This is a genomic window from Burkholderia sp. AU31652, from assembly GCF_002223155.1.
GTDB lineage: Bacteria > Pseudomonadota > Gammaproteobacteria > Burkholderiales > Burkholderiaceae > Burkholderia.
In genome coordinates this window covers 1-111,118 of sequence record NZ_NKFG01000008.1, presented here as the reverse complement: position 1 = coordinate 111,118, position 111,118 = coordinate 1, and the positions used below count along the sequence as shown (strand labels likewise).

Annotated in this window: 106 protein-coding genes, 2 rRNA genes and 3 pseudogenes (1 of these 111 cut by a window edge); 40 read left to right on the top strand and 71 right to left on the bottom strand. The window is 67.6% G+C overall.

Features of this window, described 5'->3' with window-relative positions; translation table 11 throughout:
• The 3 genes and pseudogenes from CFB40_RS36255 to copM all read right to left on the bottom strand — a co-directional run.
• Positions 1 to 17, bottom strand: a pseudogene (locus CFB40_RS36255) (TolC family protein) (its annotated part extends 196 nt beyond the left edge of the window); the annotation flags it as partial.
• Between the two features lie 5 nt (positions 18 to 22).
• Positions 23 to 502 (bottom strand): BON domain-containing protein, encoded by a 480-nt coding sequence (locus CFB40_RS36250; RefSeq protein ID WP_089434120.1) that lies wholly within the window; start codon positions 500 to 502, stop codon positions 23 to 25.
• A 237-nt stretch (positions 503 to 739) separates the two neighbouring features.
• Positions 740 to 1,123, bottom strand: a complete 384-nt coding sequence (gene copM / locus CFB40_RS36245; RefSeq protein ID WP_089434119.1) for a CopM family metallochaperone — start codon at positions 1,121 to 1,123, stop codon at positions 740 to 742.
• 164 nt (positions 1,124 to 1,287) lie between these two features.
• Between copM and CFB40_RS36240 the strand changes: the two genes are divergently transcribed.
• From CFB40_RS36240 to CFB40_RS36220, 5 genes are all read left to right on the top strand, one after another.
• Positions 1,288 to 3,114 carry a thiamine pyrophosphate-requiring protein gene (locus CFB40_RS36240; RefSeq protein WP_089434118.1) on the top strand — a complete coding sequence of 609 codons (1,827 nt, stop codon included), beginning with the start codon at positions 1,288 to 1,290 and terminating at the stop codon, positions 3,112 to 3,114.
• A gap of 282 nt (positions 3,115 to 3,396) precedes the next feature.
• Positions 3,397 to 4,422, top strand: a complete 1,026-nt coding sequence (gene coxB, locus CFB40_RS36235; RefSeq protein ID WP_256976984.1) for a cytochrome c oxidase subunit II — start codon at positions 3,397 to 3,399, stop codon at positions 4,420 to 4,422.
• 13 nt (positions 4,423 to 4,435) lie between these two features.
• Entirely contained in the window at positions 4,436 to 7,069 is a 2,634-nt protein-coding gene (gene ctaD, locus CFB40_RS36230) for a cytochrome c oxidase subunit I (RefSeq protein ID WP_089434278.1), read from the top strand.
• Positions 7,066 to 7,467 carry a cytochrome C oxidase subunit I gene (locus CFB40_RS36225; RefSeq protein WP_089434116.1) on the top strand — a complete coding sequence of 134 codons (402 nt, stop codon included), beginning with the start codon at positions 7,066 to 7,068 and terminating at the stop codon, positions 7,465 to 7,467. The genes ctaD and CFB40_RS36225 overlap by 4 nt, the downstream gene beginning before the upstream one ends.
• Positions 7,458 to 9,083 (top strand): cytochrome c, encoded by a 1,626-nt coding sequence (locus CFB40_RS36220; RefSeq protein ID WP_089434115.1) that lies wholly within the window; start codon positions 7,458 to 7,460, stop codon positions 9,081 to 9,083. Before CFB40_RS36225 ends, CFB40_RS36220 begins: the two co-directional genes overlap by 10 nt.
• A gap of 159 nt (positions 9,084 to 9,242) precedes the next feature.
• On the opposite strand, the gene CFB40_RS36215 is transcribed toward CFB40_RS36220, so the two are convergent.
• Positions 9,243 to 9,485, bottom strand: coding sequence for a DUF6566 family protein (locus CFB40_RS36215; protein ID WP_089429310.1), 243 nt, complete (start codon positions 9,483 to 9,485; stop codon positions 9,243 to 9,245).
• A 259-nt stretch (positions 9,486 to 9,744) separates the two neighbouring features.
• Here CFB40_RS36215 and CFB40_RS36210 point away from each other — a divergent pair.
• The 4 genes and pseudogenes from CFB40_RS36210 to CFB40_RS36195 form a co-directional block, all read left to right on the top strand.
• Positions 9,745 to 9,924, top strand: a pseudogene (locus CFB40_RS36210) (MgtC/SapB family protein); the annotation flags it as partial.
• Positions 9,921 to 10,259, top strand: a complete 339-nt coding sequence (locus tag CFB40_RS36205) for a hypothetical protein (RefSeq protein ID WP_089434114.1) — start codon at positions 9,921 to 9,923, stop codon at positions 10,257 to 10,259. The pseudogene CFB40_RS36210 and the gene CFB40_RS36205, both read left to right, overlap by 4 nt.
• Entirely contained in the window at positions 10,256 to 12,454 is a 2,199-nt protein-coding gene (locus CFB40_RS36200; protein ID WP_089434113.1) for a VTT domain-containing protein, read from the top strand. Before CFB40_RS36205 ends, CFB40_RS36200 begins: the two co-directional genes overlap by 4 nt.
• A complete protein-coding gene (locus CFB40_RS36195; RefSeq protein ID WP_089434112.1) occupies positions 12,445 to 13,254 on the top strand; it encodes an endonuclease/exonuclease/phosphatase family protein in 810 nt (269 codons plus the stop codon). Before CFB40_RS36200 ends, CFB40_RS36195 begins: the two co-directional genes overlap by 10 nt.
• Before the next feature lie 177 nt (positions 13,255 to 13,431).
• Here the strand turns inward: CFB40_RS36195 and CFB40_RS36190 are convergent, their stop codons facing one another.
• Positions 13,432 to 13,689, bottom strand: coding sequence for a hypothetical protein (locus CFB40_RS36190; protein WP_089429306.1), 258 nt, complete (start codon positions 13,687 to 13,689; stop codon positions 13,432 to 13,434).
• Positions 13,690 to 13,800: 111 nt separating this feature from the next.
• Between CFB40_RS36190 and CFB40_RS36185 the strand changes: the two genes are divergently transcribed.
• Positions 13,801 to 15,051 (top strand): phosphatidylserine decarboxylase family protein, encoded by a 1,251-nt coding sequence (locus CFB40_RS36185; protein WP_089434111.1) that lies wholly within the window; start codon positions 13,801 to 13,803, stop codon positions 15,049 to 15,051.
• Positions 15,052 to 15,186: 135 nt separating this feature from the next.
• Here CFB40_RS36185 and CFB40_RS36180 read toward each other — a convergent pair whose 3' ends face one another.
• The 15 genes from CFB40_RS36180 to CFB40_RS36110 form a co-directional block, all read right to left on the bottom strand.
• Positions 15,187 to 15,735, bottom strand: a complete 549-nt coding sequence (locus CFB40_RS36180; RefSeq protein ID WP_089430083.1) for a type 1 glutamine amidotransferase domain-containing protein — start codon at positions 15,733 to 15,735, stop codon at positions 15,187 to 15,189.
• Positions 15,736 to 16,008: 273 nt separating this feature from the next.
• Entirely contained in the window at positions 16,009 to 16,392 is a 384-nt protein-coding gene (locus tag CFB40_RS36175) for a DUF3022 domain-containing protein (protein ID WP_089430082.1), read from the bottom strand.
• A 69-nt stretch (positions 16,393 to 16,461) separates the two neighbouring features.
• Positions 16,462 to 16,857 carry a hypothetical protein gene (locus tag CFB40_RS36170; RefSeq protein WP_089434110.1) on the bottom strand — a complete coding sequence of 132 codons (396 nt, stop codon included), beginning with the start codon at positions 16,855 to 16,857 and terminating at the stop codon, positions 16,462 to 16,464.
• A 153-nt stretch (positions 16,858 to 17,010) separates the two neighbouring features.
• Positions 17,011 to 19,752, bottom strand: a complete 2,742-nt coding sequence (gene ligD, locus CFB40_RS36165; protein WP_089434109.1) for a DNA ligase D — start codon at positions 19,750 to 19,752, stop codon at positions 17,011 to 17,013.
• A 24-nt stretch (positions 19,753 to 19,776) separates the two neighbouring features.
• Positions 19,777 to 20,778: a non-homologous end joining protein Ku gene (ku, locus tag CFB40_RS36160; RefSeq protein ID WP_089429303.1), complete on the bottom strand. Its 1,002-nt coding sequence runs from the start codon at positions 20,776 to 20,778 to the stop codon at positions 19,777 to 19,779.
• A 39-nt stretch (positions 20,779 to 20,817) separates the two neighbouring features.
• A complete protein-coding gene (locus tag CFB40_RS36155; RefSeq protein WP_089434108.1) occupies positions 20,818 to 21,321 on the bottom strand; it encodes a DUF421 domain-containing protein in 504 nt (167 codons plus the stop codon).
• A 12-nt stretch (positions 21,322 to 21,333) separates the two neighbouring features.
• Positions 21,334 to 23,439 carry a catalase HPII gene (gene katE / locus CFB40_RS36150; RefSeq protein ID WP_089434107.1) on the bottom strand — a complete coding sequence of 702 codons (2,106 nt, stop codon included), beginning with the start codon at positions 23,437 to 23,439 and terminating at the stop codon, positions 21,334 to 21,336.
• A 128-nt stretch (positions 23,440 to 23,567) separates the two neighbouring features.
• The gene (locus CFB40_RS36145; protein WP_089429300.1) at positions 23,568 to 23,954 is read right to left on the bottom strand and encodes a DUF3022 domain-containing protein; all 387 of its coding nucleotides are present in this window, start codon (positions 23,952 to 23,954) and stop codon (positions 23,568 to 23,570) included.
• Positions 23,951 to 24,112: a DUF1328 family protein gene (locus CFB40_RS36140; protein WP_006767422.1), complete on the bottom strand. Its 162-nt coding sequence runs from the start codon at positions 24,110 to 24,112 to the stop codon at positions 23,951 to 23,953. The genes CFB40_RS36145 and CFB40_RS36140 overlap by 4 nt, the downstream gene beginning before the upstream one ends.
• A 46-nt stretch (positions 24,113 to 24,158) precedes the next feature.
• Positions 24,159 to 24,347: a DUF3008 family protein gene (locus CFB40_RS36135; RefSeq protein ID WP_039371381.1), complete on the bottom strand. Its 189-nt coding sequence runs from the start codon at positions 24,345 to 24,347 to the stop codon at positions 24,159 to 24,161.
• Positions 24,348 to 24,766: 419 nt separating this feature from the next.
• The gene (locus CFB40_RS36130; protein WP_089434106.1) at positions 24,767 to 25,276 is read right to left on the bottom strand and encodes a DUF892 family protein; all 510 of its coding nucleotides are present in this window, start codon (positions 25,274 to 25,276) and stop codon (positions 24,767 to 24,769) included.
• 112 nt (positions 25,277 to 25,388) lie between these two features.
• Entirely contained in the window at positions 25,389 to 25,706 is a 318-nt protein-coding gene (locus CFB40_RS36125) for a hypothetical protein (RefSeq protein ID WP_089434105.1), read from the bottom strand.
• A gap of 25 nt (positions 25,707 to 25,731) precedes the next feature.
• Complete coding sequence (locus tag CFB40_RS36120; RefSeq protein ID WP_089429297.1) at positions 25,732 to 26,043, bottom strand: hypothetical protein; 312 nt, start codon at positions 26,041 to 26,043, stop codon at positions 25,732 to 25,734.
• Positions 26,040 to 26,267 carry a hypothetical protein gene (locus tag CFB40_RS36115; RefSeq protein ID WP_089434104.1) on the bottom strand — a complete coding sequence of 76 codons (228 nt, stop codon included), beginning with the start codon at positions 26,265 to 26,267 and terminating at the stop codon, positions 26,040 to 26,042. Before CFB40_RS36115 ends, CFB40_RS36120 begins: the two co-directional genes overlap by 4 nt.
• Before the next feature lie 184 nt (positions 26,268 to 26,451).
• Positions 26,452 to 26,757, bottom strand: coding sequence for a hypothetical protein (locus CFB40_RS36110; RefSeq protein ID WP_089429295.1), 306 nt, complete (start codon positions 26,755 to 26,757; stop codon positions 26,452 to 26,454).
• A gap of 182 nt (positions 26,758 to 26,939) precedes the next feature.
• Between CFB40_RS36110 and CFB40_RS36105 the strand changes: the two genes are divergently transcribed.
• The 3 genes from CFB40_RS36105 to CFB40_RS36095 all read left to right on the top strand — a co-directional run bounded on the left by CFB40_RS36105 (position 26,940) and on the right by CFB40_RS36095 (position 28,279).
• Positions 26,940 to 27,194, top strand: a complete 255-nt coding sequence (locus CFB40_RS36105; RefSeq protein ID WP_089434103.1) for a hypothetical protein — start codon at positions 26,940 to 26,942, stop codon at positions 27,192 to 27,194.
• Between the two features lie 79 nt (positions 27,195 to 27,273).
• Complete coding sequence (locus CFB40_RS36100) at positions 27,274 to 27,705, top strand: CBS domain-containing protein (protein ID WP_039371315.1); 432 nt, start codon at positions 27,274 to 27,276, stop codon at positions 27,703 to 27,705.
• Positions 27,706 to 27,796: 91 nt separating this feature from the next.
• Positions 27,797 to 28,279: a PRC-barrel domain-containing protein gene (locus CFB40_RS36095; protein WP_089429293.1), complete on the top strand. Its 483-nt coding sequence runs from the start codon at positions 27,797 to 27,799 to the stop codon at positions 28,277 to 28,279.
• A gap of 117 nt (positions 28,280 to 28,396) precedes the next feature.
• Here CFB40_RS36095 and CFB40_RS36090 read toward each other — a convergent pair whose 3' ends face one another.
• Complete coding sequence (locus CFB40_RS36090; RefSeq protein ID WP_089434102.1) at positions 28,397 to 29,290, bottom strand: LysR family transcriptional regulator; 894 nt, start codon at positions 29,288 to 29,290, stop codon at positions 28,397 to 28,399.
• A gap of 194 nt (positions 29,291 to 29,484) precedes the next feature.
• Here CFB40_RS36090 and CFB40_RS36085 point away from each other — a divergent pair, with 194 nt between their 5' ends.
• A complete protein-coding gene (locus tag CFB40_RS36085) occupies positions 29,485 to 29,754 on the top strand; it encodes a DUF4148 domain-containing protein (RefSeq protein WP_089434101.1) in 270 nt (89 codons plus the stop codon).
• Between the two features lie 38 nt (positions 29,755 to 29,792).
• A complete protein-coding gene (locus CFB40_RS36080) occupies positions 29,793 to 31,004 on the top strand; it encodes an MFS transporter (RefSeq protein WP_089429290.1) in 1,212 nt (403 codons plus the stop codon).
• A 30-nt stretch (positions 31,005 to 31,034) separates the two neighbouring features.
• Here CFB40_RS36080 and CFB40_RS36075 read toward each other — a convergent pair whose 3' ends face one another.
• Complete coding sequence (locus CFB40_RS36075; RefSeq protein ID WP_089434100.1) at positions 31,035 to 31,511, bottom strand: response regulator; 477 nt, start codon at positions 31,509 to 31,511, stop codon at positions 31,035 to 31,037.
• Between the two features lie 195 nt (positions 31,512 to 31,706).
• Between CFB40_RS36075 and CFB40_RS36070 the strand changes: the two genes are divergently transcribed.
• Both CFB40_RS36070 and CFB40_RS36065 read left to right on the top strand, forming a co-directional pair.
• Positions 31,707 to 32,372 (top strand): UdgX family uracil-DNA binding protein, encoded by a 666-nt coding sequence (locus CFB40_RS36070; RefSeq protein WP_254600143.1) that lies wholly within the window; start codon positions 31,707 to 31,709, stop codon positions 32,370 to 32,372.
• The gene (locus CFB40_RS36065; protein ID WP_089434099.1) at positions 32,369 to 33,649 is read left to right on the top strand and encodes an NRAMP family divalent metal transporter; all 1,281 of its coding nucleotides are present in this window, start codon (positions 32,369 to 32,371) and stop codon (positions 33,647 to 33,649) included. Before CFB40_RS36070 ends, CFB40_RS36065 begins: the two co-directional genes overlap by 4 nt.
• An 82-nt stretch (positions 33,650 to 33,731) precedes the next feature.
• Here CFB40_RS36065 and CFB40_RS36060 read toward each other — a convergent pair whose 3' ends face one another.
• The 7 genes from CFB40_RS36060 to CFB40_RS36030 form a co-directional block, all read right to left on the bottom strand.
• On the bottom strand, positions 33,732 to 34,340 hold the full coding sequence (locus CFB40_RS36060; protein WP_089434098.1) for a DUF892 family protein: 609 nt from the start codon (positions 34,338 to 34,340) through the stop codon (positions 33,732 to 33,734).
• Between the two features lie 57 nt (positions 34,341 to 34,397).
• Positions 34,398 to 35,003: a DUF4142 domain-containing protein gene (locus tag CFB40_RS36055; RefSeq protein WP_089434097.1), complete on the bottom strand. Its 606-nt coding sequence runs from the start codon at positions 35,001 to 35,003 to the stop codon at positions 34,398 to 34,400.
• Positions 35,004 to 35,033: 30 nt separating this feature from the next.
• Complete coding sequence (locus tag CFB40_RS36050; RefSeq protein WP_089429285.1) at positions 35,034 to 35,891, bottom strand: SDR family oxidoreductase; 858 nt, start codon at positions 35,889 to 35,891, stop codon at positions 35,034 to 35,036.
• Positions 35,892 to 35,997: 106 nt separating this feature from the next.
• A complete protein-coding gene (locus CFB40_RS36045; RefSeq protein WP_089429284.1) occupies positions 35,998 to 36,567 on the bottom strand; it encodes a hypothetical protein in 570 nt (189 codons plus the stop codon).
• Between the two features lie 64 nt (positions 36,568 to 36,631).
• The gene (locus tag CFB40_RS36040; protein ID WP_069250315.1) at positions 36,632 to 36,931 is read right to left on the bottom strand and encodes a DUF2795 domain-containing protein; all 300 of its coding nucleotides are present in this window, start codon (positions 36,929 to 36,931) and stop codon (positions 36,632 to 36,634) included.
• A gap of 26 nt (positions 36,932 to 36,957) precedes the next feature.
• Entirely contained in the window at positions 36,958 to 37,986 is a 1,029-nt protein-coding gene (locus CFB40_RS36035; protein ID WP_089434096.1) for an SDR family oxidoreductase, read from the bottom strand.
• A gap of 30 nt (positions 37,987 to 38,016) precedes the next feature.
• Complete coding sequence (locus CFB40_RS36030; RefSeq protein ID WP_089434095.1) at positions 38,017 to 38,418, bottom strand: BON domain-containing protein; 402 nt, start codon at positions 38,416 to 38,418, stop codon at positions 38,017 to 38,019.
• Positions 38,419 to 38,660: 242 nt separating this feature from the next.
• Between CFB40_RS36030 and CFB40_RS36025 the strand changes: the two genes are divergently transcribed.
• Both CFB40_RS36025 and CFB40_RS36020 read left to right on the top strand, forming a co-directional pair.
• Positions 38,661 to 39,980, top strand: coding sequence for a glycosyltransferase family 4 protein (locus CFB40_RS36025; protein WP_089434094.1), 1,320 nt, complete (start codon positions 38,661 to 38,663; stop codon positions 39,978 to 39,980).
• A complete protein-coding gene (locus tag CFB40_RS36020) occupies positions 39,980 to 41,026 on the top strand; it encodes a UDP-glucuronic acid decarboxylase family protein (RefSeq protein WP_089430080.1) in 1,047 nt (348 codons plus the stop codon). The genes CFB40_RS36025 and CFB40_RS36020 overlap by 1 nt, the downstream gene beginning before the upstream one ends.
• Before the next feature lie 39 nt (positions 41,027 to 41,065).
• Here the strand turns inward: CFB40_RS36020 and CFB40_RS36015 are convergent, their stop codons facing one another.
• The gene (locus CFB40_RS36015; RefSeq protein WP_089434093.1) at positions 41,066 to 43,369 is read right to left on the bottom strand and encodes a hybrid sensor histidine kinase/response regulator; all 2,304 of its coding nucleotides are present in this window, start codon (positions 43,367 to 43,369) and stop codon (positions 41,066 to 41,068) included.
• 101 nt (positions 43,370 to 43,470) lie between these two features.
• Here CFB40_RS36015 and CFB40_RS36010 point away from each other — a divergent pair, with 101 nt between their 5' ends.
• Positions 43,471 to 44,181 (top strand): PIG-L family deacetylase, encoded by a 711-nt coding sequence (locus CFB40_RS36010; protein ID WP_089434092.1) that lies wholly within the window; start codon positions 43,471 to 43,473, stop codon positions 44,179 to 44,181.
• Positions 44,160 to 45,083 carry a glycosyltransferase family 2 protein gene (locus tag CFB40_RS36005; protein ID WP_089434091.1) on the top strand — a complete coding sequence of 308 codons (924 nt, stop codon included), beginning with the start codon at positions 44,160 to 44,162 and terminating at the stop codon, positions 45,081 to 45,083. Before CFB40_RS36010 ends, CFB40_RS36005 begins: the two co-directional genes overlap by 22 nt.
• Positions 45,084 to 45,097: 14 nt before the next feature.
• Here CFB40_RS36005 and CFB40_RS36000 read toward each other — a convergent pair whose 3' ends face one another.
• Positions 45,098 to 46,465 (bottom strand): sigma-54-dependent transcriptional regulator, encoded by a 1,368-nt coding sequence (locus CFB40_RS36000; RefSeq protein WP_089434090.1) that lies wholly within the window; start codon positions 46,463 to 46,465, stop codon positions 45,098 to 45,100.
• 349 nt (positions 46,466 to 46,814) lie between these two features.
• On the opposite strand from CFB40_RS36000, the gene CFB40_RS35995 reads away from it, so the two are divergent.
• The gene (locus tag CFB40_RS35995) at positions 46,815 to 47,837 is read left to right on the top strand and encodes a sigma-54 interaction domain-containing protein (RefSeq protein WP_256976982.1); all 1,023 of its coding nucleotides are present in this window, start codon (positions 46,815 to 46,817) and stop codon (positions 47,835 to 47,837) included.
• 22 nt (positions 47,838 to 47,859) lie between these two features.
• Here CFB40_RS35995 and CFB40_RS35990 read toward each other — a convergent pair whose 3' ends face one another.
• The 11 genes and pseudogenes from CFB40_RS35990 to CFB40_RS35940 all read right to left on the bottom strand — a co-directional run bounded on the left by CFB40_RS35990 (position 47,860) and on the right by CFB40_RS35940 (position 57,727).
• Positions 47,860 to 48,810, bottom strand: coding sequence for a glycosyltransferase (locus CFB40_RS35990; protein ID WP_089429276.1), 951 nt, complete (start codon positions 48,808 to 48,810; stop codon positions 47,860 to 47,862).
• Positions 48,800 to 49,885 carry a glycosyltransferase family 9 protein gene (locus CFB40_RS35985; RefSeq protein ID WP_089434089.1) on the bottom strand — a complete coding sequence of 362 codons (1,086 nt, stop codon included), beginning with the start codon at positions 49,883 to 49,885 and terminating at the stop codon, positions 48,800 to 48,802. Before CFB40_RS35985 ends, CFB40_RS35990 begins: the two co-directional genes overlap by 11 nt.
• Positions 49,882 to 50,883 carry a glycosyltransferase family 2 protein gene (locus CFB40_RS35980; RefSeq protein WP_089434088.1) on the bottom strand — a complete coding sequence of 334 codons (1,002 nt, stop codon included), beginning with the start codon at positions 50,881 to 50,883 and terminating at the stop codon, positions 49,882 to 49,884. The genes CFB40_RS35985 and CFB40_RS35980 overlap by 4 nt, the downstream gene beginning before the upstream one ends.
• Entirely contained in the window at positions 50,880 to 52,625 is a 1,746-nt protein-coding gene (locus CFB40_RS35975) for a carbamoyltransferase family protein (protein WP_089434087.1), read from the bottom strand. Before CFB40_RS35975 ends, CFB40_RS35980 begins: the two co-directional genes overlap by 4 nt.
• A gap of 3 nt (positions 52,626 to 52,628) precedes the next feature.
• Entirely contained in the window at positions 52,629 to 53,831 is a 1,203-nt protein-coding gene (locus CFB40_RS35970; RefSeq protein ID WP_089430079.1) for a glycosyltransferase family 9 protein, read from the bottom strand.
• Positions 53,828 to 54,439 carry a D-glycero-alpha-D-manno-heptose-1,7-bisphosphate 7-phosphatase gene (locus CFB40_RS35965; RefSeq protein WP_089434086.1) on the bottom strand — a complete coding sequence of 204 codons (612 nt, stop codon included), beginning with the start codon at positions 54,437 to 54,439 and terminating at the stop codon, positions 53,828 to 53,830. The genes CFB40_RS35970 and CFB40_RS35965 overlap by 4 nt, the downstream gene beginning before the upstream one ends.
• Positions 54,430 to 55,212 (bottom strand): SDR family oxidoreductase, encoded by a 783-nt coding sequence (locus CFB40_RS35960; protein WP_089429271.1) that lies wholly within the window; start codon positions 55,210 to 55,212, stop codon positions 54,430 to 54,432. Before CFB40_RS35960 ends, CFB40_RS35965 begins: the two co-directional genes overlap by 10 nt.
• Before the next feature lie 155 nt (positions 55,213 to 55,367).
• Positions 55,368 to 55,883 carry a hypothetical protein gene (locus CFB40_RS35955; RefSeq protein ID WP_089434085.1) on the bottom strand — a complete coding sequence of 172 codons (516 nt, stop codon included), beginning with the start codon at positions 55,881 to 55,883 and terminating at the stop codon, positions 55,368 to 55,370.
• Positions 55,837 to 56,079: pseudogene (locus CFB40_RS35950) on the bottom strand (response regulator); the annotation flags it as partial. The gene CFB40_RS35955 and the pseudogene CFB40_RS35950, both read right to left, overlap by 47 nt.
• 198 nt (positions 56,080 to 56,277) lie before the next feature.
• Positions 56,278 to 57,171, bottom strand: coding sequence for a BON domain-containing protein (locus CFB40_RS35945; RefSeq protein WP_089430078.1), 894 nt, complete (start codon positions 57,169 to 57,171; stop codon positions 56,278 to 56,280).
• A 187-nt stretch (positions 57,172 to 57,358) separates the two neighbouring features.
• The gene (locus CFB40_RS35940; RefSeq protein ID WP_089434277.1) at positions 57,359 to 57,727 is read right to left on the bottom strand and encodes a chemotaxis protein; all 369 of its coding nucleotides are present in this window, start codon (positions 57,725 to 57,727) and stop codon (positions 57,359 to 57,361) included.
• A gap of 300 nt (positions 57,728 to 58,027) precedes the next feature.
• On the opposite strand from CFB40_RS35940, the gene CFB40_RS35935 reads away from it, so the two are divergent.
• On the top strand, positions 58,028 to 59,620 hold the full coding sequence (locus CFB40_RS35935) for a PAS domain-containing hybrid sensor histidine kinase/response regulator (RefSeq protein WP_089434084.1): 1,593 nt from the start codon (positions 58,028 to 58,030) through the stop codon (positions 59,618 to 59,620).
• Between the two features lie 9 nt (positions 59,621 to 59,629).
• Here the strand turns inward: CFB40_RS35935 and CFB40_RS35930 are convergent, their stop codons facing one another.
• The 4 genes from CFB40_RS35930 to CFB40_RS35915 all read right to left on the bottom strand — a co-directional run bounded on the left by CFB40_RS35930 (position 59,630) and on the right by CFB40_RS35915 (position 63,553).
• Positions 59,630 to 59,953 (bottom strand): four-helix bundle copper-binding protein, encoded by a 324-nt coding sequence (locus tag CFB40_RS35930; RefSeq protein ID WP_174971402.1) that lies wholly within the window; start codon positions 59,951 to 59,953, stop codon positions 59,630 to 59,632.
• 29 nt (positions 59,954 to 59,982) lie between these two features.
• Positions 59,983 to 61,188, bottom strand: a complete 1,206-nt coding sequence (locus CFB40_RS35925; protein WP_089434083.1) for a zinc-dependent alcohol dehydrogenase — start codon at positions 61,186 to 61,188, stop codon at positions 59,983 to 59,985.
• Between the two features lie 260 nt (positions 61,189 to 61,448).
• Complete coding sequence (locus tag CFB40_RS35920) at positions 61,449 to 62,390, bottom strand: haloacid dehalogenase type II (protein ID WP_256976981.1); 942 nt, start codon at positions 62,388 to 62,390, stop codon at positions 61,449 to 61,451.
• Between the two features lie 173 nt (positions 62,391 to 62,563).
• The gene (locus tag CFB40_RS35915; protein ID WP_089434081.1) at positions 62,564 to 63,553 is read right to left on the bottom strand and encodes a type 1 glutamine amidotransferase domain-containing protein; all 990 of its coding nucleotides are present in this window, start codon (positions 63,551 to 63,553) and stop codon (positions 62,564 to 62,566) included.
• 203 nt (positions 63,554 to 63,756) lie between these two features.
• On the opposite strand from CFB40_RS35915, the gene CFB40_RS35910 reads away from it, so the two are divergent.
• Entirely contained in the window at positions 63,757 to 64,674 is a 918-nt protein-coding gene (locus tag CFB40_RS35910) for a LysR family transcriptional regulator (RefSeq protein ID WP_089434080.1), read from the top strand.
• Between the two features lie 607 nt (positions 64,675 to 65,281).
• Here the strand turns inward: CFB40_RS35910 and CFB40_RS35905 are convergent.
• Both CFB40_RS35905 and CFB40_RS35900 read right to left on the bottom strand, forming a co-directional pair.
• A complete protein-coding gene (locus CFB40_RS35905; RefSeq protein ID WP_089434079.1) occupies positions 65,282 to 65,755 on the bottom strand; it encodes an RES family NAD+ phosphorylase in 474 nt (157 codons plus the stop codon).
• Positions 65,752 to 66,180, bottom strand: a complete 429-nt coding sequence (locus CFB40_RS35900) for an antitoxin Xre/MbcA/ParS toxin-binding domain-containing protein (protein ID WP_089434078.1) — start codon at positions 66,178 to 66,180, stop codon at positions 65,752 to 65,754. Before CFB40_RS35900 ends, CFB40_RS35905 begins: the two co-directional genes overlap by 4 nt.
• 729 nt (positions 66,181 to 66,909) lie before the next feature.
• Here CFB40_RS35900 and msrB point away from each other — a divergent pair.
• The 4 genes from msrB (at position 66,910) to CFB40_RS35880 (ending at position 71,537) form a co-directional block, all read left to right on the top strand.
• On the top strand, positions 66,910 to 67,440 hold the full coding sequence (msrB, locus tag CFB40_RS35895) for a peptide-methionine (R)-S-oxide reductase MsrB (RefSeq protein WP_089429254.1): 531 nt from the start codon (positions 66,910 to 66,912) through the stop codon (positions 67,438 to 67,440).
• 37 nt (positions 67,441 to 67,477) lie between these two features.
• Positions 67,478 to 69,355 carry a cytochrome c biogenesis protein DipZ gene (locus CFB40_RS35890; RefSeq protein WP_089434077.1) on the top strand — a complete coding sequence of 626 codons (1,878 nt, stop codon included), beginning with the start codon at positions 67,478 to 67,480 and terminating at the stop codon, positions 69,353 to 69,355.
• 123 nt (positions 69,356 to 69,478) lie between these two features.
• Positions 69,479 to 70,174 carry a peptide-methionine (S)-S-oxide reductase MsrA gene (msrA, locus tag CFB40_RS35885; protein ID WP_089434076.1) on the top strand — a complete coding sequence of 232 codons (696 nt, stop codon included), beginning with the start codon at positions 69,479 to 69,481 and terminating at the stop codon, positions 70,172 to 70,174.
• Positions 70,175 to 70,421: 247 nt separating this feature from the next.
• Complete coding sequence (locus tag CFB40_RS35880) at positions 70,422 to 71,537, top strand: aromatic ring-hydroxylating oxygenase subunit alpha (RefSeq protein ID WP_089434075.1); 1,116 nt, start codon at positions 70,422 to 70,424, stop codon at positions 71,535 to 71,537.
• A gap of 34 nt (positions 71,538 to 71,571) precedes the next feature.
• On the opposite strand, the gene CFB40_RS35875 is transcribed toward CFB40_RS35880, so the two are convergent.
• From CFB40_RS35875 to CFB40_RS35840, 8 genes are all read right to left on the bottom strand, one after another.
• Complete coding sequence (locus CFB40_RS35875; RefSeq protein ID WP_089434074.1) at positions 71,572 to 71,961, bottom strand: cytidine deaminase; 390 nt, start codon at positions 71,959 to 71,961, stop codon at positions 71,572 to 71,574.
• A gap of 113 nt (positions 71,962 to 72,074) precedes the next feature.
• The gene (deoA, locus tag CFB40_RS35870; protein WP_089434073.1) at positions 72,075 to 73,391 is read right to left on the bottom strand and encodes a thymidine phosphorylase; all 1,317 of its coding nucleotides are present in this window, start codon (positions 73,389 to 73,391) and stop codon (positions 72,075 to 72,077) included.
• Between the two features lie 38 nt (positions 73,392 to 73,429).
• On the bottom strand, positions 73,430 to 74,704 hold the full coding sequence (locus tag CFB40_RS35865; protein ID WP_089430073.1) for a NupC/NupG family nucleoside CNT transporter: 1,275 nt from the start codon (positions 74,702 to 74,704) through the stop codon (positions 73,430 to 73,432).
• A gap of 338 nt (positions 74,705 to 75,042) precedes the next feature.
• A complete protein-coding gene (gene hydA / locus CFB40_RS35860) occupies positions 75,043 to 76,500 on the bottom strand; it encodes a dihydropyrimidinase (protein ID WP_089429249.1) in 1,458 nt (485 codons plus the stop codon).
• 34 nt (positions 76,501 to 76,534) lie between these two features.
• Positions 76,535 to 78,043 carry an NCS1 family nucleobase:cation symporter-1 gene (locus CFB40_RS35855; RefSeq protein WP_089430072.1) on the bottom strand — a complete coding sequence of 503 codons (1,509 nt, stop codon included), beginning with the start codon at positions 78,041 to 78,043 and terminating at the stop codon, positions 76,535 to 76,537.
• Between the two features lie 100 nt (positions 78,044 to 78,143).
• A complete protein-coding gene (gene preA, locus CFB40_RS35850) occupies positions 78,144 to 79,460 on the bottom strand; it encodes an NAD-dependent dihydropyrimidine dehydrogenase subunit PreA (RefSeq protein ID WP_089434072.1) in 1,317 nt (438 codons plus the stop codon).
• 64 nt (positions 79,461 to 79,524) lie between these two features.
• Positions 79,525 to 80,862: an NAD(P)-dependent oxidoreductase gene (locus CFB40_RS35845; protein WP_089434071.1), complete on the bottom strand. Its 1,338-nt coding sequence runs from the start codon at positions 80,860 to 80,862 to the stop codon at positions 79,525 to 79,527.
• A gap of 135 nt (positions 80,863 to 80,997) precedes the next feature.
• On the bottom strand, positions 80,998 to 82,278 hold the full coding sequence (locus CFB40_RS35840) for a Zn-dependent hydrolase (RefSeq protein WP_089434070.1): 1,281 nt from the start codon (positions 82,276 to 82,278) through the stop codon (positions 80,998 to 81,000).
• 356 nt (positions 82,279 to 82,634) lie between these two features.
• Here CFB40_RS35840 and CFB40_RS35835 point away from each other — a divergent pair, with 356 nt between their 5' ends.
• Entirely contained in the window at positions 82,635 to 83,333 is a 699-nt protein-coding gene (locus CFB40_RS35835) for a TetR/AcrR family transcriptional regulator (RefSeq protein ID WP_089434069.1), read from the top strand.
• Between the two features lie 75 nt (positions 83,334 to 83,408).
• Here CFB40_RS35835 and CFB40_RS35830 read toward each other — a convergent pair whose 3' ends face one another.
• The 6 genes from CFB40_RS35830 to CFB40_RS35805 form a co-directional block, all read right to left on the bottom strand.
• Positions 83,409 to 83,984 carry a hypothetical protein gene (locus CFB40_RS35830; RefSeq protein WP_089434068.1) on the bottom strand — a complete coding sequence of 192 codons (576 nt, stop codon included), beginning with the start codon at positions 83,982 to 83,984 and terminating at the stop codon, positions 83,409 to 83,411.
• Between the two features lie 22 nt (positions 83,985 to 84,006).
• Positions 84,007 to 86,577, bottom strand: coding sequence for a fimbria/pilus outer membrane usher protein (locus tag CFB40_RS35825; RefSeq protein WP_089434067.1), 2,571 nt, complete (start codon positions 86,575 to 86,577; stop codon positions 84,007 to 84,009).
• Positions 86,577 to 87,350 carry a fimbria/pilus chaperone family protein gene (locus tag CFB40_RS35820; protein ID WP_089434066.1) on the bottom strand — a complete coding sequence of 258 codons (774 nt, stop codon included), beginning with the start codon at positions 87,348 to 87,350 and terminating at the stop codon, positions 86,577 to 86,579. The genes CFB40_RS35825 and CFB40_RS35820 overlap by 1 nt, the downstream gene beginning before the upstream one ends.
• A 653-nt stretch (positions 87,351 to 88,003) precedes the next feature.
• On the bottom strand, positions 88,004 to 88,645 hold the full coding sequence (locus tag CFB40_RS35815) for a DUF1120 domain-containing protein (RefSeq protein WP_179255342.1): 642 nt from the start codon (positions 88,643 to 88,645) through the stop codon (positions 88,004 to 88,006).
• 225 nt (positions 88,646 to 88,870) lie between these two features.
• Complete coding sequence (locus CFB40_RS35810) at positions 88,871 to 89,560, bottom strand: DUF1120 domain-containing protein (protein ID WP_089434064.1); 690 nt, start codon at positions 89,558 to 89,560, stop codon at positions 88,871 to 88,873.
• Positions 89,561 to 89,848: 288 nt separating this feature from the next.
• Positions 89,849 to 90,481: a DUF1120 domain-containing protein gene (locus CFB40_RS35805; RefSeq protein WP_089434063.1), complete on the bottom strand. Its 633-nt coding sequence runs from the start codon at positions 90,479 to 90,481 to the stop codon at positions 89,849 to 89,851.
• On the opposite strand from CFB40_RS35805, the gene CFB40_RS38450 reads away from it, so the two are divergent.
• Positions 90,480 to 90,812, top strand: coding sequence for a hypothetical protein (locus tag CFB40_RS38450; RefSeq protein WP_143329951.1), 333 nt, complete (start codon positions 90,480 to 90,482; stop codon positions 90,810 to 90,812). The genes CFB40_RS35805 and CFB40_RS38450 overlap by 2 nt on opposite strands.
• 23 nt (positions 90,813 to 90,835) lie before the next feature.
• On the top strand, positions 90,836 to 91,489 hold the full coding sequence (locus CFB40_RS35800) for a response regulator transcription factor (RefSeq protein WP_089434062.1): 654 nt from the start codon (positions 90,836 to 90,838) through the stop codon (positions 91,487 to 91,489).
• A 131-nt stretch (positions 91,490 to 91,620) separates the two neighbouring features.
• Here the strand turns inward: CFB40_RS35800 and CFB40_RS35795 are convergent, their stop codons facing one another.
• The 3 genes from CFB40_RS35795 to CFB40_RS35785 are packed head-to-tail and all read right to left on the bottom strand — an operon-like array spanning position 91,621 to position 95,287.
• The gene (locus tag CFB40_RS35795; RefSeq protein WP_089434061.1) at positions 91,621 to 92,811 is read right to left on the bottom strand and encodes an acetyl-CoA C-acyltransferase; all 1,191 of its coding nucleotides are present in this window, start codon (positions 92,809 to 92,811) and stop codon (positions 91,621 to 91,623) included.
• 18 nt (positions 92,812 to 92,829) lie between these two features.
• Positions 92,830 to 93,597, bottom strand: a complete 768-nt coding sequence (locus CFB40_RS35790; protein ID WP_089434060.1) for a 3-hydroxyacyl-CoA dehydrogenase — start codon at positions 93,595 to 93,597, stop codon at positions 92,830 to 92,832.
• Positions 93,598 to 93,619: 22 nt separating this feature from the next.
• Positions 93,620 to 95,287, bottom strand: coding sequence for an acyl-CoA synthetase (locus CFB40_RS35785; protein ID WP_089434059.1), 1,668 nt, complete (start codon positions 95,285 to 95,287; stop codon positions 93,620 to 93,622).
• Between the two features lie 144 nt (positions 95,288 to 95,431).
• Here CFB40_RS35785 and CFB40_RS35775 point away from each other — a divergent pair, with 144 nt between their 5' ends.
• Positions 95,432 to 96,451, top strand: a complete 1,020-nt coding sequence (locus CFB40_RS35775; RefSeq protein ID WP_089434058.1) for an AraC family transcriptional regulator — start codon at positions 95,432 to 95,434, stop codon at positions 96,449 to 96,451.
• A gap of 48 nt (positions 96,452 to 96,499) precedes the next feature.
• Here the strand turns inward: CFB40_RS35775 and CFB40_RS35770 are convergent, their stop codons facing one another.
• The 3 genes from CFB40_RS35770 to CFB40_RS35760 form a co-directional block, all read right to left on the bottom strand.
• Entirely contained in the window at positions 96,500 to 97,885 is a 1,386-nt protein-coding gene (locus CFB40_RS35770; protein WP_089434057.1) for a purine-cytosine permease family protein, read from the bottom strand.
• Between the two features lie 301 nt (positions 97,886 to 98,186).
• Positions 98,187 to 99,578 (bottom strand): aspartate aminotransferase family protein, encoded by a 1,392-nt coding sequence (locus CFB40_RS35765; protein WP_089434056.1) that lies wholly within the window; start codon positions 99,576 to 99,578, stop codon positions 98,187 to 98,189.
• An 81-nt stretch (positions 99,579 to 99,659) separates the two neighbouring features.
• The gene (locus tag CFB40_RS35760; protein ID WP_089434055.1) at positions 99,660 to 101,165 is read right to left on the bottom strand and encodes an aldehyde dehydrogenase; all 1,506 of its coding nucleotides are present in this window, start codon (positions 101,163 to 101,165) and stop codon (positions 99,660 to 99,662) included.
• 92 nt (positions 101,166 to 101,257) lie between these two features.
• Here CFB40_RS35760 and CFB40_RS38445 point away from each other — a divergent pair, with 92 nt between their 5' ends.
• From CFB40_RS38445 to CFB40_RS35745, 4 genes are all read left to right on the top strand, one after another.
• Complete coding sequence (locus CFB40_RS38445; protein WP_143329950.1) at positions 101,258 to 101,449, top strand: hypothetical protein; 192 nt, start codon at positions 101,258 to 101,260, stop codon at positions 101,447 to 101,449.
• 101 nt (positions 101,450 to 101,550) lie between these two features.
• A complete protein-coding gene (locus tag CFB40_RS35755; RefSeq protein WP_089434276.1) occupies positions 101,551 to 102,150 on the top strand; it encodes a hypothetical protein in 600 nt (199 codons plus the stop codon).
• A gap of 92 nt (positions 102,151 to 102,242) precedes the next feature.
• Complete coding sequence (locus tag CFB40_RS35750) at positions 102,243 to 102,614, top strand: nuclear transport factor 2 family protein (protein ID WP_089434054.1); 372 nt, start codon at positions 102,243 to 102,245, stop codon at positions 102,612 to 102,614.
• Between the two features lie 116 nt (positions 102,615 to 102,730).
• The gene (locus tag CFB40_RS35745; RefSeq protein ID WP_089429236.1) at positions 102,731 to 103,195 is read left to right on the top strand and encodes a GNAT family N-acetyltransferase; all 465 of its coding nucleotides are present in this window, start codon (positions 102,731 to 102,733) and stop codon (positions 103,193 to 103,195) included.
• 49 nt (positions 103,196 to 103,244) lie between these two features.
• On the opposite strand, the gene CFB40_RS35740 is transcribed toward CFB40_RS35745, so the two are convergent.
• Entirely contained in the window at positions 103,245 to 105,074 is a 1,830-nt protein-coding gene (locus tag CFB40_RS35740) for a methyl-accepting chemotaxis protein (protein ID WP_089434053.1), read from the bottom strand.
• A gap of 534 nt (positions 105,075 to 105,608) precedes the next feature.
• Here CFB40_RS35740 and CFB40_RS35735 point away from each other — a divergent pair.
• From CFB40_RS35735 to CFB40_RS35720, 4 genes are all read left to right on the top strand, one after another.
• Positions 105,609 to 106,193 (top strand): RNA polymerase sigma factor, encoded by a 585-nt coding sequence (locus CFB40_RS35735; RefSeq protein WP_089434052.1) that lies wholly within the window; start codon positions 105,609 to 105,611, stop codon positions 106,191 to 106,193.
• A 12-nt stretch (positions 106,194 to 106,205) separates the two neighbouring features.
• Positions 106,206 to 106,514 (top strand): hypothetical protein, encoded by a 309-nt coding sequence (locus CFB40_RS35730; RefSeq protein WP_089429233.1) that lies wholly within the window; start codon positions 106,206 to 106,208, stop codon positions 106,512 to 106,514.
• Positions 106,511 to 106,813 carry a 4Fe-4S dicluster domain-containing protein gene (locus CFB40_RS35725; protein WP_373452711.1) on the top strand — a complete coding sequence of 101 codons (303 nt, stop codon included), beginning with the start codon at positions 106,511 to 106,513 and terminating at the stop codon, positions 106,811 to 106,813. The genes CFB40_RS35730 and CFB40_RS35725 overlap by 4 nt, the downstream gene beginning before the upstream one ends.
• Positions 106,814 to 106,919: 106 nt before the next feature.
• Complete coding sequence (locus CFB40_RS35720; protein ID WP_089434274.1) at positions 106,920 to 107,636, top strand: O-methyltransferase; 717 nt, start codon at positions 106,920 to 106,922, stop codon at positions 107,634 to 107,636.
• A 136-nt stretch (positions 107,637 to 107,772) separates the two neighbouring features.
• On the opposite strand, the gene rrf is transcribed toward CFB40_RS35720, so the two are convergent.
• Both rrf and CFB40_RS35710 read right to left on the bottom strand, forming a co-directional pair.
• Positions 107,773 to 107,885 (bottom strand): 5S ribosomal RNA (gene rrf / locus CFB40_RS35715).
• A gap of 154 nt (positions 107,886 to 108,039) precedes the next feature.
• Positions 108,040 to 110,921 (bottom strand): 23S ribosomal RNA (locus CFB40_RS35710).
• Between the last annotated feature and the right edge of the window lie 197 nt (positions 110,922 to 111,118).

Below are 111,118 nucleotides of genomic sequence, written 5' to 3'. Positions count from 1 at the left end.
AGCGCGGCCGCGGCGGCGTGCGTCAGCTCGAATGGCCGTCGGTCGGCGCCTTGTACTCGCTGCGCGTGCCCAGCGCGTCCTCCACGCCGTGCACGCCATGCAGCGCGGCCACGCCGTCGACGACCGCCTGCCGTTCGGATTCCTCGATCTGGCCGGTGAGGCACACGCGCCCGCGCTCGACCCGCACCTCGACGTCGCGCGGGCGAGCGACGAGCCGGCCCAGCGCCGAACGCACGCGCTCGGCGACCTGCACGTCGCTCGCATCACCCGCGAGCCAGTCCGCTCGCAGGCCGGCGATCGCGCCGCGCGCCTGGTCGGCCGCCCGCTTTGCCTGCGTGCTCGCATAGTCCGCCACTTCGCGTCGGCGTGCGATCGCCGTGTCACGGATCTGCGCGCGCCGCCGCCGGCCCGACGCCGGATCGAGGAAGTACATGGCGGCCGCGCCGCAGGCAACGGCCACCGCAAGATTCAACAACGGGTTCGAAGGGATTCTGGAGTTCATGGAAGCACCGTAGGCAATACCCGGAACGACCGGGCTTCGTCGTCATGTGCAGCACGCTCCGTTCCCCGGGCGAAGATCGCGGACACGCGGCCGCCATGCGACCTGGCTACCGAAACGACAACCGTTTGAAAAATCATCGAGGCCCGCACCGCGTGCCCGTCCTTCCATCACGATTCGGGCGGTTGGAGCGGGTCGGTGGCTTCGGGCACGACGACCGAAAACGCGCCCGGCCTCGGCTCACGGCGTCTTGCCGTGCTCCTTCTGCCAGCGCTCCATCAATGCGATCTCGTCGCGCTGCGCGGCGACGATCCGGCTCGCGAGCTGCCGCAGCGTCGGATCTTTCCCGTACTTCAGCTCGACCTGCGCCATGTCGATCGCCCCCTGGTGATGCGGCGCCATGTGCGCGACGAAATCGCGGTCGGCGTCGCCCGTGTAGTGCGCGGCTTCCGTCGCGTCCATCATCTTGCTGTCGGCACGCCGGTACGCCTGCGTGGGCGAATCGGGCACGCTGACGGGATCGGCGGGGCGCAACTGTCCGGCGGCGGGCAGTGCAAATGCGCAGGCGGTCAGCACCATCCAGATGGCGCTTCGATGCAGGGTCGTGCGGATGAATGCAGGCATGTGACAGGTCCTCGATAAAGGATTGAACGGTTCGCGTGCGGCCTTCCCCCGTTCGCACGCGTGCCGCCTCCTGCCGAGTGCAACGCCCGTACCAGCCCGGATGCGCGGCATGCGCCTTGCGCGACGGCCTCCCATTGGCTCTTACCGAACCAGGGAGAAACGGCATGGCGACAGTGGCGGATTTCATCGTCGAGCGGCTGTACGACTGGGGCGTGCGCCGCATCTACGGCTACCCGGGCGACGGCATCAACGGCTTTTTCGGCGCGCTGAGCCGTGCCGACGGCAAGATCGAATTCATCCAGGCGCGCCACGAGGAGATGGCGGCCTTCATGGCGTCCGCGCATGCAAAATTTACAGGCGAGCTCGGCGTGTGCGTCGCGACGTCCGGCCCCGGCGCGTCGCATCTCGTGACGGGGCTGTACGACGCCCGGCTCGACCACATGCCCGTGCTCGCGATCGTCGGCCAGCAGGCGCGCGCGGCGCGCGGCGGCCACTATCAGCAGGAAGTCGATCTCACCGCGCTGTTCAAGGACGTCGCGGGCGCGTTCGTGCAGCTCGCGACGGTGCCGGGCCAGGTGCGCCACCTGGTCGACCGCGCGGTGCGCACCGCGCTCGGCGCGCGCACCGTCACGGCGCTCGTGCTGCCGAACGACCTGCAGGAACTCGACTACGCAGCGCCGAAGCGCGCGCACGGCACCGTGCATTCGGGCATCGGCTACACGGCGCCGAAGGTCGTGCCGTATGCCGACGATCTGCAGCGTGCGGCCGACGTGCTGAATGCGGGCAGGAAGGTCGCGCTGCTGGTCGGCGCGGGGGCGCTGCGCGCGACCGACGAGGTGATCGCGGTGGCCGACCGGCTCGGCGCGGGCGCCGCGAAGGCGCTGCTCGGCAAGGCCGCGCTGCCGGACGACCTGCCGTGGGTCACCGGCTCGATCGGGCTGCTCGGCACGAAGCCGAGTGACGAGCTGATGAACGAATGCGACACGCTGCTCGTCGTCGGCTCCGGCTTCCCGTATTCGGAATTCCTGCCGAAGGAAGGCCAGGCGCGCGGCGTGCAGATCGACCTGAAGGCGGACATGCTGAGCCTGCGCTACCCGATGGAAGTCAATCTCGTCGGCGACAGCGCCGAGACGCTGCGCGCGTTGCTGCCGTTGCTCGAGGCGCGCCGCGACACCGGCTGGCGCGACCGGATCGCGACCTGGAACACGGCATGGCACGACACGCTCGCCGCGCGTGCGGCCGCGAAGGCCACCGCCGGGCGCGGCGTGAATCCGCAGCGCGCGTTCACCGAGCTGTCACCGCGCCTGCCCGACGACGTGATCCTGACGAGCGATTCGGGCTCCTGCGCAAACTGGTATGCGCGCGACCTGATGATGCGGCGCGGGATGATGGCGTCGCTGTCGGGCGGGCTCGCGTCGATGGGCGCCGCGGTGCCCTACGCGATCGCCGCGAAGTTCGCGTATCCGGTGCGCCCGGTGATCGCGATGGTCGGCGACGGCGCGATGCAGATGAACAACATGGCCGAGCTGATCACGGTCGCGAAATACTGGCGGCAGTGGCCCGATCCGCGCTGGATCTGCATGGTGCTGAACAACGAGGACCTGAACCAGGTTACGTGGGAGCAGCGCGTGATGGAAGGCGACCCGAAGTTCGTCGCGTCGCAGCAGATTCCGAACGTGCCGTACTACCGCTTCGCGACGCTGCTCGGCCTGAAGGGCATCTACGTCGACGATCCTGAACAGCTCGGCGCCGCCTGGGACGAGGCGCTGGCAGCCGATCGCCCGGTCGTGCTCGAAGTGAAGAGCGACCCCGAGGTGCCGCCGCTGCCGCCGCACGTGACGCTGCAGCAGGCGAAGCATTTCGCCGAGACGCTCGTGAAAGGCGATCCGCGCGAGGGCAGCGTGATCGTCGAGACCGCGCGGCAGGTGCTGTCCGCCGTGCTGCCGGGCAACGGCGCAGCGGGCGGCAAGCGCGGCAAAGGCGAATCGTAGGGAGCAAGCGTGACGGGCCGACGCGGGGCGGCGCGGCGCGCTGGCCGATGTCGACGTCGTCCCGCCCGCGCGAGCGTAAGCGGGTTCCCGCCCATATGCGTCGCGTCGCCGCCGGGTCGATCGACGTGCCGCATGCGGGCAGCCGGATTACAACAGGGCTGTAACGCCCACGACATTGCGCACGCAACGCACGAGCCACCCGCGTGTTCGCCCATCGCGCACGGGAATTGCTCCGATGCCGGTTGCCGTCGACGCATGTCGTCGCCTTTCGCAGGAGCCGCATTGCCCGTCCCGCCGCCATCGACAGCGCGCCGCGTCACGCGCCTCGCCGGATTCGCGTGCGTTGCCGCGCCGGCCGCCGCCTGCGCGGCCGGCGAACCGCTGCCGCTCGCGTACATCGCACACGCGGCCGGGCCGGCCGCGCAGCCCGTGTTCGTGCTCGGCTGGGCGCTGCTCGCGCTGTGCACGGCGGTGAGCCTCGTGATCGCGGCGCTGCTGCTGGCCGCGCTGTTCCATCGCCGCACCCGCGCCGGCGGCCGGCGCGACGGCGTCATGTTCGTGGCCGCCGGCAGCGCGGTGTCGATCGTGCTGCTGTTCGGTGCGCTCGTCTACATGCTGCGCGTGCTCGGCGCGGTCGCGACGCCGCCGCGCCCGCCCGCGCTGACGATCGTCGTCACCGCGCACGACTGGTGGTGGGCCGCGCGCTATCCGGATCCGGCGAGCGGCACCGGCTTCGTCACCGCGAACGAGCTGCACATCCCGGTGGGCGAACCCGTGGCGATCGAGCTGAAGAGCGCCGACGTGATCCATGCATTCTGGGTGCCGCAGCTCGCGGGCAAGACGCAGACGATTCCCGGCCAGACCAACCGCCAATGGCTGCAGGCGGACCGGCCGGGCCTCTATCGCGGCCAGTGCTCGCAATACTGCGGCGCGCAGCATGCGCACATGGCGCTCGAGGTCGTGGCCGAGCCGCCCGACGCGTTTCACGCGTGGCTCGCCGCGCAACGCCAGCCGGCCCCCGCACCCGGCACCGATGCGCAACGGCGCGGCCGGCGCGTCTTCGCGTCGCGCTGCGCGGGTTGCCACGCGGTGCTCGGCACCGATGCGGCGGGCGACGCGGGCCCCGACCTCACGCACGTCGCGTCGCGCCGGCTGCTCGCGGCCGGCACGCTCGACAACACCCCCGACAACCTGCGCCGCTGGATCGCGCACGCGCAGCAGATCAAGCCTGACGCGCTGATGCCGTCGATCGCGCTCGCGCCGCGCGACGCCGACGATCTCGCCGCGTATCTCGCGACCCTGCACTGAACGGAGGATGCCGATGGCCATCGCCCGCGACCTGCCCGCCCCCGCCCGTGTGCCGGATCTCGGCGACGCGCCGCCCGGCTCGGCGCACGAGCGCGCGCTCGCCGCGCTGTGGGAATCGGCGCCCGGCTGGCGCGGCTGGCTCGGCACGGTCGACCACAAGCGCATCGGACTGCGCTACATCGTCACCGCGTTCGCGTTCCTGCTGCTCGGCGGCGTCGAGGCGCTCGTGATGCGCATCCAGCTCGCGCGGCCGAACGCGACCCTGCTGCCCCCCGCGCAATACGACGCGCTGTTCACGATGCACGGCGTCACGATGATCTTCCTGTACGCGCTGCCCGTGCTGTCCGGTTTCGCGAACTACCTGTGGCCGCTGATGCTCGGCTCGCGCGACATGGCGTTCCCGCGGCTGAACGCGTTCTCGTACTGGGCGTTCCTGTTCGCCGGACTGTTCCTCTATGCGAGCTTTCCGCTCGGCGCGGTGCCCGACGGCGGCTGGTTCAACTACGTGCCGCTCACGTCGCTCGACTACAGCGCCGGCGCGAACATCGACATCTATGCGCTCGGGATGATCCTGCTCGGCATCTCGACGACCGGCGGCGCCGCGAACTTCGTCGTCACGCTGCTGCGCATGCGCGCGCACGGGATGTCGATCGACCGGCTGCCGATCATCGTGTGGGGCACGCTGACCGCGTCGGTCGCGAACCTCGTCGCGGTGCCGTCGGTCAGCCTCGCGTTCCTGCTGCTGTGGCTCGACCGCAATGCGGGCACGCATTTCTTCGACGTCGCGCACGACGGCCGACCGCTGCTGTGGCAGCACCTGTTCTGGATGTTCGCGCACCCATGGGTCTACGTGGTGGTACTGCCGGCGATGGGGATCGTGTCCGACGCGTTGCCGGCCTTCTGCCGGCGGCCGCTCGTCGCGTACGAGGCGGTCGCGGTCTCGACCGTCGCGACGATGCTGATCGGTTTCGAGGTGTGGGTGCACCACATGTTCGCGACCGGCATCGCGCCGCTCGCGCTCGCGTTCTTCGGCGCGGCGAGCATGCTGATCTCGATCCCGAGCGCGGTCGCGGTGTTCGCGTGGATCGCGACGATCTGGACCGGCCGCCCGGTATTCCGCACGCCGTTCCTGTATTTCGCGGGCTTCGTGCTGATGTTCGTGATCGGCGGCGTATCGGGCGTGATGACGGCCGCCGTGCCGCTCGACTGGCAGCTCACCGACACGTACTTCGTCGTCGCGCACCTGCACTATGTGCTGCTCGGCATCAACGTGTTCCCGGTGCTCGGCGGGATCACGTACTGGTTCCCGAAGTTCACCGGGCGGATGATGAACGAACGGTTCGGCCGCTGGACCTTCTGGGTCGTCCTGACCGGCTTCAACGTCGGCTTCTTCCCGATGCATGTGTCGGGGCTGCTCGGGATGCCGCGCCGCATCTACACCTATCCGCCCGGGATGGGCTGGGACACGTCGAACCTGGTGACGACGATCGGCTCGTTCGTCTTCGGCATCGGCATCGTGATGTTCGTCGTCAATGCGCTCGTGAGCGCGCGGCGCGGCGCGCGGGCCGGCGCCAATCCGTGGCGTGCGGCCGGCCTCGAATGGTCGGTCGCGTCGCCTGCGCCCGTCTACAACTTCGCGGTGCTGCCGCTCGTCGCGTCGCGGCATCCGCTGTGGGAGACGCGCGACGATGCGCGCCGCACCAGCGTGCGTGTCGGCTACCGGCTCGCCGACGGGCGCGAGGCGCTCGCCGTGACGCCGCTCGCGGCCACGCCGGACGCGATCCTGAAGATGCCCGACGACACGTGCCTCCCGTTCGTGCTCGCGCTGCTCGCGACGGCCGTGTTCGCGGCGATGCTGGTGCGCTCGCCCGCGCTCGTCTGCGCGGCCGTGGCCGGCTGCGCGATCGCCACCGCCGCGTGGCTGTGGCCGCGGCGCACGCTGTGGCAACGCGACGAGCCGCCCCGTCGCGAACCGGCGCCGGCCCCGCCCGCCGCCGTGCCCCACCCCGACGAGCCGCTGCCGGCACCGGTGCCGCACGACGCGCCGGCCGCCTGCCTCGCACCGCTGCCGGTCGGCAGTTGCGGCGAGCGCGCGGGCGGCTGGTGGGGCGTGATCACGCTCGTCGTGACCGAAGCCGGGCTGTTCGGCTATCTGCTGTTTTCCTACTTCTACCTGCAATCGCAATCGGCCGCGTCGTGGCCGCCCGAAGGCATGCCGAAGATCGGGCTCGCGGCCGTCAACACGGTCGTGCTGCTGTCGAGCAGCGGGTTCGTGTGGCTCGCCGAGCGCGCCGTGCAGGCCGGCCGGCGGCCGCGCGCGGTGGCGGCGCTCGCCGTCGCGCTGGCGCTCGGCACCGCGTTCGCGCTCGTGCAGCTGCACGAGTGGCGCGACCATCCCTATGGCCCGACCGCGCATCTGTACGGCAGCCTCTACTTCACGATCACCGGGTTCCACCTCGCGCACGTCGTCGCCGGGCTCGCGATCCTCGCGCTGCTGGCCGGATGGACGGCCGCCGGTTTCTTCGGCCGCGAGCGGCGAGTCGCGCTGACCGTCGGCGGGCTCTACTGGCACTTCGTCGACATCGTGTGGCTGTTCATCTTCACCGCGCTGTACGTGTCGCCGTACTGGCTCAGGAGACCGGGATGAACGGCGTACGACACGCGTGGACCCCGCTGCTCGCGATCGCGGCCGGCCTCGTCGGTGCGCCGGCGCTGTGGTTCGCGCAGATGCTCGTCTCCGAGACGCTCGCGTCGACCGCGTGCTATCCGCTCGGCGTCGCGCAAGCCGCGCCGCGCTGGGCGCACGTGGGCGTGTGGCTTGCGCTGATCGCCGCGGGCGCGTTCGCATTGGCCACTGCCTGCGCGACCTGGCTCGCGCGCGCCTGGGGGCACCGGCATGCTACCGATGCATCCGCCGCGACGCGCGACGACAGTACGCGCTTTCTCGCGCGCTGCGGGATGCTCGCCGCGCTCGGCTTCGTGATCGGCCTCGTGTTCACGGGGATCGTCACGGCTTTCGTGGGGCTTTGCAGCCCATGGCACTGATCCTGATCCTGAACCTGATCCTCGCCCCGCTCCGGTTCGCGCGGCCCGGTGCGCCGGGCCGCCGCGCCGGCGTCGCGCTCGGTGCGCTTGCGGCGCTTGCCGTGTGCGGCGCGCTCGCGGGCTGCAGCCCGCAGGACGACACTGCGCGCACCGACGATGCGACGGAACCCGCGTCGTCGGCTTCGGTCCCGAGAGACGAGTCCGACACCGGCTGGCGATATATCCGGATTCGCGCATCGGCCGCGGACGCCGCCGCGTCCCCTGCGTCAATGGCCGCGCGTGCGAGCCAGGATCCGTGGCTCGCGCAACCGGGCGCCGCGTCGACGCCCGCCTCCGCAGCCGCACCTGCCTCACCCGCCACGCCTCACGATGCCGCAACCCGCCGCCCGGCCGTCAAGGCTGCCGCCGCGGACACCGACGCCGCGACGCTCGCGCGCGGCCGTTACCTCGCGCACGCCGGCGACTGCGCGGCCTGCCACGACGCGGCCGACCACACGCCGTACGCGGGCGGCCAGCCGGTGAACTCGCCGTTCGGGCCGATCTATGCGCCGAACATCACGCCGGACCCGACCCACGGGATCGGCCACTACACGCTGCAACAATTCGACGACGCATTGCGGCGCGGCGTGCGCGCGGACGGCAGCCGGCTCTATCCGGCGATGCCGTACCCGTCGTTCGCGCGGCTGAGCGCCGACGACGTGCGCGCGCTGTATGCGTATTTCATGCGCGGTGTCGCGCCGTCCGCGAACGCGGCGCGTGCCACCCGCCTGCCGTTCCCGTTCAACCAGCGCTGGGCGCTCGCGCTGTGGCGCGTCGCGTTCGCGAGCGACGCGCGGTTCGAGCCGCAGCCGTCGCGGTCAACGGAATGGAATCGCGGCGCGTATCTCGTGCAGGGGCTCGGCCACTGCGGCGCGTGCCATACGCCGCGCGGCCCCGGTTTCAACGAGCGCGGCTACGACGAGCGCAGCGCGGCGTTCCTGACCGGCGGCATCAACGACCACTGGTTCGCACCGAACCTGACGGGCGCGGCGGCGGACGGCCTCGGCCGCTGGTCGGCCGACGACATCGCCACGTTCCTGCGCAGCGGCCATGCGGCACGCGGCGCGGTGTTCGGCGCGATGGCGCCCGTCGTCGGCGAGAGCACTGCGTTGCTCACCGACGCCGATCGCCACGCGATCGCCGTCTACCTGAAATCGCTGCCGGCGCGGCCCACTGCCGCGACGAACCCGCTCGGCGTCGGCACCGCGCGGCTGACCGCGGCCGGCCCGCGCCCGGAAGGCGGCCAGCAGGCGCCGGGGGCCGGCGTGTATGCGGGATTCTGTGCGCGTTGCCACGGCGCGGACGGCCAAGGCGTGCGCGATCACGGGCCGCCGCTCGCCGACAATCCGGTCGTGCTCGCGGCCGATCCGACCAGCACGATCCGGATCGTCGTCGAAGGGGCGCGGCCGGCGCCGGGCAAGGACGACCCGTCGATGCGGATGCCGGCCATGCGCGGCACGCTGACCAGCCGCGACATCGCGGCGGTGGTCAGCTATGTGCGCGGCGGCTGGGGCAACCGTGCCGCGCCCGTGTCGGAGCAGGACGTCAGGCGGTTGCGGGAAGCCATCCACCAATGAGCGGCCGGGCGGGTCGACGTCGATGTCGTATCGCGGCAGGTCAGGCCGCGCGTCGCGATCGGGGTCGTAGCGGTCGATATGAAGGGTACGCGGATCGCTCATCGGATTCCGCCCTGGCGCGAGACGGCTTGCGTTGACGGTGGGCTGGCGCCATGCCGGTCACGGGCCGTCCAGGCGCCGGTCGATCAGGTCGCGGCCACGCTCGATGCCCTCGCGCAGCGCCTCGAGCTCGGTCAACCACGCGCGGCCGGCCGGCGCCGGCACGGTCAACTCGATGCGAGCGCCGTCGACATACACCTGCACCTCGTCACGCCATGCGCCGCGTTCGTCGCGCCGCGCCCAGACGAGAATCTCGTGACCACGATACGGGTTGCGAACCTGCGCGTCCTGTTGGTGCCCCATGGTGGTCTCCTGTCCATATCTGCGATGTCGATGCAAAAAATGCACGCCGCCTGTCGCGGGTTGCGCCCCCGCCCTCTGCGCATGCGCCGTTCCCGGCCGGCACGCGGCTTGCGTGCCTGATGCGCGTCGAAGCGCCGCCGGCCACGGCTCGTACCCATCGGAAGGAGGACACGTCATGATCGGCCCTCTCGAACTGCTCGGACGCCTGCTGCTGGCGGCGTTGCTCGGCAGCGTGATCGGGCGCGAGCGCGTGCGCGTGCGCGTGCGCGTGAAGCGGTTCATCGTCCAGCAATCGGACGACGATCCCGACACCGACGACATTTCGGTGTCCTTCTCGCGCACGCGCGGCCCGGAGTTCGACGCCATCTGCGAGACGCTGAAAAACCTCGCCTGCGTCCGCGCCTGTCGACCCGAGTCCTCGTCAAGGAGTTTCGCGTGACCCAGACCCAATTGCCCGCTTATCTCGTGACGCGCCGGCTTGCCCCCCGCATGCGGTCGGGCGCGGGGTTCACCACCGGCCGACCGATCGACACGCTGCGTGCGGGGCTCGCGCGTCATCACGCCGAATGCGGGTGCCTCGGGCAAATCCGCATCGCACACGCAACGACGACGCTCGCGCAAGGCATCGACGACGTCGCCGTCATGCGCGGCAGTGGCGCCCCCGGCAAACGCGTCCGGCTCGATGCGCATTCGCCCGGGCGGCGGGCACCGCGTGCGCGCCGCGATGCGCGGCTGACGCACCTCGACGGCGACCGGGAGGCCGGTACCCGATGACCGTGGCGGATCGCACGACACGCGCCGACGAGACGACCGTCGACGCCACGCAGGCGAGCGACATCCCGCGGCACGGCCTGCTCGAACGCGGCCGCAACTGCGACACGATCCGCGCCGCGGACCGCTTCACGATGCTCGTCGACGGCGATGCGTACTTCTCGACGCTGCGCGCCGCGCTGCTGCGCGCACGCCATACGGTGTTCATCGTCGGCTGGGACGTCGACAGCCGGATGCGGCTCGCGCCGGGCGGCCCCGACGACACGCTCCCCGACACGCTCGCGGCATTCCTGCACGCGCTGGCCGCCCGGCGGCACAACCTGCGCATCTATGTGCTCGCGTGGGATTTCGCGATGATCTACGCGCTGGAGCGCGACTGGCCGCCCGTGTATCGCGCCGGCTGGCGGGCCCATCGCGGCATCGTGTTCCGGCTCGACGGCGCGCATCCGCGCGGCGCGTCCCATCACCAGAAGCTGGTCGTGATCGACGACCGGCTCGCGTTCGTCGGCGGCCTCGACCTGACGCGCGCGCGCTGGGACACACCGGCGCACGCGGCCGGCGACCCGCGCCGCCACGACGAAGACGGCACGCCGTACGCGCCGTTTCACGACGTGCAGGCGATGTTCGACGGCGACGCGGCGGCCGCGATCGGCGAGCAGGCGCGGGCGCGCTGGCGGCAGGCGTGCGGCCGCCCGATCGCGATCCGCGCGCAACGCCACCTCGAGCGGCCGGACGACGACGATCCGTGGCCGCCCGGCACCCGCGTCGACGTGCGCGACGTGCGGCTCGGCATCGCCTGCACGGCGCCGCGCCACGACGGCCGCGAGCCGGTGCGGCAGGTGCGCGCGCTCGTCGAGGACACGATCCGTGCGGCGCGCCGGCACCTGTATGTCGAAAACCAGTATTTCACCGCGGCGGTCGTGCGCGAAACGTTGTCCGCGCGCCTCGCCGACGCGCACGGGCCCGACGTGACCGTCGTCGCGCCGCGCGTGCAGAGCGGCTGGCTGCAGGAAGCGACGATGGGCGTGCTGCGTGCGCGGCTGCACGCGGCGCTCGTGTCGGCGGACCACTTCGGCCGCTACCGCCTGCTGTATCCGCACGTCGACGGGCTCGGCGACGCGTGCGTGAACGTCCACAGCAAGCTCGCGATCGCCGATGACGAATGCCTCGTGATCGGCAGCGCGAACCTCAACAACCGTTCGATGCTGCTCGACACCGAATGCTGCGTCGCGCTCGTCGCGGCCGGCGATGCGCGCATCCGCGCCGCGATCGCCGCGCTGCGCGAGCGGCTGCTGGCCGAACATCTCGGCACGGCGCCCGCGGCCGTGGCCGATGCATTCGCGCGCACCGAGCGGCCGAACACCGCGCTCGACCGGTTGCGCGCGAAGCCGGGCCGCACGCTGCGCACGCTCGACCCGGCCGTCGCGCCGCAACTCGATGCGCTCGTGCCGGTCAGCGCGCGGCTCGACCCCGAGCAGCCGATCGAACCCGACCGGTTCGTACGCGAGTTCGTGCCGCACGACCGCCATCGCCCGCTGACCGCGCGGTTTCTCGCGCTCGGCATGGCCGTGCTGCTGGTCGCCGCGCTCGCCCTCGCCTGGCGCTTCACGCCGCTCGGCGAACGGGTGAACGTCGCGTCGCTCGCGCATGCGCTGGCCACGCTCGCGCAACGGCCCGCCGCGCCTGCGCTGCTGCTGGCCGGCTACGTGGTCGCGGCCACCTTCGCGGTGCCGATCACGCTGCTGATCACCGCGACGGGGCTCGTGTTCGGCGCGTGGCCGGGCGTGGCCTACGCGGCCGTCGGCACGATGGCGGCCGCGGCCGCGAACTACGGGATCGGCCGCTGGCTCGGGCGGGACGCCGTGCGCCGGCTCGCCGGCGCACGCGCGAACCGGCTCAGCGAGCACATCGGCCGGCGCGGCGTGCTCGCGATGGCCGTGCTGCGGCTGTTGCCGATCGCGCCGTTTACCGTCGTGAACCTCGTCGCCGGCGCGTCGCATATCGGCCTGCGCGACTACCTGGTCGGCACCGCGATCGGCATGCTGCCCGGCCTCGTGCTGACCGTCACGTTCGCGCACCAGCTCACAGCCGCGCTGAGCCATCCGCGGCCCGGCGCGTTCGCGTGGCTCGCGGCGATCGGCCTCGCACTGGTCGGCATCTCGGTGCTGCTCGTCAGGGTGTTGCGACGATGGCGCTGAGCACGCATGCGGCGCCGCCGCCGCAAGTCATCGCCGCCGACGACGCACCGGCCGCCGCGCCGGGCGGACGCGACTGGCGGATCGCGACGTACAACATCCGCGGCGGCTACGGCGCGTGGCCGGCGCGCGCGGCCGACCGGATCGCGGCAGTGATCGACGAACTCGACGCGGACGTGATCGCGCTGCAGGAAGTCCCGCTCGGCGGCACGCGCGCGCCCGACGTGCTCGCGCACCTGCGCGACGCGACCGGCATGCACGCGGTGGCCGGCCCGACGATCGACACGCCGGAGCGCCGCTACGGCAACGCGGTGCTGTCGCGCTGCCCGATCCGCGCGGCACGCACGCTCGACCTGTCGTTTCACTCGCGCGAACCGCGCGGCGCGCTCGACGCCGACATCGATTGCGGCGCGCTCACGCTGCGCGTGGTCGCGACCCACCTCGGGCTGTCGGCGAGCGAGCGTAGCGCGCAGGTGCAGCGGCTGCTCGCAGCCTTCGACACGGGGGCGATGCCGGTGATCCTGCTCGGCGACATCAACGAATGGTTCGTGCGCGGCCGGGCGCTGCAGGCGCTCGTCACGCGGTTCCGGCGCGCGCCGGCGCCGCGCACGTTCCCGACCGTCTACCCGGTGTTCTCGCTGGACCGGATCTGGATTCATCCGGGCGAATGGCTGGTCGACGTGGTCGTGCACCGCAGCGCCCGCGCGCGGCATGCGTCGGATCACTACCCGCTCGTCGCGCGGATGCGGCTGCCGGGTGACGCGGAAAGGGACGCCATGCTGCGCACGTTCGATTCACGGTGAACGGTTTCGACAACGCAGGGCGCGCGCATGTGAACCGGCAAACTCGCCGGAACGGAGGACGCGTCATGACGCGCACGTGTGCCGTGTGCCGTGTGCCGATGACGAACCCGTTTGCACTTCATGTGCCGTTGCGCACGTCCGTGCCGTCACATCGCGCGGACGGGCCGCACTTGAACTTCACGACCACTCTTCCGGCGGCAACGCCCCGCCGTCGTCCTCCCACAACGGCTGGCCCGTCTCGCCGCCGCTGCCCGCGATCACCGTCCCGCGCGTCGTTTGCTGCTTCCGGGCCGCCCGCGTGCCACGCGACGTCGCGCTTGCGTGGCGCGTGCGCGTGGGCGCCACGGTGTGCTGCGCGCCACCGCGCCCGTCGCCCGTCGATTCGGTCTTCGTCTTCGTTTTCGTCTTCGGCCGTCCAGTTGAAGCCACGCTCATGATCTTCTCCGATACGAATGAACCAGCAAGCCGATCCGCAAGATCGGTGCCCCCTCCAGGCAGGCGGATTGCTCCTTGCATCGGTTCCTGATCATCGCCCCGGAGACAACGATGCCGACCGACCTCAACCCGCCGCCGCCCGAGCGCCATCGGCTCGGCGAATGGATGGCCCGCGAAGAAGCGCACATGGCCGCGTTCCGCGAAAAAATCGCGGCCGAGGCCCGCGCGCATGCCGGCGACCGGCTGCGTACGCCGGCCGTGCAGGAACTCGCGCGGCTGTTCGACGATCATGCAGTGCTGCGCATGACGCTGGTCCGCGCGATCGATGAAGCGGTCGAATCGGGCCGCCGGCTCGGCTATACGTCGATCGACGAGTTGATGACCGTCCTGGATCACCTGATGACCTACACGCCGCCGTTCAGCGACGCGAGCCTGATCGTATGCCCGATCAATGCCTTTCTCGACTGGCCGATGTGCATGCCGTCGGGCCATGCGCTGTTTCGCGACGCCGCCGTCAACGCGCATCTGCAGAACGTGCTGAACGTATGGTGCGGCTTCCTTGGCGGCCCGCATTCGCGCGCGCATCTCGACACGTCGGCGCCCGACGGCTGGTTCTGCGACGCGGCGCGCGAGCGCATCGGGTTGTCGCAGTTCCAGTATCGCGACGACCAGCCGCACGGCGGCTTCACGTCGTGGAACGACTTCTTCACGCGGCGCTTTCGTGACGGCGCGCGCCCGATCGCGGCGCCCGACGATCCGCACGTGATCGTCAGCGCGTGCGAGGCCGCGCCGTACCACGTCGAATCGAACGTGAAGCTGCGCGACCGGTTCTGGATCAAGGCGCAACCGTATTCGCTGCGCGACATCTTCACGCCGGCCCGGCTGTCGCTCGCCGAGCGCTTCGTCGGCGGCGACCTGTACCAGGCCTATCTCAGCGCGTACAACTACCACCGCTGGCACGCGCCGGTGCGCGGGGTCGTCACGCATGCGTACCGGGTTCACGGCACCTACTACTCGATCGTCGAGGCGGAAGGCCCCGACCCGGCCGGGCTGAACGACTCCCAGGGGTACACGACGGCGGTCGCGACGCGCGCCTTGGTCGCGATCGCCTGCGACGATCCCGGCATCGGCACCGTTGCTGCGGTGTTCGTCGGCATGGGCGACGTGTCGTCCTGCGTGATCGACGTCGTGCCGGGCCAGCGCGTCGACAAGGGCGACGAGATCGGTTATTTCCAGTTCGGCGGCTCGACCTGCTGCCTGTTGTTCGAAGCCGGTGTGATCGACCGGTTCGTGTACGCGCCGCCGTTCGACCACGACGCTGCCGTCGTGAACGTCAATTCACCGGTCGCGATCGCACGGTGAGTCGCACGTGCGTCGGGCTCGCAGGCTCGACGCACGCCGGCTAGCGGTGCAATGTTTTCAACGGTTTGTAATGCCGCGGAACGTCGGTGGATCGTCGATCCGCGTGACACGACGCATGGCGCGCCCGCCACGGGTTCACGCCGCCCGTGGCGCCAGGGAATCGATCAGCGCGCCGTTGAAGGCCGGCAGGTCGTCCGGCTTGCGGCTCGTGATGAACGGGCCGTCACGGACGACCTCCTGGTCGACCCACTTGCCGCCCGCATGACGGATATCGTCCTGAAGGCTCGGCCAGCTCGTCATCGTGCGGCCTTCCACGAGGCCGGAAGACACGAGCAGCCAGCCCCCATGGCAGATCGCCGCGACCGGCTTGCCGGCGCCGACGGCCGCCGTCACGAACTCGCGCGCGGCCGGCACCATCCGGATCGCGTCGCCGTTCACGACGCCGCCGGGCAGCACGACCGCGTCGTAATCGCCCTCGCGCGCCTCGTCGAACGTGCGGTCGACCTTCACGCGCGCGCCCTTGTCGACGTGCCTGAAGCCCTGGATCTCGCCACCCTTCTCCGAAATCACGTCGACCTGCGCGCCTTCCGCCGCGAGCGCGCGCTGCGGTTCGACGAGTTCGGCTTCCTCGAAGCCGTCGACCGCGAGGATCGCCACCTTGCAATGAACCAGCCTTCCGCTCATGAAGCCCTCCGTCAGTGACGCGGCACACGTCGTGCCGCGCCGGTTTGGCAGCAAGCGGCGTGCCGTTTCCGCCCACGGGACGCGCCCACCGTCAGGGAACGGTTTCGCGCCGCGCGGGCGGCTGATCGCGTTCGACAAGGATCCGAGGGCGATCGAGACGGCGCAGGGCATCGAGGATGCGCGCCCGGCACGCGGATTTCCCGCATGCAAGGGCCGATGCCGTCCGGGTGGCGACCGCCGCCTGCGAACCGTTAGACGCCGTCGCGCAACCCGCTACTGCAGGTGACTCGCCGCATCCAGCATCGCGTCGGTCACTTCGATCGTGAGCGTCAGGCTCTCATCGGTATCGGGCACACGGTCGAGCATCGCCTGCACCGTGTCATGCAAAATCGCATGCACGCGCATCCGCGTGCCGTCGTCGAGCGCCGCATACCGCTCCATCGTGTCGCTGTCGAGCGCCAGTTCGACCGCATGCCGCGCGTATTCGGGCGGCGCATCGGCCGTCAGCGCCCAGGTCGAGTGGAACTTGATCCTGCCTGTGGCCACGTCGACATGGACCGTCGTATCGAGATCGTCCGCTTCGGTCGCGTCGCCGTCGATCTCGTCGAAGTCATCGATCTCGTCGTTCTCCCGCCGGTTCCGGGAATTGGATTGCATGATGCCCTCCTGTGTCATGGCGGCGTGCCCGTCCCGGGAAACCTCGCCGCCTTCGTCGGCACGGCGCCGTCAATAGCCGCTGGAACCCGCGCTGCCTGCCCCGCCGGCGCCGCCGCCGCCCGTGCCCGTCGACCCGGGCGAGCCGCCGTTGCCGGCGCCGGTGCCGCTGCCGCCCGCCCCCGCGCCATTGGGGCCGCCCGGCTTCACATGGCCGGCCGATCCGCTGTGCGAACGCGAGCCTTGTGTCGCACCCTGCCGCTGCACGGGTGCAGGCGGAGGCGGTGCGGCCGTATTGCCGTTGGTGCCCGGCGTCGACATGTCCATCGACGGATTCGGCGCGCCGGTGCCCTCGTCCGGGCGCTGCGAGTTCTGCGCCCATGCGGCCGGCGCGGCCGCGATGATCGCGACAGCCGCGCACGCCAGCACGCGCGGCGCGACACACTTCGATTCGGATACCGATTTCATGAAGTTTTCTCCCTGATAGAGACCACGTGATGGAAATTCCTGCCCCTTCCTTTCAGCAAGGCCCATGCCGCGGTCAGCACGCGTGCTGGCTTTCATGTCGACATCGCCGCCGAAAAACGGGCACCCCCATCCGCAGCATCGGCGTTGACGCCTTCACGTTTCAGCGCCCAGCCGCGCACGCATCGACGCGGTGATGCGCTGCCGCGCGTTCGCATAGCCTTCCCACGGATCGCGTTTCAACGCATCGAGGCGTTCACGCAGCGTGTCGATCGTCCATTGCGCACCGCCCGTCGTGTCGGGCACCTCGTCCCAGTCGAGCGGCACCGATACGCCCATGCCGGGCCGCGCGCGCACCGAATACGCGGCGATCGTGCTCGCGCCGCGGCCGTTGCGCAGGTAGTCGACGAAGATCTTGCCGCGCCGGTGGCGCGGCCCCATCGTCGCCGTGAAACGGTCGGGCAGCGCGCCCGCGACGTGCTGCGCCACCGCGCGCGAGAAATCCTTCACGTCGTCCCAGCCCGCATGCCGCGTGAGCGGCACGACGACGTGCAGCCCCTTGCCGCCGCTCGTCTTGCAGAACGACGCGAGGCCCAGCTCATCGAGCAGCCCGCGCACGAGCTGCGCGGCGTCGATCATCGCGCGCCACGGCAGCGCCGGATCGGGATCGAGGTCGAACACGATGCGGTCCGGCCGCTCGATGTTCGACGCGTGCGCATTCCACGTGTGCAGCTCGACCGTGCCCATCTGCGCGGCGCCGAGCAGCGCATCGACGCTGTCGATCGACAGCAGCGGCCCGTGGCCGGGATCGAGCCCTTCGTGCTGCGTGACGAACGGGATCTCGCGGCGCTCGGCATGCTTCTGGAAGAACAGTTCGCCGGCGATGTCGCCCGGTGCGCGCACGAGCGACACGGGCCGGCCCTTCAGGTCCGGCAGCAGCCACGGCGCGACCCATTGCCAGTAGTGCGCGAGGTCGATCTTGCGCGTGCCGCTTTGCGGATCGAGCACCCGCTCGGGATGCGTGATGCGCACGCGGCCGACGCGATCGGCGGCGGCCGCGCGCTGCGTATCGCCGGCAGACGCGGACGCGCGCGCGCCATGCTTGCGGCCGTGCGCCGTATCGGGTTGCGGGGCATGCGAGGATGCGCCATGCGCCGCGCGGGTTTCGTTCATCGTCGCCTCCGTTTCGGTTGGCCGCGGCACTTCGCGGACGATCTGCCGCGCCGGCTTGTCTTCGCGCAGCGCGATGAACGCCGCCTGCCGCACGATGCCGTCGCTCGTCCATTCCGCGAATTCGCATTCGGCGACGAGCGTCGGCTCGACCCAATGGACGCGCGTGCGGGACCGTTCGCGCGGCGGCGGGTCGAACGGGGTCGTGCCGCGTTCGTGCCGGCGCAGCGTCGCCGCGAGACGGTCGAGCAGACGCGTATCGAACCCGGTGCCGACCCGGCCGACATAGCGCAACGGCGGTTTGCCGCGTGGCCGCTTGCCGCCCGCGGCCGGTTCGTACACGCCGAGCAGCAACGCGCCGAAGCCGTGCCGGCTGCCCGACGGCTCGGTATAGCCGCCGATCACGAACTCCTGCCGCCGCCGGCATTTCAGCTTGATCCACGCGGACGAGCGGCCACCGCGATAGCGTGAATCCGCGCGCTTGCCGATCAATCCTTCGAGCCCCGTGTCGCACGCGCTCGCGATCAGCGACGCGACGTCGTCGCCGAGATCGGGCGAGTAGCGCAGCCGCGCGGGATCGCTACCGGCGAGCAACGGTTCGAGCAGCGCGCGCCGCGCGGCGAGCGGCGCATCGCGCAGGTCGTATCCGTCGACGAAGGGCAGGTCGAACACGAACAGCGTCACCGCGTCCGAACGGCCCGCGCCGAGTGCGTTCTGCAGCGCCTGGAAATCGGGCAGCCCGTGCTCGCCCAGGACGACGGCCTCGCCGTCGAGCCACGCGTTGCCGACCTCGAGCGCCGCGAGCGCGTCGCGCTGCATGCGCAGCTTCGCGGTCCAGTCGCGACCTTCGCGCGTCATCAGCGTGACGTGCCGGCGCGCACCGCCGCCCGCGATCCGGGCCAGGATCCGGTATCCGTCGAATTTCACTTCGTAGCGCCAATCATGGTGAGCAGGTGGGGCATCGACAAGCGTCGCGAGTTGCGGCGTCACGCGCTCGGGCAATGCCGCGCGCACCGCGCCTTCCACCTGCGACGGATCGATCGCCGTCGTGCGCGCCCCGCCGTCATGCGGCGGGCGGGCAGGCGCCTTGCGCGCCGCCTTTGTCCGGCCGACATGCACGCTGCCCGGCTGCTGCGCGACGACATCGAAGCTGGCCGCATCGCGCGCGTCGTCGTCGCGCTCCTTGATCAGCAGCCATTGCTCCTGGCGCCCCTGCTGCCGCCCGCTGCGCACCAATGCCCAGCCGCCGTGCAGCTTCGTGCCGTCGAGCCGGAACGTCAGCTTGCCCGCGCGGTAGCCGTCGCGCGCCCGGGCAATGCCGCCGTCGGGCGTCCAGGTGCCCTCGTCCCATACGGTGACCGAGCCCGCGCCGTAGTGGCCGGCCGGGATCTCGCCTTCGAACGACGCATATTCGAGCGGATGATCCTCGACGTGCACGGCCAGCCGCTTCACCGACGGGTCGACGCTCGGCCCTTTCGGCACCGCCCATGACTTGAGCGTGCCGTCGAGTTCGAGACGGAAATCGTAGTGCAGCCGCCGTGCGTGATGTTCCTGGATCACGAAGCGCAGCGGCCGGGCGGTGCGCGCGGAGGGTCGCGCTTTTTGCGCCTTGTGCGCCTTCTGCACGCTCGCATCCGCGTGCGCGCGCCGCCGCCCGTGCGCTCCCTCGGGTTCCGGCGTCGCATCGAAGCGGCGCTTGCTGCGATAGGGTTCGAGCTTGCCGGCCATCGCGTCACCCTCCTTCCCGCGCCGTCACGCGGCGTGCTTGCGGCGCACGGCGGCCTTCTTCGCCGCGTGCGTGCCGGTCGCGCCGTGCTTCGCGGCCGCGCGCTTCGCCGGTGCCTTCGCCGTGCCTTTCGCGGACGTTTTCGCCGCCGGCTTGCGCCGCGCGCCCGTCGATGGCGAAGGCGAAGGCGCACGGGCCTCCTCGTCGTCGTCCGCGCGCGCGGCACGCGCACCACCGCCGCCCTTCAGGCTGCGCTTGAGCAGCTCGGTGAGATCGACCACGTTGGTCGCCGTGCGCGCCGTCTGCGCGGGCCGGTCCTCGATTTCCTCGATGCGGCCCGCGCGCACCTTGCGCTCGACCAGCTCGAGGATGTCGTCGCGGAACGTGTCGTGATACTCGTCGGGCGTCCAGGAGCCCGACATGTCGTCGATCAGCTTCTTCGCCATCGCGAGTTCGCGCGCACTGACGCCCGCGCGCTTCGCGTCGTCGGCCGGCACCGACAGTTCGTCCAGCGGCCGCAGTTCCTCCTGCCAGCGCAGCGTATCGAGCGCGAGCAGCGGCCCGACCGGAATCAGCGCGCCGAGATGCTGGCGGTCGCGCATCACGACGTGCGCGATGCCGATCTTGCCGCTGTCCTTCAGCGCGTCGCGCAGCAGCGCATAGACCTTCTCGCCCTTGCGGTCGGGCACGAGGTAGTACGGTGTGTCGAGATACAGGAACGACACGGCATCCTCGTCGACGAACGTGACGATGTCGACGGTCTGCGTCGACTCGGGGTTCGCCGCGCGGATCTCGTCGTCGGTCAGCACGACATAGCGCTCCTTCTCGTACTCGTAGCCGCGCACGATGTCCTCGCGCGTGACTTCCTTGCCGGTGCGCTTGTTGACCTGCCGATAGCCGACCGGGTCCATCGAGCGCTTGTCGAGCAGCCGGAACGACGGCTTCACGGTGCGCGTGGCCGGGAACAGCTGCACGGGCACGTGAACGAGCCCGAAGCTGATCGCGCCTTTCCAGATCATGCGTGTCATCGATGTCCTCCTTGCGGCGTCCGTCGCCGCGCGCAGCCGTCAGGGCCTTCGGCAACGGCTGCGCCGCACGATGCTGACGTGGCCGTTGCGCTCCAGGATCGCCGCGTCGACGTCCGACAGGTCGTCCGCGCCGAGCGCCTGACGCACGCTCTCATGGACGTCCGTCGGCGTGATCAGCGCCGCGCGCATCTGCGCGTCGTCGAAGCGGCCGTTGCGATACACCTCGCGCTCTGCGCCGACCAACAGCCGCTCGAGCCGGCGCGAGCGTACGCAGGCCCAGCCGATCACGCGATGCAGCAGCGCGATCGCGAGCGACGCGGCCACCGTCGCGACGAACGGCGACGCACCGACCACCGCGCGGCTCAGGATCGCGCCGAGCAGGATGCCGACCACGTAGTCGAACGGCGAACGCTGGCCGAACGCGCGCCGCCCGGCGATGCGGATCAGCACCAGCGCGATCGCGAACACGACGATCGCCCGCAGCACCATCTGCCCGGGGTCGAGCATCCGGCCCTGTCCGAACAGCGCGACGACGACGTCCATGATCGCGTGGCGCTAGGCCGGCAACTCGGCGGCCTGCTGCTCGCGTGCCCAGACGCGATGGCGGCCGAGGTGGTCGGACAGGTCGTTCAGGACTGCGTCGAGATCGACGGCCTGCCCGACGCACACGCCTTCGGCCGGGTCCGGCAGGTGCGCGGCGCTCAGCAATTGCCGCCCCGACCCGACGGCCGCGATCGGCTTCAGGTGCTTGAACGCTTCGCGCACGAAATGCCGCGCGTCGGCGCTGTGCGCGAGGTCGCGGCCGTCGCCGTCGCCGCCGCACACGAACACCGCGTCGAACATCACCGACGGCATGCCGGCCAGCGTCGCCTGCGGCACGATGCTGCCGATCGGCGCCAGCGTCGGCGCGACGATCGTCGGCACCGCATGCGCGGCCAGCAGCGCATCGCGCACCTGCTGGACGAGCGCCTGGCTCGTGCCGGCGGTTGCGATCAGCGCGATCTTGCGCGACCGGATGCCGGGCTTCGCGCGGCCGATCAGGCTCAGCGCCGGCGAACGCTGCGCGACTGCCGGCGTCGCGCCGCCGTGCGGCGCGGGCAGCCCGAGCCGTTCGGCCACCTGCGCGGCCAGCCCCGCGTCGAAGCGGGCGATGATGTCGTTGACCACCCGCTCGCGAATGTGCGGCTGCGTCACCTTGCCGAGCTCGAAGCAGTAGGCGTCGCGGATATGCCGCTGCTCGATCTCGGTCATGCTCTGGTAGAACAGCGCGGCCTGCGAGAAATGATCGGCGAACGTCTCGCTGCGCACGCGCACCTTGTCGCCTTCGAGCGGCTCGTGCACGGTCTCGAAGCCGCCGCCGGCCGGCGCGGGCGGCGTCTCGCGCGGCCAGCCGCCGCTCGTCGAATTCGGTTCGTACGACGCCTGCCCGACGTTGATCGTCTGCCGGTGCATCGCATCGCGCTGGTTGTTCGCGAACGGGCACACCGGCCGGTTGATCGGGATCTCGTGGAAGTTCGGGCCGCCGAGCCGGCTCAATTGCGTATCGGTGTACGAGAACAGGCGCCCCTGCAGCAGCGGATCGTTCGTGAAGTCGATGCCGGGCACCACGTGCCCCGGATGAAACGCGACCTGCTCGGTCTCCGCGAAGAAGTTGTCGGGATTGCGGTTCAACGTCATCCGGCCGATGGGCCGCACCGGCACCCACTCTTCCGGCACCAGCTTGGTCGGGTCGAGCAGGTCGAAGTCGAACTTGCCGGCATCGGCCGGATCGATCATCTGCACGCAGAGTTCGAATTCCGGATAGTCGCCGCGCTCGATCGCCATCCACAAGTCGCGCCGGTTGAAGTCCGGGTCATGGCCGGCGATCCGCTGCGCCTCGTCCCACAGCAGCGAATACGCGCCGCTCACGGGCCGCCAGTGGAACTTCACGAAACGCTCGGCGCCGGCCGCGTTCACGAAGCGGAACGTGTGCACGCCGAAACCGTCCATCGCGCGAAAGCTCGCGGGCAGCGCGCGGTCGGACATCAGCCACAGCACCATGTGGGTGGTTTCCGGCACCAGCGACACGAAATCCCAGAACGTGTCGTGCGCGGACGCGCCGGTCGGCATCTCGTTCGGCGCCTCGGGCTTCACCGCATGCACGAAGTCGGGAAACTTGATCGCATCCTGGATGAAGAACACCGGCATGTTGTTGCCGACGAGGTCGTAGTTGCCCTCTTCGGTATAGAACTTCACCGCGAAGCCTCGCACGTCGCGCACGGTGTCCGCCGAGCCGCGCGGGCCCTGCACCGTCGAGAAACGCACGTACACCGGCGTTTCGGCGGCCGGGTCCTGCAGGAACGCGGCCTTCGTGTAGTCGGCCATCGGCTCGTACACGCGGAACACGCCGTGCGCGGCCGAGCCGCGCGCATGCACCACGCGCTCCGGAATGCGCTCGTGATCGAAATGCGTGATCTTCTCGCGCATGATGAAGTCTTCGAGCAGCGACGGGCCGCGCGGGCCGCCGCGCAACGTGTTCTGGTTGTCGGCGATCCGCACGCCCTGGTTGGTGCGCAGCGCCTCGTGGTCGGGCCGCGAGCGGTGCTCGTCGAGCTGGCGCGATTTCGCGCTGTCCTGCGGCTGGGCGGGCGGCGTCTTGCCGGATGAGGGGGAATGGGTCATCGATCGGGTCCTCGTGGCGTTCGGAAGGGTATCCGCCGCGCGCGCGCCGCTTGGCTGCGGCGCGCACGGGCGGACGGCAGGAAAACCGGCACGGCCGGGCGCGACCGCCCCGCCGGCCGGCGGGGGTTTCAGGGTGCGCGCAACGCCGCGTCGAGTTCGGCACGCGTCACGTCGAGCGCGACGTTGCACTCGATCGCCGCATCGTCGACGCGCGGCTTGCGTGCGTCCACCGCGCGCCGCGCGTGGTCGCACAGACGGGTGCGCACGCGCAGCCGTTCGGCCGCGTCGAGCGACGCATAGCGGGTGATCACGTCCGGGTCGAACCGCAGGTCGACCGCGCAACGCCAGTCGCGCGCGCTTGCGTCGGCCGGCACGCGCACCCACGACACCTGGATGGTCAGCCGCCCGGACGCGTCGTCCGCATGCACGACGACGGTCGATTCCGACGGGAAACCGTTCGCGAGCGCATGCTCGAGTTCCGCGATGCGCTGCGACCGGTCGGGCGTGACGCTCATCGTCGGACGACGCCCAGCAGCAGCGTGACCAGGAAGATCACCACGAAGATGTAGAACAGGATCTTCGCGATCTCCGCCGCGCCGGCTGCGATGCCGCCGAAACCGAACACGGCCGCGATGATCGCGATGATGAAGAAGATGATGGCGTATCGAAGCATGGAACCCTCCTGGATGACAGCGGTCACCGGTACGTATCGGCGTCGATCAGGCGTCGTGCTTGTGTTTCGGTTTGCCGTGGGCCGGCGTGGAAGCCATTTTCTCGAGCTCTTTTTCGCTCATCGATTTGGCCATCGACTTCGAAGGCGGTTTGAGGTCCTTCATTTTCGTCTCGCCGCGCTTGGCCGACAGGGCGGCCCCGGCGGCGCGTTGCTGGGCCTGCGATTTGGCTGGCATGGTCGTGCTCCTCTCGTGGGTGCGCGCATCGCGGCAGGCGGTGGCACGCACGCGGTTGAACGTGGTCGAACGTGGTCGAGTGCGGTCGAATCGCCCGGCCGTCACGCCGCGTCGCCGCACCGCGGGGCCGACTCGCGAAGATCGCCATCGCCTGGCGATCCTTCGCCACGGTGCCACGCGCAAGAACGATGCCTCGGCCGCGTGGCCCCCGGCGAAGCCCGCCTCGAAAGCGGCCCGGCGGGTCGATTCACGGTTGACCGTCTGCATGCCTCATGCATTGAGCGTGCCAGCTCGTCGAAGCGCGTCCGTGGCGGGTTCGCCCTGCATGTCGCCGCGAGCGGGAGCGGATTATTTACAAGCCGACGGCAAGTTTTGGACACGCATTCCGTAAGCCGTGAAGCCTGCCGGATCGTCAACCGTCATCGCTTCGCATCGATGCGATCGACGGCCGAACGATCGAGAAAGGCGGTCGTCAGTGCCGGCAGGTGGCGCAGCAGCCACGCGGCCAGGCTGCGCTCCTGTTGCAGGATCCGTTCGCAACATGCGTGGATCTCCGCTTCGCCGGCTGCCTGCGCGGCCGCGGCGAGCGCCGTATACGCGGCGATCTCGACGTGCGCGAACGCATAACCGGCCAGCGCTCCCTTCACCACTTCGTCGACGGCCAGCATGCCGGTCGCGATCCGGCCATACGCGGCAATGCGCGCGGCCAGGTCCTTGATCGCGGATGGCGTCGTGCCAAGCCGCATCAGGCACGCCTCGACGAGCGCCTGCTGGCCGATCGTGTCGTCGAGATGCCGGCGCAAGCGATCCTGCAGTTGCGGATAGTGATCGAGCCGTTTCAGTTGCGCGGCGAGCAGCATCTCGGCCTGCCGCTCCATCGCATACGCAGCGCGCAGCCAGTCTTCCAGGTGTTCGCGCGGATTCGCCATCGGTTTCCTCCGGCCGCATCGCGGGGCGGCATGCCGTGCGCCGCATCGGACGGCGCGCTGCACGGCGCACGCGATCCCGCGCGCATGCCGTGGGCGAGGTACGGGCGCCGGGTCAGTACTGCATCAGCGGCGGCGTGCCCGGCAGCGGCCGGTCGCCCTGCGCACCGTTCGCGCCGGTCGCGCCGGTCGACGGCCCGTCGGCCGCCTCGCCGCCGGCCGCGCCCTGCGGCATCAGGGTGCCCGGCGCCGGGCGCGCATCGCCACGTGTATTCGCGTCGGGCATCGTCGTGGTCGACTGTGCGCCACGGCTGTCGGGTGGCGCCCCGCGGGCGCCGTAGGGGCCGTTCGCCGATTGCATGCATGCGCCCAGCGCGCACGCGGCGGCGCACGCAAGGATGCCCATGCGCATCGTCTTCTGGATCGGGTTCATCGAAATCCTCCCTGTGACCGGCGTCTCATAGCCGGTTGAAATGGAAATCGCCGGCGTACGCGGTCGGGGCGCGACGCGCCATCATCGCGTCGAATTCCACCGCCACGCGCGTGAGCGCGCGGCGCTGCGAGTCGATGCCGGCCTGCTCGAGCGCGGCGAACGCGTCGGCGTCGAACGCCACGGTCAGCGACGCCGGATGACCGTCGACGCGAAAGCCGATATGCAGCGCGCCGAGCGGCTTTTCCTCGATATGGAACGGCATCGCGCGCGCCTCGAAATGGCGGCCGAGCGTTTCGGCGATGTCGCGCAACACGCCGGGTTTCACGCGGATGCTCATGGCGATGCCTCGTGGCGCGTTCGCGATACCGCGCCCATCGGCGGCGTATGCACGGGCGGCTCGCGCTCGGGCGGGGCATGCCCCGGTGGGTCGCCCTCGGGTTGCCGGTACGGCTCCGGCATGTCAGGGGGCAAGTCGTCGGGATCGGGCGGTTCCGGATCCGGCCCGATGTCGGATAGCGGCGGTTCGGGCCGCTGCAACCACTGCGCTGGGTCAGGTGTCATCGGCACTCCTTCATTGCGGGGTCGGCGGGTCGACAGCGGGCACGACCTTCGCCTGCCCAGGGTGCGCAAGCCCCATGCCGTCGTTCCCGTCACCCGCGTGTCCGCCGCGACGCGCACGCGGGTGCCGCAAACGGCCTGCCGTGCCTTCGCTACACCGTCCGCTGCAAATCTTGCAACGGCGCGGCTACGCGTCGAAAGCGGCCATCACGAGCCACAGCTCGCGGCCTTCATCGCGCACCTGCGCGGCGAGCGCATACGCATCGGACGGCTCGCACGCGCGCTGCAGCGCGAACCGCGCGGGCTCGGTCGAGCCGAACGTCTCGCCGCCGAGCGGCCTCACGTCGGCCTTGCCTTCGAACATCCGGCGCTCGGGCCGGTAGATCAGCGGTTCATGCTTCCATTCGTTGAAATGGCTCTTCAACGCATCGAATCCGCCGCCGCATACGTTGACCTCGTAGCGCACGCCCGGTCGTCGCTTCGGAATCGTCATCGCGCCTCCCGCTCGATATGCGCGCGGCCGGCACCGGTTGCGCCACGCGCCTGCGTCATCATCGCCATCGCCATCGCCATCGCGGCAAGTCGCGTGCCGCGTGCGTCCGGCGCATCTCGGCGCCTACCGGGCATGGCCGTTGCGGAGGGGACATGCCATCGGCATCGACATGGAGGCTTGCGATGAAGGATTCGACCCGGACCGGCCACGACGCGCCGGCACACGAACGGCAACCCGATCCGTCGCCGCCGCTCAAGCACCGCGACCGCGCGCGCACGCGCCATTCGGAACGCCATATCGACAAGCAGCTCGAGGACACGTTTCCCGCGAGCGACCCGCCCGCGACCGGCGGCGTCACGCGCATCGAGCCGGACACGCCGCCCGGCACGCACGACGAGGGGCCGTGGCAGGACAAGCGCGAACGCGGCGACGCATGAGCGCGCACGGCACGTGGGTTGCTGATTCTGTCGCGCCCATTTCGACCCATTGCACTACCGAACCCGTGAGGAGAATTTCATGCATCGCGTCAACGAAATCATGTCGCAGGACGTCGTGCACATCGCACCGACCGACTCGATCCGTCATGCCGCGCAACTGATGGAGCGCTACGACGTCGGCGCGCTGCCCGTGTGCGACAACAACCGGCTGATCGGGATGGTGACGGACCGGGATCTCGCGGTGCGCGCGATTTCGGCCGGCAAGCCGCCGGAGACGCGCATTCACGAAGTCGCGTCGGGACCGATCGAATGGTGTTTCGACGACGATTCGCTGGACGAGATCCAGCACTACATGGCGGACGCACAACTGCGCCGCCTGCCGGTCGTCGATCACGACAAGCGGCTGGTCGGCATGCTGTCGCTCGCGGATATCGCGACCCGCATGGCCGGCCCCGAGCGGGACGATCTCGCGAACACGCTCGAAGGCGTGTCGCAACCGAAGCAGACGTGACGGAGCGATTCCCGCCCCGTCCCGACCACCCCGCGCGACCCGCAGGGCCCGCCCCGGGCACCGTCGCGCCCCATGCAGCCTGGAGGAAACCATGCAGACTTCCGATCAAGGTCAAACCCGCATCATCGGCAAGGGTGCCGCGACGGCGGCCGGCCCTGGCCCCGACGTGATGGCGGCCGATACGCTGGAAGGCGACAAGGTCTATACGACCGACGGCGACGATGTCGGCAAGATCAAGGACATCATGCTCGACGTGCGCTCCGGCCGCGTCGCCTACGCGGTACTGTCGAGCGGCGGCATCCTCGGCATCGGCGACAAGCTGCACGCGATCCCGTGGAGCGCGCTCACGCTCGACACCGAGCGCAAATGCTTCCTGCTGTCGGTGTCGTCCGAGCGGATCCGCAACGCACCGGGGTTCGACAAGGACCACTGGCCGGCGATGGCCGATCCGCAATGGGCGACACCGCTGCACGAGTTCTATGGCAGCACGCCGTACTGGAGCGCCGGCGACGAACTCGGGCTGACCGACCCGACCGAGGAACTGAACGATCCGCGCTCACGCGACCGTCTCTGATCGCGCCATCGCGCTGCGCCGGTTGACCGGCGCAGCCGCGTCGAACGCCCCGCCCGCGCGGGGCGTTTTTCTTGCCGGCCGTCGCGGGGGCGGCCCGGACGCGACAGGCGACACGCGCTACGCGCGATGCCGCAGCGCGTCGATCACGACGGTAAACGCTCGCGACGCCGGGCGGCGGCTCGGATAGTACGCGTGGTAGCCGGGAAAGACCGGGCACCAGTCCGGCATCACGATCCGCAGGCGGCCGTCGCGGACATGCTCCAGCACGATGTCCTCGGTGACGAACGCGATGCCGAAGCCGTCGAGCGCCGCCTGCACCATGTGCGGCTGCGTGTTGCAGGTGATCCGGCCGTTCACGCGCGCCAGCACGTCGTTCCTGCCCTTCTTCAGCTCCCACGCATAGAGGCCCTTCGCGGTGGCGAGCCGCAACGTGACGCAATCGTGATCGAGCAGGTCCTGCGGCTTTTTCGGCGGCTTGCGGCCGTCGAGATAGGCCGGCGACGCGACCATCGCCATCCGGACATCCGGGCTGATCCGCACGGCGATCATGTCCTTCGCCACCTGGTCGCCGTAGCGCACGCCGATGTCGTAGCGCTCCTCGACGATGTTCGACAGCCCGTAATCGACCGACAGCTCGATGCGGATATCCGGGTAGTCGGGCAGGACCTGCCTGAGCTTCGGCCAGATGATCGTATCGATCGGATGCTCGGTGGCGGTAATGCGCACCACGCCGGCCGGCTTGTCCCGGAAATCCGACAGCGCGGCCAGTTGCGCGGTGATCTCGTCGATACGCGGGGCCACCGCCTGGAACAGCGCTTCGCCCGCGTCGGTCGTCGACACGCTGCGCGTCGTGCGCGTCAGCAGCCGCACGCCGACCCGCGCCTCGAGATCGCGAATGGTATGGCTCAGCGCCGACTGCGACACGCCGAGCCGCGTGGCCGCGCGCGTGAAGCTGCGCTCGCGGGCCACCGCGAGAAACACGAGCAGGTCGTTCAGATTTTCGCGCGCCATGTCGAAACGCTCCGGTCGGGACGGACGCCCATCGTAGCACCGCCGGCGGCGATTCATCAGTTTGGCTCATGAGTCCAAGCGTGCCGCGCTACTTAATCGATCCGCGACGAATCACTAGACTGCGAAGCCATCGACCCGATGCGTCGCGGCAGCGCCCGGACGCTCGGACTACCCGCATTCCGGAGCCCAACCTCATGACTACCCGCTTTCTCACTGCCGTCGCCGCCACTGCCGCGCTGGTCGCGTCCGGCTCGCTGTTCGCGCAATCCGCACCGGGCCTGACGCGCGAGCAGGTCCGCCAGGACATGCAGCGCTACGAGGCCGCCGGCTTCAATCCGGCGCGCCTGAACCCGCGCAGCTGGGTCGACGACGCCCAGGCCGCCGCGGCCCGGGTGCAGGCCGGTCACGCCGACGACGCGCACACGCAGCTCGCCGTGCACGACGCAACGACGCGTTGCGACTGAGCGCGCGACCCACTCCTTTCTCCGATCCGGTTCCCGACATGCCATCCGTCTCCACCCCCGATCGCGGCACGGCGCCTGACGGTGCGGCCGCATGGGGCGCCGTCCTCGCGATGTCGCTCGGCGCGTTCGCGCTGGTCGCCTCCGAGTTCATGCCGGTCAGCCTGCTCACGCCGATTGCCGGCGACCTGCACGTCAGCGAAGGCCAGGCCGGCCAGGCCATCTCCGTATCGGGCGCGTTCGCGCTGGTCACGAGCCTGTTCATCGCCTCGCTCGCCGGCCGGCGCGATCGCAAGCCGTTGCTGCTGGTGCTGACCCTGCTGACGATCGTGTCCGGCACGCTCGTCGCGTTCGCGCCGAACTACGCGGCGTTCATCGCCGGCCGCGCCCTGATCGGCGTGGCGATCGGCGGCTTCTGGTCGATGTCGGCCGCCACCGCGATGCGCCTCGTGCCGGCACCGCACGTGCCGCGCGCGCTGGCGATCGTGAATGGCGGCAACGCGCTGGCGACCGTCGTCGCGGCCCCGCTCGGCAGCTTTCTGGGCGGCATCGTCGGGTGGCGCTGGGCGTTCTTCTGCGTCGTGCCGGTCGCCGCGATCGCATTCGGCTGGAAGCTCGTCAGCCTGCCGTCGATGCAGTCCGCGCCGCGCCGCGCGTCGGCCAACGCGCTCAGGCTGCTGGCCCGGCCGCCGGTCGCGCTCGGCATGGCCGCGGTCAGCGTGTTCTTCATGGGCCAGTTCACGCTGTTCACGTACCTGCGTCCGTTCCTCGAAACCGTCACGCACGCGGGCACCGTCACGCTGTCGCTGCTCCTGCTCGTGATCGGCGTCGCGGGTTTCGCGGGCACGTTCCTGATCGGCGGCGTCCTCGAACGCGGGCTCTACCGGACACTCGTGGCCACGCCCGCACTGATGGCCGCGATTGCGGCGGCGCTGATGGTGTTCGGCGGCTCCACGGCGGCCACCGCCTGCCTGCTCGGCGCCTGGGGGCTGCTCGGCACCGCGGCGCCGGTCGGCTGGTGGACGTGGCTCGCCCGGACGCTGCCGCACGATGCGGAAGCCGGCGGCGGGCTGATGGTGGCGGTCGTGCAACTCGCGATCGGGCTCGGCGCGACGATCGGCGGCATGCTGTTCGACCTGCACGGCTACCGTGCGACCTTCGCGATGAGCGCGGCGCTGCTCGCGTTCGCCGGCGGGCTGGCCGTCGTCGCGGGCCGGTCCGCCCGACATGCCGCCACGCGCACCGGCGGTTGATGCCTGCGCCGCGACGCCCCGGCGGCTTTTTTACAAGCACCGTGTAACCGCCCCGTCCGGCGTCGCGCGGCCGCTCGCCGCGTCCAGATAGCCCAGCAGCCGGTGCGGCGTCAGCGGCTTCGCGCAGTGCGCGTCGAACCCGGCTTGCTTCGCCGCCTCGCAGTCGCGTCGCGACGCGAGCCCGCTGCACGCGACGAGCAACATGTCGCCGGTGTGCGGATCACCGCGCAGCCGCGCCGCCAGCTGCAGCCCGTCGAGGCCGGGCATCGCGATATCGAGCACGACCGCGAACGGCTGCCAGTCGCGTGCGATCGCGCAGACGGCGAACGGATCGACGGCAATACGGCATTCGAAGCCGCGCGCCTCGAGCAGCAGGCGCAGCGCATCGGCGGCGTCGCGATAGTCGTCGACGATCAGCACGCGACGCGGGCGCCTCGGCACGCTGTCGGGGGCGCGCCACAGCAGCACGTCGTCCGCGGCCGGATCGTCGCCGGGATCGGGAAGCATCGCGTTTCTCCTGTCGTTGACACCGCCTCCACGCAAACCCCGCGCCCGTCTCGGCCGATGCGGAACGGCGGTTGCTGCACAGGGACGAATCGTCGTACCGGAGCCCTTCATGCGCGTCACGCTGCGCTTTCGTTTCTGTCCCGCCCCGCTGACGTGGGCGACCTGCCGCGCCCCAGGCCGCACGGGCGTCGTCACATGACGCGCCATCCGCCGCCCGCCGACGCCGACGCCGACGCACCGGCGACACTCGGCGCATGCCGCCGCTGTGCGTTGTGGGAGCATGCGACCCAGCCGGTGCCCGGCGCCGGCCCCGTCGACGCGACGATCATGCTGGTCGGCGAGCAGCCGGGCGACCAGGAAGACCGCCAGGGATTGCCGTTCGTCGGCGCGGCCGGGCGCATGCTGGACCGCGCACTCGATGAAGCCGGGATCGAGCGCGCGCACTGCTATCTGACGAACGCGGTCAAGCACTTCAAATGGGAGCCGCGCGGCAAGCGCCGGCTGCACAAGACGCCCGCGCAACGCGAGGTGGCCGCGTGCCGCTACTGGCTCGAACGCGAACTCGATGCGGTACGGCCGCGCGTCGTCGTCGCGCTCGGCGGCACCGCGTTGCGCGCGCTGCTGCAAGACAACGATGCGACGCTCGAGGCCGCGCGCGCGCCGATTCGCACGGCGCAAGGGCTGCTTGTCGTCGCGACCTATCACCCGTCGTACGTGCTGCGCACGCGCGGCGCCGATTCGCGCGAGCATGCGTACCGGAGGCTCGTCGACGCGTTGCGCACCGCATCGCGCCTGGCCGGCGAACCCGACCGCGACCTCGATCGCGACAACCGGCCCGGCGCACGCGGAGGCACTCGATGAGCGCACCGGGCGACGACGCGCGGCCGGCCGCGGGCGCCGCGCCGCGCACCGCGACACCGTGGTACCGGCGGCTCGGTCCCGGCCTGCTCGCGGGGGCGTCCGATGCCGATCCGAGCAACATCGCGGTCTACGCGCAGGCCGGCAGCCAGTTCGGCTTCAACATGCTGTGGATGATCGTCGTCACGCTGCCGATGATGGTCGCCGTGCAGCTCGCGTCGGCGTTCATCGGACGCCGCAACCGCGCGGGCCTCGTCGCCGCCATCCGCGAGCACTTCTCCGACCGGCTCGCCAAGACGCTGATCGTGATGGTCGCGATCGTCAACGTCGTCAACGTCGGCGCCGATCTCGCGGCGATGGGCGACGCGACCGCGCTCGTCGCGGGCGGCCACAGCTACTGGTACGCCCCGGTCTACGGAATCGCCTCGCTCGCGCTGCAGGTGACGCTGTCGTACGAGCGCTATGCGCGCTGGCTCAAATGGATGACGCTCGGGCTGATCGCCTACGTCCTCGAACTCGGCTTCGTGCCGATCGACTGGCGCGGCGTGATGCATGCGATCGTGCTGCCGAGGATCGAATTCACGCACGCGTATGCGACGACCACGGTGGCCGTGCTCGGCACGACGCTGAGCCCGTACCTGTTCGTGTGGCAGGCCGCGCTCGAAGTGGAGGAAACCGCATCCGGGCCACCCGACACGCGCCGCGAGACCGAGCGGCGCGTCACGTTCGACACGTGGGTGGGCATGATCGTCACGAACGCGGTGTCGTTCTGCATCATGGTGATCGGCGCCGCGGTGTTCTTCGCGCGCGGCCGGCACGACATCGGCACCACCGCGCAAGCCGCCGAGGCGCTGCGGCCGATCGCCGGCGAAGCCGCGTTTCTCGTGTTCGCGTTCGGCATCGTCGGCTGCGGGCTGCTCGCGATTCCCGCGTTTGCGGGTAGCGCCGCGTACGGCTGCGCGGAAGCGTGGCGGTTCCGCGAAGGGCTGAACGAGCCGGTGCGGCGTGCGCCCGCGTTCTATGCGGTGCTGGCGCTGTGCGTGATCATCGGCATCGTGATCTGCGTGAGCCCCATCGATCCGATCAAGGCGCTGTACTGGAGCGCGGTGCTCAACGGGATCGCGGCGGTACCGATGCTCGTGCTCGTGATGCTGCTGACGCACCGGCGCGAGGCGGCCGGACAACCCGGCAGCGGCATCGTGTCGAAAACGTTCGGCTGGCTGGCGGTCGCGCTGATGGCGGCGTCGGTCGTGACGATGGTCGTCGACCTGCTGACCTGAACCGCGCATCGTCCATTCATTGCGCGCGCCACTTTCGCGGCGCCGGGCCGGCCGCGTCGCGGCCATGCCCGGCCCGCCGCACTTACATCATCTTGCCGCGCGACTTTTCGGCGCGCGCTGCATCCGCCGCCGATTCGACCTTCTTCACTTCTTCCGGCGGCGGCAGCACCGCCTTGAAGCCCATCGACTGGATCCACATCTCGCGCGCCCAGCCCCGCGTGTGATACAGGTGATGATCCTCGTCGGCCTCGACCTCGTCGTGCGCGTCCTTCAGCGTCTTCGCGACATCTCCCGACAGCTGGTCGGCCGCATAGCCGATCAGCTCCCAGTTCAGGTGATCCTTGGTCTCGGCGAGCACCACGCACTCGGCCGCGACGACCTGCGCGACCCCCGGGTCGGCCTGCTTCTGCGCCTGCTCGATCGTATGCACGAGCGCCTTGCCGATGGCCGCCACCGCGCTGCGGCCGGGTGTCTGCGCGTCGGGATCCATGCCGAGCGTCTCGAACACCTTGCGCAGCACCTCCTGGTGATGCAGCGTCTCGCGATGGTACTTCTCCCATTCCTTGTGCAGATCCTCGTCGGTCGCGCATTGCAGCGCGGCTTCGTAGATCTTCGCGCCGCCAAGCTCGGTTTCGTATGCCTGGCAGAGCAATTCGCGGATGCCTTCGTGTTTCGGTTGCCGATGGGCCATGACTGCCTCTCCAAAAAGACGGGCCGCACCCGCGGCCCGGGGTTGAACGGGCGCGCGTTACTGCGCGCCCACCTTGCGTTCGAGCGCCTGCGCCATGCTCAGGTGATGCCGCAGCGTCGGCAGCGTGGTGCTCGCGAACTCCCTCAATTGCGGATCCCGCCCGTTTCGCGCCTCGCCTTCGAACAGTGCGACGGCCTTGCTGTGTGCTGCCGGGCCGACCGCCGCGACGTACGCGACGTCGAAGTCGCGACCGTGCTTGCCGCGCAGCGCCTCGACGTCGGGATCCTGGATCTGCTCGACCTGCGGCTTCATGCCCTGGCGCGCGGCGATCTCGTTCAAGCGCGCATTCGCCTTGCCGTGATCGGCCACCATGCGCTGCGCGAAGGCGCGCACGTCCGGCGACTGCGCCTGCCGCAGCGCGAGCTGGCTCGCCTGCACCTCGGCCTTGCCGGCGATCGCGGCCTTGTCGACGAATTCCGCGTCGCCGCCTTGCGGCGCTTTCGCGATCATCGCGTCGCCCGCGCCCGACGACGGGTTGATCACGCCGCCCGGCACATGTGAATTCGATGCGGGCGGCTCGCTCGGCATCTGCGCGCGGGCGAGCCCGCCGGCGGCGAGCACGGCCGCGGCGCACGCCGCGATCGTCCAGTTGGGTCGTTTCATGGGTTTCCTCCTTGCATGGGGCGAGAGACGTCAGCCGCCGACGATCGAGCCGCCGTTCGGATGCAGCGTCTGCCCGGTCATGTAGCTCGCGCCTTCCGACGCGAGCAGCACGTAGCAGCCGATCAGTTCGTCCGGCTGCCCCGGCCGCTTGAGCGGCACGTTCGCGCCGAACTTCGCGACCTGCTCGGCCGTGAACGTCGACGGAATCAGCGGCGTCCAGATCGGCCCGGGCGCGACCGCGTTGACGCGGATGTCGCGTTCGGCCAGCTCCGCCGACAGCGACCGCGTGAACGCGACGATCGCGCCCTTGGTCGCCGAGTAGTCGGGGAGTGTCGGATTGCCGTGATACGCGGTCACCGATGCGGTGTTGACGATGCGTCCGCCGTGCTTCATGTGCGGCAGCGCGGCCTGCGTGCAGAAGAACATGCCGTACACGTTCGTGCGGAACGTGCGTTCGAGCTGTTCCTCGGTCACGTCCTCGATGCCCGGGCGAGGATGCTGTTCGCCCGCGTTGTTCACGAGCACGTCGAGCCGCCCGAGCCGCTCGACCGTGCGCGCCACCGCGTCGTACGCCTGCCGTCGGTCGCCGACGTCGCACATGATCGCCTCGCAACGCCGGCCGGCCTGCTCGATCAACTGCTTCGTATGCGCGGCGTCGGCCGACTCCTTCAGGTAGACGATCGCGACGTCGGCCCCTTCCTTCGCGAAGCCGATCGCGACCGCGCGGCCGATCCCGCTGTCGCCGCCCGTCACGAGCGCGACCTTGCCGGCGAGCTTGCCGCTGCCGACGTAGTCGGCCGCGTCGTCGCGCGGCTGCGGATGCATGTCGCGCTCGGTGCCCGGCTGGCGATCCTGGTGCTGGGGCGGCGGAGTCTGTGCGGTAGTCATGGGGGCGTTCCTCCCTGAACGGTGTCGTCATATCGCTCGCAAGCGGCGTGCCGCACCGGGCAACGCCGTCGTTGCGCGTGCCACGCTGCAAACGGGCGTAAAAAATTCAGCGTGGCTGGCCGTCCGACGCGGGCTCGCCGGGGCGACGTACCGGATCGAAGTCGCGCCACTCGCCGTCCTGCCAGTCGCCCTCGACACGCTCGATCGACGACGCCCCGGTCGCGCGCAGCACGTCCTCCGCGGTATTCACGGTGTCGGGCGCCACGCGCACCGCGAGGATCACGCCGGATTCGCTCTGCGCGAGCGTGCCCTTGCCCTCGGCCTGCTCGCCGCGCATGCGGCCCAGCGCGCCGCCGAAGGCGCCGAGATACGCGCCGGCCAGCGCGGCGGCGGCCGGAACGAACCAGTAGCGCACGCCGATCGCATAGACGAGGAGTCCCACGACGATGCCGATCACCACCCCGCGGATCGCGCCGATCATCGCGCCGCGCCCGCCCGGCTTCGCCGCCGTATCGGCATAGACGTCGCCGCCGATCGGAAAGCGCGCATGCTGTCCGGCCGGATTCAGGAAGAAGATCGATACGTCATCCGAACCGAACGCGCGCTCGTAAAGGTGACGCGCCCCACCTTCCGCTTCGTCGAACGTCGTGAAGCGGCCTGCGACGATCATCGCCATGGTCGTGCTCCTCGTGACGGGGATGGCGCCGCGTGCCACCGCACGCGGCGCGACGGGACGGCGCTCACATCAGCCGCCCGAGTTCCTTCGATACCGACGCCGGCGTGCCGTATTCGCGATCGGGAATGCGGCGCAGCATGTCGATCACGCCGGGGTCCGCATGCGAGCGTTCCGCGCACTCGACGACCGCCGCCTTGCTGGCCGGATAGTCCATGCCCTTCAACGCCTTCTGCACGTCGATCGGGCTCGGCGCCTTGCCGTGGCCGCCCTGATGGCCGCCCTTGTCATGGTCCTGCTGCACGCGCTCGCCTTCGTGCGCGCGCGAGTGGCTGTATTCGTGGCCCGTATGTTGTCGGGATGTCATGAAAATCTCCTTGGGGATGAACGAAATCACGTCGACGCACGGCGCGCCCGCGCCAGCGCGGCGACCACCAGCGCCGCCGCACCAAGGGCGACCGCCCCGGCCACCTTCGGCCGCTGAACCACCGTGTTGTAGGCGCACCCGCGCAGCACGGGCCCGTCCATGCCTTCGCGCTCGTGCAGCGCATGGCGCGGCTCGTACAGCGCGTTGTCGTCGCGCGGGCGGGCGGGTCGATCCGTGCGCTGGCTGCGCCAGAACAGCCGGGCCGCGATGCGATCGAACAGGTGCGGCGCGTGATACGCGCTCGCCGACGTGAACTTCGCCGCGCCGCCCACGAACAGCGTGCGGCGCGGATGCGCGGCCGCGAACAGGATCGCGTCGGCCACCAGTTCCGGGTCGTAGATCGGCGGCGGCAGCTTCGCCTCGACGTTCATGTAGTTTTTCGCGTGCATCACGAACATCGTGTCGATCGCGGCCGGCTTGATCAACGTCACGGACACCGGCAGGTGGTCGCCCTCCATCTCGAGCCGCAGCGAATCGGTGAAGCCCTTCACCGCATGCTTGGACGCCGCATACGCGCTCTGCAACGGCACCGGCGCGTCGGACGCCTCGCTGCCCATGTTGATGATCGCGCCGCCGTGAAAATCGTCCTTGCGCCGGAAGTGGTCGGCCGCCACGAGCGAGCCGTGCACGACGCCCCAGTAGTTGGTGTCGAACAGCTTGCGCTGGTCGTCGAGCGGCACCGCGGAAGCCGGGCCGAAGATCGATACGCCGGCGTTGTTGATCCACGTGTCGAAGCCGCCGTAGGTCTCGACGGCCTTGGCGGCCGCGCGCTGCAGATCCTCGAGATTGCCGACGTCGCCCGCGACCGCCACCGCGAGATCGCCATGCTGGCGCAGCTCCTCGCACAACGTATTGAGCGCGGCTTCGTTCCGCGCGAACAGCACCAGCTTCGCGCCGCGGCGCGCGGCCTTGCGCGCGGTGACGAGACCGATGCCGCTCGTCGCGCCGGTGATCACGATCGTCTGCTCGCCGACCGGTTTGAGCATGCAGTTCATGGCTGGACTCCTTGTGCGGCGCGGCCGCGGTCACTTGGCCCGGATCGTCAACTGATCGCGCACGTCCTGCACGCCGTCGACCTGCTTCACGACGCTGACGGCCTGCGTGCGCTGCGCCTCGTCGGGCACGCTGCCGGTGAGCGTCACGATGCCGCGCCGCGTCTTCACGTGGATGTCGCCGGACGACAGCCCGTTCGTCCCGACCAGCTCCGCCTTCGCCTTGGTCGTGATCGTGGCGTCGCGGATTTTCGTGCCGGTCGTCGTATGCGACGACGCTGACGTCGACGCGGCACTGTCGTCGCCGGCGGCGAGCGCCTTCGGCGCGATCACCGCGCACGCCGTGGTAGCGGCGATCGCGATCGCCATGCCGGCGCGCATCGCGTTGCGACGACGGACCCTCGGGGAACGGGCTTGCAGCGGGAATGCCTTCATCGTGACCTCCTTTCGTCGAGCCGGGATCGCCGGCGGGTGAGCGGGACAGCGCAAGTCGCGTGCCTCGGTGCCGGTGCGGCGCCGCCGCGGGTTCGCCCGATCAGACGCCCTTTCATCCAACCCGTTGTAATTTTTTCGGTATCCCGACGGGGGGCTCCGCGGGCAATGCCCCGGGTATGCCGCTTGCCGAACCACCGGCAACGGTGGCCCATCCACGCGGCCCCGATACCGGGAGCAACACCATGCAAAGAATCGCGTTGATCAGTGAGCACGCATCGCCGCTGGGGGTGATCGGCGGCGTCGATGCCGGCGGGCAGAACATCTACGTCGCGAACGTCGCGAAGCAACTGGCCGAGCGCGGCCTCGACGTCGACGTCTATACGCGTTGCGACAACCCGCACCTGCCGGAAGTCGTGCCGATCGGCACGCACATGCGCGTGATCCACGTACCGGCCGGGCCGCCGACCGACGTGCCCAAGGAGCGGCTGCTGCCGTACATGGCCGCGTTCGCGGACGGCATGGTCGCGCGCATGCGGCGCGAGCCCGACCCGGTCGACGTGATGCACGCGAACTTCTTCATGTCGGGCGACGCGGCATTGCGCGTGAAGCGGCAGCTCGGCATCCCGCTCGTCACGACCTTCCATGCACTCGGCCGCGTGCGCCGGCTGCACCAGGGCGACGCCGACGGCTTCCCCGATGCGCGCTTCGCGATCGAGGACACGCTCGCGCGCCGTTCGGACCGCGTGATCGCCGAATGCCCGCAGGACGCGCTCGACCTGACGACGCACTATCGCGCCGACGCCGCGCGCATCGAGATCGTGCCGTGCGGCTTCGACGTGCGGGAACTCAGGCCGACGCCGCGCATCGACGCGCGCGCGCAGCTCGGCTGGCCGCAGGATGCCTTCGTCGTGCTGCAGCTCGGCCGCCTCGTGCCGCGCAAAGGCATCGACACGGTGATCGACGCGCTGGCCCGCATGCCGCGCGACCCGCGCCGGCCGACCCACCTTTATATCGTCGGCGGCAGCCAGGCCACGCCCGACCCGGCCCGCGACCCGGAACTCGCCCGCCTCGCCGGGCTCGCGCACGACCTCGGGATCGCCAATCGCGTGACCTTCGTCGGCCGGCGCGACCGCGACACGCTGCATCTGTACTACAGCGCGGCCGACGTGTTCGTCACGACCCCGTGGTACGAGCCGTTCGGCATCACGCCGGTCGAAGCCATGGCCTGCGCGACGCCGGTGATCGGCAGCCACGTCGGCGGCATCCGCACGACGGTGGAAGACGGCAAGACCGGCTATCTCGTGCCGCCGCGTGATCCCGCCGCGCTGGCCGCGCGGCTCGTCGAGCTGCGCGCGCAGCCCGAGCTGTGCGCGGTGCTGGGACGCGCCGGCTACCTGCGCGCGCACCGGTTCTATACCTGGAAAGGCGTGGCCGACCGGCTGGTCGACATCTATCGCGACGTCGCGCGGCCGCGCAGCGCCGGCGCGTCAGCCGGCACCGGTCGCCGCACGCCCGTGTCGATCACATCGGGCGCGCTCGCCCATCGCAAGGAGAACGCATGATGAAGGGCCATGATCGCAAACGCGTGCTCGTCGCCGGCGGCGCCGGCTTCCTCGGCTCGCACCTGTGCGAACGCCTCGTGACGGACGGCCACGACGTGCTGTGCGTCGACAATTTCTACACGGGCGCGAAGGACAACATCGCGCATCTGCTCGACGCGCCGACCTTCGAACTGATGCGGCACGACGTGACGTTTCCGCTCTATGTCGAGGTCGACGAGATCTACAATCTCGCGTGCCCCGCGTCGCCCGTCCACTACCAGCGCGACCCCGTCCAGACGACCAAGACGAGCGTGCACGGCGCGATCAACCTGCTCGGTCTCGCGAAGCGCGTGAAGGCGCGCATCCTGCAGGCGTCCACGAGCGAGGTGTACGGCGACCCCGACGTCCACCCGCAGCACGAGCAATACTGCGGCCGCGTGAATCCGGTCGGCCTGCGCGCCTGCTACGACGAAGGCAAGCGCTGCGCGGAAACGCTGTTCATGGACTATCACCGCCAGTACGGCGTCGACGTGCGGATCGCGCGCATCTTCAACACGTACGGCCCGCGCATGCATCCGGCCGACGGCCGCGTTGTGTCGAACTTCATCACGCAGGCGCTCGCCGACGCGCCGCTGACCGTCTACGGCGACGGCAGGCAGACGCGCTCGTTCTGTTACGTGGACGACATGGTCGATGCGCTGATCCGGCTGATGAATGAGCCGGGCGACGCGAGCGAGCCGGTCAATCTCGGCAGCGACGCCGAGATCGCGATGCTCGACATCGCGCGCGAAGTCGTGCGGATCGTCGGCGCGACGGTCGCGATCGAGTTCCGGCCGCTGCCGTCCGACGATCCGCGCCAGCGGCGGCCGAACCTCGATGCCGCGCAGCGGCGCCTCGACTGGCGCGCGACCACGCCGCTCGCCACCGGGCTCGCGCGTACCGTGCGGTACTTCATTCATCGGCAGGCCGCGCTTCACCAACCGGGCGATCTCGTGCGCAGCACGCAGATCGCGTCGCACCTGCTCGCGCAGGCCGATATGCCGCGCCGCCCGGCACCGGCGCAGTGACGATGCCGGCGCGTCCGGCGCGCGCCGTCCGTCAGTCAGTCAGTCGTCGCGCTTCGTCACGAGCATGATCTTGTGCGCCAGTTCGCGCACGTCGACCGGCTTGCACAGATAGCCGTCGAAGCCGGCCTCGAGGGCGCGGCGCTCATCCGCCGGGCCCGCGTGCGCGGTGACGGCAAGCACGCGCAGGTTCCGCGTGTCGCCGTTGCCCGCACCGCGCCGAAGCGCGTCGAGCAGCCAGAAGCCGTCGCCGTCCGGCATCGCGAGATCGGACAGCACGACGGTGGGCTGCAGGCCGGCGGCCATCGCCAGCGCTTCGCGGCCCGACGACGCGACCGTGACGGCCGCGCCGAACGTCGTCAGCGCGGCGGTCAGGCTCGCGCGCGTCGTCGCATCGTCGTCGACGATCAGGATCCGCTGCGCGGCGAGCCCGAGCGGCGCGTGACGGTCGCCCGCCTGCGCGAGCCCCCACGCCATCGCGCCGGCAGGCTGCCAGCCGGCCGGCAGCCTCACCGTGAACGTCGAGCCGAGATCGCGGCCCGCGCTTTCGGCCGTCACGGTGCCGCCGTGCAGCTCCGCGATATGCCGCACGATCGACAGCCCGAGACCGAGCCCGCGCCGCGACGACGCCGGCGAATCGTCCGCGCGACGGAACATGTCGAAGACGTACGGCACGAACTCGGGCGCGACCCCCTGCCCCGTATCGGCCACGGTCAATACCGCGTGCGTGCCGTTGCGCGCCAGCCCGACATGCACGCTGCCGCCGCCCGGCGTGAACTTCAGCGCGTTCGACACGAGGTTCGACAGCATCTGCCGCAACCGTTCGGCGTCGCCGGACACGATGAACGTGCTGGACCCGCAAGCGAATTCGAGCATGACGCCGGCCGACGACGCGGCCGTCTGGAACGTGCCGACCGAGTCGGAGAACAGCCGCGCGAGGTCGACCGGCGCCGCGTCGAGCCGCAGCTTGCCGGTCGCGAGCGACGACGCGTCGAGAATGTCGCCGACCATCCGCGTGAGCGAGCGCGCGCTGCGGTCGATCGCATCGATCGCCTGACGCTGCAGCGCCTGGTCGACCGAATGGCGCAATACCTCGACCCAACCGTAGATTACGTTCAGCGGCGTGCGCAGTTCGTGCGACACCGTGGCCAGCAACTCGTCCTTCAACCGATTCGACGTATCGGCCTGGTCGCGCGCATCGCGCGCCCCCTGCAGCGACCGCTTCGCGCGCAGATCATGGCGGCGCCGCGCACCGGTCTCGTGCAGCGTCAGCGACAACGCAATTGTCGCGACCGCGTCGCCGCGCAACCGGCGCGCCGACACGGTCGCCCGAAACCGCCGGCCGTCGCGCCGGACGCACAGCAACTCGACGGGCCCGACCGCGTCGCTCAGGTTGTCGAACGATTCGGCGAGCGGGCCGCGCCGCAGCCAGCGCATCGCGACCAGGGACTCGAGCGAACGGCCGCGTGCGTCGTCTTCGTCATAGCCGAAAATCCGCTGCGCGGCCGGGTTCCAGCTGACGATGCGGCCATCGCCGTCGACGCCGACGATCGCGTCGGGCGACGCGTCGACGACCGCTTGCTGAAGACGCGACGCATCGACCCGCGCGCGGTCCGCGCTGGCGTCACGCACGATCATCACCGCGCCGTCGATGTGGCCGTCCACGTCACCGAGCGGCGACGCCACCTCGACGACCGGCACCGGATCGCCGCCCTCCGCCGCCTGCAGCCAGTGCCGGTCGGACGTCGCATGGGCGCCGCCGAGCGCGCGTTCGAGCGGGGTCGTCGACACGCGGCGGCCCGCGTGGTCGACGATCCGCAGCACGTCGCGCGCGGGCCGCCCCGTCGCGTCTTCCGGCCGGCAGCCGACGAGCGCGGCCGCGGCCGCGTTGACGTAGGTGAGCCGCCCGTTCGCATCGGCCGCGATCACGCCGTGCGGCAGGGCCTGCAACACGGCTTCGAGCCGCTGCCGCGCGGCCGCCTCGCGCCGGCGCGCACGATCGTTCGTGAGCCGCGTATGGCGCAGCATCGCCGCGAGCGCGCACACCAGCACGCCGACCAGCATGAACGTGCCGAGCTGCACGAGCCGATCGGGCAGCGGCTGCGTATAGGCCGCGGGATCCGAGAGGAACAACGTCCACACCAGTATGCCGCTGGCCACGGTCGACACGACGCCGAACAGGAACGACGTCGCCCATGCGGCGCCCGCGAGCAACGGGTAGTACAGCACGAACGGCAGGTTCACGCCGCCGAAACGGATCGCGAGCGACTGCAACACGGTCGCGATCGCGACCAGCATCGCTGCCATCACGTAATTGCCGGCGCGCGGTCGGGTCATTTCAATCATCGGACACGTTCCTGCCTCGAGTGGCCGGGCGCTCTCCCGGAAACGACGGCCGGGCACGATGCCTGCTCGCCCGGCTGGCCAACCACCCGGGAGATCATCTCGTGACGCATGACCCGACACGCTGGCTCGTCGTCTCGCCCCATCTGGACGACGCCGTCTTCAGTTGCGGACGCCTGCTTGCGGCAACGCCCGGCTCGATCGTCGTCACCGTGTTCGCCGGCATTCCGCCGCGCGATGCGCCGGCGCCGCCATGGGATCGCCGCGCAGGCTTCCAGCGCGCCGACGAAGCCGTGCGCGCGCGCCGCGACGAAGACCGACGCGCGCTCGCACGGCTCGACGCGCGGCCGGTCTGGCTCGACTTTCTCGACGATCAATACGGCACGCCCGCCGCATCGGCCGCGATTGCCGCGCGCGTGGCGCGGGAAATCGACGCACACGCCGGGTTCGGCGTCCTCGCGCCGGCCGGCCTGTTCCACCGCGATCATCTGCAAGTGCAGCAGGCCGCGCTGTCGCTGCTGGAGCGCGCACGCGCGTCGCACGACGCGGCGCGCGCGTGGCGCTTCTACGAGGACGTCCCGTACCGCCGGATCGCGGGGCTGATGGCCAGGCGCGTGAGCGACTGGCGCGAGCGCGGCTGGATCGCCCATCCGGCCGGCGCCCCGGCCTGCGACCGCGCGGAAGCCATCGCCGCGAAAGCCGCCGCAGTCGCCGCGTATGCGAGCCAGGTTGGGTTGTTCGATCCTCATATGCGCGCCGATCTCAAGGAACCCGAAACGTACTGGCGGCTCGAATGCGACGTCACGTTCGCGTAACCCCCGCGCGCCACGTTGCGCCGCCGCCCGAACCGCGCGTGACCGCCATCGTGCTGACGTTCAGACGACCGGCCGGGCTCGCGCACACGCTGGCCCGGCTCTCGTCGCTGCCCGACCGGCCCGCCATCGTCGTCGTCGACAACGCGGCGCAAGCCGACACCGCCGCGCTGATCCGCCACCGCTATCCGCACGTCGTACTCGTGCAGGCGCCCGCCAATCTCGGCGCGGCCGGCCGCAATCTCGGCGTGGCCGTCGCCCGCACGCGCCACGTCGCGTTCTGCGACGACGACACATGGTGGGCGCCCGGTTCGATCGAGCAAGCCGCGGACCTGCTCGACGCGTATCCGCACGTCGCGTCCGTCACCGCGCGCGTGCTCGTCGGCCCTGACCAGCGCGAAGACCCGACCTGCCGCCGGATGGCCGACAGCCCGCTCGATGCGCCCGTCACGCTGCCCGGCCGCCCGATCCTCGGCTTGCTGGCCGGCGCGACGGCGTTCCGGCGCGACACGTTCATGCAGGCAGGCGGCTACCATCCGCGCTACTTTCTCGGTGGCGAGGAAGCGCTGCTCGCGCTCGACCTGTATCGCGCCGGCGGATGGCTCGTCTATGCGCCGCGCCTCACGGTCCACCATGACCCGTCGCCGCAGCGCGACGCGCGCACGCGCGCCCGCGTCACCGCCCGCAACGCGGTATGGACTGCCTGGCTCAGATGGCCGGCCCCGGCCGCGCTGCGGCAGACCGTGCGGCTGCTGCCGCGCCTGTGGCGCGACCGCATGCTCGCGCGCACGTTCGCGGGCCTGGCGTGGATCCTGCGTGAGCGCCGTACGATCCCGCCGCACGTGGAACGCATGCGCCGCCAGCTTGAACGCGATGCGCGTCGGGATGCGTGCCACGGAGCATGAGCGCGGCGGCACCATCAGGAATCCGGTTTTCCCGCATCGTCATCCAGTTGCGCGAGCCGGTTGTAGATCGTTTTCAGGCTGACGTCGAGCACCTCGGCCGCCTGCGCCTTCACGCCGCCGCATTGCGCGATCGTGCCGAGGATCAGCTTGCGGTCGACTTCCTCGAGCGGCGTGCCGAACGGCACGGTGACGCGATCGTCATGCGAATCGACCATGCTCGACAACTCGTCCATGATCGGCGGCGGCAGCGTATCGATCAGGTCCGTATCGCTGAAGATGCTCGCGCGCTGCACGAAGTTGCGCAGCTCGCGTACGTTGCCGGGCCACGCATAGGTCTTCAGCGCGTCGCGCGCGGCGGGCGAGAAACGCAATGAACGGCCGCTTTCCTCGTTGTAGCGCTGCAGGAACGCATCGGCGAGCATCGGGATGTCGTCGCCGCGCTCGCGCAGCGACGGCAGCGGAATCGGGAACACGTTGATCCGGTGGAACAGGTCGGGCCGCAGCTTGCCGTCGGCCATCGCGGCCTCCGGGTCGCGGTTGGTCGCCGCGACGATGCGCACGTCGACATCGATCTCGCGCGTCGAGCCGAGCCGCGTGAGGCGCCCCGTCTCGAGCACGCGCAGCAGCTTGACCTGCGACTCGAGCGGCATCTCGGTGATCTCGTCGAGAAACAGCGTGCCGCCGTCTGCGCGTTCGAAGAAGCCCTTGTGCTGGCGCTCCGCGCCCGTGAAGCTGCCGCGGTCGTGGCCGAACATCTCGCTCTCGACGAGGTTCGCGGCGATCGCGCCGCAGTTCACCGCGAGGAACGGGCCGCGGCGGCGCAGGCTCAGGTCGTGCACCGTCTGCGCGGCCAGCTCCTTGCCGGTGCCCGATTCGCCCGTCAGCAGGACCGATGCCTCGGTGCGCGCGACCCGGCCGATCGCGTCGTAGACGGCCTGCATCGCGGGCGAGCTGCCGAGCATGCGGCCGAAACGGCCGAGGCGCTGCAGTTCCGAACGCAGTTCGGCAATCTCTTCATGCAGTGCGGTGGTGCGCGGCACGCGCGCGAAGATGCTGTTCAGCCGCTGCATGTTCAGCGGCTTCACCAGGTAGTCGGTCGCGCCGCGCCGCAGTGCGTCGATCGCGGTTTCGAGGCTCGCGTGGCCGGTGGTCAGCACCATTTCACAGTGCGCACGCTTCGGCAACGCATCGAACAGATCCATCCCGTTGCCGTCCGGCAGCACGAGATCGCACAGCACGAGATCGGGGGGATGCGTCGACACGAGCGTGCGCGCTTCCTCGAGCGTCGCGGCCGTATCGCACGACAGCTGCTGGGTGCGGGCGAGCGTCGCGAGCATGGTGCGTGTATCGGCATCGTCTTCGACGATCAGGACGTAGGGCATCGAGGCTCCTCTTGAAGCGGCCCGACCCGTGCATGGCCGGAACCGCGACGGACGCGCAGCGCACTGTCTCCACCTCGTTTCGTGGCGGTATGCGCCGCGCTGCTGTGCATGATCGGAAGGACAAGCGTTCCTGCGCGGGATACGACGCTTAGCAGTATAGAAGAATGGTGTCGCGCATTCCCCGCCTATCGAATAAATCTATCCGGCCGCGCGGCCCGCATTGCAGATTCAATGTCTCACCGTCGGTATAAAAGGTATTCTCGGTATAGGAAAACGGTGACGCATGCCACGTCATTTTTTCACCTGGTCTCGACGCATTCGGTCAAATCTTCCCATTCGATATCACACCATGTCGAAATCCGTCGATGACGGCACGCGGCTCTTCGGCCGCTCGCGTACGATCCAGACCCTGTTGCTGAAGGTGTCACGCGTGGCCGTGACACGCGTCGGCGTGCTGATCGTCGGCGAAAGCGGCGCGGGCAAGGACATCGTCGCGCGGCTCCTGCACGACCTGAGCCCACGCCGCCGCGGGCCGTTCGTTCCCGTCAATTGCGGCGCGATTCCTCACGACATTGCGGAATCGCACCTGTTCGGTCACGAGAAAGGCAGTTTCACCGGCGCCGTGGCCCAGCACGTCGGCATGTTCGAGGCCGCGCGCGGCGGCACGCTGTTTCTCGACGAGATCGCCGAAATGCCGGCCGAGCTGCAGGTCAAGCTGCTGCGCACGCTCGAGTCGAACACGATCGTGCGGGTCGGCGGCCACGAATCGATCCCGCTCGACGTGCGGATCGTCGCCGCCACCCATCACGACCCGGTCGAGGCCGTGCGCAGCGGGCGGCTGCGCGAGGACCTGTTCTACCGGATCGCGACGGTCGCGCTGCACGTGCCCGCGCTCAGGCAGCGCGAGGACGACGTCGACGATATCGCGCTGCAGATCGTCGAGCGGCTGAATGCGCGGCACCGCACGAGAAAGCGGCTGTCCCTCCAGGCGATGAAGGCGTTGCGCGCCTACACGTGGCCCGGTAACGTGCGCGAGCTGCGCAACACGCTCGAGCGCGCGTTCATCCTCGCCGACGAGCAGATCGAGCTGCAGTTGCCGCGCCGTGCGCCGCCGCGCGACGAATGTCGTCACAATGCGATCACGCTGCATATCGGCACGACGCTCGCGCACACGCAGCAGCGCTTCATCGTCGCGTCGCTGCGGCATTTCAACGGCGACAAGCCGCGCACCGCAAAAGCGCTCGGCATCAGCCTGAAGACGCTGTACAACCGGCTCGCGCTCCTGCCCGAACATGAACGGGAGGCGTTTCGCGGAACCGGCACGTCGAACGTGCCGAACGTGCCGAACCCACCCGACGCACCGACGCCCTGAGCCCGCGCGGCACGCGTGCGACTCACGTCGCGACGTCGTGCAACGCCGCGTCCCAGTCGCGCACGAACCGCTCGATGCCGAAGCGCTCGCACGCGTCGCGTCGCGCGGCGGCGCCCCACTCGCGTGCGAGATCGGGATCGCGGATCAGCATGCGCATCGCATCGATCAGCACGGCCGGCCGCGTATCGGCCATGCCGTTGCGGCCGCTCCGGATGAGCAGCGCCATCTCGGTCGTCGCGAGCGCGACGATCGGCATCCCGATCATCATCGCCTCGATCACCGCGAGCCCGAGGCTCGTATAGCGGATCGGATTGAAGAAGAACCGGTAGTGCGACAGGAAGTGCGGCAGCGCCGGGTTCGGCACCTCGCCGATCCCGCCCAGCTCGGCCGAGCCCATCCCGACCAGTTCGAGCGGCACGCTGTGACGCGCGGCCTCGAACAGGTCGGCGCCCAGGCGACGCCCCCGGCGCGCCAGGTTGTTCACGACCGTCACGCCTTTCGGCAACGTCCCGTGATACGCGACGTGGTCGGGCATCAGCACGCCATGCTCGATCACCCGCGTCGGCGTCACGCCGTTGTCCCACATCAGCGCGTTGAACGGCGTCACGTGCACCAGCAGCACGTTCGGATCCTGCACCGGATGCAGCGTATCGGTCGGATGCCCGCGCGGCGGATCGTGCTCGACGAACAGGGTCGGCAACGCACGCTGGTCGTCGCTCAGCAGCCGCAGGCGGTCGTGCTCGTAATGCTTCTGATGCTGGTACAGCACGCAGTCGAATGCGGTGTCGCGCACGCACTCCGCCGGCACCTCGTGCACGTTGTCACCCCATGGCAGGTGCCCGACGCGGCCCGCATAGCCAGGCGGATCGTGCGGCTTCGTCACGATGAAGAACTCGTGCGGCGCCTGCGACAGGTAATACAGGTAATTGCCATGCACGTGCCAGGTCAGCACGCGCAGCCGCTTACGTGACATGACGCCTCTCCTCCGCCAGCAGTTCGCCCGCCTGCTCGATCACGTCGCCGACGCCGATCGCCATCGCGCATTCGTGCCCATACGGGCAGGTGTCGAACATGCACGGCCGGCACGCCGGATAGTTCGCGAGGACGCGGTGACGCGCGCTGTCGAGCGGCGCCCAGCGGCCCGTGTCGCTGCCGCACGCGACGACCACGCTCGGCGTGCCGAGCGCCGCCGCGACGTGCGACACGCCCGTGTCGTTGCACAGCACCAGCCGTGCGCGTCCGATCAGCGCGGCAAGCGCGCCGAGCGGCGTGCGGCCGCACAGGTTCACGCAGGGCCGCGCGAGATGCTCGGCGAACGCACCGGCCAGCGCCAGTTCCGCGCGCGTGCCGGTCAACACGATCTGCCAGCCGTCGTCGGCGAGCTGCCGTGCGGCAAGCGCGAAGCGGTCGACCGGCCAGCGCCGCGACGCCATCCGCGCACCGGGATGCACGATCACGTAGCGCCCCGGATCGAGCGCATGCTCGTCGCACAGCACGTGCCACAACGCATAATCCAGGCCGCCGAGCGGGAATTCGAGGTAGTCGCCCCATTCCGCATAGCCGAGCGCGCGCATCAGCGCCAGGTAACGCGTGACTTCAGGCTCGTCGTCCCGCCACGCGAGCGCGTGGTCGAGCCGGGTCGCGCCACCGTCGGCCGGCACGAAGCCGGCCGTGCGCGTGGCCCCGAGCGACGCGACGATCGCGTTGGTGGTCGTGCCGCTGCCGTGCAGCTGGATCGCGAGGTCGAAATCCCGCGCGCGGCACTCGGCGATGAACGCTTCACGGGCGGCTGCGTCGGGCACCGGTTGTTCGCCGAGCCCCGGCGCACCGGGAAATGCGATGAAGCCGTCGAGGTAGTCCGAGAAGCGCGACGCAAACTCGCGCGCCCACGGCAGCCCGATCAGCGTGATCCGCGCGTCGGGTTCGCCGCGCCGCAGCGCGCGCAACGCGGGCACCGCGCACAGCATGTCGCCGAGCTGCAGCGCACGGAACACCGCGATGCGCGCCGGGCGCCGCACACGCTCGAAATCGGCAGGTTCGGTCGTCATAGGAACAAGACCCGGAAATGAAGCGCGCCGCGCATGCGCCAGTACAGCGACACGGGCGGAATCGCGATGGACGTGACGATCATCTCGGCCACGTGCGACGGCGTGAGCCGCGTGCCGCGCAAGCGCTTCACGCAGAACGCCGCCGTCAACACGGCCCAGGCCGCCGCGCATGCCACGCCCGGCGCCGGCCACCCGGCCGCGAAGCACACGAGTGCGCCGAGCGCGGCGAGCACCGCCGCGTAGTAATGCCACGGCGGCACCGGCCGGATATGGCGGCGGTAGGTCGCACGGTGCTTCTTGTACAGCAGCGCGTCGAAATAGACCTTCGACTGCTGGCCAATGCTCGCGCCCCAGCGCGCGGGGCGGACCGGATGCACGATGCACGCCGCATCGGCGTCGACGATCGGCCCCGCGTGTTCGCGCAACGCGAACATCAGGTCCGCGTCCTCGCGCCAGGCGCGGGTGAAGCGTTCGTCGAAGCCGCCGACCCGTTCGAGCGCCACGCGCCGCACGAAACAGTTCGCGGTCGCGAATTCCGCATGCGCGAGGCCGGCCGCGTCGCGCTCGTAGTCGGTCGGGTGCGGCCGCAACGGCACGTCGATGCGGCCCGCGGCGGCGGACGCGGTCGGTTCGGCCAGCAACGCGGCCGTGCCGTGGCGCAGCCACGCCGGATCGGGAATCGTGTCGTCGTCGGTGAACGCGATCAACGCGCCGCACGCGCTGCGCCAGCCGACGTTGCGCGCACCGGCCGGCCCCTGCGTGGCGGGCGCGGTCATGTAGCGGATCACCGGCATGTCGGTCACGCGCGCACGGCACCGCTCGACGACCGGCCGCGCGCTGCCGGCGGCGTCGTCGTCGACCACGATGATCTCGTAGGCCGTCGGGTCGAACACCTGCACGCACAGCGCGTCGAGGCAGCGTTCGAGCAGGTCGGGCCGCCGGTAGGTCGGCACGACGACCGACACGATCGGCGGCCGTTGCGTGTCGCGCGCGTTCATCTCGGTTTCTCCAGCAGGAACGAACCGATCACGAGTGCGTCGAGCGGCGACGTCCAGAAGCATTCGAGCGCGTCGCGCGGCGTGCAGACGATCGGCTCGCCGCGGGTATTGAACGACGTGTTGACGAGCACCGGCACGCCGGTGAGCGCGTCGAACTCGGTCAGCAACGCGTGCAGCAGCGGATGCTGCGCTTCGTCGACGGTCTGCACGCGCGCGGTGCCGTCGATATGGCGCACGGCCGGAATCGTCGCCTCCGCGCCGGGCGCGACGTCGTACACGAACAGCATGAACGGCGCGCGCAGCGGCGTGCGCCGTCCGCCGCGGAACCAGTGATGCGCCTTGCTTTCGAGCACGACCGGCGCGACCGGCCGAAAGTCCTCGCGATCCTTGATCTTGTTGAGCTTGCGCTGCATGTCCGGGTCGGTCGGCGACGCGAGGATCGAGCGTGCGCCGAGCGCGCGCGGGCCGAACTCCATGCGCCCCTGGAACCAGCCGATCACGCGGTTCGCCGCGAGCAGCGCGGCCGTTTGCGCGGCGACGTCGGCCAGCCGCCGGTATGGCAGCTGGGCGTCCTTCAGGAACGCCTCGATCGCGTCGTCACCGTATGACGGCCCGAGATACGCATGATCCATCCGCCATGCGCCGCGCTCGCCGCGCATCCGGAAGTCGGTCCACAGCGCCGCGCCGAGCGCGGTGCCGGCGTCACCGGCGGCGGGCTGCACCCACACGTCGTCGAACGGGCCGCGATCGCGGATCTTCGCGTTCATCACGCAGTTCAGCGCGACCCCGCCCGCCATCGCGAGCTGCCGCTCGCCGGTGCCGGCGGCCAGCCAGTCGACCGCCTGCAACGCCGTTTCTTCCAGCACGCGCTGCAACGCATGCGCGATGTCGCAGTGATGCGGCTCGATCGGGCCGCCGCGTTCGCGCGGCGGGCCGAACAGCGCGACGAGATCGCCGTCGAGGATCGCGTAGCGTCCGTCGCCGTCGTAGCGCACCAGCTTGCGCATCGCGTCGGCGAACACCGGCTTGCCGTACGACGCGAGCGCCATCACCTTGTACTCGTCGGACGAGTGCAGGAAGCCGAGGTAGCGCGTCACGCGTTCGTACAGCAACCCGAGCGAATGCGGCAGGTTGACCTGGCCGAGCCGCCGGTACGACCGGCCGTCGAACGCGCCGTAGCTCGTCGTCGCACGCTCGCCGCGCCCGTCCATCGTCATCACCGCGCAGCGCGCGAAAGGCGCCGCGAGAAACGCGCTTGCCTCGTGCGCGAGATGGTGCTCGACGAAATGCCAGCGGAACGGCCCGTCGTGCGTGACACCGCGAAAACGCCGCTGCAGGTGGTGCGGCGCACCGCCCGCGAGCTGGCGCGGCGCGTTCACGATCGACGACAGGAACAGCGGATGCCATGGCGACGCGCCGCCGTTGCGCGGCGCGTGGGCCGACGGCGAAAGCGGCAAGGTCAGCGACGGCTCGGCCGTGTCGCGATCGAGCTCGAACCACGGGTCGTACGAATACGCGACGTGGTCGACGTCCGCGAGCACGATGCCGGCCTCCGCGAGACAGTAGTCGATCGCATGGTAGGGCAACTCCCAGGTCGAGAACGGTACCGGGCGCTTCGCATGCTTCACGTGCGTGAAGCGTTCGTCCTCGGCGGCCGCGATCACGATGCCGTCGCGCACGAGGCACGCAGCACTGTCGTGAAAGGCGGCGTTGATGCCGAGCGTATGGATCGGTTCGGGCATGCGTCAGCTCCTCGTGATGGCGGGCGAGAACGGAATCACGTTCGACGGGCTCGCGTCGACCGGTCCGTCACCGTGCAGGGCGGCCCGCACGGCCGCCCGCCGCGCATGGCGCATGCGACCGCGCAGCAGCGCGTGCACGGCGGCGACGGCATCGTCGACGCTCACCGCGCGCAGGCACGGATGGCCGGGTTGGTCGCACACGCTGCGGTAGCAGTTGCGGCATGGCACGTCGACGTTCAGCACCCGGTGCGGCACCCGCCAGGGCGTGTGCTGCGGATTGGTCAGCGCATAGAGATCGACCACCGGCGTGCCGAGCGCGGCCGCGAGATGCACCGGGCCGGAATTGTTCGACAGCAGCAGGTCGGCCGTCTCGATCAGCGCGCCGAGTTCACCGAGCGACAGCGCGCCCGCCAACGGCACCGCGCGCGGGCCCGCGCGGGCGCACACCGTGTCGACCAGCGAGCGCTCGCTCTCGCTACCCGTCACCGCGATGCCATCGAACAGCGGCGCGACGCTCGCGGCCACCTCGCCGAAGCGCTCGGCCGGCCAGCGACGCGACGCCGCGCTCGCGCCCGGATGCACGACGAGCCAGCGCCCCGATGGCGCGCCCGGCCGGCGCGGGCCGCCGATGCACTGCAACGTGGCCTGCAACCGCGCGCTCACCGCACGCCGCGCCGCGTCGCCCGGCTCGAACGCCATCCGCCAGTTCGACGTCGTGGCGCCGATCGCGCGCACGAGCGCCAGCTGCCGCGCCACCTCGTGCCGCACGTGCGACTCCGGTTCGCTTTCCGGCACGCGGTCGGTCAGCAGTTCATACGGGTTCTCGCGGCAATGCGCGAGCCGCAGCGGAATGCCCGCCAGCCAGCACATCATCGCGGCGGGCAGCGGGTTCTGGCTGTAGACGGTAAAGACCGCGGCCGCATCGAAACGGCCGGCCAGCAGCCGGTCGATCATGTCGAGATCGGCAACCGGATCGCCGCGCACGTCGGGGTGCTTGACCCACGGCGCATCGTAGGTCCACACGTCGTCGACCATCGGCAGGTGCGCCGCCAGCGCGGCGCCCGTGCGTGACGTCAGCAGCGTGAGCCGGCGACCCTCGCCGCTTTCCTTCAGCGCGCGCAACGCGGGCGTCGTCATCAGCACGTCGCCGACGCTGTCGAGCCGCACGCACAGGATGCGTCGCGCGCGACGCCACGCGGCGTTCATCGCCGCCCCCACGTGCCGTGGCGCCGCACGGCTTCGCGCGCGACGATGTCGGCCGCGAGGTCGACGCGATCGACGACGTGGTGCGGCGATCGCGAGGCGTCGGTGCGCCATTCGGTCTCGTGCCCGCAGTCGACGAGGATCGTGCGGCAACGCGCGGCGCGCCCGGCCGCGACGTCGTCGAGGATGTCGCCGATCATCCAGCTCCATTCGGGAACGACGCCCAGCATGGCCAGCGCGCGACGCAACATGCCGGGGCGCGGCTTGCGGCACACGCAGTCAACCGTATAGGCCGGCACGCTGCCGCGCGGGTGATGCGGGCAGTAAAAAAAATCCGTCAGCGTCGCGCCGTTTGCTTCGAACAGTTCGGCGAGACGCCGACGGACCGCGCCAAGCTCGTTTTCGGTAAAGCGGCCGAGCGCGACGCCCGGCTGGTTCGAGACGACCACGATCGGCATGCCGGTCGCGCCGAGCGTGCGCAGCGCACGTGCCGCGCCCGGTGCGAGGCGCATGCGCGCCGGATCGACGTTGTAGGGCACGTCGTCGAGCAACGTGCCGTCCTTGTCGATCAGCACGGCCCCGGGCAGCCCCCTTTCGCGCGTCAAGGCCATGACGTCTCCTTCATCGGCAGCACCATCACTTCCGGCACCACCGTGCCGGGCGGCTGCATCAGCACGAAGCGCACGGCGGCCGCGACGTTCTCGGCCGGCTGCAGCGTGTCCGCGTCGATGTCCGGGAAGCGGTCGAGCAGGAACGGCGTGCGCATCCCGCCCGCGACGATCGCCGACACGCTCACGCCGGCCGGCCGCAGTTCGGCATGCAGCGCATGCGACAGGCCGAGCAGCCCCCACTTCGTCGCGTGATAGGCGGACGCATTCGGCCATGCGCGCTTCGACGCGGTCGACGCGATGTTGACGATATGCCCGGTGCCGCGCGCCTTCATCATCGGCACCGCGGCGTGGCACATCAGGTAAGGGCCGAGCAGGTTCGTCATCAGCACCTGCCGCCATGCGTCCACGCTCACGTCGTCGATCGGCGCGGTCACGTCGATCGCCGCGTTGTTGACGACCACGTCGAGATCGCCGAGCGCTTCCCGCGCGTCGTGCACGACCTGCAGCACGGACGCCTCGTCGCGCACGTCGAGCGGCCGGCCGACCGCCTGCCCGCCGTGCCGTTCGAGCCGCTGCGCGACGGCGGCCGCGCGGTCGCCGTCGAGATCGGCGACGACCACGTGCGCGCCGTGCCGCGCCAGGTCTTCGCAGATGGCCTCGCCGAGGCCGCGGCCGCCGCCGGTCACCAGCACGACGCGGCCGGCGAGCGGCGCTTGGGGCGAATCGTGTTTGACGTCGTTCACCTGCACCTCCTTGCGAACGTCCGGACGCATCCGGACCGGCTGTGACGCTTGTCGCGACAAACGTCGGTGCAGGAGATACAGCGAGAACCGTGCCGGCTTGCCTGCATCCGTGCCGCCTCGCGCGCCGGCACGCCATCGCTGGCTTTTTTATAAGTTGCTGTAAAAACCGCCCCGGCCGGCCGCGCTCAGATCGCCAGCGCGTCCGGCGTCGCCTGCGCGCGGCGCTTCGCGAGCGCAAGCAGGCAGTGCGCGATGCAGCCCGCGAATGCCTCGTCGAACCACGGTTGCGCGCCCGACACGCCGACCACGATCCCGCCGAGCGCGACCCCGCCCCACAGGTTCGTATCGCCCGCGCGCAGCCGGTACGGCTCCAGCGCCTGCACGACGTGGCCGTCGCGGCCCGTTTCCCACGACAGCCGCGCCTTCGCACGCGCATACGCTCGGTAGTCGGCGTCCCAGTCCTTCGGGTCGGGCAACGAGAACTCGTACAGGATCGCGTCCTCGAACGCCGCGTCGTGAGGCCCGAGCGCGGGATCCATGATCACGATGTGCAGGCAGCCGCTGTCGCCGACGAAGTCGCTCTGCAGCGCGGCCGACAGGCTCGGCAGCAGCAGTTCGACCGCGGCGACCGCGGTCTGGCGGTCGACAAACGCGCTACCGGCGCGGCGGCCGGTCAGCGCTTCGGGTGGCGGATTCGACATGGGTTTCTCCAGAGGAAAAGGCGCGTGCGCGCAACGTCGCGATCAGGTCGGCCGTTGCCGCGGGCTGGGTCAGGTAAGCGTGGAAACCGGCCTCGATCGCGCGCGTGCGGTCGCGCTCGCGCGCGTGGCCGGACAGCGCCACGCCCTCGAGCGGCGCGCAGCCTTCCCGATCGCGCGCGGCGTCGATCTGGCGAATGACGCGCCGCCGGTCACGCATCCGCCGGCGCGTAAGCACGCGCCGTGCAGGCCGCATCGATCGCGAACGTGACGAAGCCGCCGCCGTACTTGCCGATGACGATGACGATCACGAACATCGCCCGGGCGGCGTATCGTCGGTTCCCGTCGTCATGCGTGCGGGGGGCAGTTCGGGGCGCGCCGGTTCATGCACGAGCGCTCAGTGGTGCGGTTTGCGCTCGCGGTCGCGACCGACGGTGCCCGGCTCGGGATCAAGCACGGCAGGCTGCGTCGGCGTCACGGTCCGCTGGTCGGGATGCAGCACCATCCCCGAATCGTGCTCGCCCTCATCACGGCGAACCCGCACGCGATTCTCGACGTCGCGCACGCCCATGCAGCCGTCGGCCAGGTCCTCGATGCCATGCTTCATCCATCGCGCCGGCACCGTGCCGTCCAGTTCGACGCGGCCGTCCTGCACCTGCACCGTGACGTCGCTCACGTCGATGTCGAGCGCATGCGCGAGCCGCTCGCACACATCTTCGCGGATCCGCTCGTCCGATCGCGTATAGCCTTTCGGCCCGCGACGATTGCGCAGCGCGTCGCGTTCGGCGTCGCTGCCGAACCGCGACAAGTCGGGGGCGTCGCCGCGGTAGCGCGGATCGTCGCGCGGATCGCCATAGGCGCGGTCGCGGTCGTATTCGCCCATCCGGTGATGCCCGCGAAACGCCGGGGGAACGCCGCGGTACGGGCCTTCCCTGTACTGGCTTTCCCCCCAGTCACGACCCTGCGCGCGATAGTCGCGCTCGCCGTAGCCGGGATCGGGTTCGCGCGCCGGCTGGCGCGGGAAATCGCGCTGCCAGCCCGCATCGGCCCCGCCGCGCCGCTGGCCGACCGGCCGCGCCGCGCGTTCACTCCATTCGCTGCCCCAGTCTTCCGGACCGACGTCCTCGCTCGCGAAGCGGCGGTAAGCCGACTCGTCGCCCGCTTCCGGCCATCGCGCCGGATCGTCCGGGATGCCGCGCTCGCCGGCGCCTCGGGTCGCGCGTTCGTTGCGCTCCTGCCAGTCGGGCGGGCCACCGCGTTCGCCGTGCCGTCCGGGATATCGTCGTTGCATCGTGTCCCTCCTTGAGCGCGCCTGCGCCGTGCACGGCCCCATGCCGGGTCACGGCGCGCGTCGGTCAGGTCGAATGCAAGTCGCGTGCCGCTGTCGTGGCCGATGGAAGACGGACGCGCATCGCGACGTCGATCGGCTGGCGGACGCGAGAATCTGCAATGCGATTGCAGTTTTTGCGTGCCGGGCGTCACGGCGTGCCGTCGTCGCCCGCTTCGTCCGCGTCATCCGGTTCCGTCGGGCGACCGGGCTCGCTCAGCCGCTCGGTGCGGTCCGGCTTGATGTCCATGCCTTCGTCGAGCGTCGAATCGCCGTCCGCCGACGCGCGCTCACCGGTGCCCGCACGGTCCGTATCGCTGTCGAGCGACGCATCGCCGCGTTCGAGCGCGTGATCGTCGAGCGGCGAATCGACGTCGAACGGATGACGCCGCGCGCCGGCCGTGTCGCTGCCGCTGTCGGACGAGTCGCTCGGCCCCAGTGCGCGGCCGTCGCGGCCGCGGCTGGCATTGTCGTCGTCCGGGTCGGACGGTTCGTTGTCGGGGTTCAGCGTGCTGTTCATGTCGTTCTCCTTGCGAGGCTCGTGGCCGCGTGCAGCCGGGCAACCGCGGCCCGGCTGGTGGAACGCAAGCGCGTGCAATCGGCGTGCCGTGCCGCGCACCGGAACCGATTGCGCGCCGCCGGAATGGCGATCGGCACAACCGATGCGCACCCATTGATCAGCCGAATTGAGTTCCCTTATGCTTTTGGGATGCCAATCCCCTAAGCTTTCGGGGTGCCAATCCGATCCGTACCGCCGCCGCCGGCCCGCCCGACGGCGGCCGGGCGGCGCTTGCCCGCCCGTCTTCGACAAGCCGCTCCGATGATGAAAGACGACCTCAATCCTCGCTCGCCTCCCCCGCCGCTCGGGCAATCCGACGCGCGCGACCTGCTGCACCGCTTCGCCGAGTTCCGGTTCCAGACGGTCGTCGAGTCGATCACCGACTACGCGGTGTTCATGCTCGACCCGTATGGCAACGTCGCGACCTGGAACGCGGGGGCCGCGCGCATCAAGGGCTATCGCGCCGCGGAGATCGTCGGCCACCACTTCTCGCGCTTCTATCCGCCCGACGCGATCGCGGCCGGCCGGCCGTCGCTCGGGCTCGCCGAAGCGGCCGCCAACGGCCATTTCGAGGACGAAGGCTGGCGCGTGCGCAAGGACGGCTCGCAGTTCTGGGCGAACGTGACGATCACGCCCGTGCACGATCACTCGAACCAGCTCTGCGGCTTCATCAAGATCACGCGCGACATGACCGAGCGCAAGCGGCTCGAGGAGCTCGAAGCGTCGACGCACCGGCTCAGCGTGTTCATCGCGATGCTCGCGCACGAGCTGCGCAACCATCTCGCGCCGTTGCGCCATTCGGTCGGCGTGCTCCAGAGCCTGGCCAACCCGGCGCCCGCGCTCGCGCAGTGCCGCGACGCCGTGCATCGTCAGGTCACGCAACTGACGCGGCTCGTCGACGACCTGCTCGACGTCGGGCGCATCACCGCCGGCAAGCTCGAGCTGAACGACCGGCCGATTACCGTGCGCGACATCGTGTGCCGCGGCGTCGAAAGCATCCAGCCGAAGCTGGCCGCGCGCGGGCAGCACATCCACGTCGATCTGCCGGCCGATGCCGTGCCGCTGCACGGCGACGATGCGCGGCTCGTCCAGGTGCTGCACAACCTGCTCGACAATGCGTCGAAGTTCTCGCCGCTCGGCGGCCGCATCGACGTCGGCGCCACACTCGAGGGGCCGGTCGTCGCGATCCGCGTGACCGATCGTGGCGTCGGCATCGCGCACGACGCGCTCGAAACCATCTTCGACCTGTTCGAGCAGGAAAGCGGGGCGGGCCGGCGGCCGACCGACGGCTTCGGGCTCGGTCTCGCGATCTGCCGGACGTTCGTCGAACTGCACGGCGGGCGCATCTCGGCCGAAAGCGACGGGCCCGGTCACGGCGCGACGTTTACGGTGCGGCTGCCGATCGACCGCATGGCGCGCGCGACCCGCGGCGACGTGCGCGGGCCGGTCAAGTCCGCGCAGACGGACACGACGCCGCTCCGTATCGTCATCGTCGACGACAATCGCGATTCGGCCGACACGCTCGCCGTGCTGCTGCAGGTGAAGGGGCACGCGCCGCGCGTCGCCTACAACGCGCACGACGCCGTGGCGCTCGCCCGCGACTACGCCCCGCAGCTGATGATCCTCGACCTCACGATGCCCGACGTCGACGGCTTCACGCTCCTGCACGAACTGCGCGCGATCGACGCGCTGCGCGACACGACCTGCGTTGCGCTGTCGGGACATGCCAGCGCGGCGGACCTGGAACGCACCGCACGCGCAGGCTTCGACGAGCATCTCGTGAAGCCCGTCGAAATTGCCGTGCTCGACGCGCTGCTGCAGCGCGTCGCACGCCGGGTTCGCCGCACGCCGTGACCGCCGTGCTCAAGCCACCGCGCGACACATCGCCGCGCATGCTTCACACGCGAGCGCGCAGCGGCGGCAATGATCGTGTGCATGCCGCTGGCATTCCGCCGCACACAAGTCGCATGCCTGCGCGCACAACGCGCAGACGCTGGGCGTGAGCACGCTGCGGCGCGCCATCGCGCCCGACGCGAAGCGGCACAGCTGCGCGCATTCGATGTCGAGCGCGATGCAGTCGGCCAGCGCCTGCGCGTCGCGTTCGGCGAGGCACGCGGCCGTGCAGGCATCGCAGGCGTGGGCGCACGCGTCGCAAGCGGCCATGCAGTTGTCGTAGGGATCGTTCATCGCAGTCCTCCCGGTTTCGGTTGGCATCGTCATGGCGTCAGCTTCACCTTCATCCAGCCCGGCTCGCGCGTGTCGAACGCGCGATAGGCATCGATCGCATTCGTCAGCGGCTCGCAACGCGTGAGCACCGACAGCGGGTCGAATGCGCCGCTGCGCACCAGCTCGACGAGCGGCGGCGTCACCGTTCGGTGATTGCAGTTGCCCATCTTGATCGTCAGGTTGCGGTTCATCGCATCGCCGACCGGGAACACGCGCGACGCCGGCGGATACACGCCGATCACCGCCACCGTGCCGGCTTTCGCGACCGCGCGCACCGCCCATTGCAGCACCTGCGACGGCCCGTCGCCCGGCACCCAGTTGCGGCCGTCCGGCTTGCGGTGCGGCGCGATCGCCTCGACTTCCGCATCGAATGCATGCGCCGCGTCGCGATCGGCCGCGGCCGGTCCGTGCGTCGCGCGCATCGCGTCGACGCCCACCGCGTCGATCACGCGATCGACGCCGATTCCGCCCGTCAGCCGCAGCACCGTCTCGACCGGATCGTCCTCCGCGAAATCGACGATCTCCGCGCCTTGCGCGCACGCCATCTCGAGGCGCGACGCCACGCGGTCGATTGCGATCACGCGCCCGGCGCCCATCAGCTTCGCGCTCGCGATCGCGAACTGGCCGACCGGCCCCGCGCCGAACACGGCGACCGTATCGCCCGCGCGCACTTCCGCGAGCTGCGCGCCGAAATAGCCGGTGGGGAAAATGTCCGACATCAGGATCGCGCGATCGTCGTCGATGTCATCCGGCAGCCGAACCAGGCTCGCATGCGCAAGCGGCGTGCGCGCGTACTCGGCCTGCAGCCCGTTGAACGCGCCGCTCGCGGCCGGACCGCCGAAGAACGCGGTACCCGCACGCGGGCCGCCCGGGTTCGCGACGTCGCATTGCGCGGTGTAGCCCGCGCGGCAGTACGCGCAACTGCCGCATGCGATCGTCGACGGAATCAGCACACGGTCGCCGCGCCGCAGGTTGCGCACGTCGCGCCCGACCGTCTCGACGATGCCGACGCCCTCGTGGCCGAGGATCGTGCCCGGCTTCATCCCGCCGAGGGTGCCGCGCACCATGTGCAGGTCGGTGCCGCAAATCGCGCTGGCCGTCAGGCGCACGACCGCGTCGGTCGCGTCGGTGACCTCGGGATCGGGCACCGTGTCGATGCGAATGTCGCCGATACCGTGAAATACGACTGCTTTCATGTCAGGCCCTCCTTGTTCGAACGTTCTCGGAACTACCGAGAAAACAATCGAGCAAGGAATGAGCCCTGACGGGCCTGGCCTGAATGCTCTCCGCGGTGCGGAGAGCATTCATCGGTCACGGTGCGAAGGGTGTCGCTGAGGCACGACGGACGCGCCGCGCCCGATTACGTCGAAAAGTACGGCGCGCCCGCGAACGCAGTGGGTTGCCCAATAGGATTGCCAACAGCAGCCTAAATTCATACGATCAATGGCGAGTAAAACTAAATGACTCCCTGACTAAGATTTGAGGAAAGTTCCAAAAAGCTGCTCACATTGATATCGAACCTTGAGTCTGGATCAATATCGCCGCCGCCGGCTGGACCATTTTCCATTGGTCGCGGGACAAACGCCGTGCGAATCCCTTGCTCCGCCGCACCTAATAAATCGGCCTTGTGGCATGCAACCATCAAGATTTCTTCGGGCGCCAATCCCAAGTATCTTGGAACGAGCTGATACACAAGCGGATCGGGCTTCACTCTTTGAACGAGTTCAGAAGTAAGAATGAGATCCCACCTAAAATCGTTATGCCTGGCAAGCTTGACCATATCTGCCATGTCGGCATTGGACAGAGTGGCCAGGATAAATTCCTTGTGAAGTTTATGAAGCCCGGGCACCACGTCCGGCCATGGCTGGGCGCGTTGCCATACTGCGTTGATTTCGACCAGTTCATCGCTGGAAAATACATCCACCCCAAGCTTCCTCAGTACACTTTCGAGAGCTTCAAGGCGGAGTGATGAGAAATTTTGCCAAGGACGTTCATGTCGGATGATTGACTGAAAATTGGACGGAAACAGACCATGCCATTCTTTGGCGATTGCGGGCCAATCGACATTCAAACCCTTTCGTTGATTGATTGCTTGACCTTCACGGACTATAGTGCCCCAGTAGTCAGTCGAAGTGCCATATACATCAAAGACCAGAGCTTTAATTTTTTTCCCGGAAATTCGATTGGCGAGAGGTTTGCTTGAGGAACTCGTCGAAGCGACGCCATTCAGTGGCAGAGCGCCAATCAACGCAGCAGCAATGCCAGTCGCCAGCATATTTCGCCGCGAAAGTCTTGGGGCTTTGTCTTTGACATTGGCAACAGATATTCCGCCAGAAGTGCATTTCTCCGCAATTCCGGATCCATCGGACAATGATATTTTTGAAGTTTGGCTATTCATGATGAAATTATTTACGACGTTATCTGCTGGATCATCCACATGAAGTAGGGGCCTGCGGAGTCTTAGTTAACACGTGGGCGAGTGGACCGATCTTCTCGTATTTAAAACGTCTTAAATCCAGAGGGACCTCACTTCCGTCCCGCTCCGCTACATCGGCCATCGTTTGAGGGAGATCAGTCAGCTTTCGGCAAGACCTTTTCCTGATTCAATCTAGCGACGAATGCATCGCCAAAAGCGTCGGAGGAAAATGGCTGCTGCCCGCTCACAAGTTCGCGATCCTCGATCACGTTCGACTGAAATGCGCCGATCCGGTCAACGTGCGCGCCAGCCTCTGCCAGCGCGTCGGCGGCATAAAATTTCACCTCCCCGCCAAGTTGCCGCCCGTCACCTTCTATCGCATGCTCTTCGCCCGACGAGAAGACTGTCAGGCGGTAGCCGGCGTAAGGCCAACCCTGCGCGAGCCGTGCCGCCTTCGTAAAGTCACCCGCGATCATTGCGACGCGGAACGCTTCGGGCTCGTGCAGCGTTGAGAGCAACGCGGTCGGACCGTGACAGATGATGCCAGTGGGCCGACCATTGTTGTGGAAGCTAACGAGAATCTGCCCCAGCGCTTTATCGTGCGAGAGATCCTGCATCGGGGCGTGGCCGCCCGGAATAAAGATGCCGTAATAGTCGCTCGTGCCTTGCGCGGCGATCTCGGTAAGCGTTTGCGGATGCGCAATGCCGGGGAAGCTCTGTACCAGGTCTACGGCCTTGGCACGCGCGGCTTCGTTGTCGCCAAAGAAAATCTTGTCATTCGAGACCGGATCCCACGATGCAGGGTTGCCTTGAGGGTTCGCGAACACCGGCGTATACCCGGCCGCAACGATCTTTTGCAGCGGAATTGCCAGTTCATCCAGATAGTAGCCCGTGCGATATTGCTTGCCGTCTCGCAGCTCGAGCTGCTGCGCGCTTGACAACACGACCAGGACTTTGCGCTGGGAGGGGTGTGTTTGGTCCTGCGCCTGCGCAATGTTAGCCATCAGCGTAGGCATGACGAGTGAGGCGATGACGGACAGCACGACGATCGAGGGCGACTTCCGTGACCCTCGACTTTCGTTGCGATCCGCTTGACCGTTACCGGCGTTGTCACCGAGAGGAGTATTCGAGGAAAACATCGACATCGCGAATTCCTTAAGATGGGTTGGGGTGAAGCGCCCCTCGCGCGCCGTCCATGCGTCAACTACCTATAGACGGGTGCTTTGGCAGGAGTCTGTCCAGTCGTGCAAAAGTTACTGATGGCACGTCCTTGAACAGGACTGTATTGCAGTTCTCGCCATGCGATAAACTAACGCCGGTCAATTTGAGACGTTACACGGCGTAACGAATGGCTCGCACCTTCGACCCCATCCAACTCGGCAGTATCGAACTCTTCTGCAAGGCCGCGGAACTGGGTAGCTTCGCGGCAGCGGCCGAGGCGCTGGGCGTCACCCCGGCCGCGGTCAGCCGTTCCATTGGCCGCCTCGAGGCACGTCTCGCCGTGCGCCTGTTCGTGCGTACTACGCGACGTGTCAAGCTCACGGCCGACGGCGAGCTTTACCATGCCGAGTGTCAACGGGCCCTGGAACAGATCGCTAATGCTGAGCGTGCGATCACCGATAACCAGCGTGATCCGAGCGGCCTGCTGCGTATCAGCGCGCCGACCACGTATGGACACTATCGATTGATTCCCCTTGTTGCCCGTTTCTGCGAGGCATTCCCGAAGGTCGAGGTCGAACTCGACATCTCGAATCACAACGTCAATTTCGTCGACGAGGGCTTTGACGTCGTCATCCGCCGGGGTGATCTTCCGGACTCGCGACTGATCGCTCGGAGCCTCGAGGTTGTGCGACTCGGCCTGTACGCAGCACCTGCATATCTTGCGAGACGAGGTACGCCGACCAGCCTGACGGATCTCACGCAGCACGAGTGCATCCAGTTTGTCTTGCCGAGCAGTGGACGCCCAGTGTCATGGCGGTTGCGTGACGCCGACGGACAGGATGTCGAGTTTGCGTTTCGCGGTCGTCACCGCGTCCGCGGCGACTTGCTTGGTTGCGTGAATCTCGCGCGCGCCGGTATGGGCATCTGCCACATCTATGAATTTGTTGTGGAAGAAGCAATCGCGCGCGGCGAACTCATCGAGATCTTGCCATCCACCAGTGGCCGGTCGCAGCCGTTTTCGTTGCTCTACCCACCGAACTTGCATCTGCCTGCGCGGGTGCGCGCGTTCATCGACTTTATGGCTGATGCCGTGAGACGTGAATGAGACGGAGGGCGGGTACGCCCACACCTCGATGTCGCGCTGTATCCATGCCCAATTCCCCGGCGTTGCGTCCTGCAGATAGGGCACCCGGCCGTATTGCACCGTTGGCGCCTTCGTGACTCGCCGTGTTTCGCGCCACGTCAGCGGTTGAAGTTCGTAGATACCGCTAATGATGTCCGTTCGTGCGCTAATCGTGTCCAGTGATTCCGCTAATGCGGGGCGGAGAACGTCAAGCTGAGGAAGTGAGCGGCGGCAGGTCACTGGCGATGTATTCGATCGACGTGCGCTGAATTCCAGACGATGGTGTCGAAGCGCGACATGGGCGTGCGCCACGGCTCAATGTCGACAGCCTGCCCCACCCTGGAAAACAGGCATTGAAGTCGCACCCCCGTCCTCTGGACGAAAGGTATATTGTTGCGCACGCACCCAAATTGTTGAACATCGGTTACGTGCACGCCATGCTCTCGTCACGAGCGGCAACAGCGACTCCCCCGAAGACCGGAGTCCCCCCGGCGGCGCTGGCAGTGCCGGTCACACGTTTTCAGAGATCTGCGTTTGAGCCGACAATCGTGCCGTCATGGTAACGAAGGCGCAGGCCACCATCGAGGCGCTATGACCGGCCGGCCGGCGGCATGATAAAGAGGCGTTCGTCCCACACCACGGGTTGAGGATCTGTCACGACGATTCGCGCCGCGTCAGGATGCGCCGGATTCACCAGCACGTTGAACTCTGCCCGGACGACAACGGAAGGGATGATCAGGAGTGCTGTCCTCGATTCGGTCAGCCATGCGTCGCCGAACTGTCGTGCTACCTGCAGTGCTGCCGCATCCCATTCTCTCGGCAACGTTTCTGCCGTGTGATGCTCGACGCTAACATCATCGGGAACGGTTGCTTCGACCCAACCGTGCGTTCTCGGGACCTTGCCGATTCGCGCATGCACGAGTACCTCGAGCATTGCACCTGCGAAGGTCGAAGCCGCGTAGATGACGGGCCGCCCGGGACTATTAAAGCGGCCGCCGACAAGCATCGCGCCGGTGCCGCTCCAGATCGTGTGTCGCGTATCAGCAATGCGAAACAATTTCATGCCGGCAGCCCGTAGAACAGCTTCCAGAGCAATTCTTCGACCCGGCGCGCACCGAGTTCGGTCAGCGCGACATCGAGCGGTGCCCGTCCTTCCAGTTCGGGGTGGGGCGTCGACAGAAATCCCCGTGCATCGTCTTCGTCGTTCCAGACGTAGGTGGTCGTGGCCACGATGCGGGCGAGGCGCTCGGTCTTCTCCGATTCGTCTCGCGTCAGTCGATCTCGGCGTCGTTTATAGGTTGCCTCAGGGATGATGCGGGCCAGCAGCGCGCGGCGGGCATCGGCACCTTGCGTCGCATGTTCGACGCCAGCCCGCAGCGCAGACTTCGGCAGACCGTCGCGCACGAGCGCCTCCAACTCCGCCAGCGTGTGCGGGACCGGCCGCAGTCCCATGACCGCGGCTACCGCTTCGGGGGTAACGAGTGACATGTCGGCTCCCAGCCTAGTATCAGATGATACTCGATTGTAGAGCATTTGATCCTACATTGGAAAGAAACGCTTCACGCCACAGCGACGCTCTTGCCTGACGATATTGCCAAACACGGCCGCGGGCATGCCTGCAATGACGGGATCGGGCGAAGGCCCCGGAATAGCGTGCAAAAGCGCCTTCATCGCAAGTGTGCACTCTGTCGGACGAGCCGCTCCGCCCACATCGATACGCGTTTTGTTTTTCGGCCGTCAGTACCGTGTCAAACATGGACCACCTCGGCGGAGCGCATCGCGCCCCTCTTTCAATGCACAACCGCCTCCTGAAGTTTCTACTTGGAAACTATCAACCCTCCGCGTCCACACGCGCCACACGTCGGTCGCACTAGCTTGCAAACTCATCCGTCTATCAACGCGCATCACACGCTCGGCGTGATGCGCGACCGCAGTCAAGCAACGCTCGTATCCCAGTCCGATTCGACCGGCAAGCCAAAATCCGGATTCGCCGCGCCACCCAGCGAACACTAAAAATCGCGACGCGAACAGGCGCTCAGCAAACCTCAGCAGCTCACCCGCTCGACAACCCGTGCCAGCCGGCACTTCGACGAATTCCACCACCTCCCGCGAACCACCCCAACCTTCACAATTCATTTAACTTTCCGTGAGGACTTCGACACCGGCCGCTGACTACGATGGGCGCATGTTTTCAGGACCTGCCGCCAGGAGCCCATCATGCCCACCCGCAGACATCTGCTGTTCGCCGGCGCCACCGGCCTCGCCGTGCTCGCGACGCTGTCGTCCGTCGGCCGCCGCGCGCTGGTCGGCCGTGCGTTCGCCGCATCGCCGGCCACGCCGCAGACGGCCGCCCCTTTTGAAGTCACCCTCAGCGACGCCGAATGGCATCGCCGGCTCACGCCCGCCCAGTACTCGGTCCTGCGCGAAGCCGGCACCGAGCGGCCGTACACCAGCCCGCTGAACGACGAGCACCGGCAAGGCACGTTCGCGTGCGCCGGCTGCGCCCTCGCGCTGTTCTCGTCGGCCACCAAGTTCGACAGCCATACGGGCTGGCCAAGCTTCTGGAAGCCGCTCGACCACGCGGTCGCCACGAACACCGACGCATCGTTCGGGATGATCCGCACCGAAGTGCACTGCCGCCGCTGCGGCGGCCATCTCGGCCACGTGTTCGACGACGGCCCGCAACCGACCGGCCTGCGCTACTGCATGAACGGCCTCGCGCTCACCTTCCACCCCGCCGCCGCCTGATCCGGCCCCGAACTTCCGACCGACTGGAGAACGCACCATGCTGCTCATCGTCCTTGCCTACCTCGGCGGCGTGCTCACGATCCTGAGCCCGTGCATCCTGCCCGTGCTGCCGTTCGTGTTCGCGCGCGCCGACCAGCCGTTCGTCCGCAGCGGCCTGCCGCTGCTCGTCGGCATGGCGCTCACGTTCGCCGTCGTCGCGACGCTCGCGGCCGTCGGCGGCGGCTGGGTCGCGCAGGCCAACCAGGCCGGCCGCTGGGTCGCGATCGTGCTGCTTGCGATCTTCGGCCTGACCCTGCTGATGCCACGCCTCGCGGAACACCTGACCCGCCCGCTCGTCGCCGCCGGCAACCGGCTCACCGGCTTCGCGCAACGCGACGGCCGCCCGGCCGGCCCCGCGTCGTCGCTGCTGCTCGGCGTCGCGACCGGCCTGCTGTGGGCGCCGTGCGCGGGCCCGATCCTCGGGCTCGTGCTGACCGGCGCCGCGCTGCGCGGCGCCAGCGTCGGCACGACGCTGCTGCTGGTCGCGTATGCGGCCGGCGCGGCGACGTCGCTCGGCGTCGCGCTCGTGATCGGCGGCAAGGTCTTCGCCGCGATGAAACGCTCGCTCGGCGCCGGCGAATGGATCAAGCGCGGGATCGGCGTGGCGCTGCTGGCCGGCGTCGGCGCGATCGCGCTCGGCCTCGATACCGGTGCGCTCGCGCAGCTGTCGACCGTCACGACGGGCGGGCTCGAGACGAAGCTCGTCGATCGGCTCGGCGGGCGTTCGAATGGCACACCGGGCGCACCGGCGGCGATGGCCGCGACCGGCAACGCCGCCGACAACGCGAACGGCGGCGCGATGATGGCCGCGGCGGCCGATCGCACCCAGGCCAACGGCGGGGCGATCGCCGGCGGCGCGATGATGCGCGCGGTGGATACGACGCATGCGGCTGCCGCGCTGCCCGTCGAAGGCACGCTGCCGTCGCTCGACGGCGCGGTGCAGTGGCTCAACTCGTCGCCGCTGACGGCGGCCAGCCTGCGCGGCAAGGTCGTGCTGGTCGATTTCTGGACGTATTCGTGCATCAACTGCCTGCGCACGCTGCCGTACACGACCGCGTGGGCACGCAAGTACGCGCCGTACGGGCTCGTCGTGATCGGCGTGCACGCACCCGAGTTCGCGTTCGAGCGCGACATCGGCAACGTGAAGAAGGCCGTGCACGACCTCGGCATCGACTTCCCGGTCGCGATCGACAACCGCTTCACGATCTGGCGCGCGTTCAACAACGAATACTGGCCTGCGCACTACTTCGTCGACGCGCAGGGGCGCGTGCGCCGCCACCACTTCGGCGAAGGCGAATACGCGGAATCGGAGCGCGCGATCCAGTCGCTGCTCGCCGAGGCCGGCCATCCGGAAGCGCTGAACGTGCCGATCGGGCTCGCCGGTGCGCCCGCGAAGGGGGCGCTCGCCGCGGCCGACAGCGCGGACGTCCGCTCGCCGGAGACCTACGTCGGCTACGCGCGCGCCGAGGCTTTCATGTCGCCGGGCGGTGTGGTGCGCGACGCGGCGTACCGCTACGCCGAGCCGGCCCGGCCCGATCTCAACGACTGGGGCCTCGCCGGCACGTGGCAGGTCGGCGCCGAACGCGCGACGCTCGCGGCGCCGGCCGGCCGCATCGTCTACCGCTTCCATGCACGCGACCTGCACCTGGTGCTCGGCCCCGGCGACGACGGCAAGCCGGTGCGCTTTCGCGTGACGCTCGACGGCGCGGCGCCCGGTGCCGCGCACGGCAGCGACGTCGATGCGCAAGGCTACGGCACCGTGACCGGGCAGCGCCTGTACCAGCTGGTCCGGCAGCCCGGCGCGATCGCCGACCGTACGTTCTCGATCGAGTTTCTCGATCCCGGCGTGAATGCGTATGCGTTCACGTTCGGCTGATCCCGGCAGGACGCGGCGCACCGGCGCCGCGTCCGAGCCACCCGCTTCCCATTCCGCCTTTCGAAGGAGCACACCGTGAACATCCCCTCTCCCCGCGGTCCCGCGCCGCAACGGCGCACGGCGATGCTGCGCCGCATCGGCGCCATCGCCGTCGCGGCCGCCGCCGTGTTCGGCTACCAGCGCATCGTCAATTCCGCCGAGCCGATGCGCACCGTGCCCGCGCCGACGCTCGACGAAACACCCGGCACATCGCACGACGAGACGGCCGTGCTCGCCGGCGGCTGCTTCTGGGGCGTGCAGGGCGTGTTCGAGCACGTGAAGGGCGTGAAGCAGGTCACGGCCGGCTATGCGGGCGGCGCGTCCGAAACCGCGCACTACGCGCTCGTCGGCTCGGGGCTGACCGGGCACGCGGAATCGGTTCGCATCGTCTACGACCCGACCCAGATCACGTACGGCAGGCTGCTGCAGGTGTTCTTCTCGGTCGCGCACGACCCGACCGAGCTCAACCGGCAGGGCCCCGACGAAGGGTCGCAGTACCGGTCGGCGATCTTCCCGACCACCGCGCAGCAACGCGCGGTCGCGACCGCCTACATCGCGCAGCTCGGCACCGCGCACGTGTTTCCGGCGCCCGTCGTCACGCGCGTCGAGGACTACAAGGGGTTCTACCCGGCCGAGGCGTATCACCAGAACTACCTCGAACTGCACCCCGACGCGCCGTACATCGCGTACAACGACATGCCGAAGATCACCGGGCTGAAGCAGCACTTCCCGGCGTTGTACCGCACCGACGCGGTACTGTGGCGCGATGCACGCTCGTGACCGGCAAGCAGCCGCGTGACGGGGTGACGGCGTGGTGCCTGCCGCACGCCCCGGGCCCGTACGGCCCCGCCGGCCAGGCGCGCGCCGCCTTCGACCCGGTTTGCGCTGCATCAACGACACCGCGGCCGCCGTGCCGGGGCAAACCCGCATCGCGTCCGCCGCGACCGGCAACTTCGCGTAGACTTCTTCAGATCCCCGCCGCGTCACGCGGCGCCCGGAATCCCTGTTCAGCCTGGAGACGTCACGCATGCGCGCAGTGCCCATTCCTGACAGCGGCACCCTTGTAGAACCCTCTTCCGGCGCGGCCGTGCGCGACCTGCGCCGCGTGCCGATTCATCCCGATCACTGGTACCCGCTCGCGTGGTCGCGCGAGCTGAAACGCGGCAAGACACTCGGCGTGCGCTTCGCCGGCGATCCGATCGTGCTCGTGCGCACCGAATCCGGCGCCGTGTATGCGCTCGAGGATCGTTGCGCGCACCGCCAGGTGCCGCTGCACGCGGGCGTCGTGAGCGGCGAGACGCTGCGCTGCTGCTATCACGGCTGGACCTACGCGTGCGACAGCGGCCGCTGCGTCGACGTGCCGTACCTCGGCCGCGAGCGCCTGCCCAACGGCGTGCGCGCGTATCCGTGCCGCGAAGCATACGGGCTGATCTTCGTGTTCCCGGGCGATGCGACGCTCGCCGACACCCGGCCGTTCCCCGCGCTCGAATCGGCGGACAATCGTGCATACAAGACGCGCCGCTTCGGCCGCGAGGTCAAGTGCCACTACTCGTTCATGCACGAGAACCTGATGGACATGAACCATCAGTTCCTGCATCGCAAGCAGATGGGGCAGATGCGCGCGCGCTCGGTAGGCCGGCGCCGCGGCGACGACTGGGTCGAAGTCGACTACACGTTCGCGCGGATGGAAGGCAAGCAGCCGGTGGGCGAAGCGCTCGTGTTCGGCGCCAGCAAGAAGCCGGCCGACCAGTCCGACAAGAGCGTGATGACGGTGCGCACCGGCTACCCGTACCAGACGCTGCAGATCCGCTCGAGCGAAGGCACGCTCGTGATGGACCTGTGGATCGTCTACGTGCCGCTCGACGCCGAGCAGCGCACCAACCGCACGTTCGGACTGCTGTCGATCCACAAGCCCGGCATCCCGTTCGCGCTCGATCTCGCGTGGCCGTTGCTCGTCTGGTTCACCGAGCGGATCTTCCGCGAGGATCGCTGGATCGTCGAGCGCGAGCAGGAAGCGCACGACGCCCAAGGCGCCGACTGGAACCACGAGGTGTTTCCGGTCATCAACGAGCTGCGCGACCTGCTGCGCCAGTGCGGCGCACGCACGGTGATCCCGATCCGCGACGCGCGCGACGGCGCGTGATGCGTGCGGCGCGTGACCTGAGAAGCGCGCGCCGTTACAACCGGAACGCGCCCGGCAGCAATGCGTGGGCCGTCGTGACTTCGACGGCCCCTTTCAGGTTGGCCAGGATCACTTCGATGTCGGGCGTGCCGATCTCGATGATCACCTGGCGGCACGCGCCGCACGGCGCGATCGGGCCGTCCGTGTCGCCCACGACCGCGAGCCGCGTGAAATCCCCCGGACGATAACCGGCGGCGATGGCCGAAAACATCGCCGTGCGTTCCGCACAATTGCAGAGTCCGTAAGACGCGTTCTCGACGTTGCAGCCGTGAAAGATCGTCCCGTCGCGCGCCTGCAGCGCCGCGCCGACCTTGAAGCGCGAATACGGCGCATACGCGCGTTCGCGCGCCGCCTTCGCCGCCTCGATCAGTTCGTTTCGTTCCATCTCGTCGTAGCCTCGATTGTGTGCGTGGAGGTATCGGCGCGGCCCACCCCGACCGTCGCGATACGCCCGTGACGTGAAGTGGAGTGATCGCCTGTGCCCGTACCGGCGATCGATCAGCCGATCTGCTGATAAATGGTCGGCGGCGCGTCACCGGTTTCGCCCAGCACGTAGCTGCGCTGGATCGCGTCCACCGCGTGCGCGGCGGCGGCTGCGTCGCGGGCATGCACGTAGCCGAGCGGCTGGCCGGCCTCGACACGCTGCCCGATCTCCGCGAGCGCCGTCAGGCCGACACTGTAGTCGATCGCATCCGCGGCGCGCGTGCGGCCGCCGCCGAGCGCGACGACCGCCAGCCCGAGCGCGCGGCAATCGACCCGCTGCACCACGCCGCTCTCGCGCGACGGAACCGGCACGATCACCTGCGCCCGCGCCAGATGACGAGCAGGTGCGTCGATCAGGTCCGCAGGGCCGCCGAGCGCCGTGACCATCCTCGCGAAGCGTTCGGCTGCCGCACCCGTATCGAGTGCATGCTGCAACTTCGCGCGCGCTTCTGCGACGTCGCGTGCCAGCCCGCCGGTGACGAGCAACTCAGCGGAAAGCGCCATCGTGACCTCATGCAGGCGCGCCGGACGCGACTTGCCTGTGAGGTAGTCGATCGCGCACACCACTTCGAGCGCATTGCCCGCGCACGGCGCGAGCGACTGGTTCATGTCGGTGAGGATCGCGGTCGTCTTCATGCCGGCGCCGTTGCCGACGTCGACGATGCTGCGCGCCAGCTCCGCCGATTTCTCGGCGGTCGGCATGAATGCGCCGGAGCCGACCTTGACGTCCATCACGAGCCCGTCGAGCCCGGCCGCGAGCTTCTTCGACAGGATCGACGCGGTGATCATCGCGACCGACTCGACGGTCGCCGTCACGTCGCGAATCGCATAGATGCGCATGTCGGCCGGCGCCAGCCGCGCGGTCTGCCCGATGATCGCGACGCCGACATCGCGCACCGTGCGGCGAAACGCGTCCGTATCGGGCTTCACGTTGTAGCCGGGAATCGCGCTCAACTTGTCGAGCGTGCCGCCGGTGTGGCCGAGCCCGCGCCCCGAGATCATCGGCACGTAGCCGCCGCACGCGGCCACCATCGGCCCGAGCATCAGCGACACGACATCGCCGACACCGCCGGTCGAATGCTTGTCGATCACCGGCCCGTCGAGATCCAGCGCGCGCCAGTCGAGCACGTCGCCCGAGTCGCGCTGCGCGAGCGTCAGCGCGACGCGTTCGTCGGTGCTCAGGTCGTTGAAATACACGGCCATCGCGAACGCGGCCACCTGGCCCTCGGTCACGCTGCCGTCGGTCACGCCGCGCACGAACGCAGCGATCCCGTCGCGATCGAGCGGCTGCCCGTCGCGCTTCCGGCGAATGAATTCCTGCGGTAAAAACATCGTTGCCTCTCCTCGATCGGTCGGTGGCCGCTGCGGGCTCAATGCAGGGAAAAGAACAGGCCGGCGATCGCGGCGCTCATCAGGTTCGACAGCGTCGCGGCCGTCAATGCGCGCAGGCCGTGCCGCGCGACTTCCGAGCGGCGCTCGGGCGCGACCGCGCTGAAGCCGCCCGCGAGAATCGCGATCGACGAGAAGTTCGCGAAACCGCACAGCGCGAACGACACGATCGCGAGCGTCTTCGGGTCGAGCACCTGCAGGCCGGCGGCCGCGACGTGCTCGCCGCCCTTCAGGTATGGCGACAGGTCGCCATACGCGACGAACTCGTTGAAGATCAGCTTCTCGCCGATGAAGTTGCCGGCCAGCGCCGCGTCGTGCCACGGCACGCCGATGATCCACGCGAGCGGCGCGAACAGGTGGCCGATGATACCGACCAGCGTGATTTGCGGAAAGCCCGCGAACGCGGCCACGCCGCCGACGATCAGGTTCATCAGCGCGATGAGCCCCACGAACGCGATCAGCATCGCGCCGACGTTGATCGCGATCCGCAGCCCGACCGACGCGCCGGACGCCGCCGCCTCGATCACGTTGGCGGCCCGCTTGTCGTCGAAGTCGAGCCCGTCGACCACGACGCGGCTCGGCTCGACCGTCGGATACAGCAGCTTGCCGAACAGCAGCCCGCCCGGCACCGCCATGAACGACGCGGCGAGCAGGTATTCCATCCGCACGCCGAGGCCCGCGTAGCCGACCAGCACCGAGCCCGCGACCGACGCCATGCCGCTCGCCATCACCGTGAAGATCTCGGCGCTCGTCATGTTCCGCACGAACGGCTTCACGAGCGCGGGCATCTCGCTTTGCCCGAGAAAGATCGTCGCCACCGCCGAGCACGCCTCGATGCGGCTCACGCCGAGCACTTTCGCGAGCGCGGCGCCGAGGATCGCGACGATCCACTTCATCACGCCGATGTAGTACAGCACCGCGATCAGTGCGGTCACGAAGATGATCATCGGCAGCACGCGCAGGCCGAACACGAACCCGCCGTCGCCGAACAGCTGGAACATCCGGCTGTCGACGAGCCCGCCGAATACGAATGCGATGCCGTGATTGCCCATGTCGAGCACGCGATTGACGCCGTTCGCGGCGCCCGCCAGCACCGCACGGCCCACCGGCACGAACAGCACCAGCGCACCGATCGCCAGCTGCGTGCACAGCGCGGCGATCAGGGTCCGGCCGCTCACCGCGCGCCGGTTGTTCGACAGCAGATAGGCAACCAGCAGCAGGAACAGCATACCCAGGAGACTGCGCAGAATATCCACCTCGTACTCCTTGCTCTCAATGTTGTTGGACTGTTCGGCGGGCGGCCCGGCACGCCTGCGCAACGCCGTCGGTGGATATTACTCGCCGGTATGCACGTCGACAACGCAAACAAAATGGTCGCATTTGCGCCACGTCGCGTGTTGCTTCTACTTGCTCAGTTGTTCTACGTACCTGGAGATCGGAAAGACGAGACCGCGCCCAATTCGTCCCAAATATTGAGAGAATTGGCGGGATGCGGAGAGGAAGCCGGCGCGGTGCCGGCATGACAGGGAAAGCACATTCAAACATGCGCGGGGCGTGCCGTTCCAACCGGCACGCCCCGCGCGATACCGATCGTTCAACCAGCGCGCTCGACCGGATGCGGTTCGCGCAACCGGTTCGCGATCCGCGCGGCCTCGTAGTAACTCGCCGCTGGCGGGCGCTTCAGATAGCGGCCCGCGCCGCGCACGGCGCGCAGATCGCCGTCGGCCCACGCGAGTGCGCCGCGCGTGAGCGTATGCGTTGCGACGCCCTGCACCGTCATCCCCTCGAACACGTTGAAGTCGACCTGCTGATGATGGGTCTTCACCGAGATCGTCTTGGTCGCGGCCGGGTCCCACACGACGAGATCGGCATCGGCGCCCACCTGCACGGCGCCCTTGCGCGGATACAGGTTGAAGATCTGCGCGGCGTTCGTCGACGTGATCCGCACGAACTCGTTCGGTGTGATGCGGCCATGGTTCACGCCGTGATGCCACAGCACCGACATGCGATCCTCGACACCGCCACAGCCGTTCGGGATCTTCGTGAAGTCGTCGCGGCCCATCGCCTTCTGCGATGCGCAGAACACGCAGTGGTCGGTCGCCGTCGTATGCAGCTGCCCCGCCTGCAGCCCGCGCCACAGCGCCTCGCGATGCTCGGCCGAGCGGAACGGCGGGCTCATCACGTGCGCGGCCGCACGCGTCCAGTCCGGATCGCGATAGACGGCCTCGTCGATCACTAGGTGCCCCGGCAGCACCTCGCCGAACACGCGCAGCCCTTCGCTGCGCGCTTTGGTGATCGCATCGACCGCGTCCTTCGCGGACACATGCACGATATACACCGGCACGCCGAGCACCTGCGCGATGCGGATCGCACGGTTCGCGGCCTCGCCTTCCACCTCCGGCGGCCGCGACAGCGGATGCGCCTCCGGCCCCGTCATCCCGCGCGCGAGCAGCGCCTTCTGCAACTGGAACACCAGCTCGCCGTTCTCCGCGTGCACGGTCGGCAACGCACCGAGTTCGAGCGCACGCGAGAAGCTGTTCACGAGCACCTCGTCGTCGGCCATGATCGCGTTCTTGTACGCCATGAAGTGCTTGAAGCTCGACACGCCGTGTTCGCGCACGAGCGTGCCCATGTCGCGGTGCACGCTCTCGTCCCACCACGTCACGGCCACGTGGAAGCCGTAATCGGCCGCCGCCTTCTCGGCCCAGCCGCGCCACGCGTGAAACGCATCCATCAGCGGCTGCTTCGGGCTCGGAATCACGAAGTCGATGATGCTCGTCGTGCCGCCCGCGAGCCCGGCGGCCGTGCCCGAGTAGAAATCGTCGCTCGCGGTCGTACCCATGAACGGCAGTTCCATGTGCGTATGCGGATCGATGCCGCCCGGCATCACGTACTGGCCGTGCGCATCGACGACGGTCGCGCCGGCCGGCGCGTCGATCTGCTCGGCGATCTGCAGGATCGTGCCGCCGTCCTCCGGGGCTGCGCAGAGCACGTCCGCGCGATAGGAGCGGTCCGCATCGACCACGGTGCCGCCACGAATCAGGATTGCCATGGGGTTGCCTCCTCGTTGACTGTCGGGTGCCGCATCAAGCGCGCGCGATCTGCGCGTGCTGTCCGGCGCGCCACTTCATCCAGGTGCCGTACACGCATGACGCCAGCACGAGGCCGACGAACCACGCGTACGTGTAAAGCGTGTTGAAGAACGCCGGCACGTTCGGAAACGACGCCGGAAACGCCGTATGCAGGAAGCCGGGCAGGTTCGGCAGCACGCCGACCGCGAGCGCGGCCAGCGCGGCCGGGTTCCAGCCGCGCGCGTAGCTGAAGCCACCGCGCTCGTCGAACAGCGCACGCGTGTCGAGCCGCGTGCCGCGAATCAGGAAGTAGTCGACCATCAGGATCCCCGCCACCGGCCCGAGCAGCGCCGAATAGCCGACGAGCCAGGTGAAGATGTAGCCGTCCGTCGTCGCGAGGATCTTCCACGGCATCATCACGATCGCGATCGTCGCGGTGATCATCCCGCCGGTGCGATACGAGATCGCCTTCGGCCACAGGCTCGAGAAGTCGTAGGCCGGGCCGACGAGATTCGCGGCGAGGTTGCAGCACATCGTGTCGAGCGTGAGGATCACGAGCGCGATGCCCACGCCGATGCCCGTCATCCGGCTCGTCAGGTCGATCGGATCCCAGATCGCGTTGCCGTAGATCACGACGGTCGCCGACGTCACGACGACCGACACCACCGACAGCAGCGCCATCGGCAACGGCAGCCCGATCGACTGCCCGATCATCTGGTCGCGCTGCGAATGCGCGAAGCGCGTGAAGTCGGGGATGTTCAGCGCGAGCGTCGCCCAGAAGCCGACCATCGCGGTCAGCCCCGGCCAGAAGGTCGCCCAGAACAGCCCGGCCTTCTTGCCGCCCGCCGCGAACTGCGACGGCGCCGACAGCATCGTGCCGAAGCCGCCCGCCTTCGACGTCGCCCACCACACGAGCGCCACGCACATCACGACCTTGATCGGCGCGGACCAGCTCTCGAGCCAGCGGATCGAATCGGTGCCGTGCCAGATGAAGTAGAGCTGCAGCGCCCAGAACACGAGAAAGCACGCGAGCTGCCCGAACCCGATGCCGATGACGGGCAGCGCCGCGCCATGCAGCGCGTTGCCGGTCAGGATGTTCAGCAGCGTATAGATGGCGCTGCCGCCGAGCCAGGTCTGGATCCCGTACCAGCCGCACGCGACGATCGCCCGCAACAGCGCCGGCAGCTTCGCGCCCTGCGTGCCGAACGACGCGCGCACGAGCACCGCGTACGGAATCCCGTGCTTCGCGCCCGCATGGCCGATCAGCAGCATCGGCACGAGCACGATCAGGTTGCCGAGCAGCACGGTCATCACCGCCTGCCACGGCGACATGCCTTCCTGGATCAACCCGGCCGCCAGCATGTACGACGCGATGTTCATCACCATCCCGACCCACAGCGCCGCGAAGTGATACCACTTCCACGTGCGCTGCGCCGGCGTCGTCGGCGCGAGGTCGTCGTTGTACAGGCTGCCGCCCTGCGCCGCGGCGCTGTCGGGATCGGCGGGATTCGCTGCGTGATTCATCGAACGCACTCCACTAAAACGCCAGCGCCGGCATCAACCGATGCCGGCCCGGGTGGAACGAAAGGCGACGATGCAGGATGACCTGCGTCGCCGGACGCCGTCAAGCAGCCTTCTTCGCGTGCTTCTCGGGTGCCGCCGCGCCTGCACTCGCCCCCGCGTCCGCGCTTGCCGGATTGTTCGGATGCGTGGTCCAGTTCGCGTAGTCGCCCGAATCGACACGCTCCATCGTGATGCATTGCTCGACCGGACACACATGCATGCAAAGATTGCACCCGACGCATTCCGAATCGACCACTTCGAAGTGGCGCACGCCGTCCTTCGTCGCGGTGATCGCCTGGTGCGACGTGTCCTCGCACGCGATATGGCACAGCCCGCACTGGATGCAGCGGTCCTGGTCGATGCGCGCCTTGATGTCGTACTTCAGGTTCAGGTATTTCCAGTCGGTCACGTTCGGCACCGCGCGGCCGCGGATGTCGTCGAGCGTCGCGTAGCCCTTCTGGTCCATCCAGTTCGACAATCCGTCGGCCAGGTCCGACACGATCCGGAATCCGTAATGCATCGCGGCGGTGCACACCTGCACGCTGCCGGCGCCGAGCACCATGAACTCCGCCGCGTCGCGCCATGACGAGATGCCGCCGATGCCCGAGATCGGCAGGTTCGGCGTTTCCGGGTCGCGCGCGATCTCCGCGACCATGTTCAATGCGATCGGCTTGACCGCCGGGCCGCAATAGCCGCCGTGCGTGCCCTTGCCGTCGACCGTCGGCATCGGCGCCATGTGGTCGAGATCGACCGCGACGATCGAGTTGATCGTGTTGATCAGCGACACGCCGTCCGCGCCACCCTTGTACGCGGCACGCGAGCCCATCCGGATGTCGCTGATGTTCGGCGTGAGCTTCACGAGGCACGGCAGCTTCGTGCCTTCCTTCACCCAGCGCGTGACCATCTCCACATATTCGGGAACCTGCCCGACCGCCGCGCCCATCCCGCGCTCGCTCATCCCGTGCGGACAGCCGAAGTTCAGCTCGACCGCGTCGGCGCCCGTGTCCTCGACGAGCGGCAGGATCCATTTCCAGTCGCGCTCGTTGCACGGCACCATCAGCGACACGATCAGAGCGCGGTCCGGCCAGTCGCGCTTCACCTGCGCGATCTCTCTCAGGTTCACGTCGAGCGGACGGTCGGTGATCAGCTCGATGTTGTTCAGCCCCGCGATGCGCTGGCCGTTCCACTGCACCGCGCCATAGCGCGAACTGACGTTGACGACGTGCGGATCGAGCCCGAGCGTCTTCCACACGACGCCGCCCCAGCCCGCCTCGAACGCGCGGTTCACGTTGTAGGCCTTGTCGGTCGGCGGCGCGGACGCCAGCCAGAAGGGGTTCGGCGAAGCGATGCCCGCGATGGTGCAGCGAAGGTCGGCCATGGTCGGCTCCGTGAGAGTGGGGTCGTGTTGGTTGTGCTCGTGGTGGGTGACGCGCGTGGTGCGCTCACGCGGCCTTCGCGTCGCGCTGCGCGAGCGTTGCGTCGATCGATGCGGCCGCGCGCTTGCCGTCCTGCACGGCCTGCACCGTGAGGTCGACGCCGCCCGTCGCCGCGCAGTCGCCGCCGGCCCACACGTCGGGCCATGCGGTGCGCCCGTCGGCGTCCACCGCGATGCGCGCGCCGTCCGCCGTCAGCAGCGCGGCGTCGATGGCGTCCGGCACCAGCGTCTGGCCGATCGCCTTCAGCACCATGTCCGCCTCGACGGTGAAGCGCTCGCCCGATGCCGCCTCGAACTCGACACCCGTCACCTGCCCGTTCTCGCCCGCCATGCGCACCGGCTTCGCATGCGTGACGAGCGTGACGCCGCTCTTCTGCGCGAACTCGCGCTCGGCCCACGTCGCGCTCATCGCCTCCACGCCGCGCCGGTACACCATCGTCACGCGCTCGGCGCCGAGCTTGCAGCTCTGCACCGCCGCATCGATGGCCGTATTGCCGCCGCCGATCACGACCACGCGCCGCCCGACCGGCACGTTCTCCAGCGCATCGGCCTGCCGCACCTGCGCGATGAAATCGACCGCGTTCATCACGCCGTTCAGTTGCTCGCCGTCGATCGACAGCGCACGCACGCCGCCGAGGCCCATCGCGAGAAACACCGCGTCGTGCTGCTCGCGCAGCGCGTCGAGCGTGATGTCGCGGCCCAGCGCGACGCCGGTTTGCAACGTGATGCCGCCCACCGACAGCAGCCACTCGACTTCACGCTGCGCGAAATCGTCGACGGTCTTGTACGCGGCGATCCCGTATTCGTTGAGGCCGCCGCCCTTCGGGCGTGCGTCGAACAGCGTGACGCGATGCCCGGCGAGCGCGAGCCGGTGCGCGCATGCGAGCCCGGCCGGCCCCGCGCCGACCACCGCGACCTGGCGGCCCGTGTCCGGCGCGCGCGTGAAGCGCACCGCGCCGGTCTCCATCGCCCAATCGGTTGCATGCCGCTGCAGCGCGCCGATCGCGACGGGCTGCGCATCCTGATGGTTGCGCACGCACGCGCCTTCGCACAGGATCTCGGTCGGACACACGCGGGCACACATCCCGCCGAGCGGATTCGCCGACAGGATGTCGGTCGCGGCGCCCTTCAGGTTGCCGTTGCCGATCTTGCGGATGAAGCTCGGGATGTCGATCTGCGTCGGGCAGGCCTGCACGCACGGCGCGTCGTAGCAGTAGTGGCAGCGGCTGGCGGCGGCCGCCGCGGCAGTCGGATCGAGCAGCGGCGCGATGTCGGCGAATTCGCACGAGAGTTGCGTGGACGACAGGCGATGCGCGGCGATATCGCCGGTTGGCTGGGTGGTCATACGCGTTCCTTCGACTGGGTGGAGACAAAGCCGTCCTCGCCGGCTGCGCATGCACAGTCGGGGCGGTCGTTGTTAGGCATGCTACGGTCAGGCTGCCAGGCGTCGAGCAACCTGCCGGCAGCTACGGTCGCGGCGTCATGAAGCCGGCTCGCATGCGCGCGACAGCATCGCGTGCAGCAGCACGTTCGCGCCGGCCTCGATCCATGCGGGCGTCGCGTCCTCGATCTCGTTGTGGCTGATGCCGTCGACACACGGCACGAACACCATCGACGTCGGCGCGACCTGCGCGAGGTAGCACGCGTCGTGGCCGGCACCGGACACGATGTCGCGATGCGAGTAGCCGAAGCGATCTGCCGCGCCGCGCACCGCTTCCACACATGCAGGATCGAACGCGACAGGCTTGTAATAGAAAATCTGCTCGAGCTCGGTCTCGAGCCCGATCTCGCCCGCGATGCGTGCGACGCCGTCGCGCAGCGCGGCGTCCATCTTCGCGAGCACCGCGTCGTCCGGATGACGGAAATCGACGGTGAAGAACACGCGGCCCGGAATCACGTTGCGCGAGTTCGGGTAGACCTGCATCATGCCGACCGTCGCGCAGCCGAACGGCGCATGATCGAGGCCGATCCGGTTGACGAGATCGACCACGCGCGACGCGCCGAGCAGCGCATCGCGGCGGCGCGGCATCGGCGTCGGCCCCGCGTGCGCTTCCTGGCCGGTGAACGTGATCTCGTACCAGCGCTGCCCCTGCGCGTCGGTCACGACGCCGATCGTCTTGCATTCCGCTTCGAGAATCGGCCCCTGCTCGATATGCAGTTCGAACGCCGCGTGCAGCTTGCGTCCGCCGCACGGCACGTCGCCCGCGTAGCCGATCCGCGCCAGCTCCTCGCCGATCGTCTTGCCGTCCACGTCCTTGCGCGACAGCCCGTATTCGAGCGAAAACACTCCCGCGAACACGCCCGACGCAACCATCGCCGGCGCGAAGCGCGAGCCCTCCTCGTTGGTCCAGATCACGACCTCGACCGGATGCTCGGTCTCGATGCCGTGATCGTTGAGACTGCGAATCACCTCGAGGCCACCGAGCACGCCGTAGATGCCGTCGAAGCGGCCGCCGGTCGGCTGCGAATCCGCGTGCGAGCCCGTGACGACCGGCGCCGCATCGGCCACGCGGCCCGCGCGGCGCATGAACACGTTGCCCATCGTATCGACCGTCACCGTGCAGCCGGCGGCCTTCGCCCAGCTGACGATCAGGTCGCGCCCGGCCTTGTCGAGATCGGTCAGCGCGAGGCGGCACACGCCGCCCTTCGGCGTCGCGCCGATCTTCGCGACTTCCATCAGGCTGTCCCACAACCGCTTGCCGTCGACCTTGATCGACGTGTCGAAAGCTGCCCGCTTCACTGTTTCCGATACCGCGTTCATTCGTATCGCTCCTGTGGGGTCGGTGATGTCGTCAGCCCGGTCTGTGCCGGTGCGTGTCATGCCTGTTTCGGGGCAACGCCGCCCAAGCGCGGTGCATGCCCTGGTCGTTCGCGAAGATCGTCCGACGAATCGGGCCGAGAGGTTTCCGCTGCTCGTCGAATCCTGTCCGATCGGACAGGTTTTAGACGATCAAAATGACCAAATCAATCTCTTTCTTGCGTGAATGAATGGAGCGAGAAACGTGCCATCGCAACGCAGCATGGCGATGACTGCGCGAGATCGGCACGCGTGCGTTCGATGCGAATCAGCGGCTAGAATGAAGCCCAACGCGGCATGCCCGCCGCGCGAGGGCAACGATGAGACATGACCAGGCGGCAACCGCAGCCACCGACAGCGACGAAACGCCCGCGCCTTTGCGGCGACGCAAGGCGCACATCCGCGAGTCCAACGAAGCGCATCTGCTCGCCTGCGCGGAGGCCGTGTTCGCGGAACGTGGGCTCGACGGCGCGAGTACCGCGATGATCGCGGAGCGTGCCGGCCTGCCGAAAGCCAACCTGCATTACTACTTCCCGACGAAGCTTGCGCTGTACCGCCGCGTGCTCGACGACCTGTTCGAGGACTGGCATCGCGCAGCCGGTTCGTTCGAGGCCGACGACGATCCCGTCGAAGCGATCGGTGCCTACGTGCGCGCGAAGATGGCGCTGTCGCGGCGGCGCCCGCTCGGCTCGAAGGTCTGGGCCAACGAGATCATCCACGGTGCGGAGCACATGCAGGACATCCTGTCGGAACGCGTGAAGCCGTGGTTCGATACGCGCGTGAAGGTCATCGACGGCTGGATCGCGCGCGGGCTGCTCGCGCCGATCGACGCGCATGCGCTGATGTACCTGATCTGGGCCACCACGCAGCACTATGCGGATTTCGATGCGCAGATCCGCGCGCTGAGCGGCAAGCGCACGTTCACGCAGAAGGCGTACGACGAGAAGACCGAGCAGGTCGTGCAGCTCGTGATTCGCGCATGCGGCGCGGTGTCGCCGGAGGCAAAGCGACCGGCGTGAGCACTTTCGCGCGCGCTGCGCCACTGAGTGGCTCATCTCTGCGCAATCACTGGAAGCCTCGACAGCCGGTCGCCTTCAGAACGGAACCAGCTCCACGGCGTGGCTACTGGACCAGTGGGATTCGTTGTTGAGGACCTCGATCGCGCTGCGCGGAATCACGGGTTCCAGTTCCAGTTGCAACGTCAACCGGCTACCCGCCGCCGGCACGCCTTGCGCCAGCACCACGATGCCCGAGCCTGGACGCAAGCCGACTTTGCCGGCCGGCTCCGACGGTTGCTGGCCGGCATGCTCCACACGGCCCAATGCAACGGACTTCCCGTCCAGATTGGCGTCCCCGGCTGTCACGGAAAGCACGCCCTGCTGACCGAACCGGAACGCGCCGTCGTCCAGCGCATCGCCGCGCAGGAAAATCGCCATGCGCACCGGCTCCTTGCAGACGATGCTCACGGAAACCAGGCGTTTTCCCAACGAGTATCCGCGGGCCGATGCGGGCTGCCCCAGGATGGTTTGCCGGTACTGAGCACCGTAGTCCAGCTGCGCATGCCCGGCATGCATCTGGCAATTGTCCGCGGCCCGCGCGGCCCCGCTCAGGCTCAGGCCCGCGCACATCGTCCACGCCCACCGGCGGATGCATTTCGATTGTTGCAACATATCGTCTCTCGAAGCCAGGGGCTCATTGAAGGATGCATCGGGCATCGGCGCTTTCGAACAGCGCGCCGGAGCCTGTGGGCTCGGGCAACGCATACTGCAACCGGCACTGCCTGCCGTCCGGCAGCGCCACCGACAACACGTCGTTCCCGGCGCCGTTGTTCAGAAACACCTGCCCCTGCTCGAGCACCATGCCGACATACCGCTGGCGGCCATCCAGCACATAGGCGCCGGCGGGCAGCGGATTGCCGTCGGCGTCGCGCGCGTTGAGCAGCACCCGGCGCACGCGGGCAAGTTCGAAGTCGATCCGGTTCACCGATCCACGCCCTGGATCGACCTGCCGGGTACCGTTGCCGATATCGACGTTGCGCGGCAAGGTACTGGTCATCACCTCGACGCGATTACTGCTGTACGGAGAGAGTCGGGGCACCACGGCACGCCCCCAGAGGTCGGTCCACACCGGCCCCTGCGGCGTATTGATCTTCACGTTCGATACGCCCGACGCCGACACGATGCCGAACGTGTCTTGCACGGGATACGGCGAAAGCGTCACCCCGTTCGCGTGCAGCACGACGCCGCCCGAGGCCCCGGCGTAATACGATCGGGCGCGCCCGCCGGTATCGGAAAAGCCCAGGTTGACCTGGGCAATGCGCGGCGTCGCGGCCATTTGACCTGCCACGGCGTTGTTCCGGTCGCGCGTGTTGCGATCCACGTTGACCGAGTAATTCAGGTTATCGCCGATCCGTTCGCTGTAGCTGGTGCCGAAGCGCGTATAGCCGCTCGTATTGCTTGCATAGGTGCGGATACTGCGTTTGCCGAACGGGATGCTCAACGACGCGTAATAGGTGTTGCCGGGCCTGTCGTACGCGCGACTACCGTAATATCGGCCTTCCCGGCGCGTGCTGAGATCGCGCTCCACGTTCAGCGACACGGTGCCGAACGCGAAGCTCTTTCCCCACGACAGGTTCAGCCGCTGCGTACGCTCCCCGTTCTGTTGATTGGCGAACGAGTAGCCGAACGTCAAACCGCCCAGCCGTGAATCAGACCAGGCCAGGGTCGCGGTATGCCGGCTCCGGTAGCGCGATGCGGCAAAACCGGCCCGGCCGGTATCCGCGGTGAAGTCGTCCAGCGTGCGATAGCCGTTGCTCTGATACGCACTGCTGAAACTCACGCTCAGGTTCTCGTGCAGGCCACTGAAAATGCCCGAGACCTCGATTTCCGTTCCCGACTTTCCGGCGTCCAACGACACGCGCTGCTGTAGCTTGACGCTGCTCGAGCGCGACACGCGCATATCCACGCCCCAGCTGCCGGCCTGGTAGCCGGGCGCGAACAGCGCGGCGGCGCCGACGTTGCCATGCTTGCCGAGCGCCCAGTTGCCGCTCGCGCTCGCCACCCACGGATTGCGGGCCTTGTTGCCGTCGAGATTGCGACTCTTGCCGAGCGCGAACGCATAGCCCGGCCGCTGCCCGAGCGCCCCCGCACTGATCGACGCGGCGGGCACCACGAAGCTGCGCCGCGCGCCGTCGGATTCGATGACGGTCACCTCCAGGTCGCTGCTGTTGTTCAGGAGCGGCAGGTCGGTGAGCGAGAAAGGGCCAACCGGCACGACGGTGGTATAGATCAACCCGCCCGCCTGGCGCACCTCGACGCGCGCCTGAGATTGCGCGACACCCTCGACCATGACGATGTTGCGCGCCTGATTGCCCAGCGCCGCATCGGGAAATATTTGGACGCCGGTCAGCGGTGCGCCGGTCAGCACCGAGTTGGCGATGTTGATCTGTCCGACCTGCGCCGTAGCGCCCCAGCGCAGCCAGGTTCGCTGGCCATAGGCGTACAGGTGTCGACTCTGGAATCCTGAGTGATCCTGGCTTTGTGAATAGGCGCGACTGCGCAGGATCCAGTCGCCGGCATTCACGCCGAGCTCGGTGTTGAGCGACAGGAAGTTCGAGCCCGGCATGCCGCTCGACTCGCTGCGCATGGTCATCAGCTCGTAGTTGAGCAGCGCCGCGTTGCCGCCCCGGCTGTAGCCGGAGAAGTCAGCCACCGCCTGACGAAGCGCCGTGGTCGGCACCACCAGCCGCACTTCTTCCCGCCCGGGCTTCAGCGTCACGTCCGTGCCAGGGAAAGCCTGTGCGAAGTCGTAGCACGTGTCGGGTTCGGGGTCGCCGGGCACCGCGTACTTCGCATCGGGCACCACCAGTCCGGCCGCATCCAGAAACGCGCGATCGAAGCACAGTGCGCCGTTCTCGTCGAACCGCGTGTTGATCCGCCCCCGCCGAATGTCGTTGACGTAGACGACGACACGGCTGCGGCCCGGCTGGTAACGCGGTGCGCCGCGAAAATAGTCGGCGATCTGCGGATCGAGCCCGCGCTGCTGCAGGATGCTCGTATCGAAGACCGCATTGGCGGCGACAGGCTCGGCCGTTGCCTCCTGTGCGGCGGAGGACGCCGTGTCAGGCGGCGCGTCCACCTGTGCCTGCGCCCGCGGCGAATAGGCGCCGGCCAGCAACAACAACAGCGATGCGGCCGTCCCGCCGCAGTACACGCTCGTTTCACGCTGGCGCCGTATTCTGTGCGACGCGCGATCGACACGCATTACGGTTGCCTCGCGGTATCGACAAGCGGGGCGTCGTAGGTGTCGACCTCGTAGCCGTAAATCGTCGCGGGCGACAGCCTGACGCTGGTTGCGCGCGTACCCGCCCCTGACGGCAACGGAACTTCGACGGTACTGCCGGGCAGCACGTAGGTCTTGCCCAGATCGACCGCGGTCTTTTCCGGCAGGAGCTGCACGCCTTGGCCCAGACGCACCACGTATGGGCTGTCGTTGCGCGCGCGCAGTTTGCCGTCCGCCACCGACCATTGCAGCAGTGTCCATGGCGACGTGTGCTTCGCGAGCTTGGCGGGATGCACGATCAACGGCAGGTTCTGGCGGATCGTCATGCTGATGCGCGCGTTGCCGTCCGGGCCTTTGGGTGGAATGCCCTCGAACGTCACTCGCTTGAGCCGTTGCACCTGAATCGGCGCCGGGCTTTGCAGCATGAAACGCACCAGCTGCGTATCCTGACCTTCCACCCGGCTCACCGGCGGCACCGCCACGACCAGCAACTCTTGATCTTCCGGCGTGTTCTGTATGGACGTATGCAGCAGCAGTGGAATCGACTCTGTATTCCTCACGTTCATGGTGGCTTCGCCGTCTGCTTCGTTGACGATGACCACGGAAGATTCCGGCTGGACGCCCGAGGCTTCCGCAACGGCCGGAACACTCAGGCATATCGGCAGTCCAGCCGTCAGAATGACCTTCCTCAATGCGTGCCGGCACGACGAGAAGGACGGGAGATGAGACGAAAAACACACGACACTGCTATACATGATTAGCAATCCAACTTAAATGGATTTCAAGGATCGGAATGACCGTTACGTCCGAGTTTTGAGGAAATTCAAAAAGGGCGGCGGAATAGACAGCTGCGCCGGCGTGGCGTTAACGCCAGGCGCGATATTCGTGACGGGCGGACGTTACAGGTAGCGGAGTTCCAGCGTGGCGAAACTCTCGATCGCGAGCTCGTCCGTGAACACGATGCCATCTTCGAAATTAAGGATGGTGGATAACCGGCTCGTCGGTGTCTTGAATGCCACCGGCTCTCTTCCCTACCCCGCCCTCCAGCACCGCTTTCCGCGAATAGGGAGGGTCGCCCGGGGATATCACAGCGCCCAGATCCCCTCCCCACATTTATAAGACCAAGGCGGTTGCGTACCGTCGCGATTGTCGGTCACGTTGAATCCGACCTTGATCGGGTGCTGCCAGTTGATCGTCAACGGCAAGCCTCGCTCCATCCTCGCGGACCGGTTAGTGTAAAAATCCTTGCGCGACAGATTACCCAGATCAACGACGACGCCATTTCCCAGCGCGATGCTGCAAGCCCCAGCCGATCCGATTTTCGTCGTTAAGCTGCCTGCCGAAAATGAGCGTTCAAGAAACAATAGGCCGAACGTCAGCCGTCCGGGCCCGCTCCGACCGCGCCTTTCTACAGATAGGTCAGATCGAGGGTCGCCGAACCATCCAGATCGACATTGCCACTGGAAAGATCCAATTCCGACAATTTGTTGATCGTCAGGGTCGCCGCTAGAGGGAATGCGATGGACTTGTATGCGCCGGGCGTCGAACTTCCCGGATCCGCAAACGCTTTACGCGCGCTACCATTCGTCATCAGCCCCGCCTTGTCGTAAGCCCACGCGTCAGATCCAGCCGGAGCAGCCACGACATCCAGCTTGGCGTCACTGCCGTCGCTCGTGGCATAGAAAACACCCAGTGTGTAGTAGCCGACCTTCCCTTTACCCAGGCCGAACTCGAAGTCTTCTCCCGTGCCGCCGGCGGCCGTACCCGCGCGGTTGTCCCGCACGCTCAATGCGACCTTGGTAGCCGCATTGCAGGTGACGGCTACGGTCTGCCACTTAGGAACGAATTGCGTCGTCTTATTCTGGTGAAGATTTTCCGATGCGATGACGCCGAAATCGTAGACGCCACCGTTGCTGATCGTGAGGTTACACGCACCGTCGGGCACGATCTTGCCGGCGACCTTGATCTCCGCCGACGTGTCCGCCTGCGCATGACCGGCAACGACCAACGCACCGACAACCAGCCCCAGTCCTGCGAGTTTCTTCTTCATCACCTTATTCCAATAAAAACGAACCAAAAAGTGAAGGCCCGCATCAAGCATGGCACGTGCCGATATCGGACACCCCGTCGCGCCACCACGCGGATACATTGACCACCCGGTGCCTGTTATTTCCGAACCCACGCCACCGTCACGGTTTGAAGAACTTCCCCCGAACGTAGTGGACCAATAAGCAGCCCGCTTACCAGAGGAGTCAGTCATGAAATGAGAAGATCGCTACAGATATACCAGTTCCAGGGTCGCGGAACCGGCGATCTCCATCTCGTCGGAGAACGGAATGTCTTGGGGCTTGAAAGAGATCGAGATCTCCAGCATGTCTTCCATCCACCTGCCCGCCACCGGGTCTGATTCTCCCCACAAGCCCCACGAATAGGTGCTCCCGCGGTGCACATTCCATCCGCCCCAACTAGGGGTCTTCCACTCGCCATATTCTCGGAGAAGTGATCGAACTCTTTTTCCGTCGACCGCGCGGTAGTCATCGACACTTAACGCCATGGAGTACCAACCAATTTCCGGATTGCTCAGACCAAATGAGAACTCACTCTGACCGTTTCCGATGTTGTCGATCAGCACGAATCCGACCTTGGTCGGGCGCGGACAGCTCACATGAAACGGCATACGGCGTGTAAGCGTAAAGTACGAATCCTTAGGAAAATCGTCTTTCGACAGATTGCCGATGTCGACGACGCCGCCGTTTTCCAGCGTCAAGTCGCACGCGCCGACCGATCGGATTTGACCGTTGAGACTCAGGTCGACCTGGCCGTTGAATTTAAGATCCTCCGCCGATGCAGCACCCGTGCTCGACAATGTGCAGGCCAGCACGGAAAGTACACACCACTGCTTCAAGCTCATCTGAATATCCCTCTCATTTGGAATGGCATAGGCGTCCGCCTGCCGGATTGTCATTCGAACGTGAATCGTTCGTCGCCATTCGCGTCGTGCCGACGGTCCGATTCACCCCATTCCGACGTGCGTCTCTTGAAGGCGCGATCACCCGACGCTCGCAGTCACGCGACATCTGGTGCCCACGCGTCGACAGCCGCTACGCTAATTCCAGCCCCCAAGAACGGCAGCAATACGGCCCGATGTCTCGTCACTCAGGCCTCGGCGCAAAAACAAGCGCTTGAGAGAAGCGACCCGAACGTCAGCCGTCGCAGCTGTCCGACATCCTGACCCAGTCCGGATCGCACCTGTTTACAGATAGGTCAGTTCGATAGTCGCCGAGCCATCCAGATCGACACTGCCGCCGGAAAGATCCAGCTCCGACAATTTGTTGATCGTCGGGATCACGGTCAGATTGGCCGTGACGGTCTTGTATGCGCCGGGCGTCACGTCACCCGAGTTCGCAAACGATTTGCGCGCGCTACCTTTCGTCATCAGCCCCGTCGCGTCGGAAGCCCACGCGTCAGATCCAGCCGGAGCGGCCACGATATCCACACCGCTCTTGTCACCAGTGGCACCGCCCAGACTCAGCGTGTAGTAGCCAACTTTCCCGTTGCCCAGGCCGAATTCGGTGTCGTCGCCCGTGCCACCGGCGGCCGTGCCCGAACGATTGTCCCGCACGTTCAACGCAACCGTGGCGGCCGCATTGCAGGAGATGGACACGGTCTGACGCTTTCCCGGGAGTTGCGTCGCCTTATCCTGGTGAAGATTTGCCGACGCGATGGAGCCGAAATCATAGACACCACCGTTGCCGATCGTGAGATTGCACGCATCGGGCAAGATCTTGCCGGTGATCTTGATCTCCGCGGAGGTTTCCGCCTGCGCATGACCGGCAATGCCCAACACGCCTGCAACGAGCCCCAATCCCGCGAGTTTCTTCTTCATGTCTTACTCCAATAAATATGAATCGAAAAATGATGGTCCGCCAAACGTGCAAACACCGGACAAACCGTTGCGCCATCGCGTGGACAAATTTATCGCCCCGGCACCAATACAGGCCATTCGGAAGAGTCTGTTTTTCACCCAGAAATATCTGACCAGCCACTCAGATCATTCGCGATCAATCTGCGTTCAAGTATGGTTAGCAGCAATCTCACCCAAACGAACACTCGATGGCCCGAATGGTTCTTTCTGGAAAAGCGGTCCCAGCCCGGCAACGGCGTCAACCGAAAGCCAGAAGGGCTACCAGGCTACGGATGGTGTGTTTGGCCAATAAAGATCAATTGAGCAGAGGGGACCGTGAATCGTCGTATTGTGATCGTGGACGACCATCCACTGATTCGAATGGCAGTGCGAGCGATTCTGGAGCGTGACGGCCATGAAGTCGTCGCGGAGTGCCGCACGGGCGTGGACGGCGTCCAGGCCGTACGGGCGCTCAAGCCCGATCTGGTCGTCCTGGATCTGGTCATTCCCGATCTGGACGGCTTCTCGGTCATGGATCGCCTGCGCGGCGCAGAACTGGACGCCAGCATCCTGGTGCTCACGTCTGGCGACACGCGCAACTATGCGATGCGTTGCCTGCAAGCCGGCGCGTCAGGCTTTGTCTGCAAGGACGACGGGCTGGATGAAATATCCAAGGCCGTCAAGGCACTGCTCGCCGGCTATTCGTATTTCCCGCAAGTGGTCACCAACATGCTTCGTGAAAACCTGCAGGAGATCTCGGCAACCGAAAGCCTGGGTCTGGCCGCAGAACTCGATGGGCTCACCGACCGCGAAATGACGGTCCTCGGCCTTTTGGTGAAAGGAATGAACAACCAGGAAATCGGCCGCACGCTCATGCTCAGTCACAAGACGGTGAGCACCTACAAGATACGTCTGATGAGCAAGCTCAACGCCCCGAACATGGTCGAACTGGTGAAGGTCGCGCAGCGCAATGGCATCGCGACATCCTAGCTGTTTTCGTAGCGATCGATTGACGCGCACACGCGGGATGTCCAGAACAAAACGGGCGACAGGCAACGCGCGGAAGATTCCCGTGCGATGCCCGTCGCCCGCGTCGCAGCGTGCGTACTACGCGTGATGCGTTACACGATGCGTTCGATCGCGATCGCCGTCGCCTCGCCGCCACCGATGCACAACGACGCCACGCCACGCTTCATGCCATACGTTTCCAGCGCGGCCAGCAGCGTCACCATCACGCGCGCGCCCGATGCGCCGATCGGATGGCCGAGCGCACACGCACCGCCGTGCACGTTGACCTTGTCGTGCGGCAGGTCGAGATCGCGCATCGCAGCCATCGCGACCACCGCGAATGCCTCGTTGATCTCGAACAGGTCGACGTCGCGCAGGTTCCAGCTGGTCTTCTCCGACAGCTTGCGCAGCGCGCCGATCGGCGCGGTCGCGAACAGGCCCGGCTTGTCCGCGTAGGTCGAATGCCCGACGATCACGGCCTTCGGCGTGAGGCCCAGGCGCTCGGCTTCCGAGCGGCGCATCATCACGAGCGCGGCCGCGCCGTCCGAGATCGACGACGCATTCGCGGCCGTCACCGTGCCGCCGTCGCGGAACGCAGCCTTCAGCGTCGGGATCTTGTCGAGCTTCGCCTTGCCCGGCTGTTCGTCGATCGACACGACCGTTTCGGTCTTGCCGGCCTTCACGGTCACCGGCGCGATCTCCGACACGAAGTGCCCGTCGGCGATCGCCCGTTGCGCGCGCGTCAGCGATGCGATCGCGAACGCATCCTGCGCCTCGCGCGTGAACTGGTACGCCTGCGCGCAATCCTCCGCGAACGTGCCCATCAGGCGGCCTTTCTCGTACGCGTCCTCGAGCCCGTCGAGGAACATGTGATCGAGCACCTGCCCGTGCCCCATGCGCATCCCTGCGCGCGCCTTCGGCAGCAGGTACGGCGCATTCGTCATGCTCTCCATCCCGCCCGCGACGGCCACGCCTGCCGAGCCCGCCAGCAGCAGGTCGTGCGCGAACATCGCGGCCTTCATCCCCGAGCCGCACATCTTGTTGACCGTGGTCGCGCCCGCCGCGAGCGGCAGCCCGGCCTTCAGCGCGGCCTGCCGCGCCGGCGCCTGGCCCTGGCCCGCCGGCAGCACGCAGCCGAACACGATTTCATCGATGCGCTCGGCCGGCACGTTCGCGCGCTCGAGCGCCGCGCGAATCGCTACCGCGCCGAGGTCGCTCGCGCCGGCGGCCGCCAGGTCGCCCTGGAAACCACCCATCGGCGTACGCGCCATACCCACGATTACGATCGGATCCTGAGTCGTCATGATTCGCTTCCTCCAGTGTCAGCGCGGTGCCATGCGCAACGCGCCATCGAGACGGATGACTTCGCCGTTCAGCATCGTGTTTTCGGCGATGTGGCGCACCAGCGCCGCAAATTCCTCCGGGCGGCCAAGCCGCGGCGGGAACGGCACGCTCTTGCCGAGCGCGTCCTGCACGTCCTGCGGCATGCCGGCCATCATCGGCGTCGCGAAGATGCCCGGCGCGACCGTCACGACGCGAATGCCGAACCGCGCGAGCTCGCGCGCGATCGGCAGCGTCATGCCCACCACGCCGCTCTTCGACGCCGCATACGCGGCCTGCCCGATCTGCCCGTCGAACGCCGCGACCGACGCGGTGTTGACGATTACGCCGCGCTCGCCTTCCGCATTGGGCTCCTGCTTCGACATCGCGTCGGCGGCCAGCCGGATCATGTTGAACGTGCCGACCAGATTGATCGACACCGCGCGTGCGAAGCGGTCGAGCGAATGCGGGCCCTCGCGGCCCACCACCTTCTCGCCCGGCGCGACGCCTGCGCAGTTGACGAGCGCGTCGATGCGGCCGAACGCGTCACGCGCGGCGGCGACGGCCGCCTGCCCATCGGCTTCGCTCGTCACGTCCGTCTTCACGAAGCGCGCAGCCGCGCCAAGCTCGTGCGCGAGGCCCGCGCCGGCTTCTTCGTTGACGTCCAGCAGCACGGCCTTGCCGCCTTCCGCGACCACCATGCGCGCCACCGCGGCGCCGAGGCCGGAACCGGCGCCCGTGATCAGAAAAACGCGATCCTTGATATCCATTCGCAGTCCGTACAGGTTGTGTTCAGGGTTGAGCGGCCTTCTCGGCTTCCATCTTGCGCAACACGAAGCGCTGGATCTTGCCGCTCGGGGTTTTAGGCAGCGCGTCGACGAAGTCGATCGCGCGCGGATAGGCGTGAGCGGACAGCCGCCGCTTCACGTGCAGGCTCAGTTCCTCGGCCAGCGCCGGCGTGCCGTCGTAGTCTTTCGACAGCACGACGAACGCCTTGACGATCTCCGTGCGCTCCGCATCGGGCACGCCGATGACGGCGGCCTCGCTCACGGCCGGATGCTCGATCAGCGCGCTTTCCACGTCGAACGGGCCGATCCGGTAGCCGGACGACGTGATCACGTCGTCCGCGCGGCCGATGAAGCTCACGGTGCCGTCCGGCTCCAGCTCGACGTTGTCGCCGGTCCGGTAATAGCCGCCCGCGATCGCCGGCGTGTCCTGCTGCCAGTAGCCGTGGAACCACAGCAGCGGCGAGCGCGCGATGTCGATCGCGAGGTTGCCGGGCTCGCCGGGGCCGAGCTCGCGGCTCGCGTCGTCGAGCACCGCGACGCGGTAGCCGGGCATCGCCAAGCCGGCGGAGCCGGCGTGGACCACATGCGCGAGGCCGTGGTGGTTGTTCACGACCATCCCGAGTTCGGTCTGGCCGTAGTGATCGTAGATCGGCGCGCCGAGCGCCGCGTCGAACCAGCGCACGACTTCCGGATTCAACGGTTCGCCCGCGCTGCTGACCACGCGCAGCTTGCCCTTCAGCCGCGCCGCCGCCTCCGTGCCGGCCGCCATCAGCATCCGGTAGGCAGTCGGCGAGCCGGCGAGGCTCGTGATCCCGAGCCGTTCGATCACGTCGTACGTGCTGTCGACCGTGAAGCTGCCCTCGTAGAGCGTCGTCGCGTGGCCCAGCAACAGCGGGCCCGTGATCGCGTAATAGAGGCCGTACGCCCAGCCCGGATCGGCGATGTTCCAGAACCGGTCGTCGGCACGCAGGTCCACCGCTTCACGCATGTACGCGCCGAACGCGAGCAGCGCGCGCAGCGGCACCGGCACGCCCTTCGGCAAACCCGTCGTGCCCGACGTCGACATCATCATGAACAGGTCCGTCCCCTTGCGCAGCACCGGTTCGAACGCGTCGGACTGCGCATCGAGCACCGCACGGAAATCGATGTCGCGCGCCGGCAGCGTCTCGCCCGGCTCGCGCACCGTCGCAACGTGCGGGCAATCGGCGATCTCGTCGAGCTTCGCGCGGTTCGCGACGTTGGTCACGACCAGGCGCGCATCGCTCATGCGCAGCCGGTGCTCGATCGCTTTCGGGCCGAACGCGGTGAACAGCGGCTGGTAGACGGCACCCGCGCGCCACGTGCCGAGGATCGTCGCGACAAGCTCGGGCGTGCGCGGCAACAGCCCCGCCACCACGTCGCCCGGCTTCACGCCCTGCGCGACCAGCAGGTTCGCGACGCGTGCCGACAGCGCCTTCATCTGCGCAAACGTGTAGCGGTGATGCTGCCCGCCCGCGTCGATCCAGTCGAGCGCGATCGCGTCCGCGGATGCGTGCCGGTCGCAGCATTCCACGCACGCGTTCAGGCCGCGCTCCAGGTCGCCGTGCAGTTGCTGCTCGGCGGTCTCGATACTGAACCGGGCCACGGCGTCGGCGTAGGCCGGCACCGCGCGGGCGGTAGCTCCATCAGACATGCGTGTCTCCTGTGCGTTATGGCCGCCGGCGAGCCAGGGGCGCGACGGGGATAGTTCGATAGTAGACAGCCCGTACATTGCAATCAATGACAAACCGAATCTAGAATCGTGATCGCTTTTGCCATGTCGGGAGGATGCAGGAAAATGGGGCCGCAGATGATTTCGCCGGATTTCGTCGACGACGCGCTCGCGTGCCTGCGCGGGCAAGGCCTTCCGACGGAGGCAGTGCTGCGTGCCGCCGGCCTGCCGGCCGCCGTGCGCGAGCCCGTCACGCCGCAGCAGTACGGCAGGCTGTGGCTCGCGATCGCCGGTGCGCTCGACGACGAATTCTTCGGGCTCGCCGCGCGCCCGATGCGGCGCGGCAGCTTCACGCTGCTGTGCCATGCGGTGCTGCACGCCGGCACGCTCGACAAGGCGTTGCGGCGCGCGCTGCAGTTCCTGCGCGTGGTGCTGGACGAGCCGCATGGCGAGCTCGTCGTGGCCGATGGGCAGGCGCAGATCGTGCTGACGCAGACGGGCGCGCCCTACCCGGCGTTCGCGTACCGGACGTTCTGGCTGATCCTGCTCGGCGTCGCGTGCTGGCTGATCGGCCGGCGCATCCCGCTGCAGCGCATCGACTTCGCGTGCCCGAGCCCCGGCCAGCGCAGCGACTATCACCAGTTCTTCGGCGTGCCCGTGCATTTCGACCGGCCCGACAGCCGGCTCGCGTTCAACGCCGCATACCTCGCGCTGCCGACGATCCGTTCCGAGCAGGCGCTGAAGACCTTCCTGCGCGGCGCGCCCGGCAACCTGCTCGTCCGCTACCGGCACGATACGGGCTGGGTCGCGAAGACGCGCGCGCAGTTGAAGGCGCTACCGGCCGCGGAGTGGCCCGACTTCGATACGCTGGCCATGCGCCTCGGCACGACGCCCGCGACGCTGCGGCGGCGTCTGCGCAGCGAAGGGCAAAGCTTCGCGGCAATCAAGGACGAGCTGCGCGGCGCGCTGGCCCAGTCGTTGCTGCGCGGGCATGCGCTCGGCGTCGCGGAGATCGCGGCCGAGCTCGGCTTCACCGAGCCGAGCGCGTTTCATCGCGCATTCCGGAAATGGACAGGCACGAGCCCGGGTGCGTTCCGGCGGGACGTGCATGCGGCGGAGGGGGAGCCGGGGGGCGCGAACGGATGATGCGGCGGGCAGTCGTCAACACCGAATGCCCGGCCGGCACGGAAACGCTCACGCGACGCCCTGCAGCGGCCGCGAGAACAGCTTGCACCCCGCGTAGTAGACGAGCGACGTCAGCGACAAACCGACGATCCACGACACGTCCGCGCCGCCGAGCCGGCTCGCCAGTTCTCCCGTATAGAGATCGGTCGCCATGAACGGCGCCTGCGCGACGATGCCGATGAAATACGAGCCGACGGCGATCGTATTGAAGCGCCCGTAGATGCCGCCGTCCTGCCGGAAGAACGAGTCGACGTCGTACTCGCCGTGACACACGAGGTAATAGTCGACGAGGTTGATCGCGGTCCACGGCACGAGCACGTACAGCAGCAGCAGGATGAAGTTCGTGTAGCCGGCGAGGAAATTGTCCTGCCCGAACAGCGCGATCGCGAGCGCGATGCCGCACAGGACGATCGCGGTGATCGCCCGCGCCCGCGCCTTGCCCGACCACGATGGAAAGAGCGTCTGCAGCACGGTGATGGCCGACAGCGCGCCGCAATACAGTTCCATCGCATTGCTGGCCGCGATGCCGAACGACAGCACGACGATCACGAGCACGCTGATCCCTTGCGTGAGGCCCGTGAGGCCGCTCACGACATTGCCGTCGGGCGTCGCGAGCCCCACCAGGCAACCGAGCAGCATCGGGAAGAACGAGCCGAGCACGCAGCCCCAGTAACTCGACCAGAACGCCGTGCGCGGCCCGGTATCGGGCGGCAGGTAGCGCGAATAGTCCGACACGTAAGGCGCATAGGCGATCTGCCACAGCGCGGCGACCGACATCGCGCCCAGGAACCCTGACAGGTTCAGCGAATGCTTCGAGAACGTATCGGCGGGCAGTCCGTGCACGAAGATGATCCACACGAACGCCAGCACGAGCACGCTGCCCGAGCACCAGCTCAACAGCCGCGCATACGCGTGGATCAGCTTGTAGCCGTAGATCGATCCGAGCAGGCTGATCAGGCCGATCACCACCACGCCCGCATCGAGCGGAATGCCGGCGTTCAGGCTGTGCAGCGCCTGCCCGCCGAACACGCAGTTCGACGCGAAGAAGCCCACATACATCACGACCACCAGCCCGACCACGAGCAGCGCGCCGAACGACCCGAACTGCCCGCGGGTCTGGATCATCTGCGGCACGCCGAGCTGCGGCCCCTGCGCGGAATGCAGCGCCATGAACACCGCGCCGATCAGGCTGCCGACGAGCGTGGCGAGCGCCGCCCACCAGAACGGCTGCTTGAACACCGTGGTCGCGAGCGATCCGGTAACGATCGTCAGCATCATGATGTTCGACCCGAACCAGATCGTGAACAGATCCTTCGCGCTGCCGTGCCGCTCGGTCAGCGGAATCGGCTGGATGGTGCTTTCCTCGAGATGAGCAATGGACTCGCCCTGACTCATGTCGTCTCCTTGTTTCTGTTGTGATGTTCGTGGATTCGGGAGCTGAAGGGTGACCGGGAATACGTGGCCGGCTCAAAGCCGTGCGGACTTCGACGCGCGAGCCATACCATTTGCATTCCTTACCAATATGCAGTCAGCGGCACATCGCCCTATCGCGATCACCGCCCACGACACCCAGTCTTCACCCGGTCAGGTTGCCGCTCCGGTGGCCGCACGCAATTGGCTCGTCGCCGAACCGGATCCTGTGGTTTGGCGCGCTTGCGCCCGACGCTCATCGGGCGCAAGCGCGTCGCTCAATCCGTCAGCAGTCGATCCCGAGCACTTCGCGCGCGGTGGCATCCACGGCCTTGCGCATCGTGTCGACCAGTTCATCGATTTGCGCGTGATCGATCACCAGCGGCGGCGCAACGATCAGTCGGCCGTTCGTCGAACGCACGATCGCGCCGAGTTCGAACCCGACGGTCCGGCTGTGCCAGGTCAGGTCGGCCTCGTTCGCAAAGCGCTCGCGCGTCGCCTTGTTCTTCGCGAACTGGATCGCGCCGACCGCGCCCACACCCTGGATCTCGCCGACGAGCGGATGATTGCCGAACGCATCGCGCAGCGCCTTCTGCAGGTACGGCCCGGTATCCGTCTTGGTCCGCTCGACGAGGCCTTCGCGCTCGAGCACGTCGAGGTTGGCCAATGCGACGGCGGCCGCGACCGGGTGCCCCGAATAGGTCAGCCCGTGCGCGTAGACACCCCCCTTGTCGACTAGCGCCTCGCCGACGCGCCGGCTCATGATCAGCCCGCCCATCGGCACGTAGCCCGAGGTCAGGCCCTTGGCCATGCAGATCAGGTCCGGTTCGAAGCCGAAGTGACGATGCGCGAACCACTCACCGGTACGGCCGAAACCGCCGATCACTTCATCCGCACAGAGCAGCACGTCGTACTGTCGGCAGATGCGCTCGATCTCCTGCCAGTAGCCGTCCGGCGGGAAGATCATCCCGCCCGCCCCTTGGAACGGCTCCGCGACGAACGCGGCCACGCGGTCCGCACCGATCTCCAGGATCTTGCGCTCGAGCGACAGCGCCGCCTGCTTGCCGAATGCCTCGGGGCTCAGGTCGCCGCCGTTCGCGTACCAGTACGGTTCGTCCACGTGCGTGATGTTCGGAATCGGCAGGTCGCCCATTTCGTGCATGAACGCCATCCCGCCCAGCGACGCGCTGCCCACCGTCGACCCGTGATAGCCGTTCACGCGACCGATCAGCACCTTCTTCTCCGGCTTGCCCATCACGTCCCAGAACCGCCGCACGGTGCGAATCAGCACTTCATTCGATTCGGATCCCGAATTGGTATACACCACGTGACTGAAGCGATTGCCGAGCAGCGCGAACAGACGCTCCGACAGTTCGATCACCGACGGGTGCGTCGTATGAAAGAACATGTTGTAGTAGGACAGTTCCTTCATCTGCCGCGCGGCGGCGTCGACCAGCTCCGGCCGCCCATAGCCAACGTTGGTGCACCACAGCCCGGACATGCCGTCCAGGTAGCGGTTGCCGTCGTTATCCCATAGATGGATACCTTCGCCGCGCACCATCACGCGCGCGCCTTCCTCGTTCAGCGCCTTCTGGTCGACGAATGCGTGCAGGTGATGCGCGGCGTCGCTGCGTTGATAGTCCTGTGTCGTACGATGCGGAAAGTTGGGCGCATTCATGGGCGAGTCTCCGGTTCGTTGTGTGGATGAAAAGCGTGGTCGTGTTGCGCGGCGCAACCGCATGCGGGCCGCCGCGTCGAATCAGTAACTGATCCAGGTTGTCTTGAGGCCCGTGTACTTGTCGATCGCATGCAGCGAAAGATCGCGGCCGAAGCCCGACTGGCGGAACCCGCCGAACGGCGTCTGCGCGCTCAGCGCATCGACGGTGTTCACGGACACCGTGCCGGCACGCAGCCGCCCGGATACGCGGTGCGCGCGCGACAGGCTGCCGGTCCAGAGCGACGCGGCCAGCCCATAAATCGAGTCGTTCGCGAGCCGGATGGCCTCGTCCTCGGTGTCGAACGCCATCACCGACAGCACCGGCCCGAAGATCTCCTCGCGCGCGATGGGGTCGTCGTGCTTCACGTCGATGAAGATCGTCGGCTCGATGAAGTAGCCCTTGCCGTCGACGCGCGGCGCGCCTCCGCCGATCGCGAGCGTTGCGCTATCGCGGCCGCGTGCGATCCACTCGCGCACGCGCCGATGCTGCTGCTCGTCGACGATGGCGCCCATCCCGCTCGCCGGATCAAGCGGATCGCCCGGCATGAACGCGGCGGCATGCGCAATCAGCCGGTCGACGAACGCATCGTGAATCGAACGCTGGACCAGCAGCCGCGAATTGGCGGAACACACCTCGCCCTGGTTGAAGAAAATGCCGAAGCACGCCTTGCGTGCGGCCAGGTCGAGATCGTCCGTATCGTCGAAGACCAGGTTCGGGCTCTTGCCGCCGCACTCGAGCCACACCTGCTTCATGTTCGACTGCGCGGCGTACTCGAGGAATTTCTTGCCGACGGCCGTCGATCCGGTGAAGGCGAGCACGTCCACGTCGGGATGCAGCCCGAGCGCACGCCCTGCGGTCTCGCCGTAACCCGGCACGACGTTCAGCACGCCCGGCGGCAGGCCGGCCTCGAGCGCCAGTTCCGCGAGACGCAATGCGGACAGCGGCGATTGCTCCGCCGGCTTCAGCACGACACTGTTGCCGGCCGCCAGCGCGGGCGCGACCTTCCACGCGACCATGTCGAGCGGAAAATTCCACGGCACCACGGCACCGACCACGCCCAACGGTTCGCGCGTGACGACCGCGAGGTTGCCGGGGTCCGTCGACGCGACTTCGCCATGCAGCTTGTCGACGGCTTCGCCGTACCAGCTGAACAGGCCGCCCGCGGCCGGCACGTCGATGCTGAACGCGTCCGCCACGCGCTTGCCCATGTTGAGCGAGTCGAGCAGCGCGAGCTCCGCGCCGTGCGCTGCGATGAGCTCGCCCAGCCGGCACAGCACGCGCTTGCGCTCGGCCGGCGCGCAACGTGACCAGACGCCGGATTCGAACGCGTGACGCGCGGCGCGCACGGCGTCGTCGACGTCCGGTGCATCGCACGACGCGACTTCCGCGATGACGGCCTCCGTCGCCGGATTGATCGCGGTGAACGTCCGACCGCTTCGAGCCGGCACGCCGCGCCCGCCAATTTGCGCGAGTGTTCTCGGGACCACTTGCGGCGCGAGACGTCTCCAGTCCGCGTGCTGATGAGTTTCTGCTGAAGTTGGGTTCATTCAAGACTCCGTTTTGACGACCAGGCGTTTATGCGTTGTTCTGCGCCTGAACTCGACCCGACGAAAGACGCCAGCGGGCACGACCGATGCCCATGACCGCCGCGCATCGCCGCAGTCGTCCGGTTGGCAAACTGTCGGTCGTCAAAAAGAGATTTGAAAGAACAGTTTTTCTTCTCATTGAAGAGGTTATTTCTATTCATTCCGCGGTCGTGCAGTGGGTTTTCCTGCCACGTCGCGATCCCGGTGCCGTTTGTTTGCGTGCGATCGCGTCGGCTTTCCGATGAGATTCGACGTGTCATCCGCAGCGACATCTGGCCGGTACGACGTTGCGCCCCGCCCAGTCCAACCACATACTGGTCGGCCAGTGGGAACAAGGATGCTGACGATGGTGAATGTCGATCATGGCGCCGCTTCGATCTTCGGCGTGATAGGAACGGCCGTGTCTTTGCTGGCGGCGATTCCGTATGCGCTCGCCATCTACCGGCGCACGATTCGCCCGCATCTGTTCACCTGGCTCGTGTGGTCGGTCGTCACGGCGATCGCGGCGGCCGGCCAGTTCGTCGCGGGTGCCGGGCCGTCCGCGTGGTGCACGGCAGCCATTGCCGTTACCTGCTTCCTAACGCTGGTGGCAAGCATCTTTCGGGGAGAACGCGGCTGGACACGCGTCGACTGGTTTTTCCTGGTCGCGGCCCTGTCGGCCATTCCGCTGTGGATGCTGACCAACGACCCGACGCTCTCGATCTGTCTGGTCACGCTGATCGAGCTGGCCGGCCTCGGCCCGACCGTCCGCAAGACGATCTGCGATCCGTGGAGCGAGAGCCTCACGTATTTCGCGCTGTGCGTGCTCAAGTACGCGCTGGCGTTGCTGGCGTTGAGCACGTGGAGCGTCGCGGTCGCGTTCTATCCGGCCGTCAACGTCATCGCGTCGATCGGCATCTGCGTGGTGATGCTCGTCCGGCGCCAATCGCTGTCGAACGCGCGGTAGACGGTATCCGGCGGTGCGGTATGTTCGTTGCTGCTGTTGCTCGCCGGTATGAGCTGAACCACAGACCTTCAGAGACGATGCGAGGCCCTGAAATGGATGCAATCCGTACAACTATCGAACCCAGCGAAGCCGCGCTTCGTGTCGCGATGCTGGCCAACGATGTCGAAGCGCTCGATGCGTTGCTGGACGACGACCTGGTGTTCACCGTTCCGACCGGCCAGGTCATCTCGAAGGAGGACGACCTGGCCGCGCATCGCGCGAAGCTGCTGCGCCTCGACAGGCTCGATGTGCAGGAAACACGCGCATGCGCGATCGGCGAGATGATCCTGACCACGACGAAGGCGAGACTCGCCGGCCATTTCGACGGCACGGCGTTCGACGGCATGTTTGCCTATACTCGGCTCTGGCGCCGATCATCCGCCGGCTGGCGCGTCGTCGCCGGGCATGCATCGCAGGTCGCGTAGCTGCGTCGTGCGCGACGTTCCTTCGAGTCGGCAAGCCCCGCGAATCCGGCGTTGAGTTGAGTCGATGCGAGCCGGGCGATACCCCGACGAAGGTGTCGACCATCACAGGAGACGAGATGCACCAAGCATTCACCGTACGCGCAGCCCGTACCGCGGACGCGGACGCACTCACGCGGCTGGCTCGCATTTCGAAGGCACACTGGGGCTATCCGCAGGACTGGCTGGACTTGTGGCAGAGCGATCTCACGATTGCGCCGGAGACGATCGATGGGTCGATCGGATACGTTGCGGAGTCCGGCGCGGCAATCATCGGGTTCTGGGTCCGGGCGTCATCGGAATCGGATCGCCCGACGCCCGGATGGCTGTTCGTCCATCCCGACCACATGGGCCGCGGTGTCGCCCGGGCACTGTGGGAAGAGGTCCGCAGGGAAAGCGTCGCGAGAGGGATCAGGAGCTTCGTGATCGAAGCGGACCCCAATGCGCTTCCGTTCTATCTGGCGCTCGGCGCCGAAAAAATCGGCGAAAAGGAATCGAGCGTCGTCCCGGGCAGGTACTTCCCGATCGTGAGGATCACGATCTGATTGCAACGTCCGTCGGCACCGCCGCCAGACGCACCCGGTATCGCCCTTCTCACGCTGACTGCAACGTCATCGTGCGGCGGTCCTCGAGCTTGAACTCGCCGACCGTCTGCGCGAGCCTGGCGGCCTGCTCGCGCAGCAACGTCGCGGCCGCCGCGGACTGCTCGACGAGCGCCGCGTTCTGCTGCGTCGCATTGTCGAGATGCGACACCGCCTGATTCACCTGCTCGATCCCCGTGCTCTGCTCCTTGGCGGCCACGGTAATTTCCGCAATCACGCTCGTGATGCTGCGCACGCCCTCGACGATTTCGTTCATCGTCGTGCCGGCCGTCTGGACGAGTCCCGAGCCTCCCTCGATCTTCTCGACCGACGAGTGAATCAACTGCTTGATTTCCTTGGCAGCCTGCGCGCTGCGCTGCGCGAGCGCTCGCACCTCGCCGGCGACGACCGCAAAGCCCCGGCCGTGCTCGTTCGCACGTGCGGCCTCGACGGCAGCGTTCAACGCGAGAATGTTGGTCTGGAACGCGATGCCGTCGATCACGCCGACGATGTTGGCGATCTCGCTCGACGCCTGCGTGATCTCGTTCATCGTCGAGACGACTTCGCTGACGACCGTGCCGCCGCGCACCGCGACGTCCGACGCCGATTCCGCGAGACGGCTCACCTGGCTCGCGGCATCGGCCGAGTTGCGGGCCGTGCCGGCGATTTCCTCGAGCGCGGCGGCGGTTTCCTGCAAGCTCGATGCAGCATGCTCGGTCCGCCCGGACAGATCCTGGTTGCCCTGCGCGATCTCGGCGCTCGCGAGGTTGACGGATTCGCTGAACTCGCGAATCTGCAGCAGGATCGTACTGATCTTTTCGGCGAACAGGTTGAACGCATGCGCGATCTGCGCGGCTTCGTCCGCGCCGTCGGCAGGCAGGCGTTTCGTCAGGTCGCCGCTGCCGGTCGAGACATCCGTCAGCGCGTCGCGAACCAGCAGGATGCGCTTGAAGGCCGCGTTCGTCATCGCACCGACGAGCGCGGCCGCGATCACGGCCACGATCAGGATCGCCGCCAGTGTCGTCGTCGCGACCGCGCGCATGCCGGCCGTCACGTCGGCCTTGTCGAGCGCGAGCACGAGGGACCAGTCGGTGCCCGCGATCGGCTGGGCCCGCAGCAGCTTGGTGGCGCCGTCGATGTCGATCGCGACGGGCTCGGACGCGGTTTGCAGCGCGCCGAGGTGGTCGGCGTCGAGTGCCGGCGAAAGACCGGTTGCCGGTTTCATGATCAGGTCGGTCTTGGCCGACGCAATCACGCGTCCGCTCTTGTCCACCAGAAATGCGAAGCTCGCGGGTGTCGGGTGTACCGAGGTGACGATCGAGCTCACGCTCTCCATGAACAGGCTGGCGGCCAGCACGCCCTTCACCGTGCCGTCGCGCACCACGGGCACCGCGAACGCGACAGCCGGCTTGCCGGTCGTTGCATCACGATAGAGTGCCGTCACGACCAGGCTGCCGGCGCTGACGGCCTGCTTGTACCACGGGCGTGATGTCGGGTCGTAGCCGGGTGCGAGCGGCACGTTCGAGAACGCGGTCTTGTCCGGCAGGCCGAGCGTCAACACCTCGAAGCCGCCCGACTTCCCAAGCAACTTCAGCGCCGGCAGCGGGTCGCCCTCGCCGATCGGGATCGTGTCCGCGAGTGCCTGGGTTTCCCGGCCTCTGCTGGCCACCCATTCGTTGATCGCCAGCGCGTGCCCGGCGAGGATCGACTTGTGATTCTGGTCGATTGTCGCGTCGTTGTGTTGCTTGACGACGTAATAGACCAGGCCGCCTGTCACGGCCAGCGCCGTTACCACGATGGCGACGCAGGTCGCGAGTATCCGTGCACGAATCGAGGACAACATGATGACTTCGATCTCCGTTACCGCGTTATATGAATGGGCTCGCCGAAAGCGGGCAACGTCCTGTTTAACGACAGCGGCTGCGGGAACTTAAGGCCTGACTGGCCAGACCAGTGTGCGCAACGGATCGGCAGAACCGTGGATTGAAAGACGGACGTGCCGATCCGGCAAGATCGGATACCGTGCGGACTGACCGGGGCGCGTAGCAGGGAGCCTTGAAGAACTGTCAACGCTCGTCCGGATACGCGGAAGGTTGCCATGTTCCGGTTCGCCGGAGGTTTGACGGTCTATCTGCATCGCGATTCGGTCGACTTCCGCGTGGCCGGTAGCAGAAAGGCATCTCGTTCAGCGTGTCGAAGCCGAGAGACGGGATCAGGTATCGATTCCGCTCCGGCACGCGTATTTGACGAGCCGCCGACGATAAGTGCGCTCCCGGCTTAGCCAACGATAAAGGGTATCACCGCAAGGCCGACGCATTCGGCAGCAGATTTTTTTCTCTCGCCACAATATTCGCGCGCCTGAAACGTCTTCAGGCACATGGAATCGCCACCCACTTCGCACACGATGACCGACCCAGACCGCGACATCACAGCGACAGTGATGCGTGAACGATCGAAGCTAGTGAATTTTATCCGGCGTCGGATTCGCGACCCGGACGACGCCGAGGACATCCTGCAGGATGTGTTTCACGAATTCGTACAGGCGTATCGACTTCCTGCGCCAATCGAGCAGGCGAGTGCGTGGCTTTTCCGTGCCGCGCGCAACCGCATCGTTGACCGTTTTCGCAAGAAGAAGGAGCAGCCTCTGACCGATCTGCCCGAGGTCGACGATGACACAAACGGTGAGTATCGCCTGGACCTCGCGCTACCGGCGCATGATGCCGGCCCCGAAGCACGCTATGCGCGCACGCTCGTGCTCAAGGCCTTGCAGGATGCGCTCGACGAGTTGCCGACCAATCAGCGGGAGGTATTTATCGCACACGAGCTGGAGGGCCAGTCTTTCAAGGAAATGGCCGCACAAAACGGTGTCGCGCTCAATACGCTGCTCGCTCGCAAACGCTATGCGGTCTTGCATTTGCGTGACCGACTCCAGCCCATTTATGACGAACTGGATAACACCTAGAGGAATCGACAGATGAATTTCCGAATCAGATGTGCAGGCAAGGCGCTTCTCGTGTTGATCGCGATAGGCGTGCTCGGATGGGTCGTCATGATGTTATGGAACTGGGTCATGCCGGCGCTATTCGTCGGCGCCCGTACGATCGACTTCGCCCATGCGCTGGGCCTGCTCGTGTTGAGCCGCATCCTGTTCGGCGGATTCCGCGGACATCACGGCTGGCGCGGTCGACGCCACTGGCGCAAGTGGGAGTCCATGACCCCCGAGGAACGCGAGCATTTCCGGACCGCGTGGCGATCCGGCAGCAACCGGCCCACGGGAGAATGAACATGCCCGACAAATCAACGGGCGGCTGCAAACAGAAGCCGGGTGTGATTGCGCCGGTCGTCGATCTGAAGCGCTGCGAAGGCAAAGGGGATTGTGTCGCCGTTTGTCCCGAGAACGTGTTCGAGATCCGGCGCATCGACAAAGTCGATTACCTCGGCCTTGATTTGATGCATCGCCTGAAGCAGCGCGTGCATGGAATGAAGGTCGCCTATACGCCGAATGCGCACGCGTGCCGGTCATGCGGACTGTGTGTGACGGCGTGCCCCGAACGCGCAATCACGCTTGCCCATACGGTATAGCAACCTCCGTGTATCGCCGATATCGAGCGACAGCGCGGCATCTCTGATGAGAGATGCCGCCGCTGAATACTGCGTCGACCGAATCAATCTCTTCAAGGAAACGCACATGGCGTCACCCACCATCGCTCTTCTGCAGCGGCTCCACGAAGAGAGCCGGACCGAAATCGTCGCCCGCGCCCGTGCGCAGTTCCAGGGATCGAACGAGGATTTTCTGTCGTTAGCCGAGGAATACGAAGCGATCGCGCCCCGTCTGCGGGGGCGGTTTCTCGAAACCGTCGGGCTGTCCAGCGACGACTTCGATTCCCCCGAAGGCAGTCCGCTATCGTTGGCCGTGTCGCCGGAAACGGGCGGATTCTTGCGCAACATGGTGCTCTCGCAACGACCGGCCAGAATCCTTGAACTTGGCAGTTCATGCGGCGTATCCACGCTGTATTTCGCCGAGGCGCTGCGCACGTTGGGCCGTGGCGTTGTCGTCGCGACCGAACGTGATCCGCTCAAGTGCGCACATTTGCGCGCTCACGTCAGAACAGCGGGCCTGGATGCCTATGTCGACATGCGGGAGGGCGACGTATTCGAGACCGTTGCCGAACTGGACGGTACGTTCGACATGGTGTTCATCGACATATGGGCCGACGCCTATCTGAGGCTCTTCAAGCAGATCGAGCGCCTGCTTCGCCCGGGATCGGTCGTACTGGCCGACAACATGTACACAGCCGAGGACGCCGTTCGACCGTACAAGCACTACCTCGACAACGACCCGCGGTTTTCGACCACGACCCTGGACTTTGAATCGGGAGTCGAATTTACGGTCGTCGTTTGTTGAGTGGCGATGCCGTCGAAGCGGTTCTTCCATGGGATCTCGGGCTAAAGAACACCGCCGCCATCCCGCACCCCGAAGCATTTCCGCCGCCGAAATGCAAAAACCCCCGCCTTTCGGGCGGGGGTTTTCGGCTTAGGGAGCCTGACGATTACCTACTTTCACACGGGAATCCGCACTATCATCGGCGTAGAGTCGTTTCACGGTCCTGTTCGGGATGGGAAGGGGTGGGACCGACTCGCTATGGTCATCAGGCAAAGAGGGTTGTTGTGCTGGCTTCGCAGCACAACCAATCTGGGAAGAAGCAGTAATCTTGAGTTGTGTGTATCACACACGAGAATCCAACTTGTCGCTTTGGATCGCGGCTCGTGCTAGGGCACGGCGCCGATCTACAAGGCAGACTTGTTATAGGATCAAGCCTTACGGGCAATTAGTATCAGTTAGCTGAACGCATTACTGCGCTTACACACCTGACCTATCAACGTCCTGGTCTCGAACGACCCTTCAAGGGGATCTAGTCCCCAGGGATATCTCATCTTAAGGCGAGTTTCCCGCTTAGATGCTTTCAGCGGTTATCTCTTCCGAACATAGCTACCCGGCGATGCCACTGGCGTGACAACCGGTACACCAGAGGTTCGTCCACTCCGGTCCTCTCGTACTAGGAGCAGCCCCCTTCAAATATCCAACGCCCACGGCAGATAGGGACCAAACTGTCTCACGACGTTTTAAACCCAGCTCACGTACCTCTTTAAATGGCGAACAGCCATACCCTTGGGACCGGCTACAGCCCCAGGATGAGATGAGCCGACATCGAGGTGCCAAACACCGCCGTCGATATGAACTCTTGGGCGGTATCAGCCTGTTATCCCCAGAGTACCTTTTATCCGTTGAGCGATGGCCCTTCCATACAGAACCACCGGATCACTATGACCTGCTTTCGCACCTGCTCGACTTGTCGGTCTCGCAGTTAAGCACGCTTATGCCATTGCACTATCAGCACGATTTCCGACCGTACCTAGCGTACCTTCGTACTCCTCCGTTACGCTTTGGGAGGAGACCGCCCCAGTCAAACTGCCTACCATGCACTGTCCCCGACCCGGATCACGGGCCAAGGTTAGAACCTCAAACAAACCAGGGTGGTATTTCAAGGACGGCTCCACCGAAACTAGCGTTCCGGTTTCATAGCCTCCCACCTATCCTACACAGATCGGTTCAAAGTCCAATGCAAAGCTACAGTAAAGGTTCATGGGGTCTTTCCGTCTAGCCGCGGGTAGATTGCATCATCACAAACACTTCAACTTCGCTGAGTCTCGGGAGGAGACAGTGTGGCCATCGTTACGCCATTCGTGCAGGTCGGAACTTACCCGACAAGGAATTTCGCTACCTTAGGACCGTTATAGTTACGGCCGCCGTTTACCGGGACTTCAATCAAGAGCTTGCACCCCATCATTTAATCTTCCGGCACCGGGCAGGCGTCACACCCTATACGTCCACTTTCGTGTTTGCAGAGTGCTGTGTTTTTATTAAACAGTCGCAGCCACCAGTTTATTGCAACCCCTTCACCCTCCTGGCGCAGGCCAGTCAAGCTACAAGGGCGTACCTTATCCCGAAGTTACGGTACCAATTTGCCGAGTTCCTTCTCCCGAGTTCTCTCAAGCGCCTTAGAATACTCATCTCGCCCACCTGTGTCGGTTTGCGGTACGGTCATCGTTAGACTGAAGCTTAGAGGCTTTTCTTGGAACCACTTCCAATTGCTTCGCTCCCTAGGGAGCTCGCGCCACACCCTTGAATTACGCGCCCGGATTTGCCTAAGCGCCTTCTCCAATGCAGCGACCGGGACTTCCAACACCCGGACAACCTTCCGCGATCCGTCCCCCCATCGCATCTAACAATGGTGCAGGAATATTGACCTGCTTCCCATCAGCTACGCATTTCTGCCTCGCCTTAGGGGCCGACTCACCCTACGCCGATGAACGTTGCGTAGGAAACCTTGGGCTTACGGCGAGGGGGCCTTTCACCCCCTTTATCGCTACTCATGTCAGCATTCGCACTTCTGATACCTCCAGCATCCCTTCCGAGACACCTTCGCAGGCTTACAGAACGCTCTCCTACCATGCGTGCTAAGCACGCATCCGCAGCTTCGGTATATAGCTTAGCCCCGTTACATCTTCCGCGCAGGACGACTCGATCAGTGAGCTATTACGCTTTCTTTAAAGGGTGGCTGCTTCTAAGCCAACCTCCTGACTGTTTTAGCCTTCCCACTTCGTTTCCCACTTAGCTATATTTGGGGACCTTAGCTGGCGGTCTGGGTTGTTTCCCTCTTGACACCGGACGTTAGCACCCGATGTCTGTCTCCCGTGATTGCACTCTTCGGTATTCGGAGTTTGCTATGGCGGGGTAATCTGCAATAGACCCCCCAACCATGACAGTGCTCTACCCCCGAAGGTGAGACACGAGGCACTACCTAAATAGTTTTCGGAGAGAACCAGCTATTTCCAAGTTTGTTTAGCCTTTCACCCCTATCCACAGCTCATCCCCTAACTTTTCAACGTTAGTGGGTTCGGACCTCCAGTACGTGTTACCGCACCTTCATCCTGGCCATGGATAGATCACTTGGTTTCGGGTCTACGCCCAGCAACTGAACGCCCTATTCGGACTCGCTTTCGCTACGCCTGCCCTATACGGTTAAGCTTGCTACTGAACGTAAGTCGCTGACCCATTATACAAAAGGTACGCCGTCACCCCTTACGAGGCTCCGACTGTTTGTATGCATGCGGTTTCAGGATCTATTTCACTCCCCTCCCGGGGTTCTTTTCGCCTTTCCCTCACGGTACTGGTTCACTATCGGTCGATCACGAGTATTTAGCCTTGGAGGATGGTCCCCCCATCTTCAGACAGGATTTCACGTGTCCCGCCCTACTTGTCGCACACCTAGTTCTTTCATACTGTTTTCGCCTACAGGGCTATCACCTGCTATGGCCGCACTTTCCAGAGCGTTCGGCTAACAATACAAATAAAGAGTGCAAGGCTCATCCCATTTCGCTCGCCACTACTTTGGGAATCTCGGTTGATTTCTTTTCCTGCGGTTACTTAGATGTTTCAGTTCACCGCGTTCGCTTCACATGGCCTATGTATTCAGCCATGGATACTCCAAAAGGAGTGGGTTTCCCCATTCGGACATCTACGGATCAAAGCTCGTTTGCCAGCTCCCCGTAGCTTTTCGCAGGCTACCGCGTCCTTCATCGCCTGTGATCGCCAAGGCATCCACCACATGCACTTGTTCGCTTGACCCTATAACGAGTCTGTCTCGTTACAGGTTGAGTTCTCGCGTTGTGCCGTATTCCAATTTAAGTCGAACATAGAGTTCGAATCATCTTGAGATACATCGATACAATCACAACCCGGATAGTTTCCACGTCCATCTCAAGACGCTTCCGCTATCCAAATTACTTGCTTCTTCCAGATTGTTAAAGAACGACAGCCGATAC

What these genes read in the sequence shown, in the direction of transcription:
- CFB40_RS36250 (WP_089434120.1), bottom strand. Translation starts at nt 502, where the DNA reads ATGAACTCCAGAATCCCTTCGAACCCGTTGTTGAATCTTGCGGTGGCC.
- copM (WP_089434119.1), bottom strand. Translation starts at nt 1,123, where the DNA reads ATGCCTGCATTCATCCGCACGACCCTGCATCGAAGCGCCATCTGGATG.
- CFB40_RS36240 (WP_089434118.1), top strand. Translation starts at nt 1,288, where the DNA reads ATGGCGACAGTGGCGGATTTCATCGTCGAGCGGCTGTACGACTGGGGC.
- ctaD (WP_089434278.1), top strand. Translation starts at nt 4,436, where the DNA reads ATGGCCATCGCCCGCGACCTGCCCGCCCCCGCCCGTGTGCCGGATCTC.
- CFB40_RS36225 (WP_089434116.1), top strand. Translation starts at nt 7,066, where the DNA reads ATGAACGGCGTACGACACGCGTGGACCCCGCTGCTCGCGATCGCGGCC.
- CFB40_RS36220 (WP_089434115.1), top strand. Translation starts at nt 7,458, where the DNA reads ATGGCACTGATCCTGATCCTGAACCTGATCCTCGCCCCGCTCCGGTTC.
- CFB40_RS36215 (WP_089429310.1), bottom strand. Translation starts at nt 9,485, where the DNA reads ATGGGGCACCAACAGGACGCGCAGGTTCGCAACCCGTATCGTGGTCAC.
- CFB40_RS36200 (WP_089434113.1), top strand. Translation starts at nt 10,256, where the DNA reads ATGACCGTGGCGGATCGCACGACACGCGCCGACGAGACGACCGTCGAC.
- CFB40_RS36195 (WP_089434112.1), top strand. Translation starts at nt 12,445, where the DNA reads ATGGCGCTGAGCACGCATGCGGCGCCGCCGCCGCAAGTCATCGCCGCC.
- CFB40_RS36190 (WP_089429306.1), bottom strand. Translation starts at nt 13,689, where the DNA reads ATGAGCGTGGCTTCAACTGGACGGCCGAAGACGAAAACGAAGACGAAG.
- CFB40_RS36185 (WP_089434111.1), top strand. Translation starts at nt 13,801, where the DNA reads ATGCCGACCGACCTCAACCCGCCGCCGCCCGAGCGCCATCGGCTCGGC.
- CFB40_RS36180 (WP_089430083.1), bottom strand. Translation starts at nt 15,735, where the DNA reads ATGAGCGGAAGGCTGGTTCATTGCAAGGTGGCGATCCTCGCGGTCGAC.
- CFB40_RS36175 (WP_089430082.1), bottom strand. Translation starts at nt 16,392, where the DNA reads ATGCAATCCAATTCCCGGAACCGGCGGGAGAACGACGAGATCGATGAC.
- CFB40_RS36170 (WP_089434110.1), bottom strand. Translation starts at nt 16,857, where the DNA reads ATGAAATCGGTATCCGAATCGAAGTGTGTCGCGCCGCGCGTGCTGGCG.
- ligD (WP_089434109.1), bottom strand. Translation starts at nt 19,752, where the DNA reads ATGGCCGGCAAGCTCGAACCCTATCGCAGCAAGCGCCGCTTCGATGCG.
- ku (WP_089429303.1), bottom strand. Translation starts at nt 20,778, where the DNA reads ATGACACGCATGATCTGGAAAGGCGCGATCAGCTTCGGGCTCGTTCAC.
- CFB40_RS36155 (WP_089434108.1), bottom strand. Translation starts at nt 21,321, where the DNA reads ATGGACGTCGTCGTCGCGCTGTTCGGACAGGGCCGGATGCTCGACCCC.
- katE (WP_089434107.1), bottom strand. Translation starts at nt 23,439, where the DNA reads ATGACCCATTCCCCCTCATCCGGCAAGACGCCGCCCGCCCAGCCGCAG.
- CFB40_RS36145 (WP_089429300.1), bottom strand. Translation starts at nt 23,954, where the DNA reads ATGAGCGTCACGCCCGACCGGTCGCAGCGCATCGCGGAACTCGAGCAT.
- CFB40_RS36140 (WP_006767422.1), bottom strand. Translation starts at nt 24,112, where the DNA reads ATGCTTCGATACGCCATCATCTTCTTCATCATCGCGATCATCGCGGCC.
- CFB40_RS36135 (WP_039371381.1), bottom strand. Translation starts at nt 24,347, where the DNA reads ATGCCAGCCAAATCGCAGGCCCAGCAACGCGCCGCCGGGGCCGCCCTG.
- CFB40_RS36130 (WP_089434106.1), bottom strand. Translation starts at nt 25,276, where the DNA reads ATGGCGAATCCGCGCGAACACCTGGAAGACTGGCTGCGCGCTGCGTAT.
- CFB40_RS36125 (WP_089434105.1), bottom strand. Translation starts at nt 25,706, where the DNA reads ATGAACCCGATCCAGAAGACGATGCGCATGGGCATCCTTGCGTGCGCC.
- CFB40_RS36120 (WP_089429297.1), bottom strand. Translation starts at nt 26,043, where the DNA reads ATGAGCATCCGCGTGAAACCCGGCGTGTTGCGCGACATCGCCGAAACG.
- CFB40_RS36115 (WP_089434104.1), bottom strand. Translation starts at nt 26,267, where the DNA reads ATGACACCTGACCCAGCGCAGTGGTTGCAGCGGCCCGAACCGCCGCTA.
- CFB40_RS36110 (WP_089429295.1), bottom strand. Translation starts at nt 26,757, where the DNA reads ATGACGATTCCGAAGCGACGACCGGGCGTGCGCTACGAGGTCAACGTA.
- CFB40_RS36105 (WP_089434103.1), top strand. Translation starts at nt 26,940, where the DNA reads ATGAAGGATTCGACCCGGACCGGCCACGACGCGCCGGCACACGAACGG.
- CFB40_RS36100 (WP_039371315.1), top strand. Translation starts at nt 27,274, where the DNA reads ATGCATCGCGTCAACGAAATCATGTCGCAGGACGTCGTGCACATCGCA.
- CFB40_RS36095 (WP_089429293.1), top strand. Translation starts at nt 27,797, where the DNA reads ATGCAGACTTCCGATCAAGGTCAAACCCGCATCATCGGCAAGGGTGCC.
- CFB40_RS36090 (WP_089434102.1), bottom strand. Translation starts at nt 29,290, where the DNA reads ATGGCGCGCGAAAATCTGAACGACCTGCTCGTGTTTCTCGCGGTGGCC.
- CFB40_RS36085 (WP_089434101.1), top strand. Translation starts at nt 29,485, where the DNA reads ATGACTACCCGCTTTCTCACTGCCGTCGCCGCCACTGCCGCGCTGGTC.
- CFB40_RS36080 (WP_089429290.1), top strand. Translation starts at nt 29,793, where the DNA reads ATGCCATCCGTCTCCACCCCCGATCGCGGCACGGCGCCTGACGGTGCG.
- CFB40_RS36075 (WP_089434100.1), bottom strand. Translation starts at nt 31,511, where the DNA reads ATGCTTCCCGATCCCGGCGACGATCCGGCCGCGGACGACGTGCTGCTG.
- CFB40_RS36070 (WP_254600143.1), top strand. Translation starts at nt 31,707, where the DNA reads ATGACGCGCCATCCGCCGCCCGCCGACGCCGACGCCGACGCACCGGCG.
- CFB40_RS36065 (WP_089434099.1), top strand. Translation starts at nt 32,369, where the DNA reads ATGAGCGCACCGGGCGACGACGCGCGGCCGGCCGCGGGCGCCGCGCCG.
- CFB40_RS36060 (WP_089434098.1), bottom strand. Translation starts at nt 34,340, where the DNA reads ATGGCCCATCGGCAACCGAAACACGAAGGCATCCGCGAATTGCTCTGC.
- CFB40_RS36055 (WP_089434097.1), bottom strand. Translation starts at nt 35,003, where the DNA reads ATGAAACGACCCAACTGGACGATCGCGGCGTGCGCCGCGGCCGTGCTC.
- CFB40_RS36050 (WP_089429285.1), bottom strand. Translation starts at nt 35,891, where the DNA reads ATGACTACCGCACAGACTCCGCCGCCCCAGCACCAGGATCGCCAGCCG.
- CFB40_RS36045 (WP_089429284.1), bottom strand. Translation starts at nt 36,567, where the DNA reads ATGGCGATGATCGTCGCAGGCCGCTTCACGACGTTCGACGAAGCGGAA.
- CFB40_RS36040 (WP_069250315.1), bottom strand. Translation starts at nt 36,931, where the DNA reads ATGACATCCCGACAACATACGGGCCACGAATACAGCCACTCGCGCGCG.
- CFB40_RS36035 (WP_089434096.1), bottom strand. Translation starts at nt 37,986, where the DNA reads ATGAACTGCATGCTCAAACCGGTCGGCGAGCAGACGATCGTGATCACC.
- CFB40_RS36030 (WP_089434095.1), bottom strand. Translation starts at nt 38,418, where the DNA reads ATGAAGGCATTCCCGCTGCAAGCCCGTTCCCCGAGGGTCCGTCGTCGC.
- CFB40_RS36025 (WP_089434094.1), top strand. Translation starts at nt 38,661, where the DNA reads ATGCAAAGAATCGCGTTGATCAGTGAGCACGCATCGCCGCTGGGGGTG.
- CFB40_RS36020 (WP_089430080.1), top strand. Translation starts at nt 39,980, where the DNA reads ATGAAGGGCCATGATCGCAAACGCGTGCTCGTCGCCGGCGGCGCCGGC.
- CFB40_RS36015 (WP_089434093.1), bottom strand. Translation starts at nt 43,369, where the DNA reads ATGATTGAAATGACCCGACCGCGCGCCGGCAATTACGTGATGGCAGCG.
- CFB40_RS36005 (WP_089434091.1), top strand. Translation starts at nt 44,160, where the DNA reads ATGCGACGTCACGTTCGCGTAACCCCCGCGCGCCACGTTGCGCCGCCG.
- CFB40_RS36000 (WP_089434090.1), bottom strand. Translation starts at nt 46,465, where the DNA reads ATGCCCTACGTCCTGATCGTCGAAGACGATGCCGATACACGCACCATG.
- CFB40_RS35995 (WP_256976982.1), top strand. Translation starts at nt 46,815, where the DNA reads ATGTCGAAATCCGTCGATGACGGCACGCGGCTCTTCGGCCGCTCGCGT.
- CFB40_RS35990 (WP_089429276.1), bottom strand. Translation starts at nt 48,810, where the DNA reads ATGTCACGTAAGCGGCTGCGCGTGCTGACCTGGCACGTGCATGGCAAT.
- CFB40_RS35985 (WP_089434089.1), bottom strand. Translation starts at nt 49,885, where the DNA reads ATGACGACCGAACCTGCCGATTTCGAGCGTGTGCGGCGCCCGGCGCGC.
- CFB40_RS35980 (WP_089434088.1), bottom strand. Translation starts at nt 50,883, where the DNA reads ATGAACGCGCGCGACACGCAACGGCCGCCGATCGTGTCGGTCGTCGTG.
- CFB40_RS35975 (WP_089434087.1), bottom strand. Translation starts at nt 52,625, where the DNA reads ATGCCCGAACCGATCCATACGCTCGGCATCAACGCCGCCTTTCACGAC.
- CFB40_RS35970 (WP_089430079.1), bottom strand. Translation starts at nt 53,831, where the DNA reads ATGAACGCCGCGTGGCGTCGCGCGCGACGCATCCTGTGCGTGCGGCTC.
- CFB40_RS35965 (WP_089434086.1), bottom strand. Translation starts at nt 54,439, where the DNA reads ATGGCCTTGACGCGCGAAAGGGGGCTGCCCGGGGCCGTGCTGATCGAC.
- CFB40_RS35960 (WP_089429271.1), bottom strand. Translation starts at nt 55,212, where the DNA reads ATGCGTCCGGACGTTCGCAAGGAGGTGCAGGTGAACGACGTCAAACAC.
- CFB40_RS35955 (WP_089434085.1), bottom strand. Translation starts at nt 55,883, where the DNA reads ATGTCGAATCCGCCACCCGAAGCGCTGACCGGCCGCCGCGCCGGTAGC.
- CFB40_RS35945 (WP_089430078.1), bottom strand. Translation starts at nt 57,171, where the DNA reads ATGCAACGACGATATCCCGGACGGCACGGCGAACGCGGTGGCCCGCCC.
- CFB40_RS35940 (WP_089434277.1), bottom strand. Translation starts at nt 57,727, where the DNA reads ATGAACAGCACGCTGAACCCCGACAACGAACCGTCCGACCCGGACGAC.
- CFB40_RS35935 (WP_089434084.1), top strand. Translation starts at nt 58,028, where the DNA reads ATGATGAAAGACGACCTCAATCCTCGCTCGCCTCCCCCGCCGCTCGGG.
- CFB40_RS35930 (WP_174971402.1), bottom strand. Translation starts at nt 59,953, where the DNA reads ATGAACGATCCCTACGACAACTGCATGGCCGCTTGCGACGCGTGCGCC.
- CFB40_RS35925 (WP_089434083.1), bottom strand. Translation starts at nt 61,188, where the DNA reads ATGAAAGCAGTCGTATTTCACGGTATCGGCGACATTCGCATCGACACG.
- CFB40_RS35920 (WP_256976981.1), bottom strand. Translation starts at nt 62,390, where the DNA reads ATGAATAGCCAAACTTCAAAAATATCATTGTCCGATGGATCCGGAATT.
- CFB40_RS35915 (WP_089434081.1), bottom strand. Translation starts at nt 63,553, where the DNA reads ATGTCGATGTTTTCCTCGAATACTCCTCTCGGTGACAACGCCGGTAAC.
- CFB40_RS35910 (WP_089434080.1), top strand. Translation starts at nt 63,757, where the DNA reads ATGGCTCGCACCTTCGACCCCATCCAACTCGGCAGTATCGAACTCTTC.
- CFB40_RS35905 (WP_089434079.1), bottom strand. Translation starts at nt 65,755, where the DNA reads ATGAAATTGTTTCGCATTGCTGATACGCGACACACGATCTGGAGCGGC.
- CFB40_RS35900 (WP_089434078.1), bottom strand. Translation starts at nt 66,180, where the DNA reads ATGTCACTCGTTACCCCCGAAGCGGTAGCCGCGGTCATGGGACTGCGG.
- msrB (WP_089429254.1), top strand. Translation starts at nt 66,910, where the DNA reads ATGCCCACCCGCAGACATCTGCTGTTCGCCGGCGCCACCGGCCTCGCC.
- CFB40_RS35890 (WP_089434077.1), top strand. Translation starts at nt 67,478, where the DNA reads ATGCTGCTCATCGTCCTTGCCTACCTCGGCGGCGTGCTCACGATCCTG.
- msrA (WP_089434076.1), top strand. Translation starts at nt 69,479, where the DNA reads ATGCTGCGCCGCATCGGCGCCATCGCCGTCGCGGCCGCCGCCGTGTTC.
- CFB40_RS35880 (WP_089434075.1), top strand. Translation starts at nt 70,422, where the DNA reads ATGCGCGCAGTGCCCATTCCTGACAGCGGCACCCTTGTAGAACCCTCT.
- CFB40_RS35875 (WP_089434074.1), bottom strand. Translation starts at nt 71,961, where the DNA reads ATGGAACGAAACGAACTGATCGAGGCGGCGAAGGCGGCGCGCGAACGC.
- deoA (WP_089434073.1), bottom strand. Translation starts at nt 73,391, where the DNA reads ATGTTTTTACCGCAGGAATTCATTCGCCGGAAGCGCGACGGGCAGCCG.
- hydA (WP_089429249.1), bottom strand. Translation starts at nt 76,500, where the DNA reads ATGGCAATCCTGATTCGTGGCGGCACCGTGGTCGATGCGGACCGCTCC.
- CFB40_RS35855 (WP_089430072.1), bottom strand. Translation starts at nt 78,043, where the DNA reads ATGAATCACGCAGCGAATCCCGCCGATCCCGACAGCGCCGCGGCGCAG.
- preA (WP_089434072.1), bottom strand. Translation starts at nt 79,460, where the DNA reads ATGGCCGACCTTCGCTGCACCATCGCGGGCATCGCTTCGCCGAACCCC.
- CFB40_RS35845 (WP_089434071.1), bottom strand. Translation starts at nt 80,862, where the DNA reads ATGACCACCCAGCCAACCGGCGATATCGCCGCGCATCGCCTGTCGTCC.
- CFB40_RS35840 (WP_089434070.1), bottom strand. Translation starts at nt 82,278, where the DNA reads ATGAACGCGGTATCGGAAACAGTGAAGCGGGCAGCTTTCGACACGTCG.
- CFB40_RS35835 (WP_089434069.1), top strand. Translation starts at nt 82,635, where the DNA reads ATGAGACATGACCAGGCGGCAACCGCAGCCACCGACAGCGACGAAACG.
- CFB40_RS35830 (WP_089434068.1), bottom strand. Translation starts at nt 83,984, where the DNA reads ATGTTGCAACAATCGAAATGCATCCGCCGGTGGGCGTGGACGATGTGC.
- CFB40_RS35825 (WP_089434067.1), bottom strand. Translation starts at nt 86,577, where the DNA reads ATGCGTGTCGATCGCGCGTCGCACAGAATACGGCGCCAGCGTGAAACG.
- CFB40_RS35820 (WP_089434066.1), bottom strand. Translation starts at nt 87,350, where the DNA reads ATGTATAGCAGTGTCGTGTGTTTTTCGTCTCATCTCCCGTCCTTCTCG.
- CFB40_RS35815 (WP_179255342.1), bottom strand. Translation starts at nt 88,645, where the DNA reads ATGAAGAAGAAACTCGCAGGACTGGGGCTGGTTGTCGGTGCGTTGGTC.
- CFB40_RS35810 (WP_089434064.1), bottom strand. Translation starts at nt 89,560, where the DNA reads ATGACAATCCGGCAGGCGGACGCCTATGCCATTCCAAATGAGAGGGAT.
- CFB40_RS38450 (WP_143329951.1), top strand. Translation starts at nt 90,480, where the DNA reads ATGTCTTACTCCAATAAATATGAATCGAAAAATGATGGTCCGCCAAAC.
- CFB40_RS35805 (WP_089434063.1), bottom strand. Translation starts at nt 90,481, where the DNA reads ATGAAGAAGAAACTCGCGGGATTGGGGCTCGTTGCAGGCGTGTTGGGC.
- CFB40_RS35795 (WP_089434061.1), bottom strand. Translation starts at nt 92,811, where the DNA reads ATGACGACTCAGGATCCGATCGTAATCGTGGGTATGGCGCGTACGCCG.
- CFB40_RS35790 (WP_089434060.1), bottom strand. Translation starts at nt 93,597, where the DNA reads ATGGATATCAAGGATCGCGTTTTTCTGATCACGGGCGCCGGTTCCGGC.
- CFB40_RS35785 (WP_089434059.1), bottom strand. Translation starts at nt 95,287, where the DNA reads ATGTCTGATGGAGCTACCGCCCGCGCGGTGCCGGCCTACGCCGACGCC.
- CFB40_RS35775 (WP_089434058.1), top strand. Translation starts at nt 95,432, where the DNA reads ATGGGGCCGCAGATGATTTCGCCGGATTTCGTCGACGACGCGCTCGCG.
- CFB40_RS35770 (WP_089434057.1), bottom strand. Translation starts at nt 97,885, where the DNA reads ATGAGTCAGGGCGAGTCCATTGCTCATCTCGAGGAAAGCACCATCCAG.
- CFB40_RS35765 (WP_089434056.1), bottom strand. Translation starts at nt 99,578, where the DNA reads ATGAATGCGCCCAACTTTCCGCATCGTACGACACAGGACTATCAACGC.
- CFB40_RS35760 (WP_089434055.1), bottom strand. Translation starts at nt 101,165, where the DNA reads ATGAACCCAACTTCAGCAGAAACTCATCAGCACGCGGACTGGAGACGT.
- CFB40_RS38445 (WP_143329950.1), top strand. Translation starts at nt 101,258, where the DNA reads ATGACCGCCGCGCATCGCCGCAGTCGTCCGGTTGGCAAACTGTCGGTC.
- CFB40_RS35755 (WP_089434276.1), top strand. Translation starts at nt 101,551, where the DNA reads ATGGTGAATGTCGATCATGGCGCCGCTTCGATCTTCGGCGTGATAGGA.
- CFB40_RS35750 (WP_089434054.1), top strand. Translation starts at nt 102,243, where the DNA reads ATGGATGCAATCCGTACAACTATCGAACCCAGCGAAGCCGCGCTTCGT.
- CFB40_RS35745 (WP_089429236.1), top strand. Translation starts at nt 102,731, where the DNA reads ATGCACCAAGCATTCACCGTACGCGCAGCCCGTACCGCGGACGCGGAC.
- CFB40_RS35740 (WP_089434053.1), bottom strand. Translation starts at nt 105,074, where the DNA reads ATGTTGTCCTCGATTCGTGCACGGATACTCGCGACCTGCGTCGCCATC.
- CFB40_RS35735 (WP_089434052.1), top strand. Translation starts at nt 105,609, where the DNA reads ATGGAATCGCCACCCACTTCGCACACGATGACCGACCCAGACCGCGAC.
- CFB40_RS35730 (WP_089429233.1), top strand. Translation starts at nt 106,206, where the DNA reads ATGAATTTCCGAATCAGATGTGCAGGCAAGGCGCTTCTCGTGTTGATC.
- CFB40_RS35725 (WP_373452711.1), top strand. Translation starts at nt 106,511, where the DNA reads ATGAACATGCCCGACAAATCAACGGGCGGCTGCAAACAGAAGCCGGGT.
- CFB40_RS35720 (WP_089434274.1), top strand. Translation starts at nt 106,920, where the DNA reads ATGGCGTCACCCACCATCGCTCTTCTGCAGCGGCTCCACGAAGAGAGC.